This is a genomic window from Pseudomonas sp. SJZ080, from assembly GCF_007828295.1.
GTDB classification, from domain to species: domain Bacteria; phylum Pseudomonadota; class Gammaproteobacteria; order Pseudomonadales; family Pseudomonadaceae; genus Aquipseudomonas; species Aquipseudomonas migulae_A.
Window position 1 is genome coordinate 1 of the sequence record NZ_VIUK01000015.1, and the last position, 115,343, is coordinate 115,343.

Sequence of the window (115,343 nt, forward strand, 5' to 3'; positions counted from 1 at the left end):
GCTCTTCGGGCGCGAGGCAAGAGCGCGAAGGTCGCGCTCATCGCCTGCATGCGAATATTACTGATCAGACTGAATGCCATGCTGAGAGACGGCACGGAGTGGCGGTGACGAATGGCAGGGTGAAGACAGTTGCTCCCACATTTGACCGTGTTTACAACCAGTAACTCACCGCATACCACCCAAGAACACCCATCACCACGGTGTAAGGCAACGCCATCCACACCATCCGCCCATACGACAGGCGAATCAGCGGTGCAATCGCCGACGTCAGCAGAAACAGAAACGCTGCCTGGCCATTGGGCGTCGCCACGCTCGGCAGGTTGGTGCCGGTGTTGATCGCAATCGCCAGGGTCTCGAAATGTTCACGGTTCATGTGACCGGAGATGAACGCCTGTTTCACTTCGGTGATGTAGATGGTCGCGACAAATACGTTGTCGCTGATCGCCGACAGCAGTCCGTTGGCAATAAACAGCATGCCCGGTTGCTGATCCGCCGGCAGCGCCAGCACCCACTGGATCAGCGGCGTGAACAGCTGCTGATCGTGAATCACCGCCACCACCGCAAAAAACACCACCAACAACGCCGTGAACGGCATGGCGTCCTTGAACGCAGTGCCGAGCCGATGCTCGTCAGTAATGCCGGTGAACGCGGTAATCAGCACAATCACCATCAACCCGATCAGGCCCACTTCAGCCACGTGGAAGGCCAGGCAGCCAATCAGGATCAGTGCCGCCAGCCCTTGAACTATCAGCGCAGCGCGTTCGCGCGAGGTGCGATCGGCGTTGTCTTCGGCGGCATAGTTGGCCAGCACGGCGCGCACGTTGTCCGGCAGGAGCGTGCCGTAACCGAACCAGCGCAACTTCTCCAGCAGCACGCAAGTCACCAGGCCCGCCAACAGCACCGGCAGCGGAACCGGGGCGACTTTCAGGAAGAACTCAGAAAAGTGCCAACCCATTTCGTGGCCGATCAGCAGGTTCTGTGGCTCGCCGACCAGGGTAGAAACGCCGCCCAATGCGGTGCCCACGGCGCCGTGCATCAGCAGGCTGCGCAGAAAAGCGCGGAACTGTTCGAGGTCGGCGTGATGGAGTGTTGGCAGGTGCTGGTCGTCGCCATATTCACTGTCCTGGCGCGGATCGTTGCCCGAGGCGACCCGGTGATATACCGAGTAAAACCCTACCGCCGCGCTGATGATCACCGCGGTCACGGTCAAGGCATCGAGAAAAGCCGAGAGAAACGCTGACAGAAAGCAGAACATCAATGCCAGCAACGCCTTGGAGCGAACCCCGAGCAGCAGGCGCGAGAACATAAACAGCAGCAGTTCTTTCATGAAGTAGATACCCGCCACCATGAACATCAGCAGCAGGATCACCGGGAAGTTGTGCACCAGTTCGTCATACAGCGCCTGGGGCGTGGTCATCTTCAACAGCAGCGCTTCGATCAGCAACAGGCCGCCGGGCATCAACGGATAACACTTGAGCGCCATGGCCAAGGTAAAGATGAATTCCAGCACCAGCAGCCAACCGGCCGCTACGGGACCTACGGTCCACAGCACCAGGGCGTTGAGGATCAGGAAGCCGAGAATGCTGGCCTTGTACCAGCGAGGTGAGTGCCCGAGAAAATTATGCGCGAACGCCTGGGCCATTGAGCCGGACATCGGCTGCTCCTTATATTAAGAAGCGCGCAAGTTGCCGTAAGCTGAGAGGAAGATCAAGCGTAGGAAATGTCAGAGTAGCTATCCCAGATACCGTGCGACGATTGCCCGGTAGTTGCCATCCAGTGAATAGCCGCCTACGACAATGTTGCCATCGGACTGCACGGCCAGGGAGGTCGCGGTATCCGGACCGCGGCTGAGGCGTGTGCGGATCCAACCGACACCATTGCCAAAGCTGCAATCCAGCAGTCCGCCGGGCAGATGCCGGGCCAGAATGAAATCGGCTTCAATGCCCCCGCCCGTGGCTCCAACGGTTAGCACGCTGTCGTCCGCAAGGACCTGGGCGGCGGTCCACTGGCAACCGCTGTGGCCAATCTCCAGTAATTGCGGTTGGCCGCCGTTGCAGTGAATGTCTGGGCGGCCATTGCTGTGAATCTTCAGGGCCATGCAATGCATAGGGTCGCGGGTGCTGCCAAAACACAGCAAATCGCCGTTTTGCTGTTGGACGATCTGGCTGACCTGAGCGTGATGCTCCTGTGCCATGAAACTCATGAAACCGTCCACGGCGAAACGGTCGTCGAGGCTGCCGTCGCTGTGATAACGCGCAAGCAGGCCTTCTTCAGGAAAATTGATCGAGCCACCCACCAGAATCCGACCGTCAGGTTGCACCAGCAGGCTGCTCAGCCAGGTGTTCATCAGCAGGTGGCGGACCAGCACGAAGCCACGACCGTTGAAGGTGTCGTCCAGTGAGTCGTCAGGGTGAAGCCGTACCAGTACGCCGACATGATCGGCCAGCTCGAAATGATGATTGGCCAGCAAAAGGATTCGTCCGTTGTCCTGTACATAGACATCACACGCTTCGGCGCCCGGCACACCAGGTGGCAACCAGGCATCGCGCACGCCTTGGGAAAGATTGCCCGGCAGGCGCACGACACAGCGTCCGTTGTTGCCAAATGACTGGACCGGTTTGCCCTGCTGATTGAAAAGCGCGAAGGCGGGCAGTGTCCGATGCGCATTTTCATAGTGCAGGCCGGCCACCAGAATGCGCCCATCGGCCAGTAGCAAGACTTTGCCGGCCATGGCCTCGAAACCGGGTTCGAACTGACTGATGACACTGCCTTGCTGGCCGAAGGCCAGATCCGCCGAGCCGTCCTCAAGCAGGCGCGCCAGGCCAAAGCGGCTGCCGCCCGGGGTGCCGACTTTGGCGGCTATCAGTAACCGGCCCGCGGAATCAATTGCGACGCCATTGGCCATGCTGGAGGTGCTGCCGGCGAAATACACTTGGGTTTTGCCGGAACCGGCAAAGGACTCGTCGAGTTTCCCGGCATCGTTCTGCTTAAGGGGTAAGGCCAAAGAGGTCTGGACTGACATGCACGCATCTCCCTGCGAGTCGTCTTGATCCAGGAGTGGGGGAGGGGCGACTGGGGAAATATTCAACGCCTGAATGAGCAACTGCACAACTGACAAAACTAACAGGCGGAGCGTCGCTTTGTGCCAGAACAGTGTCTTTTCGAACCACTGAAAAGCCAACCAATCAATTGGCCTTCGAAAGTTCGAATAAACGGACGTCGCCAGTGTATCTGGCGCAGAAGGCCAGCAAACTAACGATCGAGGGGAGGGTGCGGATTACCGGAAGTAATCCGCAAAACGCTTTAGTGCGGCATCGACCACGATTGCAGCGTGTAACCTTCCTGGCTCAGCTCTTTACGGGCTTCTTCCAGAACATGTTCAAGTTGCGCGGGATCGGTATAAGCGCTGCTTGGGATCTGCGTGCGGCCAATGCGGGTATTGGTCCGGTCGATGACGGTCAGGCTGAGTTCGCCGTTGCCGTCTTGTGGGGCCCAGGCCACGCATTGAAATGGCTTGAACGCGCGGTCGGCAATCAAAAGAGCTTCGTTGATACGGAGCGGGGCTGTCATGGGATTTTCTCTCTGTATGCCCAATCAAGTGATGTGCCGTCGGTTGGGCTTACCGTTCGGCTGGTTACTTGTACTGATGCCCGCAACCCATGGGTGGGTCACATACAATTAACAGAAATTCCAACTTTCTTTCTTCGACCCAGCGTTTCGACAGGCTTTGAAAGCTGAATGAAAGGTTCGGCTCGTTAGGTAACTAACAAAGTTACTTCTTATAACTGCTTAAGCGGCCTTCCTATAGTCAATCGATACAAGACAATGTCAAATTATTGCTAATGTTACAGTCAGGTCTGCCAAATGACTGTTTTTAATAATATTTCCTAAAATTTGGCGCCAAGGAACAGTCATGATCGAAGCGCCCGCGTTACGACGTCTGTTAGTGGTGGACCCGTGCGACGACTGCCATCGTCTGTTGCCGGGGTTGCGCGCGGTAGGTTGGGACGTTGATAGCTGCACCCTGGAACATGCCGTCGACCGAACCTGCGACGTTGGCCTGTTGCGTTTGCAGCCGTTTCATCTGGAACGCCCCGAGGCCGTCAAGGAGCTGATCAGCCGCAGCGGCACCGAGTGGATTGCCGTGCTCAACCAGGAAGTCCTGCGGCTGCAAAATGTCGGGGACTTTGTCTGCGAATGGTTTTTCGATTTCCACACCTTGCCGTTCGATGTGTCGCGGGTTCAGGTGACGCTCGGACGGGCATTTGGCATGGCGCGCTTGCGTGGCCAGGGCACGGTTCACATCAATCAGCCCGAACATGAGCTGCTCGGCGACAGCAAACCGATTCGCGAGCTGCGCAAACTGCTGAGTAAATTGGCGCCCACCGAGTCTCCGGTGTTGATTCGCGGTGAAAGCGGGACTGGCAAAGAGCTGGTCGCCCGCACCCTCCATCGGCAATCCCAGCGGCACAGCAAACCCTTTGTCGCGATCAATTGCGGCGCGATTCCTGAACACTTGATCCAGTCCGAACTGTTTGGTCACGAGAAGGGCGCCTTTACCGGCGCCCATCAGCGCAAGGTCGGTCGGATCGAGGCCGCCAACGGCGGAACCCTGTTTCTCGACGAGATCGGTGACCTGCCGCTGGAGCTGCAAGCCAATCTGTTGCGCTTCCTGCAGGAAAAACACATCGAGCGTGTGGGCGGCAGTCAGCCGATTCCGGTGGATGTGCGGGTATTGGCGGCGACGCACGTTGACCTGGAAGCCGCCATCGAGAAAAAACGCTTCCGCGAAGATTTGTACTACCGCCTCAACGTGCTGCAAGTGGTCACTGCGCCGCTGCGTGAGCGCCATGGCGATCTGTCGATGCTGGCCAACCACTTCTCCCATTTCTACAGCCATGAAACCGGCCGTCGTCCGCGCAGCTTCAGCGAAGACGCGCTGATTGCCATGGGCAAGCATGACTGGCCTGGCAACGTACGTGAACTGGCCAACCGGGTACGCCGCGGGCTGGTCCTGGCCGAGGGACGGCAGATCGAGGCGCGTGACCTGGGGCTGATCAGCCAGCAGACGATTGCTGCGCCGATGGGCACCCTCGAAGACTACAAGACACGCGCCGAACGCCAGGCGCTGTGCGACGTTTTGAACCGCCACAGCGACAACCTGAGTGTCGCCGCCCGGGTGCTTGGCGTGTCGCGGCCCACCTTTTACAGACTGCTGCACAAGCACCAGATACGCTGAACGCAAGATCAGACAATAAAAAATCCCGCTACGATCGAAATCGCAGCGGGATTCGGTTTTGGATCAGAAGTAGTACGGGAATTTCAGGCTGAAGGAAAAGTCTGGCGCGTCGTCGGTCAGGCCGATGGCCAGGTTGGGAACGATCGTCAGGTTGTCGGTGGCTGCCAGAGTCATGCCGATGTTGAAGTTGGCCGCGTTGTAATCGCTGTTGGAAATCGATTGCCAATCGCCGCCGTCTGGCTTGATCTTGCTTTTGCGGGCGAACTGATCGGTGAACGAGAACGACATACTCATCTTCTCGTTCAAGGCGAATGCAATGCCGGCGCCGACCTGCCAGGAATCGCCCAGTTTCACGTCCCCTTTAACCTTGGCGCCGACCTGAGGGCTGATGTCGCTGAAAGAGTCCTCCATGTTGTAGGTATAGGCCAAAGAGCCGAACAGCACAGCCGGGTCGAAGGTCTTGACCAGTGAGATACCCGGGGTGATCGACCAGACGCCATTACCGGTAGGCAAGTCCTCGGGGACCGCGAGGTTATCGTTGTTCGGATCCTCGATCAGCTTGATGCCGTAAGGATCCTTGCCGGTGGGTGCCTTGATGCGCAGTGTAGCGACCGCGTCGGGCAGGCTGGCCGACTCATCCAGAAACTTGTAGGCAACGCCCACGTTCACATCGCCGATGGTCGGGTCGCGAGTAACGGTTGCGTCCGACGTCACAGGGCCTGCACCACCAGCGCCACCCGAGGAATACGTTGATTCGCGATAAACCACGGGGACGTTAATGTCGAACTGCCAGCGTTGCGCCACGTTGTAGCGGGCAGTCAGGTCCAGCGTCCAGTTGTCGGCCTTGATGCGGTCGAGGTTGATGTTGCCGAGGAAAATCGAGTCCAGCGCCAGAAAGCCATTGAGCGTCAGCGCACGTGTATCGAAGTGCGTGTACGTCAGGCCGGTTTCCACACTGAACTTGCCGCCACCGAAAAAGCCACTGGCTTCGTCATACAGGTTGGAAACGCTTTGCGCAGGCTCGGAATCATCTCTGAGCGATTGGCCGTATGAACTGCCGGTGGTTCCCGGCGCACCAGCCGCCACCGTCTGGCCACCCCTGCTCGGTTCGGCAGGGGATTTGGTCAAACGTTTGGGAGGCGGTGTCACCGGTGTTTCTTCAACCTGGCGAACGCGCTGTTCGAGGACCATCAGCGCGTTCTGTTGTGCTTCGTAACGCTGTTTCAACTCCATGAGTTCTTGTTTTAATGCTTCAACCTGGGGATCCGATGCTGCGTAAAGCATTGTGCCCGGTGCCAGGCTACTCAAACAAACGATAGCTCTGAGCGTTAACGATCGGTGCATGGTTAGGCGTCCCTTCTGAGTACATCTGATGAGACTGAGCGTAGATCAGAATCCGAGAGCGCGAAGACCTTTGAGCTGATCCAGGTTGCCATTCAGCGAACTGGTTGATGGCAGGTTATCGCGCAGCACAACGTTGATCGACATCAGGTTGTTTACCTGGTTGCCACCGCCAAGCAAGGTCGCGTTTTGCATGAGCCCGCCCTGGGCGAGACGCTGCGCGATGCTCCCCTGGTTGTTATTGGCCACGATATTGAGCTGCACGCCCGCGCCGGTAGAGGAAATGCTCAGCGCCCCGGCACCATTGGCGTGGGTCAAGGTTGAGCCCGCGGCCAGTACTTGCCCTTGGTTGTTCATCTGCGGAGCCTGGCCACCTTTCTGGACGTTGAGATTAACGTTGTTGTAAGCGCTGTTGTTGTCGCCGGCAGCGCGAACAACTTGAGTGACGCCCTGGGTCGTGTTCAAACCGTTTCCGCCGCTGACGGTACCGGTGCCCTGAGTAACCGTCGAGCCATTACCTGTTTCGTCAATCATCGACACATAGAACTGTGGCTGGATGGTCGTTTGCTGAATTTGCATCGAGGACGTTGCCCCGATCACTTGACCGTTGGCATTTTGCCAGGTGCTGGTCATGACAATCCCGAAACTGACGATCCGTCCCGGCATGACATAGCGACCTCGCAGGCTTGCCAGTTCCTGATCGCTCAGCTCGATGGGTTTGAATATCTGTGCCTGGGTTGGCAGGCTGGCGGCCAGGCAAACTACAGCCAGCCAGATTGGAGTCTTCATTAGATGCTCCCGGAGCGTCGTGCTCCCTTGTTATTAGAAGAAGTCGCTTCGGATAAATCCGAAGTCCAACAACTCTGCGTCTTGCACCGGGCTGAAGGTGTCAATACGGTTCTTGGCAGTCAGTGGCAGGGGAGGGTCGAGCAGCGCATTGGTTTTGTCATAGCCCTGGCCAATGACGGCAAAGATGATGCCGTTCCAGCCTTTGACAAAGTCGTCGACAGTGAAACGTTTATGACCCAATACCGGATCTCCGATATAGACCCAGCCGTTGTGGACTTTTTGCAGAACTACAAAATGTTTGTAGCCACGGATATCCATGAGGACCACGACGGGAATTCTGATATCGCTCAACGTTTCCGCCGCTACCCGATAGCCACGGGCCCGCATGCCGATGCTTTCTACGTAACGCTTCATGTCGAGCATGGAGAAGCCCTGTACGCGGACAAGGTCTTGATCGGCGTGTGCCAGCATGCCTTCGATGATCTGTTCTTCATTCACGTCCAGCCAGTAGGCCTGGCGCAAGATGGTTGCCAGCGCAGCTGCACCGCAACTGAAGTCGGTTTTTTGTTGCACCAGGTCGGCAAATTTACGCTCGCGTACGCTCTGGATCGGCTTGTACACCACCGCGCCGCCCGGCAGGACGGAAAGCGGCAGTTGTGCAGCCTCTATCACGCTGGCCACGCAAAGCAAAACTACCAAGGCGATAATGCGCATGGTGGGACGCCCTCTGGTTGTGTTGAAAAAGGCCCCCGTGAGGGGGCCTCCAGAGTCAGCCATCAGAACGATTGGTTGGAAATGGCCAGCGAGTTGCTTTGTTGGTTACCTACACCGGCAGCCACGTTGACGCCGAGGTTGCCACTGCCGCCATTAACCGAACCACTCAGGGTTGCGGTGTTGGTCACAGGGTTTGCCCAGCCATTTGGGGTCAGGATTTGATAGGACACTGTGTTGCTCAAATCCCATGAATTGCTTTCGGTGTAGCCCTTCACTTCGTGTTTGGTAGAAGCGGACGATTTCTCGCCTGATTTCTCGAACGAAGAGTCAAACGATTTTGCAAACGAGGAATCGAACTCTTTTGCGAACGAAGAGTCGGTGGACTTCGAGTGCTCTGTATCGACAGATGCATTAAGCGACGCGTTAAGCGATGCATCGAACGACGAACTGCGGGTGCGATCGCCATGGCCATAATTAACGGTAACGGATTTGGAACCATCCGCCGCTGCTTCCAGGGAAGCGACTATAGAAGCATGGCCGGTAGCGCTCTTATCGGTGCTTTTTGAACCGCTTGCATCAAAGTGCTTGGTGCCGCTGACGTCAAAACTGCTAGCACCGCTCTTGGCCCAATTGCTGGAAGCGCTCTTATCAACGTTCAACTCGGAGTTATGGCTGAAAGAGGCACTGCCGCTTTTGGTTGTGGTTAATGTCACTGTAGTCAGGGCGACGTTCTGATCCGCCTTGTTGTTCACTACCAGACCAGGGCCGTTTTGATCAGCAGAGGCGGTAGCTGTAGCGTTGCCGAGCGGAGCATTGGAGTTGGCAATTGCCATGGTGTTTTTCTGTTGGTTCAGGTCGCCGCCAGCAATGTTGATCCCCATATTGCCGTTGCCGCCATTACCCGACTGGCTCATCACCGCAGAGGCCGTGGTGTTGTAGTTGTCGACCTTGTTATGGTTGCTGTACTGCTTGACGCTGGCAGTGGCAGTGGCAACGCCGAACACGAAGGAGTTATCGAGTGCGGAGGTGGCGCCAGCGTTCGCGATGGCTGCAGCGTTGTCTTGTTGGTTGCCGTCGCCTGCCGCCACGTTGATGCCCACGTTGCCGTCGGCGCCGGTTGCGGAGCCACTCATTTCGGCGTTGTTGATAGTCCCTTGGTTAAGGATGCGATTGTTGGTACTGCTCTGTTTGTCGTAGGCATTGGCAGTCGCATAGACAGGGATCTTTGTAGGAGGCGGCGTGTGGTGACCGTTGTTGTTATGACCATTGTGGTGGTCATCGTGACGACGATCGTTTCCAGCTTGCACAGCAACAGCCATGAGCGCAGCAATTGCGAAAACCAGAGGCTTGAGTGCCATCGAAGGTTTCATGGTGATTCTCCGTACTTATTTTAGGTTAAGTGTTGTTTCCTACCTTTTTTGGGTCAGTCCGCGACCCGTACGCTCAGGGAATTAGCCATTCGGTTTCCTACCCCGGCGCTCTGATTCAACTGAATCACCCCACGGCTACCGGTGAAAGCCTGATCACTGGTAGTGACCTGGCGATAGCCTGGTGCAGAGTCGGTTGGATCGGAGTTTTTGAGCAGCGCCACGTTCTGTTGCATGAGGACGCTGTCGTCGATACTTTGCGGCTGCTTACTGATGCTTATCCGCAGCGCATTGGCTTGCTGGTTGCTGGCGCCCGCGCTCTGGTTGACGCCGAGTACGCCGTTACCGTGGCTGAAGGAGTCGCCCTGAATGCTGGCTCGAGCATCCATCCTGGGGTCGACCTGTGTGTTCAGCCGTTGGCGAATCTGAGTGGTCGCGCTGGCTGCATCGCCTATGGCGATGGCCCGGGCGTTAGCCTGTTGCTGCTGATCTCCCGCAGCCTGGTTGACCGCGAAGTTGCCTTGGTACTGCATGCCTGAACCGCTGATGTCGGCGTTATTGACGACGGGGGGTTGAGCAAAGCTCGATGCGCTGCAAAACATGGCGATAATCAGCAGCTTGTGGTTCATCTCAACGGCCTCCCGTAATGACGTTCAGGCCGCTCAGGCCTCGCTGGACGCTTGAATTGACCAGGTTGGAAATACCGTTGCCCCCTCCCGAACGGCCGGCGGGGAGATTGGAAATCTGGTTTTGAGTGGTGATATTGCCGCCCAGATTGGTGTTGTTTAAATTGACCAGGCGTGTAATGCCTGCACCACTGGCGACGTTGGCAAAATCGCCGTCGTTCAGCTCGTTCGTCTGACTGAGGATCAGCTTGGAGGGGTTGGCATTGACGGTCGTGGGGTTAGGGTCGGGAACCACTGGGGCTTGTACTGCGTTTCGCGTCTGGACATCACGTTTGATAATGATGATGCCGTCGTCTGCCAGGCTGACGCTTGAGCCCAGTGCGCATCCGATCAGGAGGAGGCAGGTGCAGCCTTTATTGAAAGTCCCCACAGCGGCAATTCCTTCTTTTTGTGGGCTGGCCCTAGTCAGCGATGTGGGAGGAGAGAGCGAATGCTGTGCCGTTTTTTGAATTTTGTTTTAATTCAATGGGTTAAAAGTTTTGTCCGGGAAGGTGCTGTCGGGGCTGTTTCACGTCTGAGACACGCACATGCGCTTTTGACCAGCAAAAGCGGTTGCAATGCTCTGGAACAAGGGTTTGCGTCGAGGTGTATTACGTGATTAACAGGTGCGGGCGAAGAGGGGGCAGGCCGTTGAAACGGCCTGTTTGGGGCGGGCAGGGTGTAACAGGTATGGACACTTTCCCCCCCGAAACAGGGGATTTTCTGGGTGAGAAACCCAAAAACCGGGTCAGGGCTCCAGCAGTAACGTGACGGCTCGAAGCGCCTGCAGACGACGCTCGGCCCAGTCTCCCTGCAACACTTGAAACGGCTGTCGATGGGTTTCCAGCCATGTCAGGGTTGCGTCGAAAAATGCCCGGCGTTCACTCAAATCGGGTTGGCAGCGTTGGCCATCGTCCATCCAGTCGACCTGTTCGGGAGACAGCAGCAGGTGCAAGTCGTACTGGCGAGCCAGCAGCGCCTGCTCGATCCACGCGGGGCAATCGCCAAACAGGGTCTGGCTCCACAGGATGTTGCTCAGCAAGTGAGTATCGAGAATCAGCAGCGATGGCTGCCGGGCGCGGGCCTCATCCTCCCACTGCAGTTGCCCGCGAGCGATGTCCGGGATGTCGGCCAGGCAGGTGTCCCGCGGATTTTGCTCGATGAACCAGCGCACATATTCGTCGACCAGCACCCCACCGAAACGCGCTTGCAACTCGGCTGCGAGCCAGCTCTTGCCGCTGGATTCGGGACCTGTCAGTACCAGGACTTTCATGTGCGCAACGCCGGGTCGGCGCGCCATTCCCGCCAGCCTTCTACGGCAATCACGGTGAACAACCCATAGAGCCCGGCGGTCAGGTACATGCCCTTATAGATGAAGAGCCCGACGAAAATCACATCCAGGGTGATCCATAGCGGCCAGCATTGAACGCGCTTTTGTGCCATCCAGACCTGCGCCACCAGACTGAAACCGGTCAACGCCGCATCGAGCCAGGGTTGGGCGGCATCGGTCCAGTGTGCCATGGCCGCGCCGAGCAACAGGCTGCCGACGGCACCGATGGCCAGGCCTGACACGATCGATTCCCCCTTCAGTTGGCTAACCTGCCGGCCCTGCCGCGCGGCCCCCGCGCGCGTCCACTGCCACCAGCCATAGAGTTGCAGCGCGGCGTAGATCACCTGCAACAGCATGTCCGAATACAGCTTCACTTCAAAAAAGACCCAGCTGTAAAGCGACACCATGACCAGGCCGATCGGCCAGCACCAGGGGTTCTGTTTGACCGTCAACCAGACGGCAATGACACCGAGGGTGGCGGCAAACAGTTCAAGCCCGGACATGGAGGTTCCTTGGGAAAATCGTAGAGGGAGCGGATTGTACCGGGATTGTATTGATGAGGCTTCTGTGGCGAGAGTGCTTTTGTTACGAGAGGATTTTTGTGGCGAGGGGACTTGTCCCCGTTGGACCGCGAAGCGGTCCCAAAAAATCTACGACTGCTTCGCAGCCGAACGGGGACAAGTCCCCTCGCCACAGGGTCAGTGTTTGGTTTTAGACGCGGAACTGTTTGAGCAGCCCGTTCAATTGTTCGCTCAGATCCTTCAGCCGCACGCTCGCCACACTCGACTGTTCCGCCGCCAGCGCAGTGCTGTGGGACAAACCGGCGGCCTGGGTGACGTTCTGGTTGATGTCCTCGACCACGTGGGACTGTTGCAAGGTGGCGCTGGCGATGGAGGCGTTCAGGCCATTGAGATTGCGCAGTGCCTGGCCAATGGCGTTCAGGCTCGCACCGGCGAGGCCGGCCTGTTCGATGGTCAGCTGGGACGCGCGACTGCTGTCGCCAATGACCTTGACCGCCGCTTCGGAGTGGCCTTGCAAGCGTTCGATCATCGACTGGATCTCGGCGGTGGACTTCTGGGTGCGCTGGGCCAGCAGGCGCACCTCATCCGCGACGACGGCAAACCCGCGACCTTGCTCGCCGGCCCGGGCGGCCTCGATGGCGGCGTTGAGGGCGAGCAGGTTGGTTTGCTCGGCGATGGAGCGGATCACTTCAAGCACGCTGCCGATCTGGGTGCTTTCGGTGGCCAGTGTGCGGATGACTTCCACGGCCTGATCAATGGTGCCCGACAACCTGTCGATTTGTTGCAGGCTGCTGTCGATGTTGACCTGGCCCTGTTGCGCCTGGGATTCAGCATCGCGCATTTCGCTGGCCGCCTGTTCGGCGTTCTTGGCCACATCCTGCACGCCGTACGTCACTTCATTGATGGCCGTGGCCACCAGTTCCATCTGCTGGGATTGCTGCTGACTGCGCTGCTGGGCCTGTGCGGCGTCGTTGCCCAGCTCGCTGGACGACTGGCCCAGCGCGCTGGCGGACGCCTGCAATTGACTGATCACCAACCGCAGTTTGGCGGTAAAGGCATTGAAGTGGCGGGCCAGTTGCGTCACTTCATCCTGGCCATGGGTATCGAGGGTGCGTGTCAGATCGCTTTCGCCGCTGGCAATGTTGGCCATGGCGTTCACGGTGTCCTGGAGCGGGCGCACGATGCTGCGGGCAATCAGGATCACCAGCAACGCCATGATGGCGGCAATCACCAGCCCGACGACGGTCGCTTTCCAGACCTGAGCCGTGAATTCTGCTTGCATGTCATCGATGTATACGCCCGAGCCGATCACCCAGCCCCAGGGTTCGAACAGTTTGACGTAGGACGTTTTTGCTACCGGCTCGCTGGCGCCCGGTTTCGGCCAGCGATAGTCGATCGCGCCGGCGCCCTTGGCTTTGGCGAGGGCGACCATTTCATTGAACAGCGCAAACCCGTCCGGGTCGCGGATCGCCGAGAGGTTCTGCCCATCGAGTTTCGGGTTGGCCGGGTGCATGATCATCACCGGCGTCAGGTCGTTGATCCAGAAGTAGTCGTTCTGGTCATAGCGCAGGCCGCGAACGGCGGTCAGCGCCTGTTTCTGCGCGGCCTCGCGTGTGAGCGTGCCGGCCGTTTCGAGGCCGTGGTAATAGGTCAGAATGCCGCTGGCGGTCTGCACCACATGCTGGGTTTTCTGGGCCTTGGCGTGATAAAGGTCTTCGTGGATCTGCTTGAGCATCAACACGCCCAACGTCAAAAGCATCATGACGGCCACGATCAAAATGAGCCACAAACGGCGGCTGATCGACATATTTCGCAAGCTGCTCATAACGCTGTCACTCCAGTTTCTTTTTCTTGTAATAAATGATCGCCAGCATCCAACCACACTTTGTCGATCGGCCATATCAGACCCAAGTCCTATAACGTGGCAGCGTTAATCAGGCTTGTCTGATAGGATTTCGGCCCCGCGCGGAAAAACCTGAGTCCAAGTCGATGTTTCACGGAATTTTTGCGGTTCCGTCCGGATTCTGCGCGCGGGCCTTTTAGCTACGCTGACTGTTTCTGAAAAAATATTAACGGGGCATGCCGTCGCGCATCGCTTCTTGGGGGATTGATGGACCTTTGGACTGCCTTTTCGGCATTGATACTTGGCGTTGTAGAAGGGCTGACGGAGTTTTTGCCCATTTCCAGTACCGGACACCAGATCATCGTGGCCGACTTGCTCAATTTCGGTGGTGAGCGGGCCATGGCGTTCAACATCATTATCCAGCTCGGCGCGATCCTCGCCGTGGTATGGGAATTCCGGCGCAAGATTTTCGATGTGGTGGTTGGCTTGCCGACGCAGCCCAGCGCCAGGCGCTTTACCGCCAACCTGCTGATTGCCTTCTTGCCGGCCGTGGTATTGGGGGTGATCTTTGCTGACCTGATCCACCAATACCTGTTCAATCCGATTACCGTGGCCACGGCATTGGTCGTGGGCGGCATCGTGATGTTGTGGGCGGAACAGCGTCAACATGAGGTGCATGCATCAACCGTTGACGAGATGACCTGGAAAGACGCCTTGAAAGTCGGCTTCGCCCAGTGCCTGGCGATGATTCCCGGCACATCGCGTTCCGGCTCGACGATCATTGGTGGTTTGCTGTTCGGGCTGTCGCGCAAGACCGCCACCGAGTTTTCGTTTTTCCTGGCGATGCCGACCATGGTCGGAGCGGCGGTGTACTCGGGCTACAAGTATCGCGACTTGTTTGTGCCGGCTGATTTTCCGGTGTTCGCCATCGGTTTTGTCACCGCGTTCATCTTCGCGATGATCGCCGTCAGAGGCTTGCTCATATTCATCGCCAGCCACAGCTATGCGGCGTTTGCCTGGTATCGCATTGCGTTCGGTCTGGTGATTCTTGCCACCTGGCAGTTCGGCTGGGTCGACTGGACTGCGGTCAAGCCATGAATGATGCCGGCGGGCGCAACAGTCCCGGACGCCGGTCCGGGGGCGAGATTCACAACCTGCGACTGAAGCTGCTGGTGTTCGCGGTCGTGTGCGCACTGCCGTTGACAGGCTCGTTGTCGTTTTGGCTGCGAGGGATTTCACTGATTCCCCTGGCGGCCTACGGCATCGTCAGCGTGTTGGCGTTCTTCCTTTATTGGCGCGACAAGCGCAAGGCCCGCACCGATAGCTGGCGTACGCCGGAAAATGTCTTGCATGCGGTGGAGCTCGCCGGCGGCTGGCCGGGCGCTTTGCTGGCCCAGCAAGTATTCCGGCACAAGACGCGCAAAGTGTCATTTCAGCTGTTGTTCTGGATGATCGTATTGCTGCATCAAGTGTTCTGGATTGATCAGCTGTTTCTGGAGGCAAACCTGTTGGCGCTGTTCTAAAGCAGCAGCCCGACCTGCGTGCGCTTGGGCAGCTTGCTCACCACCAGTTGATGGGAACGTTGCAACAGGCTTTGCAGTTCCTCGGTGCCCAGCGGGTAGGGCGTTTGCATGATGATCCACTGGGCCCGCGCCAGATACGGCGCCGGATGAACACCGGGGCGATCGCAATGCCCCAGAAACAGGTCCTTGTCGACCTTGAAGGCGAGGGATTCGCCCCGCAGGTTCTGCAGGGCGAACATCTTGTTCCCGGCAATCGAAAACACCCGCACGCCACCCCACTTGTAGTCTTCCCGCGCACCCGGCAGCGCGAGACAGAAGTGTGCGACATCCTCTTCGCTCATGCGTCCAGCTTTCATATCAGTCGGTCTCCACAGCTATTGAATGATTCGATCAAATGGTCGAGCCAGGCGCGGACTGCCGGCATGACCCCGCGCCGGTGAGGGTAGACCGCTTGCAGCCAGCCACCAGGCAAAGACCAGTCGGGCAGTAACTGCACCAGCGCGCCGCTTTCCAGTTCCTGTTCGCAATACATCATCGGCAGCATGGTAAAGCCCTGGCCCGCGAGGGTGCAGGCCCTGCGCACGATGAAGTCGTCGATGCCCAGTCGGGCTTCGAGCGCGAGTTCATGACTTTTACCTTGTTGATCGAGCATGCGGATATGCACCATGCGGTCGGCTTCAAGGGCGCCAAGCACCGGCAGACTCTTGAGGTCCTCGGGATGATTGATCGCTCGCCCATGGAGAAAGTCCGGACTGGCCACCAACAGCATCTGCGCCTGACGCAGGCGTCGGGTGACCAGCAACGGGTCTTCATCACCCAATTCCCGCACACGTAGGGCGACGTCCACGCCCTCGGTCACCAGATCGACCCGGCGGTTCAGCAGCAGCACTTCGAGTTGAACCTGCGGGTATTTTTCGAGAAAGCGGCTGATTATTGTCGGCAGCATTTCGTGCGCCAGCCCGACCGGGCAGGACACCCGCAAGCGGCCGCGAGGCTCGCTGGACATGCTGGCCACGGCTTCATCGGCCATCTCGGCTTCCAGCAGCATGGCCTGGCAGTGCCGCAAGTAACGTTCACCCACGGCAGTCAACTTCAGCTGTCGCGTGGTGCGTTGCAGCAGGCGCGCGCCAAGGCGTTCTTCCAGTTCGGCGATTCGCCGCGACAACCTCGACTTGGGAATGCCCAGCAAACGCCCGGCTGCGGCGAAACCGCCGGCTTCGACCACCTTGGCGAAGTAGTAGAGGTCATTGAGGTCTTGCATGGTTTTAACTCGATTGTTCTATCAGTGAGACGAACTATCGCATTGTTGCAGTCTAATCAGCCATTGGTTTCGTCTGTAGGATTGTTCCCATCAGATCGCCCCGTGGCGATCCTCACCTGGAGATCCCACATGAAATTGCTGCATATCGATTCGAGCATTCTTGGTGACAACTCGGCTTCCCGTCAGCTGAGCAGTGAAGTCGTTAAAGCCTGGCAAGCCGCCGAGCCAAGCGCCGTGGTGACTTACCGCGACCTGGCCAGCGATGCCATCAGCCATTTCTCCGCGACCACCCTGGTCGCCGCCGGCACCGCCAGCGAACTGCGTAACGCCGCCCAACAGCACGAAGCCGAACTGAGCGCCTCGACGCTGGCCGAATTCCTCGCCGCCGATGCCGTGGTCATTGCCGCGCCGATGTACAACTTCACCATCCCGACCCAACTCAAGGCATGGATCGACCGCATCGCCGTTGCCGGTCAAACTTTCCGTTACACCGAAGCCGGCCCTGAAGGCCTGTGCGGTGGCAAGAAAGTCGTGATCGTGTCGACTTCCGGCGGCTTGCATGTCGGTCAGGCCACTGGTGTCGCTCACGAAGATTACTTGAAAGTGCTGTTCGGGTTCATTGGCATCACCGACATCGAATTCGTCCGTGCTCACGGCCTGGCTTACGGTGACGAAGTGCGTACCAAAGCCATGGGCGATGCCCAGACGCAGATCAGCGAGCAACTGTTCGCTGCCGCGTAAGGCTTGCGTAAAGATGTAAATCAGCTCGGGCAACACCCCAAAAAACTCTGTATTCTGATCACGCAAGTGTCAGATGCGGAGTTTTTTGTTTCTGACTATTTCTAGCAGTTTCTTAATTCGTTCATGTTGTGGCCCAGGTTATGCAGTCGAGGGTTTACGTCCCTGTTCTGTAACGACCTTGTTGGCCGCCATGCTGGTACAAGGCCGCTTCCTCGGTAGTCGATGGAGAACAGGCTTTCCGGTCATGTAACAAAGGTGGGGCATCCCATGGTGCGTCTTTGTGCAACGTTACTGATTTGCCTGCTCAGCAGCCTGAATTCAGTGCACGCCGCGCCTGCGCCACATCCTCACTGGAGCGTCGGCTTCCATGAGATGAGCTTTCTCGATCCGCTGGACCTGCAACCGATGCGCGCCATCGCGTTCTACCCCTCCAGCGACCGGGAGCACACCAGCAAACTCGAGGGCTACACGGTCGAAGCGGGCGAAGACACCCGCGTCGCCATCGGCCGTTTTCCAATGTTGATGTTGTCCCACGGCAACACCGGAACACCGCTGGCCCTGCACGACCTCGCCACGTCGCTGGCGCGCAAGGGTTTTGTGGTGGTGGCGGTGATTCATCCCGGCGACAACTCCAAAGACCACAGCCGCCTCGGCACCTTGAGCAACCTGTACGGCCGGCCGATCCAGATTTCCGAAGCCATTACCGCCACCTTGGGCGACCGCATGCTCGCGCCGTTCGTCAATGCCGATCAGGTCGGCGTGATCGGGTACTCGGCGGGTGGGGAGACGGCGCTGATTCTGTCCGGCGCGACGCCCGATCTGGACCGGTTGCGTCGCTACTGCCAGGAACGTCCGGACGATCGCGATGCCTGCAACACCCAGGGCGAGTTGATCGTCGACCGTGATGACCTGCAACCGGTCGCGGATCCAAGGGTTCACGCGCTGTTGCTGATGGCGCCGCTGAGCCTGAAGTTCGGCCGTCACACCCTGGCCGACGTGCATGTGCCGGTGCTGCTTTACAGCGGCGACGGCGACAAACTGGTGGCATTCGACAAAAACGCCGCGGCGCTGGCGCGCAAACTGCCGATCGCGCCGGACTTCAAGTTATTGGCCGGGGCAGGACACTTCGTGTTCCTGGCGCCGTGCAACGAAGAACAAATCGCCGCCATGCCGGCGCTGTGCACCGATGCCGACGGTGTCGACCGCGAAGACATTCACCGCAACATGATTTCCGAAGCCGGGCGGTTCTTTTCCCATGCGCTGGGCGTGCCGACCCGTGCGGGGATGCAAACGGCTGATCAATAACCTGCGCATACCCGGTGGGAACGAACCCCTGTGGCGAGGGGGCAAGCCCCCTCGCCACAGAAGCTGTCTAGCACAACGGATTACGGGTCTCAGGCCATTGCGCGGCGTTTGAGTAGCAGGGTCAAACCCAGGCCAGTGATCGACAACAACGCCGCGCTGAAGAATATCCACGAATACCCCAGATTCAACGCCACCGCGCCCATCACCGGCCCGGCAATCGCCAGTGCCAAATCGAAAAACACCGCATAGGCACTCAACCCCGCACCGCGACTGGAATTGGGCACCTGTTTGATCGCCTCTACCCCCAGCGCCGGATACACCAGCGACAAACCGAACCCGGCCAGGCCAGCACCGACCAGGGCAAAACCGGTCGAAGGCGCAAGCCACAGCAGCACCAGGCCCACCGTTTCAATGCTCATGCAGGCAATCGCGGAGGTGAAACCGCCGAAACGGCTGATGGCCGAAATAAACAGCAAGCGCGCCAGGATGAAGCAGACCCCGAACACCGTCAGGCAATACGCGGCGCCGGTCCAGCCACGGCTGAGGTAATACAGAGTAATAAAGGTGGTCAACGTGCCGTAGCCGATAGAGGCCAGGCTCAGGCTTGCGCCAAACGGTGCAATGCGCCCGAACACTGCCCAGAACGGCATGCGTTCACCGCGAACCACCGGCACCGAGGGTTTGTTGCGGATCAGCACCAGCGCCAACGCCGACAGAAATGACAGCGCGATCCCTAGGCTGGCAAAACCATATTCCGCCACCATCACCACACCCAGCGGCGCACCAATGGCGATGGCGCCGTAGGACGCGATACCGTTCCAGGAGATCGAGCGTGCGGTGTGTTCAGCGCCCACCTGACCCATGCACCAACTGATGGTGCCGACGCCGATCAGGCCCTGGGCGATCCCCAGCAACAAGCGGCCGGCGATCAGGATCAACAGGCTCGTCAGCGGAAAGCTTTGCAACAGCGTCGACACCAACGTCAGCACGCCACTCAACACAATCCCTGACAACCCGTAAACAATCGCTCGCTTGGTGCCGACGCTGTCCGACATGCGCCCGGCCATCGGGCGGCTGAGCAGGGTGGCGAGGTATTGAGAGCCGATGGTCAGCCCGGCCACGACCGCACTGAAACCGAGCTGCTCGTGGACATAACCCGGCAATACCGCAATCGGCAGACCGATGCAGAGGAAGGCAATAAAGGTATAGAAAACGATGGAGACGATCTGCAGGGTGATCGCCATAGAGCTTTGCGGTGGCAGTTGCTGCGCAGACATGAGGGCTCGTTCGCGGGCGGCGGTGGGAGAACTGCATCATGGCGCGGGTGTGAAATAAAAGAAAGCAGGCTAACGATCAAAGCAAACAGGTTTAGCCTTGAACATCCCTCTTTGTAGGAGCCGGCTTGCTGGCGATGGCGTCCTCGAGATCGCCATCGCCGGAACGCCGCCCGCAGCAAGCCGGCTCTTACAGAATTGTGGTACGCAGGCTCAAGTTTTTTGTTGTTGAAATGCAAAAAGCCCCGTCACAGGGACGAGGCTTTCGGTTGCCGCAAGGTGTGCTTAGAACACAACACCCTGACTACGCAGGTAATCATCATAAGTGCCGCTGAAGTCGATCACGCCACTAGGGCTCAACTCGATGATGCGGGTCGCCAGCGACGAGACGAACTCACGGTCGTGGCTGACGAAGATCAGCGTGCCCGGATAGTTCTCCAGCGCCAGGTTCAGCGCTTCGATGGATTCCATGTCCAAGTGGTTGGTCGGTTCGTCCATGATCAGCACGTTCGGCTTTTGCAGGATCAGCTTGCCGAACAGCATGCGACCTTGCTCACCACCGGAGATGACCTTGACCGACTTCAGAATCTCGTCGTTGGAGAACAGCATCCGGCCGAGGGTGCCGCGAACCAGCTGCTCGCCGCCCTGGGTCCACTGGCCCATCCAGTCGAACAGGTTGCAGTCGTCTTCGAAGTCGTGCGCGTGGTCCTGGGCGTAGTAGCCCAGTTCCGCGGCGTCGGTCCACTTCACGGTGCCGGCATCCGGGGTCAGTTCGTTGACCAGGGTGCGCAGCAGGGTGGTTTTACCGATACCGTTCGGGCCGATGATCGCAACACGCTCGCCCGCTTCAACCTGGAAGCTGAAGTCCTTGAACAGTGTCTTGCCGTCGAAGCCTTTGGCCATGCGCTCGACGATGACCGCTTGACGGTGTAGCTTCTTGGTTTGTTCGAAACGGATGAACGGGCTCACGCGACTCGAAGGCTTGACCTCGGCCAGCTGGATCTTGTCGATCGCCTTGGCGCGGGAAGTGGCCTGCTTGGCTTTCGAGGCGTTGGCCGAGAAGCGGCTGACGAACGATTGCAGTTCCGAAATCTGTGCCTTCTTCTTGGCGTTGTCCGACAGCAACTGCTCGCGGGACTGGGTCGCCACGGTCATGTACTCATCGTAGTTGCCCGGGAACAGACGCAGCTCGCCGTAATCCAGGTCAGCCATGTGGGTGCACACGCTGTTCAGGAAGTGACGGTCGTGAGAGATGATGATCATCAGGCTGGAGCGCTGGGTCAGCACGTTTTCCAGCCAGCGGATGGTGTTGATGTCCAGGTGGTTGGTCGGTTCGTCGAGCAACAGCACTTCAGGATCGGAGAACAGCGCCTGAGCCAGCAAAACGCGCAGTTTCCAGCCAGGGGAAACCTCGCTCATCGGGCCGAAGTGTTGCTCGATGCCGATACCCAGGCCCAGCAACAGCTCGCCGGCGCGGGATTCGGCGGTGTAGCCGTCCATTTCGGCGAACTCGGTTTCCAGTTCGGCCACGGCCATGCCGTCTTCTTCAGTCATTTCCGGCAGCGAGTAGATACGGTCGCGCTCGGCCTTGACCTTCCACAGCTCTTCGTGACCCATGATCACGGTGTCGATCACGGTGAATTCTTCGTAGGCGAACTGGTCCTGGCGCAATTTACCCAGGCGCACGTTCGGCTCGAGCATGACCTGGCCGCCGGACGGCTCGAGGTCGCCACCGAGGATTTTCATGAAGGTCGATTTGCCGCAGCCGTTGGCGCCGATCAGGCCATAGCGGTTGCCCGCGCCGAATTTGACCGAAACGTTTTCGAATAGCGGCTTGGCGCCGAACTGCATCGTGATGTTAGCTGTAGAGATCAAAGGTTTTTCCTGCGAAGCATTCAGAGTAGCTAGGGGTGCGGCAGTACCGATTCAGTACCCGTTTCCGGTTTTCGAACCACGGGAAATACATCCCGGTCAGAAGCGGAAGGTCCATCTGGCAATAAGTGGACAGCAGCATGTGGAGCGCTTGGCCCGAGTCGAAGTGCGCTGAGACGGGGTTCATTCCCGTCATCAACCAAGGGGGGCGCGTAATGTTTGGCGGCGATTGTACTGGTCTGGCTCTTTAAACGATAGGGCATTGAGGCCGTACGGTTGCTTTGGCAGCATCGACGGACAGATTTTCACACTTGAACGCTAACTATTTGTTACAAACAGTGGCTAAAATGCCATCTTTGAACCTGCCGCCGGTCACCGCAATGCTCAAGGACGCGGCTCAGGGACAATATTTCGTATTCAGACGCTGCACAAAGATCCCAGGGCCACAGGGCTGGCAAGGACGCAGTTTGTTCACTTCTGACGTGTGACGATTCCCGTGAAACTCATCATTGCTGCTGTTTATGTTGTATCGATTGCGTACGTTCACCTGCGCGGTCGCGTGCGCCATAAGCTGGGCCGACAACTCAGCGATCATTCGACGTTTCTCGCGCCGATCAATTGCTTCTTGTACCTGTTCTCGAAAATCCCCAACAAGCCCTACCTCGATCCGGCCGAATTCCCGGACCTGAGCCCGTTGCAGACCCATTGGGAAGAAATCCGCGCCGAAGGTCAGAACTTGCTGAAGGCTGGTGAGATCAAGCGTTCCAACCAATACGACGACGTCGGCTTCAACTCGTTCTTCAAGACCGGCTGGAAGCGCTTCTACCTCAAGTGGTATGGCGACAGTCATCCCTCGGCGATGAAGCTCTGCCCGCGCACCACCGAGCTGGTGCAGAGCATCGGTTCGATCAAGGCCGCGATGTTCGCCGAACTGCCACCCGGTTCGAAACTGGTGCGCCACCGCGATCCGTATGCCGGTTCTTACCGTTATCACCTGGGCCTGGAAACGCCGAACGACGCTGGCTGCTACATCAACGTCGATGGCGAGAATTATCACTGGCGCGACGGTGAAGCGGTGATGTTCGATGAAACCTTCATTCATTACGCTGAAAACACCACGCAGCAGAACCGCATCATTCTGTTCTGCGACGTCGAGCGGCCGATGAAGTACCGCTGGGCGGCGGCGTTCAACGGCTGGTTCAGCCGTAACGTGATGTCGGCGGCGGGCGCGCCGAACGATGCCGGCGACAAGACGGGCGGTATCAATCGTCTGTTCGCCAAAATCTACAAAATTCGCCTGCGCGGCAAAGCGCTGAAGAAGCGCAACCGCAAGCTGTATTACCTGGAGAAGTGGGCGATTTTTGCCGGGTTGCTGGCGTTTTTTGTCTGGGTCTGATTTCTGCGTCGCCGCGTATTGCGCCATCGCGAGCAAGCCCGCTCCCACATTTGATCTGTGTCGTTCGCAGGACCAATGTGGGGGCGGGCTTGCTCGCGATGGGGCCGGCACAATCACCGCACAACAGATGAATGCATCACTATCCGTCAACCACTGGAGCGCTTGGTGGCTTTTTTCGCCGCCGCCGGTTTCTCCGCTGCCTTCGGTTTCGCAGCCGTCTTCCCGCCAGCCTTGCCCCCCAAACTGCGTTTAAGCAACTCGGTCAAATCAATAACATCTGCCGTCTTGCGCTCTTCCTCGCCCGTCGCCGTCTCGACATCCTCAATCTTCCCTTCATTCGCTTTCTTCTCGACCAGCGCCATGATCTTGTCTTCGAAACTGTCGCGATAATCGTCCGGGCTCCAGTCGCCGCTCATGTCCTCCACCAGACGCTTGGCCATGTCCAGTTCACCCTTGGCCAACTCCGGTTTGGTCACCTCGCTGCCCAGTTCCAGCGTGTCGAGGCTGCGGACTTCCGCTGGCCAGCGCAGCATCACCAGCACCATCGCCGAGTCCAGTGGCATCAGCGCGGCCAAATACTGGCGGGTGTGCAAAACGACATGGGCGAGGGCGACCTTGTTGGTTTTGCTCAGGGTTTCGCGCAGCAACGCATAGACTTTGCCACCGCGTTTGTCCGGCGCGAGGTAGTAGGGCGTGTCGATGTTTTGCAGAGGAATCTGTTCGGCGTCGACAAAGGAAAAGATATCAATGGTTTGCGTGGATAACGGGTGCGCCGACTTGATCTCTTCCTCACTGAGCACCACGTAGCGACCCTTTTCATACTGCACACCCTTGACGATGTTCTCCTTGGTCACTTCCTTGCCGGTGACCTTGTTTACGCGCTTGTAGCCCACCGGCTCCATGCTGCGGCTGTCGAGCCAGTCGAAATCCACCCCTTGCGAAGACGTCGCCGAGACCAGCGCCACAGGGATATGCACCAGCCCAAAACTGATTGCGCCTTTCCAGATTGCCCGTGCCATGGTCGTCTACTCGCGAGTGATGATCAGGTGACCCGTGGCCCGGCGCAAAAGTTTCAGCCGCGTGTGGCCCTGGCCCGCCGGGGGATCAACTTCGTGTTACATCTTGCCGGGGAGGTTTTGGTTAACAAATCCGAACCCTGGGCGTAGCGTGCTATCGAAGGTTGTAATCACGTAGAGAGGTCGCCCATGAACCGATTAGCGCTTGGCATCATCGCGATGGCATTGAGTGGCGTGCTGAGCAATTCGGCCCTGGCTGACGTCCCGTCGTCTCTGCTGTTGGCCCAAAGTCCGACGGGCGCCGCCAGCAATCCCTACAACAGCCCGATTCGCAAGGCCAACCCCAACAGCATGCAAGGCACGCAGCCCAGCGCTCCGGTCATTCGCGGGCCCAACACTGTGCCGGTTCCGCGGCCGCCAACGCTGGACAACGGCGGCATCGGCAACCGCTATCCCCAGGATCGGTCGGTGCCCGCCAGCCCGCCGAAATTCATCCCCAATCCGCCCCACCAAGACGCAGACACCAGCAACCGTTGAGTGGCAGGACGTCAATCCTGCCAGCCATTCTGACGACAAAAGGAATCGTGAATGTTGCGAACATCCCTCCTGGCCACAGTCTGTGCCAGCGCATTGATCACCGTCGCGGCGCCTGTTCTTGCCGCGTCCGTACAAGAACTGAAAAGCGAGCAGGGCACCCTTGAGGTGACGACGATCGTCAAGGGGCTGGACCATCCGTGGGCCTTGGCTTTTCTGCCTGACAGACAAGGGATGCTGGTGACCGAACGGCCCGGCAACCTGCGGGTGATCAGCGCCGATGGCAAACGCTCTGCACCACTCAGTGGCGTACCGCAAGTCTGGGCCAAGGGTCAGGGCGGTCTGCTGGATGTGGTGCTGTCGCCCGACTTCCAGCAGGACCGCACCGTTTATCTGTCCTATGCCGAAGGTGGGGGTGAGGGCGGCAAGGCCGGTACGGCGGTCGGTCGCGGGCAGTTGTCCGAAGACCTGACCACCCTCAGGAATTTCAAAGTGATCTTCCGTCAGGAACCGAAGCTTTCGGTCGGCAATCACTTCGGATCGCGCCTGGTGTTCGACCGCGATGGCTATCTGTTCATCACCCTTGGCGAGAACAACGACCGGCCTACGGCCCAGGATCTGGACAAGCTGCAGGGCAAGGTTGTACGCATCTACCCGGACGGCAAGGTGCCCGACGACAACCCCTTTGTCGGTCAGTCCGGCGTACGCCCGGAAATCTGGTCCTACGGCCAGCGTAACCCGCAAGGTGCGGCGCTCAATCCCTGGACCGGCGTGCTGTGGGAAAACGAGCATGGCCCACTAGGGGGGGACGAGGTCAACATCATCGAGCGCGGCAAGAATTACGGTTGGCCGCTGGCAACCCATGGCATCAACTACTCCGGCCAGCCGATTCCGGAAGCCAGGGGCAAGACCGCCGAAGGCGCCGTCCCGCCGCGACACGTCTGGGAAAAATCCCCTGGCCTGAGCGGCATGGCGTTCTACGATGCGGACCGCTTCAAGCCTTGGCAGCACAACGTGTTTATCGGTGCACTGGTCACTCAGGAGCTGATTCGCCTGCAGTTCGACGGCGACAGAGTGGTTCACGAAGAGCGCTTGATGGGCGAACTCAACAAACGCATTCGCGACGTGCGGCAGGGGCCGGACGGGTATTTGTATGTGCTCACCGATGAGGACGATGGGGCTCTGTACAAGATTGGCCTGAAGTAAAAAATCATATACCGCTTTCGCGAGCAATCCCGCTCCCACATTGGCTCTGTGAACGACACAAATCAAATGTGGGAGCGGGCTTGCTCGCGAAAGCATAGGTAGATTCACCACAAAATTCAGTGATTAACCCGGGCATACAGAATCACCGCCGCCCGCAACTTGCCCCGCCCGAAACTGCACATCTTCTCGAATTCCCCGTGGCTCACCGGCAAATGCTGGCAGTCCATGGGCTGACGATGCTGGCTATGGTCGACATCCGGATCGTGCAGGTAGACAAACTCTTCATCGCAATCGGTGACGACCACCCAGTGTGGCGATTTGGAACGGGTCAGCCGATAACTGCTGATCAGCACCAGCGGCTGCCCGCCATCGGCCAATAATCGCGGCAAGTCCAATGGCCCGCCGAGCACCTGTTCGACGTCAGTGGCGTTCAACTGGGCCGCGAATTCATCGTGCACCAGGCGCATGACGTCTTTTTTATGCTCATCACGCACGCCATCGAGAAACAACGGCCCCGCCATGCTCACTTGCAAGCGCACGCGGAACCCACGCCGCGCTGCCGCCAATGCGAGGCCTTGAGGGCTGCAGCCGCCGTGGCCCGAGGTCATGAACACGGTGGTCGCCTCGCGCCAGATCTGCAGTTCTTCGCGGCGCTCCAGCACGCGGTCGGCGTGCAAGGCGCCCATGGCCATCAACAGGCACGCCGGGCCGCAGGTGAAATCGGTGGTCTGCGCATACCACGGCACCTTGATGCTGCGCGCATCGCGATGCTGAAGGATGCGTTTCTCCAGGCGCAGCGCATCGGCATGGTCCTGGTAATAATCGTGAATCAGTGCGAAACGCCGATAACCGTTGCGCTCATACAGGGCAATTGCCGTGGGGTTGTCGATGCGCACTTCCAGCCGCAAGTAAGCGCAGTCATGCTCAAGGGCACATGCCTCGATGTGTTCGAGCAATTGTTTGCCGAGCCCGTTACCGCGCGCCTGTTCAGCGATGGCAATCGAGTAGAGCCGCGCCAGCGACGTGCCTCGGTGAAACAGCACCACCGCGTAACCCAGCAATTGCCCGTCGCGTTCAGCCACCAGCAGCTGTCCGTGCGCCCGGGTGATCATCCATTGAAAACTGCGGCTGGTGAGCCGGTCCGTGGTGAAGCATTGCTGTTCGAGTGCAAGCAACGCGGGTAAGTCTTCAACTACCGCCAAGCGAAAGACAGGATTCATATGACCGCCGTAAAAGTTGCGTAACGAAACGGGACTTTCGAAAAAGTTCGTGCTTAATAGGAAAGGTCTTGTTCTCCAACGGATCAATCACTATGTCAGCGGTACAGGGTCATTGGCGCGAAGTATCCGAGCAAACTTTGCCGGCGGCAACTTTTTTAAATGAAACGGTTAGAACTTCCAGCCAGTTGATTATCATCGTCGAACGCAAGGAAGACTGGGCTTCCTACTTCCCCAGTGAAGACATTGTCACGGCTCAGGAATACCTCGAGCAGACCCGCGACAGCGAGCAGGGCAAACGGGTCCAGGTGATCAACCTGTGCCGCAGCTACAAGTACCTGGGGCACGGTTATTACTGCTCGTTGTTGGCCGAGGCGCGGGGGCACAAGGTCATTCCGTCGGTGCGGACCATCAGTGAACTGACCAAGAAATCCCTGTACGGCCTGGCCCTCGATGACTTGGACAAACCGCTGGAAAAAGCCCTGAGCAATCATCTTTACAGCGATACCGAAGGCTTCACGCTGACACTTTACTTTGGCAGGACCAATATCGAACCGTTGCAGGATCTGGCGCGTCAGTTATTTGAAGTCTTTCCGTGTCCGATATTATTGGTTGAATTCCGTCGAACTAACGGCTGGCACATTGAAGGTGTCAAATCGGGTGCGCTGCACAAGTTGCGCGAAGATCAGGAAGATCATTTTGCAAACTCGCTGGACAGTTTCAGTCGCAAGATCTGGCGCATGCCACGTTCGCGACGATTGGCCCGCTATGACCTGGCAATCCTGCACGATCCGCAGGAAGTGCTGCCGCCGCCCAACCCCAAGGCCCTGGACAATTTCGTCCGCGTCGGCAAGACATTGGGCATCGACGTGGAGCTGATCGAGCGCAAGGACTACGCGCGCATCGCCGAATACGACGGCCTGCTGATCCGCGAAACCACCAGTGTCGACAACCATACCTACCGTTTCGCCAAGAAAGCCGAGAGCGAAGGGCTGGTGGTGATGGACGATCCGGCGTCGATCCTGCGCTGCACCAACAAGGTCTACCTGACCGACCTGCTCAAAAGCCATCAGCTGGGCATGCCCGCCACCGAAATCCTCTACAAGGAGCGACCGGAAGACTTCGAGCGGGTCGGTGAACGTCTGGGCTTTCCGCTGGTATTGAAGATCCCCGACGGTTGTTTCTCTCGCGGTGTGATCAAGGTCGAAAGCCAGCAAGCCTTGCTCGAGGCGACGGCCGAACTGTTCGAACATTCGGTGTTGCTGTTGGCTCAGGAGTTTTTCTACACCGAGTACGACTGGCGCATTGGCGTGCTTAACCGCAAACCGATCTTTGCCTGCCAATACTTCATGTCCAAGGGCCACTGGCAGATCTACAACCACAAGGCCAAGGGTCAGGACATCAACGGCGAATGCCGCACGCTGGCGGTCCATGAAGCGCCCCGCGCAGTCGTGGAACTGGCGGTGAAAACCGCCAACCTCATTGGCGACGGCCTCTACGGCGTCGACCTCAAACAGTCCGGCGACAAGGTGGTGGTGATCGAGGTCAACGACAACCCGAACATGGACGCTGGCATCGAAGACGCCTACTTGCAGGACGATTTGTACTCGCTGGTACTGGAAGAGTTTGTCCGGCGCCTGGAACTGAAACGTCGCGGCCAGGCCTGGTGACCGGCCGATGATCAAGAGCTTTCAACTGACCCACGGCGTGCTGCATGCGGTCGAACGGCTGGACGCCGAGGTGATGCTGTTCAGCAACCCCGATGCCGCCGAGCGCGACTTGCTGCACAGCCATTTCAAGCTCGATGAACACGCGCTGGCCTCGGCGCTGGACCCGGACGAGGTGTCGCGTATCGAGTTTCACCCCGATAATTTGTTCCTGATCTGGAAGCGTCCGGAAAACTATTCCGGCGCCGACAGCCTGGCGTTCGAAGTGTCGTCTTGCGGTTTGCTCTTTTGTGCGCAGCGTTTGCTGGTGATCGCCACCGACGATTCGCCGTTGCATGGGCTCGGCACCCGTCAGAAGTTGAACACGCCACTGGATGTATTGCTCGACCTGCTGTTCAACAACATCCATCACTACCTCGGCCATCTGAAGGTGATCAAGCTGGCCGCGCGGGAGTTGCAGCAGAAATTCAACGCTTCGATGCAGAACCAGCATCTGATCCAGATGTTCAACCTCAGCGAAAGCCTGATCTATTACATCAACGCGATTCACAGCAACGGCGCGGTCCTGACCCGGCTGCGCAACCACGCGGAAAAACAGCGCTTCAGCGCCGAGGCCATCGGCCTGATCGACGACCTGATCATCGAAAACAACCAGTGCTACAAACAGGCGGAAATCTACTCCACGGTGTTCTCCGGGCTGATCGATGCCCGGGGCAACCTGATGAACAACAGCATGAACAACCTGCTGCGCAAACTGACACTGATCAACGTGGTGTTCCTGCCGTTGAACCTCATTGCGAGCATTGGTGGTATGTCCGAGTTCAGCATGATGACGGCGGGTACGCCGTGGTGGGTTTCGTATCCGTTGTTTCTGACGGCGATGATGCTGGGGGCGGGGGTGATGGTGCTGGGGCTCAGGCGGTTGGCGAAATAGATGCATTGGCTGACAGGCCGCCTTCGCCAGCAAGCCGGCTCCTACAAATCGTCCATCACGATCAATGAACAGGCACACGCAACCTTGTAGGAGCCGGCTTGCTGGCGATGGCGATCTCAACAGCATCACATATCTTTGATCAGACCTCTTGCGAGACGCTGACGGTTTTTTTCCGATCCTGCCACCCACGAACCACGAGATACAACAACGGCCCAACCGACACAAAAACCGCAGTAAGCAAAAGATAGGGAATGACGGACAATGCCGACCGCCCACGCTTGCGCGCATCGCTGTACATCCACACCCCGGCCAGCGTCGCCAACAGATAAAGATCTATCACCACCTGCGCCGTATCAGGCCGCGACATCAGGCTGATGCCAAATTCAATCAACGACTGTTCGGCCTGGAGCATCACCGAAACGGTGTAGCCAGCAAAGGCGAGCAGGGCAATCAGGGGCAGGGCGACAGACTTCATGGTTTCCTTCCTTGGACAATCAGCAGAATCCCGAGCCTACAGAAGCCGCCGGAAATTGACCATTGACTTGCCCTCCATGCCCGGCTAATTTCCAGCCATGACTTCCACCGTATTGCGCTGCCAGCCAAGCATTATTACCGCCATTCCTCATTTGGCGGGCTAGCTCACGACTGCAGCACCCAACCCGCCCTAGAGGCGGGTTTTTACTTTCTGTCTCCAGGGTTTTAAACCAACACACACGGCGTAGGAGCTGCCGAAGGCTGCGATCTTTTGATCTTTAAAAGCAAAGATCGCAGCCTTCGGCAGCTCCTACGTCGACCGTGTACAACAGGAGACGACCATGGATAGCACACCCGCCCAGCAAACCCTGCTGGAGCAATACGTCAAAAAGATCCTTGCTGCGCCCGTGTACGAACTGGCGGTGCGCACGCCGTTGCAAGCAGCGCCGGCGCTGTCCGAAGCTCTGGGCAACCAGATCCTGTTGAAGCGCGAGGATTTGCAGCCGACCTTTTCCTTCAAGATCCGCGGCGCCTACAACAAACTGGTGCAACTGAGCGATGAGCAAAAGGCCCGCGGCGTGATCACAGCCTCCGCCGGCAATCATGCTCAAGGCGTGGCGCTGGCAGCACGTGAGTTGGGGATTGCCGCGACCATCGTCATGCCCGCCACAACGCCGGAATTGAAGGTGCTCGGGGTCCGCAGCCGGGGCGCCGATGCCGTGCTGCACGGGGAGAGTTTTCCGTTTGCCCTGGCGTACGCCTTGAAACTGGCCGAACAAAGCGGTCGCACCTTCGTCTCGCCGTTCGACGACCCGGACGTGATCGCGGGGCAGGGCACCGTCGCCATGGAAATCCTTCGTCAGCACCAAGGCACGCTCGACGCGATCTTCGTGCCGGTGGGCGGTGGCGGCCTGATCGCGGGCATCGCCGCGTACGTCAAATACCTGCGGCCTGAAATCCGTATCATCGGCGTCGAGTCGGAACATTCCGCGTGTCTGTTGGCCGCCCTACAGGCCGACGAGCGTATCGTCCTGCCGAACGTAGGCACATTCGCCGATGGCGTCGCCGTGGCGCAGATCGGCGCTCATGGTTTCGAAGTCTGCCGGTTTTGCGTCGACGAGGTGCTGACTGTCAGCAATGACGAACTCTGCGCCGCGATCAAGAACATCTACGACGATACCCGCTCGATCACCGAACCTTCCGGCGCGTTGGCCGTGGCGGGCATCAAAAAGTACGTGGCGCAGACGGGCGTGCGTGGTCAAACGTTGGTGGCCATCGATTCCGGCGCCAACATCAACTTCGACAGCTTGCGCCATGTCGCCGAACGCGCCGCATTGAGCGGCGCCCCGGCGTGAGCGGACGCAGGAGGCCAAGCAATCACCCAATCCCCTGTGTGGGAGCGGGCTTGCTCGCGAAGGCGGTGTATCAGTCAACAGAAATGCAGGCTGACACACCGCCTTCGCGAGCCAGCCTGCTCCCACAGGTTTTGCATTTGATGGTTATTCCTGAACAGCCTTTTCGACCTTGCTGGACGCCGACCAGACCCGATAACGGACCTCAACATCCTTGGGCACATAAAGCACGATCGGCAGCTTGCTGTTGTAGCGCAGCCTGAAACCATCACCGACCACCGGGACGAATGCCTGACTGCTTTTGCCATCGGGGCAGGCCATCAGCGTGCTCATCGGGCCGATCACTTTTTCCAGACGGTAAAACGGGTAACCCCAGCCCTCGAGATTCTTCTCCTCGAGCATGCCGCTCAGGCGCTGTCGATTGCAGTCCACGTCCAGGGTTTTGCCGGCGAGAATCTCGACCTGGTAGCTGTCTTCCTGCTTCTGTGGCGCCAGGTGAATGACCTGGCGGGTGATCCCGCTTTCGGCTTTGGGGAAGGGCGCGACGTCTTCGAGTTTCGCGGCTTGAACGGCGGTCGAAAGCCCGGCAACTATCAGCCCGACGGTAGTGATGCAGGTCAATGAACCCATGATGCCTCCTTGCGTGTGAGTAGCGTCAGCAGATACTGAGTGAGCGGGGCGCAATTTTTACTGCCAATGATGGCCAATGCAAACCCGGACTCATCAGGTTGCAATTTGCAGGAACGAGAAGCGGGTTTCTTGCAGATTGCATGGGCCTGTTTACTTGAAGACACATTAAACCCTTGATTTGCCGATGAGCTGCACGGCGAAATTCAAGGCATGTTTTATGCTGTAGCTGGTCCTGAAGCTGACCGCGAATTTATTGAGTCGGCATTGATCGCTGATTGGCAATCTCACAATAAGGAGAGGGTCGCCATGTTTCTTTCTGCCTTGGAACTCCGCAACATCGTAGAAAGCAGTTTTCTGCCGAAACGTTGTCAATGCACGCTGTCGCCGGACCTGAAAATGACCGTCAAGGTGTATTCGGACGGTGAAACCGATCAAGTAGAACTATTGAAAACAGGCATTGATGCCAATTCGCTCAATGGATGTCGGGAAATACAAGACCTGATCAGTGTTTTGCGCTCCGACATGGAGCATCAGGCCAACACCCAGCCGCTGCACCCTGACCGGCAAACGCATTAACACGCCGTCGTCAGATCCGGGTCTGGCCAGGAAGCCAGACCCGCGGTCGTCGTTTTCGATCAACTCTGATAACTGCACGCATCGGACAGTTTGCGATACGTGATCTCTGCAGGTTTGCCTGACTCATCGATGTACTTCATCTCCGCCGTGATGACTTTGCATTCCAGGGTCGAGGGTTCGGTCAGCGAAATCACCTTGGCTACGTGAAGCGGCATCCCGTATTTATAAGGTACGGCTTGCGAGGAAGGGGTGTCGTTGGCTTGGGCCAGCCCGGTAAACCCGGTGCAGGCGAGGGCGGCGGTAACCAGCAAAGTGCGCATGTTCATGAGCGTTCTCCAGTGCAGACGGAAGTCAGCTCGACATAACGGGCGTCGAGCCTGCCGCACTGGGCGTCAGAAAGAACCTGAGGGCGTGCGGTCCAGTAAAGTCTTGGACCGCAGCGTTAAGCGATGGTTAACCGGGCTGAATGCCGTCTGTCGTGAGGGGTGATTCTGTCAGGCGTTTCGTTGGGGTAAGAATCTTCGGTAGGTTCGGCTTCGTCCTACAAGAGAAAGGGCTTGGTCTTCTTTCGTCGTTTGGATCGAAGCACTTACTCTTCGGCATCGCTGCAAAATCAGCGAACAGGTTTGGTCACCTGATAACACTTGTACATAGATGTGCGATCATTCGCGCCACGGACTTCTACGTCTAGTAGTGCGTTGCAATGGTGGCTGTGTGCAGGACGCCTTTTTGGGCGAGCCGTTTGTGTGTTGCCGGTTGACCAAGCCTGTACATAGCCGCCTCCATCGTTTGGTCACGGTGCTGGCGATTACTAGTTAACACTCGAGTAATAACTATGCATACGTTAAATCCGTTCCCCGATCGCTACCGTTCAATCAAAAGCAGCATCACCGCCTCATCCCCCTTGGTCATCGACACCGAAGCCAACCCCCAAGACATCCTCGAAGCCGCCCTCCAGCGCATCCGCGCCTCCAGTGATTTACTGGAAACGCTCCATATTCAATGTTTCAAAGACGGCGACGTGCAAGACATTCCGCACATCACCCACGCGCTTTATCTGCTGACGCAGGACGGTTGCGATTTACTCAAGGTTGCGCAACAACGGATGCTGAGCTGGAAGGCGTTTACCTGACCCCGCACAAACGCAGAATCCAGCCCGGTAGGGCTGGATTTCTTAAGGAACGATGATGCCAGATCTCGACCCAAAAGGGTTCGGAAGTACTGCGAGTGGTTGCTTACTTCAGGCGTACGACCTTAAATCCACGCCCGTTTGGTACGACATTACTGCCCGTTGCCTCATTCGGTTGGCCTTTACCCGATAAATAGTCATAAACCAGAAATTTTGTAGAAACCTCATTACCGATATTTGGAATGACTAGCCGCATCTGCTTTTGCCCGAGGTAGAGGTAACGCGGCAAGGCTTTCTCGGCAAAATTTATTCTCTCGACTGTATGACTGATCGGGTTTTTTCGTAAGACGACGCCTTTCAAATAGGGTGAGCCGTAGTTTATCGCAAATACCAAACTGGAAGAGGCGCATTTGGCTAAAGCTATCTCTCCCAAAAAATCAGAATCAAGCATGTCTGTAAATGCGGTTTCTATTTTTTGATCGAGTTCGATGAACAGGCGCTGGCCCTCCGGGGTTGGCTCAGCCAACAAAGATATCCGCGTTCCGTCAGCCAAGGGGCAGCTGAGAATTGATTTGCTCGGTTGCGCATAGGCGGAAGTCCCGAGCAACGCTGCGATCAAACAGAACCATGCCTTCTTCACTTTAATGTATCCCTCAGCACTTGCATTGAATCAGGGTTAGCTGCGAGCTTTGTCGCGCAAGCACTTATTTTTTTGTAATAGACCCCATTAGAAAGACCGCGATACTTTTTGTACGCTTCCTCAATAGAACTGGATATGTCTATCCAGTACTGCATGTATTCGGTGCCGAGCTGGATATTTTTGGCTTCGTTAAAAATTTCGGCGCTGGCGTGGAATGCCTTGCCGTCAGCGAATGCTGCTTTGGTTTGGTCGTCATTTGGCGTACGGCCAAGCTCTTTCTTTTTTCGATATTTGTAGACTTGTTGCACCGCCTGCATCTGCATTTGCATCAGGCCTCGAGCATTGTGGCCCGCACCGGCATTAGCATCGAAACGGGACTCCATATAAATCTGGCAAATAACAGTGTTGGTATCGATCGTGGACTTGTTATTTGCTTCAACAAGCTTTCTGATCTCTTTCAACCGCTGGCTATCATCAACCATCACTGAAGCTGGCTTTTTATCAGCCACCGGAGTCAACGCTTTTTGACTCGTGGCCAAAGGTTTGTGTTTAGGCATGTCAGGCGTCCCAATTCGGATTAATTGGAGGGATATCGTCATAAACCTCAATTACAGCCAGTTCTGCTTCTGTGCTTTTGACTTTGGCTGTCCGCCCTTCATCGTTGGTACGCCCTGCCAGACTTTTCCCTGAGGAGGTTTTGATCACGTATGGAAAATTTTTCAACGGTAAACCTGTGTTTTGATCAGTAATCAGAAAATCCAGATCGTGGTCTGTTTTTTCCGGAACTGTTTTTCGGTCCAGAAGTTGTCCTGCATTTGCGATCGCGGCTGCTAACGGGATTGATGGAATCAATGCTTGTATACCGGACCCAGCCCCCGGCGCACCACCCGAGTTGGCTTTCACCTCCGCACCGCTAATGGTCACTCCACCCGCATCGACCTTGACGAAGCTCCCGCCAGCCTTCGCTGTCAGCTCCATCCCGCCTTCAACCACCACTTTGTTCCCCGCGTGGTAGTGAATCTCTTCACCGGCTTCAACAAACTGCGCCGTTCCCACCTTCACATGCTGGGTGACACCAACAGTCAGGTGATCATCCGCCCGCGCTTCGGTTTTGCGATCCAGGTGCGTGATCCGATGCTCTTCAACCTTGAACTCGCTGAAAACCTTGGCTTCAACCGTGTCATGCCGCTCGTTGCCGATACGGATTTTCTGGTCGTGCTCGATGTTTTCATCCCAGTCGCGCTGGGCGTGCAGGTAGATCTGTTCCGCACCTTTTTTGTCTTCGATGCGAAATTCGTTGTAGCCCTTGCCGCCCGGGGAGCTGAGAGTCTTGAAGGTGCTGCGGGTTTTGTTCGCCGGCAGGTCGTAGGGGACGACGTTTTCCTTGTGATAGAGGCAGCCGGTGATCAGCGGTTGGTCGGGATCGCCTTCGAGGAAGGTAATCAGCACTTCCATGCCGACGCGCGGAATGGCGATGCCACCGTAGGCGCTGCCGGCCCAGCCGGTGGCGACGCGTAGCCAGCAGCTGGTGTTGTCGTTGGCCTGGCCGTCGCGGTCCCAGTGGAATTGCACTTTGACGCGGCCGTATTCGTCGCAGTGGATTTCTTCACCCGGTGGACCGGTGACGATGGCGGTCTGGCTGCCGAGGACTTGCGGTTTCGGGTGTTCGAGGGCAGGGCGGTAGTGCGCGTCCCACGGCGTGGCGAGGAAGCGGTTGCGGTAGCCCTGATGGAAGTCGTCTTTGTTCTGGGTGACGTCGCTGGTGACGTTTTCGCCGAGCACCTGCGGCTGTTTGCCTTCGTGGACCACTTCCAGCAGCAGCCAGAGGTCGTTCCATTCGGCGCGCGGGTGTTCGCTCAGGGCCATGAAGTGGCCGCTGGCCAACGTCGGCTGATCGCCTTTGCCTTCCGCGAGTTTGTAGTCGCTGCGGTGGCGTTCGAGGGCGCGGGTTGCCAGTTGTTTGCCACGGGCGCGGTCGGTGAAACGGCCGGGATAATCGTAGTCTTCCAGATCAGGCGCGAACGCGCTGGAAGCGGTGCCTTCGGGGAGGATGCGGGGTTTTTCGAAATCGTAATCGCGGCGGCTGACGCGGGTGGTGCGGGTTTCCAGGCGCAGGTTGAAGCGCTTGATCACCGGTTTCTCGGCGGCCATGCCCGAGTCTTGCTGATAGGCCACGGGCGCGAGTTTGCGAAATACCGTCTGGTCGTCGCCAAACACCAGTTTGTGGCCGCTGCTGCTGTGCTGGAAATGGAAGTGGATGCCTTCTTCTTCGCACAGGCGCTGGATGAAATGCAGGTCGGATTCGTCGTACTGCACGCAGTAGACGCGTTCCGGGTAGATGGCGCCGAGCTGGAAGCTGTAGGCGTCGGCGAGGATCCCTCGCGCTTCGAGAACCTCGGCGATGATCTTCGGCACCGTCAAGTGCTGGAAGATCTGCTGGTCATGGTTATGTCGCAGGTACGCCAGTTGCGGCACCAGGCTGATGCTGTAGCGGGTCAGGCTTTTGCCGGAGTCGCCTTGCTCGATGCGGTAAACCAGCCCGTGAATGATGCCTTCGCCGGTGGCGCCGAAGGTCAGGCAGCCGCGCTTGTGCAGCAATTCTTCGAGTTTCAGGTCGGGGCGGGTGCTAACCAGTTCGATGTCAAAACAGAAGGGCTGATTGAGGGCTTCGCGACCGACGAAACTGAGTACTTGAAGGTCAACGGAAACGCCTTCCAGCGTGAGGGAAATATGGGTTGCGTTCGCGTCCAGCATGCCTTGAATTCCGTCCTTTGGATAAGCAGATGCGGATGGTGCAGGATTAAACCGCCTCGTTCAAGGCGCAAATGCCGTAGACGGTGAGGCAGGGCAGCATCGGGGAAACCCCTAATGGCACGGTTTCATTGAGGCTGGCGGTGTGAGTCAGACCGCTTTCGCGAGCAAGCCCGCTCCCACAATTAGACGCTGGTGTTCATGCGTTTTGTGCTCGCAGGAGATCTAATGTGGGAGCGGGCTTGCTCGCGAAGGGGCCAGTCGCTTCAGTCAAGATCCAACTGCTGCCGATACGGCAAATCCGGCCCGGTCTTGCTGCACGTCAGCGCCGCCGCCTGTACCGCAAACATCAACATCCCGTCGATCTGCTCGCGCGCAAGCGATTGCACACCCTCCACCGAATCCAGCTGCTGCTCGGTCAGCCAGGTAATCAACGCCGCTTGAAACGTATCGCCAGCCCCCACGGTGTCGGCAATCTTCACCGGACAAGCCGGCACCGACCACGAGCCATGAGCACGGCTGAATACCGTCGCGCCCTCGCCACCACGGGTCAGGAACACCAGCTGACAGCGATGTTGCAACCAGCCTTCGATCACGCGCTGCGGATCCTGCTCGGGATACAACAGGCTCAAATCCTCATCGCTCACTTTGATCAGGTCGGCCAGCTCGACCAACGTGGCCACCCGCGAACGCCACAGGTCGATGTTCGGTTCAGGATTGAGCCGCACGTTCGGATCGAGGCTGATCAGCCGTTTGCCGCTTTCTCGCTGCACCAAGGCCAGCAGCGTATCGGCGATCGGCTGCACCACCAGGGAGAACGAACCGATGTGCAAGCCGCGCACCTGCGGCCCCAACTCCGGCAGATGCTCCGGTTTCAACTGCCGATCCGCGCAGCCTTCACCACGAAAGCTGTAATGCGGCGAACCGTTGGCACCCACGGCGACCATCGCCAGCGTGGTCGGTGCCGCGAAGTCCACCAGGTAATCGGCACGCACGCCTTCATCCTGCAACACTTGCTGCAAACGCCGGCCAAGGTAGTCAGTCGACAACCCGGCAAACAGCGCTGCATCCACGCCGAGCCGGCGCAAACCGACCGCGACGTTGAACGGCGAACCGCCGGCAATCGCCTTGAAATTCACTTTTGAAGCCAGGCCGCTGGCGTCGTCTTCACTGAAGAAATCGAACAGCGCTTCGCCACACACCAGGTACATAGTTGTTCACTCTTTAAAGGGTTGCGACATGCTGTTGGTAGCGTTCATAGGCCTGCTGACAGGCCGCCACGTTTGCTGCAATCGGCAGGGTTTCGCTGGCGAGGTCGAGCTTCACGCAGCGTTCGCACAGGTCCGCCAGGCTGTCTTCGTGGCCGTTTGCCGAGGATTTGCACCACGCGGCCTGAATCGCCGCGCCGAGGGCGGCGGCTTCGCTTTGTTCGGTGCAGATCACCGGGGTGTTCATGATGTCGGCGACGATCTGCCGCCACACCGGACTTTTCGAGCCGCCGCCGATCAGGCAGATGCGCAGGCTTTGTAAGCCATTCTGGCGCAGCAGGTCCAGTCCGTAACGCAAACCGAAGGTCGTGCCTTCGACCACGGCGCGGCACAGGTTAGCTTGTGTCAGGTTCGTCATGGTCAAGCCGAGCAAACTGCCGGTGGCATGGGGCAGGGCGGGGACGCGTTCGCCGTTGAGAAACGGCAGCATGCACACGCCTTCGGCACCGATGGGGGCTTGCGCCACGAGGTGGTTGAATTGCTCGATATCCAGGTCGAACAAATCGCGAACCACCCCGGTGGCGTTGGTCAGGTTCATCGTGCAGATCAGCGGCAGCCAGCCACCGCTGGAGGCACAGAACGTTGCGACCGAGGCGTCCGGGCTGATTTTCGGTTGATCGGCATAGGCGTAAACCGTGCCCGAAGAGCCGAGGCTCATGGTGATCGTGCCAGGCTGGATGTTGCCGGTGCCGATGGCGCCCATCATGTTGTCGCCGCCGCCGCTGGACACCAGCGCGTCGGGGTTGATGCCCAAGTGTTCGGCGATGGCCGGCAGGATCGTGCCGACCGCCTGATGGGCGTCGATCAACTCCGGCAGCGCCGCTTGCAAGCGTCCGCTGGGGTCGATGTCGCGCAACAGCTGCAAGTCCCACTGGCGGGTGCGCACGTTGAAATAACCGGTGCCCGAGGCGTCGCCGTACTCGCTGCAGCTGCGGCCGGTGAGCCAGTGGTTGAGGTAGTCGTGGGGCAGCAGGATACGCGCGATCCGGGAAAAAACTTCCGGGTGCCGTTCTTGGGTCCAGAGCAGTTTTGACACCGTGTAGCCCGGTGCGATGACAACGCCGAGGCGTTCGAGCGAGCCTTTTTCACCGCCGAGATGGGCGAGCAGGCGTTCGTTTTCCGCGGTGGATTCGGTGTCGCACCAGAGCTTGGCGGGGCGCAGCACCTGGCCTTGATCGTCGAGCAGGACCAGGCCGTGTTGTTGGCCGGAGACGCCGATACCGAGGATCTGTTGACCGTCGACGTTTGCCGCGATCAAGGCACGGCGAGTCGCCGACGTGAATGCTTCAAGCCATTGCGAGGTGTCCTGCTCACGACGGCCGTTGGCGCCGCTGATCAACGTGTGCGCGGCGGCGCCCTGGCCGAGGACCTGACCGCTGACCGCATCGAGAACGAGGGCCTTTGTGCCTTGAGTACCGCAGTCGATGCCGAGGAATAATTGTTGGTTTGCCATGGGAAGTCCTTGGTGTGTCAGGTCGATCTGGGTGAAGCAATCGCGAGCGAGCTTGCTCCTACAGGTTTTGTGTCGTTCGTTGGAGTGTGGCTCGCAAGCTTGCTCGCGATGACGGCGGTCATTTCACCGCCGCTCTTACGCCAACACCCGCTCCAACGTCCGCGTCACACCCACCTCGCGCAAACTGTTACAGCACCACTCAAACGCCGCCACAAATTCAGGCGAACGCGCAATCGCGGTCCCAAAAATCTCTTCAACCCCCAGCAACCGCTGGGTAATCAACGCATCATCCGCCACCAGCGCCTGGCAAAACGCGGCGCGTGGATCAGGGATCGAGTAGGTATCGCCGTGCTCATCCACCCCCTTCAAATACAACGCCCACGCCGCCACGACCAACGCCGCACGTTTGGTCTCCCGGCCATCGGCAATCAAACGGTTGATCGTCGGAATGGTGAACTTGGGAAACTTCGATGAGCCGTCCGAACACACGCGCTCCAGCTGATCGGCAATCGCCTGATTGGAGAAACGCTCGACCAGCGTGTTCTTGTACTCGGTCAGGTCGATCCCCGGAACGGGCGACAGCTGCGGTGTCACGTCCAGGTCCATGTAGGCGCGCATGTAGCGCACAAACAGCGGGTCGTTCATGGTCTCGTGAACGAAACGGTAGCCCTTCAGAAACCCGAGATACGTCAGTGCCAGATGACTGCCGTTGAGCAGTTTGATCTTCATCTCTTCATACGGCGTTACGTCGTCGGTGAACTGCACGCCGACCTTTTCCCAGGCCGGACGCCCGTTGACGAATTTGTCTTCCAGCACCCACTGTACAAACGGTTCGCAGACCACCGGCCAGGCATCGTCGACTGCATGTTTGTCGTGCAATTGCAGTTTGTGCTCGGTGCTGGTCATCGGTGTGATGCGGTCAACCATGGCATTCGGAAAGCTCACGTTTGCGGCGATCCAGTCGTGCAGTTCTGCATCGCGTAAAGCAGCGAAGGCCAGCAGCGCCTTGCGGGTCACCGCACCGTTGTGCGGCAGGTTATCGCAGGACATCAGAGTGAACGCCGGCGTACCGACGGCACGACGTTTGGCCAGTGCGGCGCAGAGGAAACCGAACACGGTTTTCGGCGAATCCGGGTGCGCCAGGTCGTGCTGGATCTGCGGCAGATGCGCCATGAATTCGCCGTTGCTGTCGTCGATGCAATAACCGCCCTCGGTGATGGTCAGCGAGACAATGCGGATCTCGGGACTGGCCAGTTTATCGATCAACGCGTGCGCGCCGTCCTCGGCCAGCAGCATGTCGCGGATCGCGCCGATGACCCGGACTTCGGTGTCGTCGGTGTCGCCCAACTCGAACAGGGTGAAGAGGTAATCCTGCTCCTTCAGATCGTCTCGGGCGCGACGATCTTCGGCGCGCAGGCCGACGCCGCAAATCGCCCAGTCCAGCCCTTCGCCGGTGTTCATCAAGGCGTCGGTGTAATACGCCTGATGGGCGCGGTGGAAACCGCCGACGCCGATGTGCGCGATACCTTGGCGGGTATCGCTCAGGGCGTAGGCGGGCAGGACCACTTCGGGTGCGAGGTGGTGCAGGTTCTGTTTATTCAGTTTCATCACAGGCTCTCTGAAATCAGGCCGCAGCGCGCAACGGGCGGGTCAGCGCCACGCCGTCGGCATCGAATAAATGGCAGTGTTCGGCGTCCAGATGCAGGCTCAGGGTTTCGCCATAACGGCTGGCCAGGTCGCCGCGAACGCGCATGGTCAGCGCTTCACCGGACTTGGTCAGCACGTGGCAGAAGGTGTCGCTGCCCAAGCGCTCGCTGACGTCGGCGGTGACTTGCAGCGTGCAGTCGCCGGTTTGCGCCAGTTCCAGATGTTCCGGACGAATGCCCAGGGTCACCGCGCCGCCGACGCTCAGTTTGGCGCCGCTCAATGGCAACGTGATGCGGGTGCCGGCATCGAGCGCCACTTCGCAGCTTTGGCTGTCGACACGGGTGACTTGCCCCTTGAGGAAACCCATTTTCGGTGTGCCGAGAAAGCCGGCGACGAACAGGTTGGCCGGTTGGTGATACAGGTCCAGCGGCGAACCGACCTGCTCGATCCTGCCGCCATTCAACACCACCACTTTGTCGGCCATGGTCATGGCTTCGACCTGATCGTGAGTCACGTAGATCATCGTCGCTTGCAACTCCTTGTGCAGGCGCAACAGTTCAAGGCGCATCTGCACGCGCAGGGCGGCGTCGAGGTTGGACAGCGGTTCGTCGAACAGGAAAATTTTCGGGTTACGCACGATGGCGCGGCCGATGGCCACGCGTTGACGCTGGCCGCCCGACAGCTGTTTCGGTTTGCGCTCCAGCATCGGCCCGAGCTCGAGGATGCGTGCTGCTTCGCCGACCTTTTTCTCGACTTCGGCTTTTGGTACGCCGGCCAGATCGAGGGCAAACGACATGTTTTTACGCACGCTCATGTGCGGGTACAGGGCGTAGGTCTGGAACACCATCGCCAGGTCGCGCTTGGCTGGGCTGACTTCGGTGATGTCGCGGCCATCGAGTTCAATGGTGCCACCGCTGACTTCTTCCAGGCCGGCGATCAGCCGCAGCAGCGTGGATTTGCCGCAGCCCGACGGGCCGACGAAGACCACGAATTCCTTGTCGTTCACTTCCAGGTCGATGCCTTTGATGATGGAAAAGCCTTCGAAGCCTTTTTGCAGATTCTTGATTTTCAGGTTGGCCATGGTGATGGGCCTCCGCTTTTAGTTATTCAGATTGAGCCGCGCACGCTTTGTGCAGGCGCCGGCTTGCTGGCGATGACGGCCTCGAGAGCAATGCAATATCCAAGGGCCTCATCGCCAGCAAGCCGGCTCCTACAAGGGATCGTGGCGTGTCAGTAATCTTCATTTCACCGCGCCGAACGACAGGCCGCGGACCAGTTGTTTCTGGCTGATCCAGCCGAAGATCAGGATCGGCGCGCAAGCCAGCGTGGACACCGCCGACAACTTGGCCCAGAACAGGCCTTCCGGGCTCGAGTACGAAGCGATCAATGCGGTCAGTGGCGCGGCTTTCGAGGAGGTCAGGTTCAACGACCAGAACGCCTCGTTCCAGCACAGGATCAGCGACAGCAGCACCGTGGAAGCCAGGCCACCTTTGGCAATGGGCAGCAGCACCCGGACCATTTCCTGCCACAGCGTGGCGCCATCGAGGCGTGCGGCTTCGAGGATGTCTTTGGGTATGTCCTTGAAGTAGGTGTAAATCATCCAGACCACAATTGGCAGGTTGATCAGCGTGTAGATCACGATCAGCGCGATCCGCGTATCGAGCAGGCCAAAGCTCTTGGCCAGCAGGTAGATCGGCATCAACACGCCCACTGGCGGCAACATCTTGGTCGAGAGCATCCACAGCAGCGTGCCTTTGGTGCGCTGGGTTTCGTAGAACGCCATCGAATAGGCCGCCGGCACCGCGATCAGCAGGCACAGGGCCGTGGCGCTGAACGAAATCACCACCGAGTTCCAGGCGAAACTGAAGTAATCGCTGCGCTCGTTGATGTGCAGGTAGTTCTCCAGCGTCGGGGTGAAGATGAACTGCGGCGGCGTGGCGAACGCGTCGATTTCGGTTTTGAAACTGGTCAGCACCATCCAGAAGATCGGGAAGAAGATCAGGATCGCGATGGCCCAGGCCAGGGTGCCGAGCAGCAGGCTTTGCAGACGGCGGGATTGTTGAAGGGTCATGGCGCAGGCCTCAGGCTTTGTCTGTCAGGTTTTTGCCGATCATCCGCACCAGCACGATCGCCGCGATGTTGGCGATCACCACCGCGATCAAGCCACCGGCGGACGCCATTCCGACGTCGAACTGCACCAGCGCCTGGTTGTAGATCAGGTAGGCGAGGTTGGTCGAGGCGTAGCCGGGGCCGCCGTTGGTGGTGGTGAAGATTTCGGCGAACACCGAGAGCAGAAAGATGGTTTCGATCATCACCACGACGGCAATCGGCCTTGCCAGGTGCGGCAAGGTCAGGTGCCAGAAAATCGCGATCGGCCCGGCACCGTCGAGGCGTGCGGCTTCCTTCTGTTCCTGGTCGAGGGACTGCATGGCGGTCATCAGGATCAGGATCGCGAACGGCAGCCATTGCCAGGACACAATGATGATGATCGACAGCAGCGGGTAGTGCGCCAGCCAGTCTACCGGCTGCGCGCCGAACAGCTTCCAGACGTAGGCGAGAATCCCCGACACCGGGTGGAAAATCAGGTTCTTCCAGATCAGCGCACCGACGGTGGGCATGATGAAGAACGGCGAGATCAGCATCACCCGCACGATGCCGCGACCGAGAAACTCACTGGCCTCCAGCAACGCGCTGATCAACACCCCAAACACCACGCTGATCAGCAATACGCTGCCCACCAGCAACAGGGTGTTGGTGGCGCCGGGCATGAACCCGGAGTCCGTCAGGAAGTAGGTGAAGTTCTCAAGTCCCACGAACTCGTTTTCACCGGGATTGAGCAGGTTGTAGCGGATCATCGAGAAGTACAGCGTCATGCCCAGCGGCACGATCATCCACAGCAGCAACAACGCCACCGAGGGGCTGACCAGAAACCAGCCGGGATTGGCCAACCGGCTTTTACGCAACGGCTGGGGAATGTCCATGTGAGCTTTGGCAGTTGAAATATTCATGGCAAAGAACCGAGTCATACAGACCTGAGAAGATTCCATGTGGGAGCGGGCTTGCTCGCGAAAGCGGTGTGTCAGTCAACGTTGATGTCGAGGCTGTCGTCCCCTTCGCGAGCCAGCCCGCTCCCACATAAGGCGAGAGCGGGGACGCCAGGGTTACTTTGGATAACCCGCGCGCTTCATCTCGCGTTCGGTGGTTTGCTGGGCGGCAGCCAAGGCCTGATCGACCGTGGTCTGACCGATCAGCGCTGCCGAGAACGACTTGCCCACCTGAGTGCCAATCCCCTGGAACTCGGGAATGGTCACCAGTTGAATGCCGATGTAGGGCACTGGTTTGAGTGTCGGTTTGCTCGGGTCCGCCGCTTTCAGCGATTCCAGTGTCACTTTGGCGAACGGCGCGGCGCTCATGTAGGCGTCGCTGTAGGTCGAGGCCCGAGTGCCTGGCGGTACGTTGGCGATGCCGTCCTTTTCGGCGACCAGTGCGCCGTACTCCTTTGAAGTCGCCCAGGCACTGAAGGTTTTTGCCGCGTCCTTGGCTTTGGAACTGGTCGGGATCGCCAGCGCCCAGGAATAGAGCCAGGCTGATCCTTTATCGGTGGTCTGGTGCGGCGCGTAGGTGAAACCGACGTGTTCGCTGACTTTGCTTTGGCTCTTGTCGGTGACGAACGAACCGGCAACGCTGGCGTCGACCCAGATCGCGCACTTGCCGCTGTTGAACAGCGCCAGGTTTTCGTTGAAACCGTTGCTCGACGCGCCCGGCGGGCCGGACTTCTTCATGGTGTCGACGTAGAAGTTCAGCGCGTTTTTCCACTCGGGACCGGTGAATTCGGGCTGCCATTTCTCATCGAACCAGCGTGCGCCATAGGCGTTGGCGACAGTGGTGATCAGCGCCATGTTCTCGCCCCAGCCGGCCTTGCCGCGCAGGCAGATGCCGTACTGTTCTTTGTCTTTGTTGGTGAGTTTGCCGGCGAATTCGCCAATCTGTTCCCAGGTCGGGCGCTCGGGCATGGTCAGCCCGGCCTCCTTGAACAGGTCGGTTCTGTAGTAGGTGATGGAGCTTTCGGCGTAGAACGGCAGGGCGTACAGCGAACCCTTGACCGACAAACCTTCACGCACGGATGGGAAAACGTCGTCGAGGTCGTAAGTGGCGGGCAAATCCTTCATCGGTTCCAGCCAGCCCTTGGCGCCCCAGAGTGCAGCTTCGTACATGCCGATGGTCAACACATCGAACTGTCCGCCCTGGGTGGCGATGTCGGTGGTCAGGCGTTGGCGCAGGACGTTTTCTTCCAGCACCACCCAATTGAGCTTGATGTCCGGGTGCTCGGCTTCGAACGTTTTCGAGAGCTTTTGCATGCGGATCATGTCGCTGTTGTTGACGGTGGCGATGGTCAGGGTTTGCGCGCCGAGGCTGACGCTACTGAGGGTCATGCAGGTGAGGGCCAGCAGAGCTTTTACCGAAGGTTGCATCGTGCACTCCTTTTCTGCGCCCGATGGGGGCAGAAGGACAGTTATTGTTTTTGTGTCTTCCTGGGGGGGAAGAATGTGCACTGATTACAGCCTTCAATTGAGGATGAGACAAATCATCCATCGCACTTGAATCGATACTATTTTGCACTGGTGTTAGAGGGGGGAGATACAAGGAAAGGCGTTGCAGGGGTAAACGGGCATCGGTTTTGTACAGGTTTTAATGGCCTCATCGCCAACAAGCCGGCTCCTACAGGTCTTGCGCAATCCTTGTAGGAGCCGGCTTGCTGGCGATTCGATCTGAAAATTGACGCATTCCCCAGAGCGGTTAACCCAGGTTTTGCTCGGTCAACCGCTGCACCGCCAACCGCCGGTAGTGCGATGGAGTCATGCCTTTCAGTTGTTGAAAACGCCGGTTGAAATTGGAAATATTGTTGAAGCCCGACTCGAAACACACATCGGTCACCGGTTTGTCGCCATCGGCCAGCAGTTCGCAAGACTTGCTGATGCGCAGTCGATTGACGAACTCGATGAAGCAGCGCCCGGTGGCTTGTTTGAACACGCGGCTGAAGTACGTCGGCTTCATGCCCAGGTGCTCGGCGACTTCCTCCAGCGGCAGTTCGCGGGCGTAGTGGGCAAAGATGTAATCCACCGCCCGGTTAGTGCGATCGATGTTGTGTTCGTCCGCCAGTTGTGGGGTTGTCGCACCGGACAGCAGTTGGTAGTCGTCGGAGGCGGCGAGCAGCTCCAGCAAAATGAAAAAGTGCCCGAGGCGGGTCATGCCCTTGGTGTCGGCAATGCGCTGCATCAAGGTCATGGCCTGGCGGATCGTGCGTTTGCAGCGAAACTCGATGCCGTATTGGGCGCGCTCCAGCAAGGGCGCAAGCGTATTGAGTTCGGCAAACACCTGGTGACCGCTCTCGAACAACTCGTCGGTGAAGTTGACCAGCATGTCGCGTTCGGGCACCACTTCGTCCTCGGCAACCTGGCTGATCCAGTTATGGGGCAGGTTGGGGCCGGTAAGGAACAGTGTTTCCGGGTAGAAATTGCCAATGTAGTCGCCAATGAACACTTTCCCGGAACTGGCGACGATCAGGTGCAGTTCGTATTCCTTGTGGAAATGCCACCGCACCAGTGGGCAGGGGAAGCCGTGCTGACGATAAATGATGGACAACCCATTGTGGTCATCCATCAATTCATAGGAAGGGTCGGTCACTCGGGCAGTTCGGGTCATGTCAGGGTGCTTTTCTTGTTATCGCGCCTTGATCATGCCCCTTTCCAGGCTGACAACGCCAGCTTGCGGCACGTCAAAGGGCGTTACGCGTCTTCTGGCCGGTGCAGGGCGCTGCCATAAACGGCCTTCATGCTGGTGGCGATCCAGCAATAACGCACGATGTCCGACTCATCGAAAAAATCCGTATTGATGATGCCGCAGCGCGTCACCCAGTCCCGGGTCGGGTCGAACCAGTCGTTGATCTGGTTCTTGATGTCCTGCGGCCCGCCGAGAAACCCATAACTGGTGGCGGACAACGACCAGAGAAAGGTTGGGTAAGGCGCGTGTTGCAGCGTGCTGGATATGTGCCGTTCCAGTTCCGTTGTGTCAGTGAAGACTTCGCCGCTCCATTTGTGGGTGATGCGTGGCCAGAAGTAATCATCGTCCAGGCCTTGCACAAACGCCGCCGCCAGCACCAACCTGCGGCGTGTACTGACTCTTTTGAGTTCGCCCACCGTTTTCGTGGCATCGGAGGGCGCAATGATCCGATTGCCGAGGCGGCTCACCAGCAGGTCATTCAGCTTTTTTGCGTCGAAAGGCTTCGAGCCATCCCCCAACTGGTGAAAATCGAAAACGATGAACTCATCCGGGTTTTGATCAAGGAAGGTCGACACAGCATCGATCAACTCATCGATGACGCGATGGGACTGATAGCCATTGTGGTGAAAATAAAAAACGGATTGGTCGTGTCCTGCGGTATAGCCGAGACGGATATCGAACGCTCGGGCGCCGTTTGCCAATTGCCAGGCAAATGAATCGTTTTGACACGTGGTCCAGTTGCCGATCACGACGTCATAGTTGGGCGCTTGTTTGTCCATGCCGCTGTTATGCGTGCCGGGCCAGATAACGTCCGTCAGTTTGATTCGGTCGATCTCAAGGACGTTGCTCATCCATTGTTTTTTGTTAAGCGTTCCTTCTGTAGATCGGGTCATTGTCATTCCTTTTAGTGGCTTCATCCCGTCCGTTGGATGAAGTGGGTCGCTGTAAAGAAAGCATAGGAGTCCATTGCGACATCGCCAGTGTCGGAAACATATGCACAAATTAATGATTGTTCGCGTTTGCCTTGATCAGGTTGGCGGTGCGGCAGTGGCGAACCAGCGTCGATGTTTCAAAAAAGTCTGCGTTGATAATGCTGCTGTTCAGAATCCAGTCATCCAGCGCGGGATCGAACCATTGATCGAGGTGCTCCCGAATGTTCACCGGCCCTCCGGTTACGTGGTAACTGGTTGCGGAAAGCGACCACGGTGTGGACCGGCCTGGTGGGTAATTCATAACCCGGGTGATATGAGCGTTCAGTTCGCTGACACTGGTTGTGCCGATGCCGCTCCACAGGTGTTCGATGCACTGACAAAAGAACGTTGCATCGAGCGCAGGGTGATACTGCGCAGCGACCATCACGCGCCGGGCATGACTGGCCTTTTTCAGTTGGCCGAGTGTCAGGGATGTATTGCTCGAAGGAATCATCCGGTCACCCAGATGCGTCAGCAACAGCCTGTTGAACTCCTGATGGTCAAAGCGCTGGTTACCCGCATTCAATTGGTGAAAATCCAGAATGAGGAACTCGTCCGGGTTTTCCTGCAAAAACCGGATGACGCTCATGATCAGATTTTCCAGAGACCTCGAAGAACGGAAATCATTGTGCTGAAACCAGAAAGTCCCCACGCCGTTGTTACCGATTTCATATTCCAGCCTTAAGTCCAGCGCCCGGGCTCCCTGGGTCAATTGAGAATAAAAAGAATGATTTTGACAAGCAGCCCAGTGACTGATCCCCGGCGTCGCATAAGTGGCCTTTTTGTCGACGCCGGCATTATGCGCACCGGGCAATACAAGCTCTGCGAGTGATAGCGCATCCAGGACAGGGAGGTTGCTCATCCAGTTGTGAGAAGTAAAGTTCCTGGTGATGTAAGAGAAGTCAGGTGACTGTATGGCGAGGGCGTTATTCATCGTGCATCCTTGCACCGTTATCGGGTCGAAAGTTGCAGCGAGTTTAACGATCAGGCGTTTTCCTTAAAGCGGTTTTTCGCTTCAATCCATTGCGACATGTATTGAGTGCTCTTGTGCTGGTGATGGCGCAACATGCTGCCGGTAAAGTTGTCTCTTCTGATTTCAGCCAGGTGTTGTTGGCAATATTCGAGTTTTGCAATCAAGGCCGGGCCGTGTGTTTGCAGTTGATAACGATCAGCCAGCAGCGCCAGACCGGTAGCCTGAGCGTGTGTCCATTGTGTCTGGTCTTTATAGAGTTGCACGGCGCAATCGGCGAACTCGCGCGCCGTGCGGGTCACCGCGCCAGGCCAGGGACTCTCGCCGTGCATGGCTTCGGCGCCGACAGGGGTGGTGACGTTCGGCGTGCCACAGAGCATCGCATCGACGATTTTGCCTTTGATGCCCGCACCGAAACGCAAAGGCGCCAGACACACCCGCGCCGCCGACATCACTTGCAACGCATCTTCTGCCCAGTTCATCACATGGAAACCCTGGGCCGTATTGTGCAAGGCCGTCGCTTTGGGCGGCGTATAGGCCCCGTAGATGTGCAATTGCGCAGTGGGCAACTGCTCGCGAATCAGCGGCCAGATCGTGGTTTTCAGCCAGAGCACCGCATCCCAGTTGGGCGCATGGCGAAAGTTGCCGATATGGATAAAGTGCGACCGATCCTCGAACGGTGCGGGCGGGCTGTCGGGCGCATCGACCATCAACGGGCACCAGTGCAACAGGTTGCGCGGTACGTTGAACTGCTCGGCCAACAGCTCGATTTCGAATTCGGAAATCATCAGGTTGAGGTCGCAACGGTACAGCGCCGCGATCTCCCGCTTGGCCATGTCGGTGTCGGTCATCAGTTCGAATTCTTCACGCAAGGCCGGGGCGAACAGGTCGCTGAAGTCGTTAGTATCGTCACTGGCTTTCAGGCAATTCTTGAGGCGCTGCTGGCGGGCATGCCGCAGGCTTTGCAAATCTTGGGTGCCCAACACGCGCAAGGCCTCGGGGCAGTGCTGTTCGACACGCCAGCCGAATTGTTCTTCCATCATGAATTGTTCGAACAGCACGATATCCGGTGCCAGCTCGCTGACGAACGTATCGAAACTGCTGTTGTTCAGCTCGATCGGCACTTCACGGATACCCAGCACCGTCAGGTCTTCCTGGTGTTCGCCAGCCCCGGCCGGGCTGCTGAAGGTCACGTCCCAGCCCTGTTGCAGGAAGGTCCCGAGCAGTTGCATCACGTAGCCGCCGGCCGCTGAAGACCGAGGCTCGGGCCAGACATAACCGATGACCAGGACTTTGGTTGCGTTGCGCTGAGTCATGAGGGTATTCCATGGGCGGTAGGGATATAGAGTTTGCGAGAGGGCGTAATTAAACCACAGGGCATGTGGGTTTCGACGGAGGATGGGTTTAAGCAGTGCAACACTATGGCGGACGCTCCCAAGGGGAGCGTCGCGTTTGAGCATAGAAGCAGAAGGCTGATTAATAGTTTTCTATGGTTACGCGGTTTTCGGACCGTCGATGGCGGCAGACCATTGTGGCCCCGTTGGATCTGCCCATCCAGTTTGGGCAGGCGTCACACTATAGTCGGTTGTAATGATCATCTTACTCTCGGACTTCCAGGTGGCCATTTTGGCGGAGAGTTCAGTTGTGTAATCGCGTGCTCGACAACTAATTCCTGCCCATGGATCGACGATCCATGCGCTGTCGAACGCAGGTTCGGTAAAATGGCGTGTTGAAGGAACTGATCCCGTCGGTCCCCCTGCCATTGTGAAAGCATGGCCTTTCATGTGCCAGACTCTGGCGGAACCGCCATTCTTAACGATGATGTCCTTAGCAACCTTGGCCATATGGTCACAGTTTCCGGCGCCCGTTTTAAGTAATACCTCAACAGTATCGGGTTTGCCCCACCTGGAGTACTCCCACAAAACCACCGGCTCGGTGAGCGACACCCGCTGTACGTCATTGGGATCGCCGGGGATGTACCGATTAAACGGTCCAAGTCCGGTAGCCTCAACTTGACTGAGTACCTGCATGTTTGCATTTTCCGCGTATAAACGGTTCTTGTTGGATGCCGCTAATCTATCAAAGCCAAGAGGCTTGGGAATGGTATCGATTTTTATGGCGGGAATCACAACTTCGACATTGAAATTTACTCCTTTCATATTCAAGGCTGTTACCACGAGATCACGTTGTTGTTCGTTTGTGAGCCGTAATCCTCTATTTTTGAAGAGGGCCAGCTCTTCATCACTAAGAACTTTTTCGCCTTCTAGTTTTACATATAAAGAATCTATAGTTGGCAATACGATGAAATCGTTATTAGGCAGATTTCCTGCCGCGATAATGTAAGGGTCCTTGAGGCTGTGATAGTCCTTTATAAGGGTCGCGCCGAGGCCCGTGTCGGTTGGTCTGATATGAATAAATTCAATATCGCGGGTTGTCCTCCCGTCATATTTGCAGTAGTAGAAAAGTCCGGTGTCTACCTCTGCGACCAAATAGGCTTGCTCACCATAAGCTCGGCCAGATACCAAAAATGCTCTTACTTCACGCGAATCGGCAAGCCCTTGCATAATATCGTTAACTCTAACGACACGGGTTGCAGCGTTAAGGTTGTTGTCGACAAGCCTGCCCGAAAATCCAAAGTGTTCGTTTGGAATAATACTGCCCTTAGTGGTGGCTTTGAATTGCAGAGGTACTGTAAGTTCTTCGGGCCTACAGTTTGTGTAATCGTAATTGCACCTGTATATACGTCGCTCATGAACCACCCGAGGATCGACACCTTGCTCAGCCGACCGCGGATATAGGCGCTTGTGTTCAATCGATTGCGCCCTTCTTTCTTGGATGGTTTTCTCGCTAGAGTCAATAATTTTTGAAAAACAGTTACTTGCATCTCGTTTGGATCTGCCAAGGTTGCAAATTGATTCGAATCCTTCAAGGTCCTTGAAGTAAACCGGTGATGCTATGTCCTCCAGCGCTTCCGGATGTTTAGGGTCAAACCGATAAACCTTGTCGCCAACCACCACGTCGACGCCTGTCGAGCGTTGAATGGTGTGCGGTTCAGTGTCGAAAAGCCGAGAGGGCGTGAGTGGGCTTGACCCGTCACTGAATGTCGTACGCTCCAGCGGGATGGAACTGCTGGGTTTGAAGTTTTCAAGGGGGGTACCGACTCCGCGGTTGCGAGCGACGTCGAAGGCGTACCATTTGCCGCCATTCAATACCGCAGAGGTTTTGCTGGTTTTGCCTGCAACAATGAAACTGCCTTCGGCGACATCCGCGCGCTTTAGAGACTGGGCGGCGTCAACGGTGCCTGTGCCGACGTAAAGTTTTTTGAGCTGACTGATTCCCTCTCTCGTTGCGCTGTAAGCCGTTGTAGTCAGTGTGCATATTGCGTTTGTTCCGGTTCTCAGCAGATCAACAGTACCACCGAGCGGGTTGGCGGAAGTGAGAAGCGAGCGGCTGCTTATCCAGGTTACTTTCAAGATTTTTATGGCAGACGTCGCACCGGATTTTGCAACCTTGCCAATTTTCGCAACAAGACCCACACCCGGAATAAAGCCGGCTGCATCTAACAAAAAATCAGTAACGGCGTCTCCGGATTTACCAGCGGAAATGTTGTCGATACCGGATTTGAACGGGACCAGGTTAAGGAAAAAATCTCGGATACCGCACTTTAATTGCGCCTCGTCCTCAGAAGAGGTCACCCCTTTTGCCAACGCCTTTAGTTTTTCTCGATCAACAATGAAATGGTCGCGAACGGCAACTGAAGCAATATGGTTAACATTTGAGTTGGCAGAAAACACATTGGGCACAGTATCGAAGTTGTAGCCGGAAGGGTAACGCTCTACTCGTTCTGTCTTAGGTGTAATTTCCTCGATGATGACATTGGATGTGACTCCGCTGCGCGGTGACGTGCCTTGGCTGTAGGCGTCCCAATCAAAAGGTTGTGGAGTTGCAAACTGATATGTCGCGGTGGGTGCAGAGTATTTCAGTTCGCCTCCAAGTTTCAGGTCCATTGGGAGATCGGTTCTGATTCGAATTTCCAGTGTGTCCGGGAATACTTCGACGTCGGTTTTATTGCCCTGGAACGTCGAACGTATCAGAATTCCGTGACGACCCATATGGTCATCTATCATCTGCTGATTCTGGCGCGCATGTGGTTCGTCGATTTGGGATCGCAACGAATAGTATTTCTGCTCACCATATTCCAGACTTTTTTGAGCATCCAACGGTAGTTGTGTGATCAAGTGCTTAAAAATGGACACTGATCCGGTAACCAGATTATCGAAATATTTATTAAATACTGGCAGAAAAATATCATTGGGGTTTTTCAATAGCGCCAGTTTTCTCTCGATCTGCCTGATATCAACCTTTGGGTTGTTTGATTTCCATGCGCCAGATGTTAACTGGCCAGTGAGGTAGAGATCCTGTATCGAATACGCCATTGTCGCTACTCCTTGCGGAGTATGTTTGCTGATCAGCGTTAATTCTTCAAACGGCACGTCCTTACCGAAAACACGCGTCAATTCTGCCAGTGCGAGGTCGCTTCTTGTGGGCGTCGGCGTGGTTAAATACCCTTGAGCCTTGGCGAGTTCCGATCGGACGGCGTTAAATCTTTCGGTCGCAATTTTCAATTGATCCAATGAATAAGTGTCATCGGCTTTCTGCTGAAGCACGCCGTTGGCAATCGCCCAATCAATCAAGGGTTCCCCCGATAGCATTTCTACCGCTACTTCTTCGCCAATCGAAATGGGAGATGTCTCGCCATAATTCATTAACTGCTCGAAGAACATATTCTTTACAGCCCCAGGGGAAATCTGCTCAATTCGGGCTACTGCGATCCTCAGCATCGTCCAGGTATGACTCCCGCAGACCAGGTTGTCAGGCATACCCCGGACAAGAAACTCAGGTGCATTGCTTGCCAACAGATGCCGAGCTACGGCGGGTGCCCCCTTAACGGAGGCTTTACCGCTGGTCACAAGGTGACTTTGTAGGCTGGCGATCACGGCCGAGGGTTTTTCGCCCCAGTTTGCATCCTGAGTCAGGTTGTAACCGCCAACATGGTTACGCGGCAGGCCCGGCGTGGCATCAATGTCGAGCAACAGCGCTGCCATGACCCATTCTGCCGTACTGGTTGGAGTTGAAATGGCGTCGAGTTTTTCCTCGAGTGTCAGGCCTAATGCTTTTGCTCTCCCGCTGCTCAGCGCTTCATCCAAGGACCCTGCCTGGTCCTGCAGAAGGTAATCGAGCAAGCTGCCATAACCTTTTTTCAGCTGGTTGACCGTGTCGCGGATAGTCTGCTGTTGGGCAGCAGTCGGGGGGGGGGGGGGGGAGTCGAGCGCGCCTCGGTAGTTACCACGCTCGGGGCCTTCGGGTATGACTATGGTCAATACTTCTGCAAGGTTGCGTACTTCTCCCGCGTTTTTCGGTACGTTCCAGTTATTAGCGCTGATGTACCGTTGTGCACTGACCATTCTTCGGGCTTCTGTCGGATGTTTGATGGCAAACGACGAATCTCGATGGGCAGACAGCAGGCAATCACCAAGGTTGACGGCTGCGTCATCGGGTTTGTCTTTGACGAGATTCATCAGATTCGCCACCAGATCATGGTGGGTGTACAGATTGCCCAGGCGTAGTTTCTGGTTTTCTATGGCCGTTTCGGACCTTTGCTCCAGGGGTCTCAAGGGGTCGTCAGCTTTGATTGCCGCAAATGCCTGTTGCGCATTCAGGTCATTGGCGCGCTGCTGAATCCTGGAGCTATCCAGGCTTTCACCATGAAATGCACTGACCAGTACAAGCGGAACACCCGGGGTAGAAGGGTAGGCCACCCCGTTAAAGGCCGGGTCGATGACTTTGACTGCTCTGAGTATTGGTCCGGCGACGTTGTCCCAGCCTGAATTGTCTCCTCGCGTGAACGTGGTTTGAATGCCTTTTACCTTGCCGGACAGGCTGTCGTTGTGGCTATTGACTGTCACCGTCGAAACATCAAGGTCTACCTCTCGAGCCCAATCAGAGAAGAATGGGTTTTTGATGGCAGTGATGTAGTTAAGCCAGCACTGACCGAAGGTGGAATGTGACGGGACGTTGATTGTCTCTGCTTTGGGGGCGGTCGGAGAGTATTTCAGCAACGCCTCGGTGTAGCGGGGCAGCAGTTCACGATCACCAGCGGACCGCGAGCTATCCGTCCAATTTCTTCTTTTACGCAGAAGTATGCGGATGACTTGTGTTTCCACATTGGCTGACGAGCCCTTGAGGTCGTCATCGCTGGCATCGGTTTCACTACCTTTCAATTCACCCGTCGATTTAAGGTATTCGTTCAGGCGCGCGACTTTATCCGTTTCGCTTTCAACTGTTTCTGCAGACGGCTGAGTGTTGGCATGCGGCAAATCGAATTCAGCGAAATCCGGGTTGACGGGGCTCTCGCGTTTTACTCTGCGGGGGTCTTCTTTTGAGTTGTTCTCCGGTGGCTGCACCGAAGTTTCGTGATCATGCGTTTTCCCCAGCGCCTCTTCAACTAACTCAAGACAGGTTTTTACGGGGTTCAGTGAGCAGGGTTGTTGCAACATCTGCTTAACGTCATGGAGGAGCAGCTTGTCATTGAGCAGGTCGCGCATTGGGGATTCGTACATCCGCTCAAGGATGACGTCAGACAGGGACGGCTGCCCTTTGGCGACGGGGGCGTCCAAAATGTTCTCTACTTCATGGTCTATCCGCTCCTGATGCAGAGCAGGGCTTTCGACCTCGGGCGAGGGGAAATCGTCCGCCTCTGTTTTCGTGGCTGGTAATTGGCTGATGCCGTAAATAAGTGCTGTGAGTGCGGTTACCGCAGTGGCAACGCTTGTCGCTACAGGATGTTCCTTCGCCAATTGAAGTGCTGCCGGGCCGGCCGCGACAGCGGACTGGCCATAGTTGGCCAATTGCGCAGTAAGCTGGGCGACGACTCTATTCAAGCTCGGGACTAGAGACTCCCACCATGTCGAACTGGCGTCATCGTTATTTCCCGCGACCAGTTTCTCGTACACTTCATTCAGTGGACCCATTTCCAACGCATCCGGATCGCCAATAAGCACTGATGTTTCGCCGGATGCCGCCATAGCCGATGGAAATGTCAGAACGTTGTCGATGGCTGCCAAAACATCAAGAACCGATTGCGACGCTTGCTCCAGAAGGCTTGTTTCTGTCGCCGACGATGTTGGCTCGGATGGTGCTGCAGGTTGCGGATCAACGCCGATGTCACTGCCCGCCGCTGCCTCTGGTGTCGGGAGCAAAGACGCAATGTAATCGTTGACCTCGGTTTCAAGTTGATCCACCCGAGTTTTCATTGAAGCAACGGAGGGGGCGGGTTCGGGGGGGAGGGGCTGCTTTGTAGCGTTCTCGGGGGGTTGAATTGGAACGGCAGGCAGATAAGGTTTAACTTTTTCCGCGACTGACATCACCCCCAGAGTGTCCAGGACATTGAGGGCGTACAGAAATTTCGCAAAGAGGCCATTGGGAACGCGCGAGCCTGTCGTGACGACTTCATTGTAAAAGCTCGACTTGTTTTCTATCTCTTTCCATGAGGAAAGCAGCGCTGATTCGGCAGGGGGAGGGGCCGCTCCTCGCGCGACAGGGTGCACATTTTCAGGAGGAAAGACGAAGAGATCGGCTTTCGAGGCCACGCTGTCGATTGTGTTCTGCAGTCCGTCCCCGACCTGCTTGAAGGGCACTGAACCCAACATATCGAGCGCGCCATTCACCGGTACGGCTAGCGCGTTCAGAGCCACAGGAGCAACAGCCATTTCCAGGTTGCTTCGTTGTGGGTGGTTTTTGCCAATGGCGTTGAACCGATGGCCGAGTTCCCGGACTACGCCTGAAAAACTTCTTGGCCAGCGCTGCCGCACGTTCGACGAGGAGGGGGTTTCTATTTCTTTGACAAATTCGGCTACAAACTCGGCTACCAGAGCTTTGGCTTCTTTCGAAGAAGGCCGCTTGTGCTTGAAGTCTTCAAGCGTGCGCAAGATTACATCCAGGGTTCCCTCGCGGATGTATGAGCGCGCTTTCTGTGTGAAATCACGCAAGGTTTGCCATGTGTCATTGTCGAGCAACTCGCCGGCTGCGATATTCTTGTCTCGACACGCGCGCGACAGCTCAAGTTGTGTCTGGATAAAGCCATGAACCCCATCTCCATTGCGGCCACGGGGGAAATTGGAGTTCTCGCCGAAGGTATCCGCCCATTGCTCTGGTGGCAGATGACAGATGGCCTCCACCATCTCACGCAATCGCCCAGGTTTGAGCCCGTCGAGTGGTTTGATCGAACGCATCATTGCCTCGACAAACAACGGGGCGAGTACTTTACCTGTGTCAGTTTGCAGCAGGCGGGACTTGAGGACTTGTAAAACCTCCTCCTCTGATACTGATCGGGTTCTCAGTTGACTCTCGATTGATGACCACTTTTTTTCAAGAGAGGCTTGGTCAAATATTGCGCCTTCTTTCAAGCATGCCGGGAGATCCTTGGCTATCAATACGCCTGTATACACCGGAGTCGGAATTTGAAGTTTCGAATCACGAGGAGCAGACGCTCTTCCGAATAGAGGGGGGGCAGGCATTACAAACTGAGAGGTCGAACTGCCGCATGTCTGCGCTCTGGAGAGCCTGTTGCGCGGCACTGGTGTTGCTGTTTCGGATGGGGTCGTAGAAGTGGAGCGAGCTGTTGCAGTAGCGTTGGCAGATTGCATGAAGACTCTTATCGATACGCGAACTGAGAAAACCCTGGACTGCCGTTGGTAACAGGCAGTCAAGGCATCGGGGCGCGAAAGATAGGCGATCTTTCAATTTGAAAAATGATGAAACTATAGGCAGATCATCGGGTTTATCCATACGTGTTACTCGGAATGAACACCGCAACGCATGGCTCAGCCCATCAGATGTCGAGAATGCCTTTGACCTTGTCCCGCAACTGATCAATGGAAAAAGGCTTTCCGATCACATACATCCCTTCAGGCACTTCAATGCTTTCGGCATAACCACTGGCGAACAGGATCGGCAATTCGGGGCGAACCATGCGCGCCTGTTTGGCCAGCTCACGACCATCCATCACCGGCAACCCGACGTCGGTCATCATCAGATCGATGTGTTGATCTTCATCGTTGAGAAACTCCAGCGCCTGTTCGCACCCGTCAGCCTCCAGCACCTTGAATTCCAGTTCATCGAGGACATCGACGATCAGCATGCGCACGATGTCGTCGTCTTCGACGACCAGGATGATGGATTTTTCGGCGGACATAATGGGGCTCTCAACAGTTGAATTCGCGGTGGCCGGTCGATCAAAAACGCCGGGCTCTAGCATGAGTAAGTGACGGAGCCCGACAAGTTCCCAATCACACTCTAAAAAAGAATAGCCACATCAGGGTCGGCAAGGATAACCGCTCCCATGAGCTGGAGCAGCTGAATGTAGGATTTTGCGCGAAAACGCGTCAGAAAAATGGATCAAACCGGCCGAATTGGGGCAAACTCCTTGGTTTTCAACAGTTCGACAAGGCCTCCCCATGACCACCGCGTCTTCGGTTGATGAGCAACGATTTCGTAAACTCCTGAGCCGCAACGTCAGCCTGCCGTTGGGTGTCGGCGTGCTCAGTGCGGTGTTCTTTGTCTCGCTGATCACTTATCTGCTGTCGGTGATCCAGTGGGTCGAGCACACCGACCGGGTGATCAATAACGCCAATGAAGCGGTAAAGCTGACCGTTGATCTGGAAACGGGCATGCGCGGCTTCCTGCTCAGTGGCGACGATAAATTCCTCGAACCCTATGAAACCGCCAAGCCGAGAATCGCGGTAGCGGTCAACACCTTGCTCGAACTGACTTCGGACAACCCGGTGCAAACGGATCGGTTGCAACGCCTCAAGGCCTTGCAGGATGAGTGGGCCACGTATGCGCAGACGATGATCGACCTGCAGCGTGCGAGCGGCGATTACCGCAGCGCGGTCAAGGCCGGGCGCGGCAAACGCCTGACCGATGAGATCCGCAAGCAGTTTGAAGACGTGATCGACATGGAGCAGCAGTTGCGCACCGCGCGCAACGAAGAAGTGCGCCGTACCACGATCTGGAGCATCAGCCTTTACCTGTTGTTTATCCTCGGTATCAGCGCATTGCTGGCGTATATCGGCCGACGGGATTTGCTCAACCTGTCGCAAAGCTACAGCGCCACGCTGGCCGCGCAACAGGCCAGTGCCGAGCGACTGGAACAGCAAGCCTGGCTGCGTAATGGTCAGACCGAGCTGGCCGAGCAGGTGCTGGGGCAATTGTCTCTGAATATGCTGGGTCGCAATATTCTGCAGTTCTGCGCGCAATACCTGGGCACGGCCGTCGCGGCTATTTATGTGCGTGAAGAGCACGGCAGCCTGACGCGGGTGGCGTCCTACGGTTTTTCCCGCGAGCAGGAAGAGCGCAATCAGCAGATTTACAGCGATGAAGGAATTGTTGGCCAGGTGGCGCAACAGGCGCGTTTGATCCGGCTCGATCACGTGCCGAACGATTACTTCAAAGTCACCTCCGGTCTTGGTGAAGGCCTGCCGCACAGCGTGCTGGTGGTGCCGACCAGCGATGACGATCGGGTCAACGGTGTCATCGAACTGGGTTTTCTGCGTCCGTTGAGCGACCGCGACATCGAACTCCTCGAGCTGATCGCCGGCAACATCGGCACCTCCATCGAGGCGGCGCGCTATCGCCAGCGTTTGCAGGAAGTGCTGGCCGAAACCCAACAGCTCAATGAAGAACTGCAAGTCCAGCAGGAAGAACTCAAGACCGCCAACGAAGAGCTGGAAGAGCAGTCGCGGATTCTCAAGGAATCCCAGGCGCATCTGGAAACCCAGCAGGTCGAGCTGGAACAGACCAACGAACAGCTCGCCGAACAGGCGCAGACCCTCGCCGAGCAACGCGACGCGATGGACCTGAAGAACACCGAACTCAATCAGGCCCAGACGCAGCTCGAAGAGCGCGCCGAAGAGTTGCAACGCTCCAGCAAGTACAAATCCGAGTTCCTGGCCAACATGTCCCACGAACTGCGCACGCCGCTGAACAGTTCGTTGATCCTGGCCAAGCTGCTGGCGGAAAACCCGCAGGAAAACCTCAGCGCCGAGCAGGTCAAGTTCGCCGAGTCGATCTATTCGGCGGGTAACGATCTGCTGAACCTGATCAACGACATTCTCGACATTTCCAAGGTCGAGGCCGGCAAGCTTGAAGTGCACCCGGAGAACACCAGCGTCGCGCGCCTGGTGGACGGTTTGCACGGAATGTTCCAGCCAATGGCCACGGACAAGAAGCTGGATTTTCGGGTCGATCTGCAGCCCGATGCGCCGATGATGATCTTTACCGACCGTCAACGTCTGGAGCAGGTGATCAAAAACCTGCTGTCCAACGCGGTGAAGTTCACCGAGCAAGGTTCGGTCAGCCTGACGGTGGCCAGTCAGCCAAACGCAGGCATCGCATTCATCGTCCGCGATTCCGGGATCGGCATCGCAGCGGATCAGCAGGAAAGTATTTTCGAAGCGTTCCGTCAGGCCGACGGCACCACCAATCGTCGTTACGGCGGCACGGGCCTGGGCCTGTCGATTTCCCGTGATCTGGCGGCCTTGCTTGGCGGTTCGATCAGCGTCACCAGCGAGCCGGGGCAGGGCAGCGTGTTTACCCTGGTCTTGCCGCAACAGTACGTTGAACCGGGCGACACGCCGATCGAACCGATGAAAGCTTCACCGGTGGCCATGATGCCGAAGATGGCGCCCGCTGCGCCTGTGCCGCTGATTGCCGACGTCGATATCCCGCGCTTCAACGATGACCGCACCAATGCGCCATTCACGACCCGTTGCATTCTGGTCGTCGAGGACGAGCCGAACTTCGCGCGCATTCTCTACGACCTGGCGCACGAACTGGGTTATCACTGCCTGGTGGCCCATGGCGCCGATGAAGGTTATGACCTGGCCAGGGAATACATTCCCGACGCGATCCTGCTGGACATGCGCCTGCCGGATCACTCAGGCCTGACCGTACTGCAACGCCTCAAGGAACACGCGGAAACCCGGCACATCCCGGTCCACGTCATCTCGGTCGAAGACCGCGTCGAAGCCGCCATGCACATGGGCGCCATCGGTTACGCGGTCAAGCCGACCACCCGCGAAGAGCTCAAGGACGTGTTCGCCCGCCTTGAAGCCAAGCTGACCCAGAAGGTCAAGCGCGTGCTGTTGGTCGAAGACGACGATCTGCAGCGCGACAGCATTGCCCGGTTGATCGGCGACGAGGACATTGAAATCACCGCCGTCGGCCTGGCACAGGATGCGCTCGACCTGCTGCGTACGACGATTTTCGACTGCATGATCATCGACCTGAAACTGCCGGACATGCTCGGCAACGACCTGCTCAAGCGCATGTCCACCGAGGATATCCGCTCGTTCCCGCCGGTGATCGTCTACACCGGGCGCAATCTGACCCGCGACGAAGAGGCCGAACTGCGCAAGTATTCGCGCTCGATCATCATCAAAGGCGCGCGCTCGCCGGAGCGTTTGCTGGATGAGGTCACACTCTTTCTGCACAAAGTCGAATCCCGGTTGTCCCATGAACGGCAAACGATGCTCAAGACCGCGCGCAGTCGCGACAAGGTCTTCGAGGGTCGCAAAGTGCTGCTGGTGGACGACGACGTACGCAATATCTTCGCCCTCACCAGCGCGCTGGAGCACAAGGGTGCAATCGTGGTCATCGGCCGGAACGGGCGTGAAGCGATTGAAAAACTGAATGAAGTGGAGGACATCGATCTGGTGTTGATGGACGTGATGATGCCGGAGATGGACGGTTTCGAAGCGACGAAGCTGATTCGTCAGGACCCGCGCTGGCGCAAGCTGCCAATCATCGCGGTGACGGCCAAGGCGATGAAGGACGATCAGGAGCGCTGCCTGCAGGCCGGTTCCAACGATTACCTGGCCAAGCCCATCGACCTGGATCGATTGTTCTCGCTGATTCGCGTGTGGTTACCGAAGATGGAACGCATTTAGTGGAACGCATTGGTTCAGTCGAGCGAAACAGCGAAATTGAATTGCGGTTGTTGATCGAGGCGATCTACCTCAAATACAGCTATGACTTTCGCGATTATTCCGGCGCGTCGATCAAACGTCGCGTCCACCATGCGTTGAGTCAGTTCGAGTGCGCCACCATTTCGGCGCTGCAAGAAAAGGTGCTGCACGATCCAATGGCGTTCATGCAACTGCTGCAATTGCTGACGATCCCGGTCAGCGAGATGTTCCGCGATCCTTCGCACTTCCTCGCCATTCGCCAGGAAGTGGTGCCACTGCTCAAGACTTATCCCTCGATCAAGATCTGGATCGCCGGTTGCAGCACCGGTGAAGAGGTCTATTCGATGGCGATCCTGCTGCGCGAAGAGGGCTTGCTCGATCGCACCATCATCTACGCCACCGACATCAACCCGCGTTCCCTGGACAAGGCCAAACAGGGGATTTTCTCCATGGAAAATGTCCGCGCCTACACTCATAACTACCAGCAGGCAGGTGGCCAGCGTTCGTTTGCCGACTACTATACGGCGGCATACGGCTACGCGATTTTCGATAAGAGTCTGTGTGAAAACGTGACCTTCGCCGACCACAGCCTGGCAACCGACAGTGTCTTTTCAGAAACCCAGTTGATTTCGTGCCGTAATGTTTTGATTTATTTCAATAAGAAACTGCAGGACAGGGCGTTCGGGTTATTCCACGAATCCCTTTGTCATCGCGGTTTTCTGGTGTTGGGCAGCAAGGAAACCCCGGAATTTTCGGCCTTCGGCAACCAGTTCGAGCCGTTGGTCAAACAAGAACGGATTTACCGCAAATCATGAACAATGCAGGGGAGTTGCCTTCTGTGGAGGCTATCGTGATCGGTGCTTCAGCCGGTGGCGTGGAGGCATTGCTGAGTATCCTCAGCCCTTTGCGTGAAGGCTTCGTGCTGCCGATCATTGTGGTGCTGCACCTGCCGGACCAGCGTCGCAGCCACCTCGCCGACGTATTTGATCGACGCGTTGCCATGCGTGTTCAGGAAGCCCATGACAAAACGCCGATCGAAGCCGGGACGTTGTATTTCGCCATGCCCGGTTATCACTTGTCGGTGGAGCAGGACCGTACCTTTTCCCTGAGCCTGGAAGAGCGCGTGCACTACTCGCGGCCGGCCATCGATTTTCTGTTCGAGTCGGCTGCCGATGCTTACGGCCCGAACCTGGCCGCCGTCCTGTTGACTGGCGCCAACCGCGACGGCGCGAGCGGCATGGCCAAAGTCCAGCATCTTGGCGGCCTGACCATCGTGCAGGACCCGGACGAAGCCCAGGTTGCGACCATGCCCCTGGCGGCGCTGGGTACCCACCAGCCTGACCACATTCTCCCTATACGCGGCATCGGCCGTCTGCTTGTCGAGCTGGAACGAATAGCATGCTAAGTAACATCCAAGCCAAACTGCTGATCGTCGACGATCTGCCGGAGAACCTGTTGGCGCTTGAAGCGCTGATCAAGCGTGAAGACCGCATTGTCTACAAAGCCTTGTCTGCCGACGAAGCCTTGTCGCTGCTGCTGCAACATGAATTCGCCATGGCGATTCTCGACGTGCAGATGCCCGGCATGAATGGCTTCGAGCTGGCCGAGTTGATGCGTGGCACGGAAAAAACCAAGAACATCCCGATTGTGTTCGTCAGTGCCGCCGGCCGTGAACTGAACTATGCGTTCAAAGGCTATGAAAGCGGCGCCGTGGATTTCCTGCACAAGCCGCTGGATATCCATGCGGTCAAGAGCAAGGTCAACGTGTTCGTCGACCTGTACCGCCAGAGCAAGGCCATGAAACAGCAGGTCGATGCACTGGAACAGAGCCGCCGGGAACAGGAAGCGCTGCTTCAACAGTTGCAGAGCACGCAGCTGGAACTGGAGCAGGCAGTACGCATGCGCGATGACTTCATGTCCATCGTCGCCCACGAAGTGCGCACGCCGCTCAACGGCCTGATCCTCGAAACTCAGCTGCGCAAAATGCACCTGGCCCGGGGCAATGCTGCGGCGTTCACCCTGGACAAGATGCACGCGATGGTCGACCGCGACGAACGGCAGATCAAAAGTCTGATCCGCCTGATCGAGGACATGCTGGATGTGTCGCGTATACGCACCGGCAAGTTGTCGATCCGCCCGACACGCTTCGATCTGTCGGCGCTGGTGCGCAATTTGCTGCAGAATTTCGCCCCGCAGATCGATGCTGCCGAATCCTCAGTCACGCTGGACGCCGAGCATCCGGTGTATGGCAACTGGGATGAATTCCGCATTGAGCAGGTGATTTCCAACCTGCTGACCAATGCACTGAGATACGGCGCCAAGAGCCCGATCAGTGTGAAGGTGTACAGTGAGCACGATCAGGCACTGGTGGAAGTGCGCGATCAGGGGATCGGCATCGATCAGGAAAACCAGAAGCGTATCTTCCAGCAGTTCGAGCGCGTTACGGCCAGGCACGCCGTTGCCGGGCTGGGCCTGGGGTTGTTTATTTCAGAGCAGATTGTGACCGCCCATGGCGGTTCCGTAACCGTCGAGAGCCGGATTGGCGAAGGCGCCTTGTTTCGCGTTTGTCTGCCGCTGTAGGAAAACAGCCGGATAAACGCAACCTCTGATCGACCTCGGGGTCGTATCAGCAGCTATTGACCGAACAAAGGCTTCCCATGAGTGAAGATGCACAAGACGTCGTATTGATCGTCGAAGATGACCCCTCGATTCTGATGGTGCTGTCGGCCTATCTGTCGGGTGAGGGCTACCGGGTGTTACAGGCCGAAAATGGCGAGCAGGCTTTCGAGATCCTGGCGAGCAAGCCGCACCTGGACATGATGATCACCGACTTTCGCCTGCCGGGCGGAATCTCCGGCGTGCAGATCGCCGAACCCGCCGTGAAGCTGCGACCGGAACTCAAGGTGATTTTCATCAGCGGTTACCCGCAGGAAATCCGCGAGACCGACAGTCCGATCACGCGCAAGGCGCCGATTCTGGGCAAGCCGTTTGATCTGGACGTGTTGCAGGAGTTGATGCAGGAAATGCTTTCCTGAATCGCATCGGGTCGACGTAGGAGCTGCCGGAGGCTGCGATCTTTTGATGTTGTTTTAAAATCAAAAGATCGCAGCCTTCGGCAGCTCCTGCATGGGGATGTTTCAGATTCGGATCATCTCCCTGACCTTCGCCGTCAAAAGGTCGAAGGTAAACGGCTTGGTAATCATCTGCATGCCAGGATCGAGGAACCCGCCGCGCACCGCTGCGTGTTCCGCATAGCCGGTGATGAACAGCACCTTGAGGTCGGGCCGGTACTGCCGGCCGATTTCCGCCAGTTGCCGACCGTTCATGCCGGGTAGCCCGACGTCGCTGATCATCAGGTCGATGCGTTGCCCGGAATCGAGAATCGGCATCGCGCTGTCGGCATCGCCGGCCTCGACGAAGGCATAACCCAGGTCACTCAGCACTGTGCTGACCAGCACCCGAACCGCCGGATCATCCTCGACGATCAGCACCGTTTCGCCATTCTGCGCGAATAGGGCGTGCTGCACGTCCGACGGACATTCCTCAGGCGGGTCACCCCTGAAACGCGGCAAAAACAGACTCACCGTCGTGCCTACGCCCACTTCACTGTCAATGGCGACGTGCCCGCGTGATTGTTTACTGAAGCCGTAGATCATCGACAAGCCAAGGCCGGTGCCCTGGCCAATCGGCTTGGTGGTGAAAAACGGATCGAAAGCGCGGTTGATCGTGCTTTGCGGCATCCCGCAACCGGTGTCTGTCACGCTGAGTACCACGTAGTCGCCGGGTTCGAGGTTGCTGTGGGCTTCGGTGAAATCGCTGTCCAGAGACTGATTGCCGGTCCTGACCACCAGATTTCCACCATCGGGCATGGCATCCCGCGCATTGATCACCAGGTTGAGCAGGGCGCTTTCCAGTTGATTGGGATCGGCCTCGGCCACCCACAGTTGCTCGTTGAGCTGCATGTCCAGGCGAATGTTTTCATTGATGCTGCGTTGCAGCAGTTCACCCATGGACACCACCAGGGCATTCATTTCAACGGGTTTGGAGTCCAGCGACTGACGACGGGAGAACGCCAGCAAGCGGTGAGTCAGGCCCGCCGCGCGGTTGGCCGAGGTCACGCCCAGGTCGATCAGGCTGTCCAGATCCTCGGTGCGTCCGCGTGCCAGGCGTCGGCGCAGCAGTTCAAGACTGCCGATGATCCCGGTGAGCATGTTGTTGAAGTCGTGGGCGATGCCGCCGGTGAGTTGTCCGACCGCTTCCATTTTCTGTGATTGGCGCAGGGCTTCTTCGTTGTGGCGTAACTGAGCGGTACGTTCCTCAACCTGTTGTTCCAGGGTTTCGAGGGTGGTTTGCAAACGCAGTTCGCTTTGACTCAGATCGATCAACCGATCCCTGGCTTCATACTGTCGTCGTCGGCCGCGTAAGGCGGTGGTCACCAGACTGATCAGCGTCACGGGATGGAAAGGGCGCTCGAGGAAGGTGACGTTGCCAAGTTGCGGGCCGAAGCGTGAGGCAGGGTTCTGTTCCGGGCCGCCATGGTAGGTCATCAGCACGATGGGCAGATCCGACCACGCCGGCTGTTGTTCTATCAGTCCGAACAACGGTTCGACATCACTGCCCAACAAAGCCTCGGAAGAGATCAGCAGCAACCCGGCGCCATGCTCCAGTTCGGCGCAAAGGCTGATCAGATCGCGGGTGATGACGCCGTCGTAACCTGCTTCATTGAGCATCTTCAGGGCAATCTGGCTGTCACGTCCCAGCGGCGCGAGGATGATCGCGCGCTCGGACGTTGCTTCCTGGACCCTCACGGGATTTCGTCCCCGAGCAATGGATTGCTCGCACCCAGATAAGTCGGCACGCCGCGCAATACACCCTGAAACGCATCCAGTGGTTCGCCGATGGTCATGCCCTGCGAACTGATGCGGTATTCGCGAATGGTCGATTCATGACTGCCGGTGCGTTTCTTGATGATCGAGATCGCCCGGCGAACCTTGCCCAGCGCTTCGAAGTAGCGCAACAAAATGACCGTGTCGGCGAGGTAGGTAATGTCCACCGGCGCTCGCATGTCACCGACCAGTCCATGTTGGGCCACGGTCATGAAGGTCGCGGCGCCCCGGCGATTGAGGTACAGCAACAACTCGTGCATGTGCAGCACCAGGGCGTTTTCCTCAGGCATTGCGGCTTGATAGCCGTTGATGCTGTCGATCACCACGGTTTTGATGTCACGTTCATCGACACAGCGACGAACCCGGTAGGAAAACTCGCCAGGGGACAACTCGGCGGCATCCACTTGTTCAATCAGCAAGTTGCCAGTGTCTTGCATGGCCTTGAGGTCGATCCCCATGTTTTTCATGCGCTCGAACAGCAGGCCCAACTCTTCATCGAAAATGAACAGCGCGGCTTTCTCACCCCGGGCCACGGCTGCGGCGGCGAAGATCATCGAGATCAGCGATTTGCCGGTGCCGGCCGGACCGAGGATCAGGGTGCTGGACCCGGTCTCGATGCCTCCGCCGAGCAGGGCGTCCATTTCCTTGATGCCGCTGGTCAATTGCTGGCGAACATACCCACCACGATGTTCGGCGGCCACCAGCCGCGGGAACACATGCACGCCGTCGCTCATGATGGTGAAGTCATGGAAGCCGCCACGGTATTTCTGGCCGCGATACTTCACTACGCGGATGCGCCGGCGCTCGGCGCCATAGTTGGGGGTCAATTCTTCAAGGCGAATCACACCGTGCGCCACGCTGTGCACGGTCTTGTCGAGGGACTCGGTGGTCAGGTCGTCCAGCAACACTACCGTGGCGTCATAGCGCACGAAGTAGTGTTTGATCGCGAGGATCTGGCGCCGGTAACGCAGGGAGCTTTGCGCCAGCAGCCGGATCTCGGAAAGACTGTCGAGCACGACGCGAGTCGGCTTGACCCGTTCGACCACTTCGAAAATCTGCTTGGTGGCTTCACCCAGCTCAAGGTCCGAGGAGTACAAAAGGCTCTGCTGATGCTGGGCATTGAGCAGGCTTTCCGGTGGTGTCAGCTCGAAGATGTGGATGTTTTCATCCAGCTCCCAGCCATGGGACAACGCCCCTTGGCGCAGTTCGCGTTCGGTTTCGGACAGGGTGATGTACAACGAGCGCTCGCCGGCTCTGGCGCCGGCCAACAGAAAATGCAAAGCGACGGTGGTTTTGCCGGTTCCGGGTTCACCTTCCAGCAAAAACACATGACCGCGGGACAATCCACCAGCCAAGATGTCATCCAGACCTTCGATGCCGGTGGCGGCTTTTGCACTGAACAACTCGTTAGATGTAGACAAAAAATGCCCTCTCAAGACCAGGGGAAGTGAGGCAGCAGGCCTGAAGTGCCTGAATGGACTGCCTGATCACTTGACCATTTGCCGAGAAGAGCGTTCAACACTTTTTGGGGTGGGGATAATGCAACAGCAAAAGATCGCAGCCTGCGGCAGCTCCTACGGATGAACGCATCTGGCGTAGGAGCTGCCGCAGGCTGCGATCTTTTAAAGACCTTGCTGCAGCGCCGGGTCGTCGGGGTTGAGCTGTTCAAGCTGCGCCAACAGGATCTGCACGTTTTGCAGCTGCCCGCTTTCTTTCCAGTAGTTGATCAACAGGACCCGGGCCTTGCGGTCGGCAGGGTGACGCTGGACGATTTCCTGCAATTGTTTCTGCGCCGCTTCAAGCTCTTGCTCGTCATGCAGCGTCGTCGCCAGGTCGTAGCGATAATCCTTGTTGTCCGGTTCGAGCTCCACGGCCTTGGACAAGCCGAGCAGGGCGAACTCACTCTGACCGTGGTGCAGCAACCACATCCCCAGGGCATGTTGCAGGTAGGCGGAATCGGGCTGGGTCTTCAGTTGTTTGGCCAACAACAGCCGGGCTGCTTCGCTTTGTCCTTGCCGGTCCAGCACTTCGATCTGCATCACCAGTGCGGGCAGATTGTCGGGGGCCAGGCGCAAGGTATTTTCAAGCGCCTGTTGCGCCGCTTTGAATTCACCGTTGTGCAGGTGCAACCGGGCTAACTGATACTGGTTGTCGGCGCTTTCAGGCGCTTGGGTCAGCACCTGTTCCCACGCATCGATGGCCTGTTGCAGCGGTCCGAAATACAAACCCAGGTCGTCCGGCGACAACCCCAGCAACGCGTTCACCGCGGCAAAACGGACACGTTGGTCGCTGTCATCGAGCAATGGGCCCAACAGCAGGCTGCGCTGACCGCTGGGGACCAGCCCGCTGATGCTTCTGATGGCGGCGATGCGCACATCGGCCGAGGGGTGTTGAAGGTCAGCGTCCGCCAGTTTCAAGGCCTGAGGGCTGGGATAGTTGGGCAGCTCGGCATGCAGCCAGACGCGGCGTTTGGGGGAAATGTCGGGGCGCCCCAGTTGCTGGTAAAGCACCCGCGCCGCACCCGGTTGACCGGCCCGCGCCTGCGTCAGTGCTTCGCTGTAACCGCGCTTGATCGCTTCCGGCACCACAGGGGTCGTACTGCGCAGGAAAAGCCAGGCAAGGCCAATGGCAAACAGGACGCAGAGGCTGATGATCAGGTAGCGGCGAGACTTGGGCATGCAGGAATCCGGGAGCTGGCAGGCTTTTGCAAGGTTGCCAGCTTCTGTCAGGCCGGGCTGCGAGTCAAATCCGCAGGCCATTGCGCAGCGGATCGTCAGTATTTTTCCTACAAGTCCTGTCGACACTGAAACCCCGTCGAGCCACCGAAGCAGTGACTACGCTTGCAGGAGATGACTCGATGAGCACTCCCATGCAACCGCTGCTTCAATACTTCAAGGCCATACTCAACCCCGGGCCGGGGGTGGTGTTGTTCGCCTTGAGAACTATCGCGGCCGGGCTTTTGACGCTGTACCTGGCGTTTCTGTTCGACCTCGATCAGCCCAAGTGGTCGATCATGGCGGTGGTCATCGTCAGCCAGCCATTGGGCGGGATGGCGCTGGCCCGCAGTTTCGGCCAGGTCATCGGCACTACCCTGGGCGCGGTGGTGGCCGTGGTGATCATGGCGATCTTCCCTCAGGCGCCGCTGCCTTTCCTCATCACATTGTCCCTGTGGCTGGCATTGTGTACCGCCGGTGGCACCTTGTTGCGCTACACCAGTTCCCAGGCATTCGTGCTCAGCGGTTATACCGCGGTGGTGGTGGGACTGCTGGCGGTCCCTGATCAGGAGGGCACCTTCCTGCTGGCCGTGACCCGGGTGACCGAAACGTTGCTGGCGGTGGCCTGCGTGTGTGTCGTCAGCCTTTTGACCGCGCGCCCGGAGGCCGTGGCCAAGGATTACTTCGCCAGGATCGATCAGGTGATCAAGCTGCTGGCGACCCATGCCAGCGCCGCGATTCGTACCGAGGAAAGCGAGGCCGATTTCCACCTTCGGCAAATGCAGCTGCTCGGCCAGATCAGCGCACTGGAAGGGGTACGCCGGCATCTGTATTACGATGCGCCACGCTTGCGCAGCGCCGATGACCTGGTGCAATTGCTCGGCAATCAACTGGTGCTGCTGACTGCGCGGCTGACTGCGTTGCGCCATCAGAGGGAGTTATTGCTTGAGCGCCTGGAAGGTGAGATTCCCCTGGAGATCCAGCGTTTGCTCGCCGAAGAAGTCTTGTTTCTCGATCAACTTGCGCAGTTGGGGCGTGCGATGCCCAATGAGCAACGGCGCCAATTCGCAACGTTGCAGAAGCGTTTCGATGATCTGGCCTACCGTTCCGAGCAACTCATCGAGCCCTATCCGGCGACCTTGCGCTCGCTGTCATGGTCGTTGCGCTGGGAACAGGCGCGTCTGTTGCAGCAGTTTGAAACGATTCTTGAGTTAAGCGATGCGATCCAGAGTGGGCGCAAAGCCAGCAGCCTCCATCGCGGGCAGAAGAACCCGCTGCACATGGACTACACGCTGGCAGCGATGAACGCGATCCGCGCCTTTTGCGCATTGATGGTGGCCGGACTGATCTGGATCGAAACCGGTTGGGACGGCGCACGGGGCGGAATGATCGTCGCCGGGATTCTCTGTTCGCTGATGGCGACGTTTCCGCGGCCACTGCTGGCCGCCCAGAGCTTTGCCCGGGGCCTGGGACTGGCGCTGGTGGTGTCGGCGGTTCTGCAATTCGCGCTGGTGCCGATGATCAGCAGTTTCGAGTTGTTGGCGCTGTTGCTGGCGCCCTTGCTGTATGCCGTCGCGGTGGGGTTGTCCAGCCCGCCCACCACTGGCACGGGAATTGGGCTCGGGTTGTCGACCTTTCTGTTACTGGGCCCGCAAAACACCGGGCTGGGGCAGAACAGCGCAATCCAGTGGTTCGAGTTTGGCGGCTCGTATGTCTGCGCCACCGCGCTGGCGTTGAGTGTATATGCCTTGATCTTTCCCTTCAGGCCAGTACTGCGCATTCGTCGGCTGCACCAGGAGAATTGCGAGCAGGTCTACGCCTTGCTGAAAATCCCGGCCACGGATGAAAACCAGTTTGCCTTCGAGAGCCGCATGGTCGATCGACTGACCATGATGCTGGGCCTGTTGCCGTCCATCGAGGACAAGCCCTCGCGTGAATTGTTCGACGTCAGCCTCGGTTGCATGGCGCTCGGCATTGCATTGAACCAGCTCAGGCAACAGGGGCAGAACAACGCGTTATTGAGCCCGGAAGTGCAAAGCCGGCTGTTCGCTACGGTTCGGGAAACCGGGCGACTGGTCGCCGGCCGGGCTGACGCTGAAGTGGATCGCGTGCTCGACAGCCTGCATGCCCTGGGCGATGAACTGGATGCGCTGCATTCCGGCGTCCATGAGCATCTGTGGTCGGTGTTTCGCATGCGCGTTGCGCTCTTGATCGTGGTGTCGTTCCTGGAACGTCACCGGGGCCACTTTGAACCTGAAGCGCCAAAAGTAGGAGTGCCTGCGATTGCCCATTGATCTGGAAATAGGCGGCGTCTACCTGCCGCCGATTGCTCAGGCGCTACTGCTGGGCTTGCCGATTTATCTGCTGCTGGACTGGATTTTGCGGCGCCTCGGCGTGTTGCGGTTCGTGTGGCATGAAGCCTTGTTCGAGGGCGCGCTGTACGCCTGCGTGTGTGCCGCGTTGATTCTGCTGATGGGAGCCTGATGCATTGAAGACGATTCTCGCCCGACTCACGACAGTGGCCGTGGTAGTGCTGGCCTTTGTGCTCGGCTGGTTCGCCTGGGAACACTACACCCGTGCCCCCTGGACCCGGGATGCCCGGGTGCGTGCCGATGTGGTGACCTTGTCCGCCGATGTCGCGGGACGCATCGTCAACCTCGGCGTGCAGGACAACCAGCATGTGGAGAAGGGCCAGTTGCTGCTGGAAATCGATCCCTCGCGCTACGTCCTGGCAGTGGAACACGCCAAGCGTTCGGTGGAAGTGGCGAACGCCTCACTGGGGCAATCCGAAGCGACCATCGTGGCCAGCCAGGCGCTGCTCAAACAGCGTCAGAGCGAGGAGCGCCGCCGCCGTACACTCAAGGAACGCGCAGCGATTTCCGGTGAAGAGTGGGAAAAATCCAGCACCGATGTCTCGGTGGCCCAGGCCGACTTGCTGCGCAACCAGGCCAACCTGGGGTTTGCCCAGGCCAACGTGCATCTGGCCATCGCCGCATTGGCCGAGGCTGAACACGACCTGGAGCGTACCCGGGTCGAATCGCCCGTCAGTGGCTACGTCACCAATCTGCTGACCCGACAGGGCGACTATGCGACTGCGGGTGGTCCCTTGGTGGCGCTGGTGGACAGTGAATCCTTTTACATCAGCGGCTATTTTGAAGAAACCAAACTGCCGCGAATCGGGGAGGGTGACCGGGTTGATATCGAGTTGATGAGTGGTGAACGTTTTGGCGGCACCGTGCAAAGCATCGCTTTCGCGATTGCCGACCGGGAAAACCTGCCCGGCGGCCGTTTGCTGGCCAACATCAACCCCAGTTACACCTGGGTCAAACTGGCGCAACGGGTGCCGGTGCGGATCAGGATCGACGCGGACTATGCCGGTAAAGACAAACTGCGGGCGGGGACGACGGCGACAGTGACCGTCCAGGAAACCCAAAAATCCCAGGATCACCAGTAGCCAATATAGGAGCAAAGCTTGCTCGCAAAGACGTCAGCACATTCAACATCGATGGCGATTGTCCCACCGCTTTCGCGAGCAAGCTTTGCTCCTACAGGAGGCGTGGTGGATTCCCCATTACTATCAGGCAAAAAAAAGCCCCGCGACCGAATGAGGCGCGGGGCAAAAAAAACCTGGTTGGTTGCGGCCAACCAAAGGAGTTATTTACAGCGTTACTTGCTGGCGACCGTCTCTGGTTGCCAACCTCCGCCAAGGGCCTTGTAGATTGCGACAATGCCGCGATACAGATCGACTTCGGCCTGGGCCTGGGAGTCTTCCGCCGCCAGACGCTCACGCTGGGCATCGAGCAGGACGAGGAAGTCCGACGACCCTTCGCGGTAGCGAATTTCAGCCAGGTCGGCTGCCGCGCGGCTTGATTCACTCTGACGAATCAGCGAAATCAGGCGTTGCTGGCGTTTGCCGTAATCGCTGAAGGCGTTTTCCGATTCTTCCAGGGCCAGCAGCACTTGTTGCTCGTAGGTCGCCAGTGCGCCCTCGGCATCCGCGTCGGCACCGCGCAAGCGAGCTCGAACGCTGCCCAGGTCAAACGCTGCCCAGGTGATGCTTGGGCCCAGTGCCCAGGCGTTGGCCGCTGAAGAACCGATCTGCGAACCACGCCCGGCGGTCCAGCCAAGGAAGCCGCTGAGACTGACCCGTGGGAACAGGTCCGCCTTGGCCACACCGATACGTGCCGTGGCCGAAGCCAGTTTGCGTTCGGCGCTGAGGACGTCTGGACGACGCTGCAGCAGATCACCCGGATCACCGATCGGCAGCGCCTTGGCAATCGCAGGCAATTCTTTCGGGCTCAAATCGATGGTCAGTTTGTCCGGACGCTCACCCAGCAAGGTGGCGATACGGTTCTTCTGCCGAACCTGTTCCGCCTGCAACTGCGGCACGCTGGCTTCGACGGCCGCCAGGCGTGCATCGGCGCGAACCACATCGAGCTGATCGCCGACGCCGGCATCACGCAGGCTTTCGGTGATCTTGCGCGATTCCTGCTGGTTGTTCAGGTTGGCCAGGGCAATCTTTTCCCGCAGTTGTGCACCGCGCAGTTGACCGTAGGCGTCCACCAGTTCGGCAATCATGGTGACTTGCAGCTGGTACAGATCGGCTTCGGCCGCTTGCTGTTCGGCATCGCTGGATTCCAGGTTGCGCTGGATGCGACCAAACAGGTCCAGTTCCCAGGCCATGTCCAGACCCAGGTCATAGCGTTCGCTATTGACCCGTTTGGTGGTCTGGCCCGGAATCTGACCTTTGCCCAGATCACTGCTTGCACGGCTGGTGATGGTCGGCATGGCGTCATTGCTGACGTCATCACGAATCGCCCGGGCCGCTTTCCAACGGGCGAAGGCGACACGCAAATCGCGGTTGCCTTGCAGGGATTGCGTCACCAACTGGTTGAGGGTCGGGTCTTCAAACTGTTGCCACCAGACGCCTTCGAAACGCGAGCGGTCGAAGTTTTTCTGGCCGGCAGCGCCATCGGTGGCTGCAGTGATGTTGGCCGGTTCGGTGGCCGGGGTCTTGTAGTCCGGGCCCACGGCGCAGGCACTCAGGGCCAATACCAGCAGGCTCGGCAGGAAGGCTTTCAGGCTCATTGTTGCGCCTCCAGTTTCAGGGCCTTGGCCGCTTTGCGTTTCTCACCGCGCTCCACAAAGTTACGAATCAATACGTAGAACACCGGCGTCAGCAACAGACCGAAGAAAGTCACCCCGAGCATCCCGGAGAACACCGCCACACCCATGGCATGACGCATTTCGGCACCGGCACCGCTGGAGAACACCAGTGGCACCACACCCATGATGAACGCGAAGGAGGTCATCAGGATCGGCCGCAGACGCAGGCGGCACGCTTCGAGCACCGCAGCCAGCGGGTTCATGCCTTCTTCCTGTTTGTCCTTGGCAAACTCGACGATCAGAATCGCGTTCTTACACGCAAGTCCCACCAGTACGATCAAGCCGATTTGGGTGAAGATGTTGTTGTCGCCTCCCGAAGCAATCACACCGGTGATGGCCGACAGCAGCGTCATCGGTACGATCAGGATCACCGCCAGTGGCAGGCTCCAGCTCTCGTATTGAGCCGCGAGTACCAGGAACGCCAGCAATACGCAGAGCGGGAACACGAACAGCGCGGTGTTGCCGGACAGAATCTGCTGGTAGGTCAGGTCGGTCCACTCGTAGGTCATGCCGTTCGGAAGTTCTTCCTTGAGCAGTTTCTCGATGGCCGCTTGAGCCTGGCCGGAGCTGTAGCCTGGGGCTGCCGCACCGTTGATTTCAGCCGTGATGAAGCCGTTGTAGTGCATCACGCGGTCCGGACCCGAGGTGTCGCTGACCTTGATAAAGGTCGCCAGCGGGATCATCTCGCCTTTGTTGTTCCGCACTTTCAGCTGACCGATCTGGTCCGGCTCAAGGCGGAACTGCTGTTCAGCCTGAACGTTGACCTGATAGGTACGGCCGAAGCGGTTGAAGTCGTTGGCATACAGCGAACCCAGGTAGATCTGCAGGGTGTCGAAGATGTCGCTGACGGCGACGCCATGGGTCTTGGCTTTTTCCCGGTCGATGGCGGCATCGACCTGCGGCACGTTCACGGTGTAGCTGGTGAACAGGGCGGCCAGTTCCGGCACGTTGTGGCTCTTGGTAATGATGTTCATGGTTTCTTTGTACAGCTCGTCGTAGCCCAGGTTGCCCCGGTCTTCGATCTGCAGGCGGAAACCACCGATGGTGCCCAGGCCTTGTACCGGCGGCGGCGGGAAGATCGCCATGTAGGCTTCCTGAATCCCGGCGAACTGGCCGTTCAAGGCACCGGCAATCGCACCGGCGGACATGCTCGGGTCTTTACGCTCGTCGAACGGTTTCAGGGTCACGAACACAATGCCGGCGTTCGGGCTGTTGGTGAAACCGTTGATCGATAGGCCAGGGAAGGCCACCGCACTTTCAACGCCAGGCTGTTTCAGGGCCAGGTCGGACATGCGCTTGATCACGTCTTCGGTGCGGTCCAGGCTCGAGGCGTCCGGCAATTGCGCGAAAGCCACCAGGTATTGCTTGTCCTGGCCGGGCACGAAACCGGTCGGGGTGTGGGCGAAACCGAAGAAGGTCAGCACCATCAGGCCTGCGTACAACAGCAGGGCAATACCGCTGCTGCGGATAACCCGAGCGACGGTGCCGACATAACCATGGCTGGCGCGTTCGAAGAACCGGTTGAACGGACGGAACAGCCAGCCGCCCAATAGTTTATCAAGCACTTTGGTAAAGCGATCTTTCGGCGCACTGTGGCTCTTGAGCAACACGGCGGCCAGGGCAGGGGACAGTGTCAGCGAGTTGAACGCCGAGATCACGGTCGAGATGGCAATGGTCAGGGCAAACTGTTTGTAGAACTGGCCGGTGAGTCCGGAAATGAACGCCGCCGGGATAAATACCGCACACAGCACCAGCGCCGTCGCGATGATCGGCCCGGTCACCTCTCGCATGGCTTTCTTGGTGGCTTCTACGGGCGTTTCTCCCAGCTCGATGTGCCTTTCCACGTTCTCCACCACCACGATGGCGTCGTCCACCACGATACCGATGGCCAATACCAGGCCGAACAGTGACAAGGCGTTCAGCGAGAAGCCGAACAAGTGCATCACTGCAAACGTACCGATCAACGACACCGGCACCGCTACCAGCGGAATGATCGAGGCACGCCAGGTTTGCAGGAACAGGATCACCACCAGAACCACGAGGATCAGTGCTTCGAAGAGGGTGTGAACCACCGCTTCGATGGAGCCGCGCACGAAGATTGTCGGGTCGTAGACGATGCTGAAGTCCATGCCTTCCGGGAAGCCCTTCTTCAGCTCCGCCATCTTGTCGCGCACTTCGTTGGAGATTTCGATCGCGTTGGAACCCGGACGCTGGAAGATCGGAATCGCCACCGCCGGTTGATTGTTCAGCAAGGAGCGCAGGGCGTACTGGCTGGAACCCAGCTCAACGCGCGCGATGTCTTTCAGACGTGTGATTTCACCGTTGTCGCCGGAGCGAATGATGATGTTCTCGAACTCTTCTTCGGAAACCAGGCGACCTTGGGTGTTGACCGACAACTGGAACGCCGTGGCATTCGGTGCAGGCGGAGCGCCCAAGGCACCGGCAGCCACTTGACGGTTCTGCTCACGAATCGCAGTCACCACATCGGTGGCAGTCAGATTGCGCGAAGCGGTCTTGTTCGGGTCGAGCCACACTCGCAGAGAGTAATCGCCCATACCGAACAACTGCACATCACCGACACCGCCCAGACGCGCCAGCTCATCCTTGATGTTGAGCAAGGCGTAGTTGGAGAGGTACAGCATGTCGTAGCGTTTGTCCGGCGAGGTCAAGTGCACAACCATGGTCAGGTCGGGCGACGCCTTGTCGACGGTGATACCGATGCGCGTCACTTCTTCTGGAAGCTTCGGTTCGGTCCGGGTCACGCGGTTCTGCACCTGCACCTGTGCGTTGTCCAGGTCAGTGCCCAGTGCAAAGGTGATGGTCAGGGTGATCTTGCCGTCAGCGGTGGACTGCGAGGACATGTACAGCATGTTCTCGACGCCGGTGATGGCTTGCTCCAGTGGAGCGGCCACAGTTTCACCGATGACTTTTGGGTTGGCGCCCGGGAAGTTGGCACGAACCACAACGGTCGGTGGCACGACTTCCGGGTATTCGCTGATCGGCAACTGGAACAGCGAGATGGCGCCGGCGATCAGGATCAGCAGCGACAGCACCGCTGCGAAGATCGGCCGTGAAATGAAGAATTGGGAAAAATTCATCGGAGTCGTTATCCCTTAACCGCGTGGGGTTGCAGCAGCCAGTTTCACAACCGAACCCGGCGCGACCTTGGCAGGTGCGACTTGAGGCAGGTTGCTGGCTTCCAGCGCTTGTCGTTGTTGTGCGAGTGCCGCGAGGGTTTGTTCGCTGGCCATCGGGATCACTTCAGGGGTGACTGGCGAACCGGGACGTACCCGTTGCAGGCCCTTGACGATGATCGTGTCGTCCTTGTTCAGACCGTTGCGCACGATGCGCAGACCTTCGATTTTCGGACCCAGCTCGACGGCGCGGTATGCAGTCTTGTTGTCCGCATCCATCACCAGCACAAACTTTTTACCCAGGTCGGTGCCGACGGCTTCGTCGTTGATCAGCACGGCGGAGTAGGTGCCGCTGCCAACCAGTTTCAGGCGGGCATACAGGCCTGGGGTGTAGGTGCCGTCGGTGTTGTCGAACACGGCGCGACCACGGATGGTGCCGGTTTTCGGGTTGACCTGGTTGTCGACGAAGTTCATCACGCCCTGGTGCGGGTTGCCGTCTTCGTTGGACAGACCGAGGTACACCGGGGTGGTGGCGCCGCGTTTGCCCTGGCGAGCGAGCTGGGTGTATTTGAGGAACACACGCTCGTCGGCGTCGAAGTAGGCGTAGACCTTGTCGGTGGACACAACGCTGGTCAGCGGTGTGGTGTCGGCGGTCACCAGGTTGCCCGCGGTGATTTCCGCACGGCTGACGCGGCCGCTGATGGGTGCGGTGACGCGGGTGAAGCTCAGGTTGAGTTTGGCCAGATCCAGTTGTGCTTGAAGGGCACCCACCGCGGCGCGGGCTTCCTGCGCAGCGCTGGTGCGCGAATCAGCCAATTCGGCGGAAATCGCGTTGCTGATGCGCAGACGCTCACCGCGCTGGGCTTCATTTTCACTGCGGGTGGCATTGGCGCGGGATTGGGCAACCAGTGCTTCGAGGCGGCGGACCTCAGCCTGGAACGGACGTGGGTCGATCTGGAACAGCAGGTCACCTTTCTTGACCAGCGCGCCTTCAGTGAAGGCCACGTCATCGATCTGTCCGGAGACCCGTGGACGAATCTCTACCGTTTCCGGCGCTTCAAGGCGCCCGGTGAATTCGTCCCACTCGTTGACCGGTTGTTCCAGCACCTTGGCGACGCTGACTTTCGCCGCAGGCATGGTCGCGGCAGACTCCGGAGCCTTGCCGCAAGCGCTCATCACCAGCACGGCCAACATGGCCAAGGGGAAGCGCAAATGTTTGAGTGACTGTTCCATGGATGCATCCGCCAATGTATTGAGATGGGCGGATGATGCTCGGCGAGGTGGTATCGCACGAATCGAATGAAGCGAAGGTAACTATCATTCGGAATGATATAAGGTCGAAGCGAGCCCTCTAGCATGCACCTCGGGTTCGAAGGCGATCAATGTGCTTGATGGCAATTCTGTGTTGCGGGGAATGCAGCAATCGGCGCGAGACCGAGTCGCGCCCTTCGCGAGCAAGCTCGGCCCCTGCAGGGGATTTATGTCGAGCCCACATCCCCTGCAGGAGCCGAGCTTGCTCGCGAAGGGGCCAGAAGCCCTCATACACAATCAGGATCAGGCCAGGCTATCCGGATCCCCAAAGAACATCTGAATCCGCGACCGCAACCAGCGCTCACCCGGATCATTATCCTGCGACCCGCGCCACGCCATGTGCAACTCAAAGCTGCGCACCGGCAACGGCGGATCTTCAGCTCGCACGCCACCGGCTGCCGTCAACGCTTCCGCCGTGTAATCCGGCACGGTGGCGACAATATCAGTGCCGCTGATCAGCGTACTCAGCCCGTTGAACTGGGGCACAGCGAGCACGACATGCCGCTTGCGCCCGAGTTTTTCCAGTTCTTCATCTATAAAGCCGCTCAGGTCACCGGCGAATGACACCAGCGCATGGGGGCGTTCGCAGAAGTCGTCCAGGCTCAATGGGCCCGGCACGCTGTCGGCGCGCAGCAGTTTAGGCATGCTGCGGCGTAGCACTTTGCGCTTGGCGTTGGCCGGCAGGTCGGCGGTGTAGCTCACGCCGATGGAAATCTCGCCCGAGGCCAGCAGGCTCGGCATCAGGATGTAGTTGGCCCGACGTACCACCAGCACAATCCCCGGTGATTCGGCGCGCAGGCGTTTGAGCAGCATCGGCAGCAATGCGAACTCGACATCGTCCGACAGGCCGATGCGGAACACCGCAGTGCTGGTTGCCGGGTCGAATTCCGCCGCACGGCTGACGGCGGTGGAGATCGAGTCCAGGGCCGGCGAGAGCAGGGCGAAGATCTCCACCGCCCGGGCGGACGGTTCCATGCTGCGCCCGGTTCGCACGAACAACGGATCATCGAACAGCCCGCGCAGGCGCGAGAGCGCCGCACTGATGGCGGGTTGGCCGAGGAACAATTTCTCCGCAGCGCGTGTCACACTGCGTTCGTGCATCAATGTTTCGAAAACGATCAACAGGTTCAGGTCGACACGACGCAGGTCATTACGATTCATCTGGAGTCCTGGCAGAGTCATCAAGCTTGACGAGAGCGGCCATATGAGAACAATGGCCGGCATGAATATTACGGGGAAAGGCTGCTACTCTGCACCGAGTAATTCAGTTTTCCTACAAAGGCTGCTTCGGTTTCTTACGACATTTGAAGATGTCACCGGCGCTGCGGAATCAATGACAGGCATGTCGACTATTAATAGCCACTGATAGTCTTGGGTAGAAAGCCCAGATAGAGTTCAGGGCATTAGAGGTTTCTTTGACGAGGTTTGCGATGTCCCGCACGATCCGTTTTCACAAGTTTGGTCCAGCCGAGGTGCTCAAATGCGAAGAGCATGCGGCCGCTCTCCCTGCACCGGGCGAAGTGCAGGTGCGCGTCGAGGCGATTGGCATCAGCTGGTACGACATTCTCTGGCGCCAGAACCTGGCCTCGTCCCACGCTCGTCTGCCTTCAGGCCTCGGCCATGAAATGTCCGGCGTCGTGACGGCGCTCGGCGAGGGCGTCGATGACCTGGCTGTCGGTGACAAGGTCGCCAGCTTCCCGGCTGAAAGCCCGAACGACTATCCGGTCTATGGCGAACAGATCGTTTTGCCTCGCTCAGCGTTGACCCGCTATCCGGACGTGCTCAGCCCGATCGAAGCGGCGGTGCACTACACGCCACTGTTGATCGCGTATTTTGCCTATGCCGATCTGGCACGGGTCAAGCCTGGGCAGTTTGCCTTGGTCACCGACGCCAGCCACTGTGCCGGTCCGTCCTTTGTACAGTTGGGCAAGGCCTTGGGTGTGCGGGTGATTGCCGCCACGAAGACGGCCGAAGAGCGTGAATACCTGTTGTCGCTGGGTGCCGAGAAGGTCATCGTCACCGAGGAAGAAGATCTGCTGATGCGGATCAACAAGATTACCGATAACCGCGGTGTCGATGTGGTGTTCGATGGCTTGGGTGGCCCGCAGATGTCTCTGCTCGGCGATGTGCTCGCGCCTCGTGGCAGTCTGGTGCTGTATGGCCTGCAAGGTGGCAACCAGACGCCGTTCCCGGCCTGTGCAGCGTTCCAGAAGAACATTCAGTTCTTTGTGCATTGCATCGGCAATTTCACCGGCAAACCAGAACTGGGCATCATTCAGGACCAGGTCGCACTGCAACGTGCCTTGCGCGACATCAACCAGATGACCGCCGATCGCGTTCTGCTGCCGCTCAAGACTCGGGTCTTCCCGTTTTCCGAGTTTGTCGAAGCACACCGCTACATGGACGAATGCCCATGCCGCGAACGAGTCGCCCTGCAGGTCGAACCTGCGTAACACCCTCTGAAAAAGTCCGTGCCTGCACGGACTTTTTTTTGCCTGCCATTGTAGGCGCGAGCGGTGTCGCGATCCTTCAGGTCTGAAAATATGAGACGCCCCTGCCGATGAGGCCCGTTCAGCAACTGAACTGGTTTTTGCTCTTGATCTGTATCTTCTAATCGCCATTTAAGCCCTGATAATTGAATGATTACTTTCATCTCAAGGAAAGAGTCATGTCTGGGTATCGGTTTGATACTTTTCAATGCGCATCGTTAATATATTTCCGACAAGCTGTTGGTCGTTGCTCAATTGCCAAACAATCATGTGCGACTTCTTTCTTTATTTCTTGTGCTACATGTCTGTGGGGCACTGTCGGACATTTCCTAGGACGTCTCTCGTAGTCCGCAGACGCAGGTATTACGGGGCTTTGCGATGGGCTGTCTGTCGCCAGGGCAATCGCGCTGTTCAGATTCATCAAATATCTTCTGAAAGTTTAAGTGTTAGCATTCGGGCATAGCATTCAGCACTTCAATCGTGGCGGGCAATCGGTTTGCACATTGCATTTCGTTGTTTGCGCACTATTGAACTTACGAGTATCAGGTAAATAAAGATGACCCTTATCCATGATCAGGCGATGAATTATGTCTATCAGCAAATGCTGCAACGTTTGCTGAGTTTCTTCTCGCGGGCCGAACGTACGGCATTGCAGCTGATGATTCAGCGGTTGGTGGTCACCGCCGGTGGAATGGAGCGCATTGGCGACTACAAGGTGCTCGCCATTCAGTCCGGGTCCCGGGACAGTTGCTACACCCTGGCGCTACTGCGCGCGGCGCAGCTCAGTATTGCCGGCAGGGCACCTTCCACGTTCCAGCTGCGCGTGGCTTCCTTGCGTATGAGCGGTCTCAGTGCCTCGGCGCAAGACAACATTCATCGCAGCCACAGCGCATTGTTCCTCTACGATGACCCGAGGGTCGAAGTATTGATGGCTGATAACCGGGAGGTCTTGCCATTCAGGCATCCGGCGCCGGTCTCGGAGGCCGGCCGCGAAGCCAGTCGGCTCAATCTGCTGATGGTGGGGCATCGTCGGACCCTCGACGGGCCGCTCGATCTGTGGGACGACGGCTATCTGGCCACTGGCGAATTCGTTGGGCAAATTGCCCGGTGGAGCAGCGGCGTGGATGCATTGATCTGCAGCGATACGCCACGTCAGCAGAAACTGTTTATCGAGGGTTTGAAGCGGGCGGCCGCGAAGGCCGGGCTCACGACGTCCGATCATCCCGGAACCGGCTTTGACGAGCTGTTTGCAGTGCTCGACGAACTCGGCAGCGATTGTTACCGCACGTTTTATGACGGGCGTGGCCCGGCGCAATGGCGTCCGGCCGAACAATTCGAAGCCTGCCGTCGCGCCACGTTCATCGACATTCACGACCTCCTGGTCAGCAACCGGGAAGAGCGATGGCCGCTGCTCACTGAGTTTCTGGGGTTTCAGCCTGACGAACTCACGGCCCAGCTCAGTGAGAACGAATACGTCAGCCCTTCGATCTCTGCCCATGTCCGTGGGTTGCAAGCGTGCTTCGTGCATGGTCACAGCTATGAGACGGGCGTCGCCGAATACTTGCAGCGAGCCTTGGTGATGATGCGTCGCAAGCAACTGTCGGAGCGTCTGTGCGAACAAGCCGTGGAGACCTTTGGCAGCCCGGCGAAGTTGTCCGATCAGCGTGCACTGGCAGCGGCCGAAGCGCACAAAAGCCTTGGGTTGAACGAGGCGCAGCTGGTGTGCCTGCTCTTCGCGCCTTTTGTCGAAAACGGCGCCGGGCTTGAGCGTTTCCTGCGTCAATGCCACCCGGGCATGCTGGTGGCGATGCCTGACTTGCACCGTGCGATGCAGGGCCACCCGGTGCCTGAACAGATTGTGCACTGGATGGTCGACGTCAGCGGGTTGCCCGTCAGCCTGATCGGCAAGCTGTACCGCATGGGGCCGGTGCCTGGCGTCGAGGGCAGGGTGAATGACGGGGAGCCCGACGACGCGGACGGGCAATCCGAAGCCGTCGATCCTGGTCATGATGCAGTGGTGGCAGGTGAATGGTCAGCGGGACATTGAAAGGACCTCGCGAAACCGACTTTGCCTATCAGGCGGTGTACCGATACCTGACCCACCTGATCAACGAGCCGGTCAGCGACACGAGCGTACGCTTGCCATCGTTACGCCAGTTGGCCAATCGTTTGAGCGTGTCGATCTCGACCATTCAGTACGTTTATTCGCTGCTGGAGAAAGAAGGGCGTGTCTATTCGGTGGCCAAGTCCGGCTATTACGCATTGCCGGTGTCCTCGATCAACATGCCCGGCAATGGCAACGACCTGCTCGAAACGGTTTATGTCAGCGCCAGGCGCCCGGGCATGCTGGTCTTCAGTGCCGATGAGCCGGCGCTGCTACAGCCCCTCGACAGTCCATTGTTGCTGCTGGAGCGCGAACTGCTGCGCCAATACCCGCGCCTGCCACAACCGCCTTCACAACCTTGCGGCGAGCTCGAACTGCGCGCCGCACTTGCGGCGCGTTACACCACGTCGCCGGTGCGTTGCTGGCATGCCGATCACGTCTATGTCGGCGCAGACTTGCGCGGAGTCCTGGAAATATTGATCGCTGTACTGGGGCTCAAGGACGCCGTGGTGGTGATCGAGTCGCCGTGTGACTGGTCGATTCTGCGTCTGCTTCAGGCGGCGGACGTTCAAGTCATCGAATGGCCGGTGCAAGCCAATGGCAGCCTGGACGTCGAGCGACTCAAGTCACTGCTGGAAACCCGACCGGTGCGGCTGGTGATGCTGTCGTCGGGGTTGAGCGCACCACGGGGCAGCCTGCCGCCCGACGACAATCGACTCGCCATTGCGCAGTTGCTGGAGCAGCATGGCAGTTGGGTGCTGGAAAACGACTGTTACGGCGACCTCGAATTCGAGCCGGGCGGTTTGCGATTCCGCGACCTGCTCGACCCGGAGCGGCTGATCGTGTTCTCCACGTTCGAGAAAATCATCGGTCCGGAAGCGCCTTACGGCTATCTGCTTTCGCGCCATTTCAGCGAGCAAATGCAGCGGCACTTTCTGCTACGCTCATTTCGCCTGTCGCCGATTCGCCAGAAAGCCATTGCCCGTTTGTACGCCAATGGCCGGATCGATCAGCACCTTCAGGTGCTGCGCAGATTGCTCAAGGACCGCAAGGTACACATGACGCAGCTATTGCAGGAGCGTCTGGGTGACGCCCTGCATGTCGTCGATCCTCAGGGCGGGGCGACGATCTGGGCACGCTCACTGCGCGAGGTCGATATGCGTCGAGTGTTCCAGCGCTTGCTCAAGCATCATGTGGTGATTGCGCCGGGGGAACTCTTCAGTCTGCAGGGCCTGCACACGCAGCACTTGCGCTTGAGTCATGCGTTCGGCGGAGATCATGACATCGGTGCTGCATTGAGCCTGCTGGGGGATGCCTTGCGGTTGGAATCGGTGGACTGAACACGGCCGTAAACCTCCTTTCAGGCCCGTGGATCGATCCCATCGCGTTGCGGTCAAACTGCCAGTAAACTGCGGTCCTATTCCTGAACCACTCTATTTCAGAGGTTTTGCATGACACTCAGTCCTTTTGCGGGCAAACCGGCACCGGCAGAATCGTTGGTCGACATCCCGCGACTGGTAACGGCCTATTACACCGGCCAGCCCGACGCCGCCATCTCCACCCAGCGCGTTGCCTTCGGCACGTCCGGGCACCGGGGCAGCTCGTTCGACCTGAGTTTCAACGAATGGCACGTCCTGGCCATCAGCCAGGCGATCTGCCTTTACCGCGAAGCCCAGGGCATCGACGGGCCGCTGTTCGTCGGCATCGATACCCATGCGCTGTCCACCCCGGCCGGCGCCAGTGCCCTCGAAGTACTGGCGGCCAATGGCGTGACGGTGATGATTGCCGAGGGTGACGAATACACCCCCACACCAGCTATTTCCCACGCCATTCTCTGCTACAACCGCGGCCGCACTTCCGGGCTGGCGGACGGTATCGTCATCACGCCGTCCCACAACCCTCCGCAAAGCGGTGGCTACAAATACAACCCTACCAACGGTGGTCCGGCCGATACCCACATCACCAAGTGGATCGAAGCCAAGGCCAACGAACTGCTGGGCAACAAGCTTGCCGGCGTCAAACGCATCAGCTACGAACAGGCGCTGAAGGCCAGCACCACCCATCGTCATGATTACCTCAACACCTATGTTGCCGACCTGATCAACGTGATCGACTTCGATGCCATTCGCGATGCCAAGCTGCGTCTGGGCGTAGATCCGCTGGGCGGAGCAGGGGTGCGCTACTGGTCGGCAATTGCCGAACACTACAAGCTGGACCTGGACGTGGTGAACAAGCAGGTCGATCCGACATTCCGTTTCATGACGGTCGACTGGGACGGCCAGATCCGCATGGACCCGTCATCCACCCACGCGATGCAAGGCCTGATCGGCTTGAAAGAGCGCTTCGACGTGGCGTTCGCCTGCGATCCGGACCACGACCGCCACGGCATCGTGACCCCGTCGGGTGGGTTGCTGGCGCCGAACAGTTACCTGGCGGTATCGATCGACTACCTGTTCCAGAACCGCCCACTATGGCGCGCCGATGCCGCGGTAGGTAAAACCGTGGTCAGCAGCGGCTTGATCGATCGCGTGGCCAAGCGTTTGGGCCGCCGCCTGTACGAAGTGCCGGTCGGTTTCAAATGGTTTGCGGACGGTCTGTTCGACGGCTCGCTGGGTTTTGGTGGCGAAGAAAGCGCCGGTGCGTCGTTCCTGCGCAAGGACGGCGGTGTCTGGAGTACCGACAAGGACGGTTTGATCCCGGCGCTGCTGGCGGCAGAAATGACCGCTCGTACCGGTCGTGATCCAAGCCAGGCTTACCGCGCGTTGACTGACGAACTGGGCGAGCCGTTCTCGGTGCGCGTCGATGCCAAGGCCAATCCGGAACAGAAAGCGCTGCTGAGCAAGTTGTCGCCGGATCAGGTCACTTCCACCCAACTGGCAGGCGAAGCGATCCAGAGCATCCTCAGTCATGCGCCGGGCAACGACCAGGCTATCGGCGGGCTGAAAGTCATGACAGAGAATGGCTGGTTTGCGGCGCGTCCGTCGGGTACGGAGGACATTTACAAGATCTACGCCGAGAGTTTCGTCAGTGACGAGCACCTGAAGCAGTTGGTGGCCGAAGCCCAAACCCTCGTGGATGGCGCAATTTCAGCGAAGTGATCGAGGGCTCTGTGGCGAGGGGACAAGTCCCCTCGTCACAATTCCGCTGTCCAGTCCTGAAACAGGTGCAAACCTTATTCAGGACGGGACAAGCATGTAAAAAAGGGGCGACCATTTCCGGTCGCCCCTTTTTTTGCGTTTCATTTACCCAATCAAGCCAGGTCCACCAAAACGATTTCACTGTCCTCAATGGCCGTCACCCGCAACACCTGCTCATCGACCACAGCAACACCGTCTCGAGCTTGTGCGCGCAACCCATTGACTTCAATGACACCCGTGGCCGGCACCAGGTATGCACGACGGCTGCTGTCCAGCCGATACTCGGCAGACTCGCCGGCCTTCAGGTTCGCTGCCACCAGCCGTGCATCCGCACGAATCCGCAGGCTTTGGTCGTCGCCGCTCTTGCCACTGGCCAGGGTCACGAAACCTTCGCGCTGGCCTTTAGGGAACGGCTTGGCGCCCCATGACGGTGCCAGACCGGTTTCGTTCGGGATGATCCAGATCTGGAAGATTCTGGTTTCGGTGGCTTCCAGGTTGTACTCGCTGTGTGCGATCCCGGTGCCGGCACTCATGACCTGAACGTCACCCGCTTCGGTGCGGCCCTTGTTACCGAGGTTATCTTCGTGAGTAATCGCGCCTTCACGAACGTAAGTGATGATCTCCATGTCCCGGTGAGGGTGTTTCGGGAAGCCGGTGCCGGAGGCGATCACGTCATCGTTCCACACCCGCAGGTTGCCCCAGTTCATGCGTTTTGGGTCGTGGTACTCGGCGAACGAAAAGTGGTGATGAGCATCCAACCAGCCATGGTGGGCGCCGCCCAGGGAGTTGAAAGGTCTGAGTTCGAGCATGATCGTCTCCTGAAATGGGTTTTGATGGCGAGCATCATCCATCAGGCATCGATCGATAAAAAGCGTAAAAAGTGCCTCAATACCATCGAATAAGTTGATATCAAATAACCTCGAAACATTCTCACCCAGCCTTCACTTCATCGCATAAGCCAATGACCTGTAAGCATTTCACTAGAACTGAACGGCAAATGCAGACACCATAGCCTTCAACAGCCTCACACCCTGGAGTCAGCCCGCGTGCCGCAACACACCCCCGATCTTCCTCCTGAACTTCGTCCCCTGGCCGAGATGCCGCTGCTCAAGCGTCTTGCGGCCCGGTTCTTCGGCCATGGCCTGACCCGGCTGCGCGCGCAGCACCGCGCCTCATGGCTGCATGGCCAGGCTGATGGCTTTCGCAGCGGTCACATCGCGGGTGTGGATTATGGCTATAAGGAAGGCAAGCTCGAAGGGTTGGAGGAAGGTCGGCAGGTGTTGCTGATCCGTGACTCGCGCTCGACCGAACACCGCGCGCCCAACGTCGACGACAACTTGTTCGATGATTGGCGCCTGCCCTTGAGTGCGGACTTGAAAAAACGCATGAAGGCCGACGTTGCCCGTTTCCTGCCAGCCCATTCCCAACCCAGTGCCGCGCAGTGGAAGATGATCTTCAGTGACACGCCATCGACGTCGGTGATCGCCGGAGCGGGTGCGGGCAAGTCCACCACACTGGTGTTGCGTATCTTGCTGCTGACTCACTATTTGGGTTTCGAGCTCGATTCGATGACCGTGGTGACGTTTACGCGGGAGTCGCGCAAGGACTTCATCAATAAGCTGATCGAGTTGTTTGCGCTCTGGGGCCGGTCACTCAGCTTCAAAGAGGCGCGGGATCTGGTGCGCACCTTCCATTCGCGAATCCTGCCGATGGTGCGCAGTCTGCCGGGCTTCGAACGGCTACAAGCCTTCGAAAACCTCAGTCATCGCCCACAAAATGGCGATGAGGAAGCCGACAGCAATCCGTTCGACCTGCGTATCAATGACGCTCAGCGTCAGCAGCTCAACGCCTGTTACCACAGCCTGCACACCCGCGATGAGCGTTTCCGCGAGCTGATCAAACCGTTATCCCGCCATGCCTTGCAGCTCAAGGAATTGGAGCGCGATCACCCGGATGTGCAAAAGCGCATGGCCGTGACCGAACTGGCGGCCAAGCGTGATGAAGAACTGTGCGATTTCATCGAGGACTTGTGGTTCCGCGCCGGTGCCTGGCCGATCAAGGGCATCGAGCCCAATCGTCAGTCGTTCGATATCAATGGCTCGACGTTTCACTGCCATGGCTATATTCCAAGCCTGGACGCCTGGGTGGTACTGGGGTTCGATCCACGGGAAAATCCGCAGGTCAGCCGTCCGAATGCCAAGCTCAGCGTTCGCGCCGAGTGGGCTGTGAAACGAACACTGTTTCAAGCTTTCTGTCGTAAGCCATTGATATGGTTGGATAGTTACGAATCATCAAAGCGTGTTTTGGCCTCGCTGGCAGGGGATGCCAGCGCCGGGCCGGGGTTCGATTACAAGGTCAAGGGTGAACTCGGTTCCGCGCCGTTGCTCGACTGTTTCGTTGCAGCGGCCGGGTTTATCGAGAACCTGGGGCTGGATGTTCCGGGCGCCGTTGGCCAGATGAGTTTCGCGAAGGACGACCCGGACCGTTTTTTCTTCGAAGCCCTGAGCCTTTACTGGCGCGCACTGGAAGATCATCTGCTGGATCAGAAACCGCCGGTGATGACCTACAACCGCATGTTTGCCTTGTTCAGCGAGCACTCCCCGGAAAATCAGAAGCTGCTGAGCGATGAACTGCTGCGGCCCCTGTCGCACCTGATGATCGACGAATTTCAGGATGTCTCGCCGCAGATCGTCTCCTGGATTCGTGCCAGCCTGGCGGAAATTCGCAGTCGTGGCCCGGCCATGCACGTTGGTCGCGGCGCCCAGCGTTCGTCGCTGCTCTGCGTGGGCGATGACTGGCAGTCCATTTATGGATGGCGCGGCAGTTCGCCCACGTACTTCATGGAATTCAACAAGGAATTCCCGTCGCCGAGCACCACCAGGGTCATGCTCAGTGACAACTACCGCAGCCATCAGCACATCATCGATGCCGCCGAACATATCGTCCGCGCCGCACCGGCGATCGCCGGAAAAAAGGCCAAGGCCAGCGGCGAGCCGAGGTCGCTGCTTCCGGTCAATGTGCTGGATCGCGACGATCAGGGCATGGCCAAGCGCCTGATGGATCACTACAGAAAGGGTGATTCAATCTTGATGCTTTATCGAAAAAGTAGCGATAAGTCATTGATAGAAGAGCATATTCAGTCTGTAGTTAATGTTGATTCTAGCTTGCCGTACGAATCGCGACGGCTGAAGCAACTGACCTACCATAGCGCCAAAGGCCTTCAGGCCGATGCCGTGTTCTTGCTCGGGGATTGTCAGCACCTGACCAGTTCGCCTTACAAGAATCAGGTCTACCGCATGGCGGGTCTCGGCAAACCGGGCGACAACGAGGCGTATGACAACGCCCAGAAAGACGAGATCCTGCGACTGGCTTATGTCGGCATCACCCGGGCGGTGAGCCATTGCTACTGGTATGTCGACGGCCAGGACACTCAGGCGGCGAACCTGCCCAAGGCTTCCGACCGGATTGGCAAGGGCAAAGCGTTTTTTGCCGATCATCGCGCAGGCAAGACATCGGCGTAAGCCTTGAAAGATCGCAGCCTCGTTTCACTCGACAGCTCCTACCAAGGGAATGCGTAACCCTGTAGGAACTGTCGAGTGAAACGAGGCTGCGATCATTTTTAAAAAAAAAGCGGTTCAACCTTCAGGCATAACTCCTGAGGGCTACCGGTGGAATGAAAGACTCCAGCTCATCCTCCACCGCTTCGATGATGCGTTCCACATCCGCGGCATTCATGACCGTTGCGCATGGAATACCGGCGATGGCGATCATGGTCTCGCCACTGGCGCGGTCAAACAGACGGGCGATCATGCTGCCCGGTGCGTCCATGGTCGCCTCAAAACCCATGGGATGAAAATGCCAGCGCATCAGCTGGCAGGCGTTTGGAAAGGTGACCTTACTGAACCCTTTATTCATATGTTGCCCGCCTTCTTCATCGAGCGCTTCCGTTAGCTCATGTTAGGAGGGAAGAGCCTTCATTGGCTCAACCGGTGACTGCATTTAAAAGTAGCATCCGTATGTGAAAGGAATGTGGATTTTTCAGGCCGTTTAGCGATTGGTTCAGTTTTTTTGATTCAGGTCACAGCGCTGCGTTTGTTAGGCGAAAGGCCAGTATCGAATCGACGTTGAAGCCGGGGCTGAATTTCGGCAAGCTCGCTTTTTTCTCATCGAGACCTTTATGCCCGCCGATGACGATGGTCCGTTGCAAACCCAGGCCACGAGCGAGACGGTCATGCGCTATCACCTGCGCTGGAAACACCGGGACCTGGACGGGGTCATGGCGCTGTATCACCCGAATGTTCAGTACAACGACTTTTTCCAGAACCGAGTGATGGGGCTGGACGAGTTGCGCGAGTACGTGCGCAGCAGCATGCCGCGCGATCCCGATGAAGCGCTGGAGCACTCGGACCGCATTCGACTGGACGGCAACACGGCATTCATTCAATACCGCATTACGCTGCGCGGCGGTGAAGGGCTGGTGTCCTTTCGAGCCAGTGAAGCGATTACCGTGCGCGACGGGCTGATCTGGCGGGTCAATGAATACGCCTCGCTGGTGCATGAGCGGCCCGTCAGCAAAACCGCCAACAATCAGCGTCCAGCCGCCAGCCGGCTCGGGTTGTCGCCACGTCAGCTGAGTTTCATGGCGCAAGACCTGCAACAGTATTTCCAGCGTCAGCAGCCTTATCTGGATCCCGAGCTCGACCTGCAACGGGTGGCGAAGGAGTGCGGTTACAGTCGCAACCAGATTTCCTATCTGCTGAATCAGGTGCTGGGCCAGAGTTTCTATCGCTACGTTAACCAGGCGCGGTTGCAGCATCTGCTTGCCGCGCTGGACACCGCCACGCCGCCGCTACGGATCGATGAGCTGGCGTTTGCAGCCGGCTTCAATTCGCTGTCGGCGTTTTACAGCTGCTTCCGCCAGCACACCGGCCTGTCGCCGAAGGCCTACGCCAAACAAATTTCTTTGCGTGCACGCGCGCAAGACAGCCTCTGAGCCCACGCACTAGGATCGACGCCATCGAAACTTGAGTGGCGGAGTCCTGCATGCCGGCGTGGCGCAAAATCAGTTTGTGGATGGACCAGCTCGACGAGCCCTTGTTGGCGCGTCCGGCGCTGGAGCAGGATCTGGACGTCGATGTCGCCATCATTGGCGCGGGATACACCGGCCTCTGGACCGCGTACTACCTCAAGCGCCTGGCGCCGGGCCTGGACATCGCCATCATTGAAGCGCAGACCGCCGGTTTCGGTGCCTCGGGCCGCAACGGCGGCTGGCTGATGGGCAACATCCTCGGCGAAGACCGGCTGCTGGCGGATCTGCCCGCTGAACAGCGCCGCGCCTCTTATGATCTTCTGCACAGCATTCCGGATGAAGTCGAGATTGTCATCGAACGTGAAGGCATCGACTGCGATTTCAGAAAAGGTGGTGCGCTGTATTGCGCCGCGCGCTATCCGGAACAGGAAGCCAGCCTGCGGCACTATCTGGACAAGCTCTACCGACAAGGCCTGACCGAAAGCGATTACCGCTGGCTCAGCCCGGAGCAGTTGGCGCAACAAATCAGAATTGCCAAGCCTTATGGCGGTATCTATGCACCGCACGTCGCGACCCTTCATCCAGCAAAACTGGTGCGAGGACTGGCTCGGACGGTGGAACGCATGGGCGTCAGGATTTACGAAAACAGCCCGGTCACCCATTGGCAGTCGGGCAGCCTGCGCACGGCGAAAACCGCGGTACGCGCTCGCTGGATCGTTCCGGCGGTAGAAGGTTACGCAGCCACCTTGCCACCGTTGGGCCGTTACCAGTTGCCGGTGCAAAGCCTGATTGTGGCGACTGAGCCGCTGTCCGCTGCCACTTGGGACGAAATCGGCCTGAGTCGCGGTCAGGCGTTTGGCGAAAGCAGCCGCCAGGTCACTTACGGTCAGCGTACGGCGGATAACCGTCTGGTGTTCGGCGCGAGGGGCGGCTATCAGTTCGCCGGCAAGCTGCGCCATGACTTCGACCTGACCACCAGCGAAGTAGAGCTGCGCCGTTACCTGTTCGGCGAACTGTTCCCGCAACTCAAGAACGTACGGATCACTCACGGCTGGGGTGGCAACCTGGGCATGTCCCGGCGGTTCAAGCCGCACATGCTGTGTGATCAAGCGAGCGGCATAGCGATTTCTGGCGGCTATGGCGGGGAGGGTGTCGGCGCCAGCAACCTGGGCGGGCGAACCCTGGCCGATCTGATTCTGCAGCGCGATACCGGGCTGGTTCACCAGCCGTGGGTCATCCCTCAAGGCGGTCTCGACGCGCTCAAAGCCTGGGAGCCGGAACCCTGCCGCTGGCTCGGCTACAACGCGATCATCCGCAGCTTCGTCCATGAAGACCAGACCCTGGCAAACCCGGCGACTGCACCCTGGCGGCGCAAACTGGCCAGCGGCGTAGCAGGGTTCATGGAAGGTTTCATGCAGTAAACGGCGGCTCTCTACATCCAAAGGTATTCCCATGAGCATCACGCAATTCAAGAACACCGCAACGCTGAAGCTGGACGAATCAAACCCGGTCGCCATGCCACTGGGAACGCCCGTGGCGGTGGCGTCCACCACCAGTGTCGAACGCGACGATGGCGTCGAAACCGGCATCTGGGAATGCACCCCCGGTCGCTGGCGCCGGCAGATCGTGGCCCAGGAATTCTGTCATTTCATCCAGGGACGCTGCACCTTCACTCCGGACGATGGTGAAACCCTCTACATAGAAGCCGGCGATGCACTGATGTTGCCAGCCAACAGCCTCGGGATCTGGGACATCCAGGAAACCGTGCGTAAGACCTACGTTCTGATTTTTTGATCCTCTGATTGCCTGCCAACAACAATAACCCCCACAGGAATCCACTCATGATCCGAAAGACTCTGGCATTGGCCCCATTGGCGCTCGTCGCCTCCTTCAGTCACGCGGCCGACACCGTCAAGATCTACAACTGGTCGGACTACATCGCCCCGGACACCACCAAAAACTTCCAGACAGCGACCGGCATTGGCTTTAGCTACGACGTCTACGACAGCAACGAAACCCTCGACGGCAAGTTGATGACCGGTAAATCCGGCTACGACGTGGTGTTCCCGTCCAATCACTTCATGGCCCGGCAGATTCAGGGCGGGGCGCTGAAAAAACTCGATAAAAGTCAGTTGCCGAACTGGAAAAATCTGAATCCGGTCTTGCTCACGGCTTTGCAGACCAACGATCCGGGCAACGAGCACGGCTTCCCGTATCTATGGGGCAGCACCGGCATCGGCTACAACATCGCCAAGGTCAAAGCGGTGTTGGGCGATAACGCCCCCGTGGATTCCTGGGACCTGATCTTCAAGCCCGAGAACATGGCGAAGCTGCAGAAGTGCGGCGTGGCGATCCTCGACAATGGCCCGGAATTGCTCCCGGCGGCGCTGAACTACCTGGGCCTGCCGCATCACAGCAAGAACCCGGAAGACTACAAGAAGGCTGAAGCGCTGCTAATGAGAGTCCGGCCTTACGTCAGCTATTTCCACTCGTCCAAGTACACCAGCGACCTCGCGAACGGTGATATCTGTGTGGCCGTCGGTTTCTCCGGGGACATCCTGCAAGCCGAAAATCGCGCGAAGGAAGCCAACAACGGCGTCGACATTGGCTATGCGATTCCCAAGGAAGGCGCTGCGATCTGGTTCGACATGGTCGCCATGCCCGCCGACGCCCCGGACGAAAAAGCCGGTTATGCCTTCATGAACTACCTGCTGCGCCCGGACGTCATGGCCAGCATCAGCAACTACGTGCATTACGCCAATGGCAACGAACAGGCTGACAGTCTGATCGACCCGGCCATCAAGAACGACACCAAGGTCTACCCGAGCCCGGAAATGATGGGCAAGTTGTTTGCACTGGAAGCGATGCCGCTGAATGTAGACCGGATCCGGACACGGGTTTGGAACAAGATTCGCACTGGCAGTTGAGGTAACGGGAGTTGTCGTCCCGGCGCTGGTACTCCCGGCGCCGGACCTTTGGTAAAAGGCATTTGATATGCCGAACAAGTCTTGAGGCCTGTCATTTTTATCAGGTTTATCTGCGTCATTTTTGATTTGTAATGATCAGGTGAGCAGTAGCTCGCTACCGCAAAAGCGGTTACCCAATCAAAGGGAAATGACATGACAAATGATCTGAACAAAAAATTTCAAGCGCCTGTGCAAACACCACTCGCCGGTACGATGAAAGGGACCATCACGCCGACGGATGCTCCTGACAAAAAATTCGACTACACGAGTACTGTGGTAATACGTAGATCACAGAATGGCATCATGCGTGTAGAGAGTAAGATGACAGTGCAGGACGCCGATACCCCGGTTCATGTGGAATTTCAGCTCGTCGGCGAAAATGCACCCTCGAAGACATACAGACTTGAGGATAAAGAGGTTGAAGCTCTTTTCATTTATTACCCTTATGATCCCTTCTATACATTCAATGCCATAAGCGGCTATATCACCCTTGAAAACCATACCCCGGAGTCAAGAATCACTGGTGTCTTGGACTTCACAGCGGAAGCGGTTGTGGGGTGGCACCAATATCATGTAGAGATGGTATTTGAGGTGACAGGAGTTACAACTGTGACCCGCCCCGGCAAAAATTGACAGGTTGTCTGTTGCGCGATCAGCCCGTCTGCTCGACGGTACAACTCATTAGCGCAGAACCCGGCATCTGGAAAAAGGCCTCGTTGCCGTCTTGCCAGAAGCTGTAGTTGCCCCGGTTATCCCTGGCGCTGTATCGGGTCTCGGAATCATTCGGCACCTGGGTGAGGGTGACAGAGGTATTCGCCCATTTCAGGTATACGACACCCGGCTCGACGTTGAAGAACGTGGCGGCAATCAACGCGTTTAACCCTGTGCAATGCAAGGCGACGGGACCATCGGTGAGCCTGTACGGATCCTTGGTTCGCGCAATCGCCGAACCCTGACGGAGCTGATGCGCACGCTCGGCATAACTTCGAATCGTGCATGCCTTGGGCTCTTTGTCGGCTGCACACTGATTGCGGGCGTCGACCCAGAATCGCTGGTCGATCTCGACTTTGTCAGGACGCGGCACTGAATGATCGTCCGTGAGTGCCAGGCGATAAAGGCGCGTCAGTTCGATCTCCATCTGCTTCAGTTGGGGGTCGCGACAGATCAGTTTCTCGACGGCTGCGCTGGCCCTGGCACAATCGAAGCTGGTCGCCAGGACCGTAGAAGTCCCGGCCTTTGCACAAAGGCTGGTCGTCGCGCACGCGCTGGCGGCGATGAGAGCGGCCAAAAAGGGCGTGACCATTTTCATGTCGGCTTCCACCCGGATCGTCTATGAGCTTCGCGAAGAACGATAACTCGGTATTTCAGTGTGGTCACATTCCTCGAAAAGTCTAATTTTCACTGATCGAACTGTACGAAGCAGAACTTGAATAGTCGGACGATTCTCATTCGGGCAACTTACCTTTATTTAATATTTAAATTGTCGATTGTCAGACAATGCGCTGAATCGTTATTTTTATATTCCATGCTTTTTCGATGCGCCTATTGTTTTCGGGCACTTTCCCAAACACACAAACTTAACGTCAAAAAAGTAGTGGACGTTTGATTTCAAATTGTGTCAGTTTTCTTTCGCCTTCATTGGGCGAGTGATAGGACGATCTCGCCAGAGATTATCGCTATCTGACTAAAACTGTTCCATAGCAATACAAGGAAGTGTGTTTATGTCGAAAGTAAAAGGTAACGCTATTGAGAGTGCCGAACTGGCCTTTCAGCCCTTGCAAGCGTTGGCTGCCCCGAGTTCCGCGTTCAATCAGATCAATAGTTTCAGCCATCAATACGACCGTGGCGGCAACCTCACGGTCAATGGCAAACCGTCGTTCTCCGTCGATCAGGCAGCCACCCAATTGCTGCGCGACGGTGCTGCCTACCAGGACAAGGATGGCAGCGGCAAAATCGAATTGACCTACACGTTCCTGACCTCGGCCTCGTCGAGCACCATGAACAAGCACGGGATCACCGGGTTCAGCCAATTCAGTGCGCAGCAAAAAGGCCAGGCCGTGCTCGCCATGCAATCCTGGGCCGACGTGGCCAACGTCACCTTCACAGAAAAGGCCACCGGCGGCGACGGTCACATGACCTTCGGCAACTACAGCGGTGGTCAGGACGGCGCAGCGGCATTCGCTTATTTGCCCGGCACGGGCGCAGGTTACGACGGGACTTCCTGGTACCTGACCAACAGCAGCTACACGCCTAACAAGACCCCGGACCTGAACAACTACGGCCGGCAAACCCTGACCCACGAAATCGGTCACACCCTGGGCCTGGCCCATCCCGGCGACTACAACGCCGGTGAAGGCGCACCGACCTACAACGACGCGTCCTACGGGCAAGACACCCGCGGCTACAGCGTCATGAGTTACTGGAGTGAAAGCAACACCAGCCAGAACTTCAGCAAGGGCGGTGTCGAAGCCTATTCATCGGGCCCGCTGATGGACGATATCGCAGCCATCCAGAAACTCTACGGCGCCAACACCACCACCCGGACCGGCGACACCACCTACGGTTTCAACTCCAACGCCGGTCGCGACTTCCTCAGCGCGTCCTCGTCGTCGGACAAGGTCGTGTTTTCGGTGTGGGATGCGGGCGGCAAGGACACCCTGGATTTCTCCGGGTTTACTCAAAACCAGAAGATCAATCTCAATGAAGCCTCGTTCTCCGACGTTGGCGGCCTGGTGGGCAACGTGTCCATTGCCAAAGGCGTTACTGTGGAGAACGCTATCGGCGGTTCGGGCAATGATTTGCTGATCGGTAACGGTGTCGCCAACGAGCTGAAGGGCGGTGCCGGAAACGACATCCTTTTTGGTGCGGGCGGTGCAGACAAGTTGTGGGGCGGCGCCGGTTCGGACACTTTTGTGTTCGCGGCCAGCAGCGACTCCAAGCCGGGTTCGGTCGACCAGATCCTCGACTTTGTCAGCGGTCTGGACAAGATCGACCTGACCGGTATCACCAACGGCGCAGGCCTGCATTTCGTGAGCGCATTCACGGGTGCGGCGGGCGATGCAGTGCTGACCACCTCTGGTGGCAACAGCCTGTTGTCGGTGGACTTCTCCGGGCATGGCGTGGCTGACTTCCTCGTCAGCACCGTGGGCCAGGCGGCGTTCTCGGACATCGTGGCCTGATTCAAGGCAAAAGGAGGGCGGTGCCGAAAGCGCCGCTCTTTGCCCCTTGAGCCACAACCCTGAGTAAAACGCCTTATGATCCCTGACGCTTTTACCTACAAAGCAACCGCGTGGCTGTTCGCGACGCTCATGATTTTTTTTGGAGATGTAGCCATGGCAAGCAGCCTGAAGTTGGCAGACCCGTCGGAGTTGGCGGGGAAATGGCGGGTGACGCAGCAGGACGCCCCGTCGAACGTCTGCCCCCTGGAATTCAAAGCTAACCAGACCCTGGGCGACGGCACCGAATGCCTCGCTGGATGGCTGGGAGAGCAGCCGATCGGTTGGTTTCCTGAGCCCGACGGCATCGCGCTCACCGGTAAGGAAGGGTCGAAGATTGTGTTTTTCAGTCGTCAGCGTGACGGACTGTATCGAGGCACTTCGAAGACCGGGCTGGTCATTACACTTGAGCACCCGCTGCATTAATCGAAACCCTACAAGTTGTTATTAAAGTGTAAGTAACGACCTCGCCAGGCAGGCGAGGGATAACACCTCAGGAAGAGCGCATGAAGATGGCTAAGAACCCGGTCACCGCGCCGTTAATTATGGCGCTGGGTGATTACAAGAGCATTCTGATCAGCGTCGGCTGTTTTACGGCGCTGATCAACATTCTGATGTTAGTGCCCTCTATTTACATGCTTCAGGTTTATGACCGGGTATTGTCCTCACAAAATGAAACCACGCTGGCCATGTTTTCGCTCATGGTCGTCGGGTTCTTTGCGTTTATCGGTTTGCTGGAGATTGTTCGCAGTTTCATCGTCATTCGTATCGGCAGCCAACTGGAGCGCCGCTTCAACCTGCGGGTGTATCAGGCGGCTTTCGAACGCAACCTGTTCAGAGGCGAGGGCAACGCCGGGCAGTCGCTGGGGGATCTGACTCACATACGCCAATTCGTCACCGGCCCGGCGTTGTTTGCTTTCTTCGATGCGCCTTGGTTTCCGGTGTACCTGTTCGTGATTTATCTGTTCAACGTCTGGCTCGGCGTGTTTGCCACGGCGGGCGCCGTATTGCTGATCGGGCTGGCGTGTCTCAACGAGGCGATGACCAAAAAGCCGCTGGGTGAAGCGGCAGTTTTTTCCCAGAAGTCCAGCCAGATGGCCACCAGTCACCTGCATAACGCGGAAACCATTCAAGCCATGGGCATGCTCGGTGCCTTGCGCCATCGCTGGTTCCAGGTGCATTCGCGCTTCCTCGGCCTGCAGAACCAGGCCAGTGATACCGGCGCAGTCATCAGTTCCCTGAGCAAAACCCTGCGCCTTTGCCTGCAATCACTCGTGCTGGGACTGGGTGCATTGCTGGTGATCAAGGGCGACATGACGGCCGGGATGATGATCGCCGGCTCGATCCTGATGGGGCGTGTGCTGAGCCCCATCGACCAGTTGATCGCCGTGTGGAAACAGTGGAGTGGCGCGAAACTCGCCTACCGACGTCTCGACGCGCTGCTACAAGCCTTTCCACCGAGCGACGACGCCATGGCGTTGCCGGCGCCGAAAGGGCAGATCACCTTCGAACAGGTCAGTGCCGGTCCTCCCGGCCAACGGGGCGCGACCTTGCACCTGGTCAGTTTCCAGCTCGGTGCCGGCGAAGTGCTGGGCGTGCTGGGTGCCTCCGGTTCCGGCAAGTCGACGTTGGCTCGAGTATTGGTCGGCGTGTGGCCGACCCTCGGCGGCACCGTGCGGCTGGACGGTGCCGACATCCATCGCTGGAATCGCGACGAACTCGGTCCCTTCATCGGTTACTTGCCGCAGGACATCGAACTGTTCAGCGGCAGCATCGCGCAAAACATCGCCCGATTCCGTGACGCCGACCCGCAAAAAGTTGTGGAAGCGGCGCATCAGGCGGGCGTCCATGACTTGATCCTGCGCCTGCCTCGGGGCTACGACACGGTGCTTGGCGAGGATGGCAGCGGTTTGTCCGGTGGTCAGAAACAGCGTGTGGCACTCGCGCGAGCCCTGTATGGCAAACCGAGCCTGGTGGTGCTGGATGAACCGAATTCCAACCTCGACACCGTCGGCGAAGCCGCATTGGCCGGCGCGATTGCGCAAATGAAAGCCCAGGGCACCAGCGTGATTCTGGTGACTCACCGTTCTTCGGCGCTGGCCCAGGCCGACAAATTGCTGGTGCTCAACGATGGACGTTTGCAGGCGTTCGGCCCGAGCCAGGATGTGCTCAAGGCGCTCGCCGGCGCTCAGGAACACAAGCCAGCGCAGGCACCGGCCGGGCTGAGCATGAGCCGGCAGTATCAGTCCTCGACAAGGAATTCGGGCGTATGAGCAACACTAGCGAAGCCACCCTGGAACACGATTACATCGCCGAGCGCCCTGAACGCGATGCACGCTATTTCGCCCGCGCGGGCTGGATACTGGCGATTGTCGGCGCCGGCAGTTTCTTTGCCTGGGCCAGCCTCGCGCCGCTCGACCAGGGCATTCCCGTGCAAGGCACGGTCGTGGTCTCCGGTAAACGCAAAGCCGTGCAATCGATGAGCAGCGGCGTGGTCAGCCAGATTCGGGTGCGCGAAGGCGAGGTGGTGAAGCAGGGCCAGCCATTGTTCCAGCTCGACCGCACGCAAGTCGCCGCCGACGTGCAATCCCTGCGGGCCCAATACCGCATGGCCTGGGCCAGCCTGGCACGCTGGCAAAGCGAACGGGACAACCTTGGGCAGGTGAGTTTTCCTGCCGAACTGAGCACCGATCCTGACCCGCGCCTGGCACTGGTGCTGGAAGGTCAGCGGCAGTTGTTCAGCAGTCGCCGCCAAGCGTTTTCCCGCGAACAGGCCGCCTTGCGCGCCAGCATCGAAGGCGCCGGGGCGCAACTGGCCGGCATGCGCCGCGCCCGTTCGGACCTGACGGCTCAAGCCAGTTCGCTGCAACAACAGTTGGGCAATCTCCAGCCGCTGGCAGACAACGGCTACATTCCGCGCAACCGGTTGATGGAGTACCAGCGTCAGCTATCGCAAGTTCAACAACAATTGGCAGAAAACACCGGAGAAAGCGGCCGGGTAGAGCAGGGGATCCTCGAATCGCGCCTGAAGCTGCAACAACACATCGAGGAATACCAGAAAGAAGTCCGCACCCAACTGGCCGATGCGCAGCTCAAAAGCGTGACCCTCGAAGAGCAACTGACCTCTGCCGGATTCGACCTGCAACACAGCGAGATTATCGCCACCGCCGACGGCATTGCGGTCAACCTGGGTGTGCACACCGAAGGCGCCGTGGTGCGTCAGGGCGAAACTCTGCTGGAGATCGTCCCGCAAGGCACACACCTGGAAGTCGAAGGGCACTTGCCGATCAACCTGATCGACAAGGTCGGCACGCACCTGCCGGTGGACATCCTGTTCACCGCGTTCAACCAGAGCCGCACCCCGCGCGTGCCCGGCGAAGTCAGCCTGATTTCCGCCGACCAGATGGTCGATGAGAAAACCGGCGTGCCGTATTACGTGCTGCGCAGCAGCGTCAGCGATCAGGCCATGGAAAAACTCAACGGTCTGGTGATCAAGCCCGGCATGCCTGCGGAAATGTTCGTGCGCACCGGCGAGCGCTCTCTCCTCAACTACCTGTTCAAACCGCTGCTCGACCGCGCAGGTTCCGCGTTGACCGAGGAATAAGGATGTTCCGCTGTATGAATAAGCTTTCCCTTTTTGCAGCGAGTTTCGCGTTGCTGACCTGCAACACTTCAATGGCCATGGGCCCGTTCGACATTTACGAACAAGCGTTGCGCAATGATCCGGTGTTTCTCGGTGCCATCAAGGAACGCGATGCCGGCCTGGAAAATCGCGCCATTGGCCGCGCCGGGCTGCTGCCACACCTGGGTTACACCTACAACAAGGGCCGCAACACCTCCAAGGTCACTTACCTCAATGAGCGCGGGCAAAACCAGCGCGATGATCGCAACTACAGCAGTTACGGCTCGACCCTGACGTTGCAGCAGCCGTTGATCGATTACGAAGCCTATGCGGCGTACCGAAAAGGCGTGGCGCAATCGCTGTTTGCCGACGAAGCCTTCCGTGGCAAGAGCCAGGAGTTGCTGGTACGCGTGCTGGAAAGCTACACCCAGGCGCTGTTCGCCCAGGACCAGATCGACATTGCACTGGCGAAAAAGAAAGCCTTCGAACAACAGTTCCAGCAGAACGAACACATGTTCCGTCAGGGTGAGGGCACGCGCACCGATATTCTCGAGGCGGAATCCCGTTACGAACTGGCGACCGCCGAAGAAATCGAGGCGCGCAATGAGCAGGATGCGTCCTTGCGAGAGCTCGGCGCGCTGATTGGCGTGCCGGCCATCGACATCGCAGACCTGGCGCCGCTGGACCAGAACTTCCAGACCTTCACCCTGCGACCCGCCCGCTACGACACTTGGCACGAGATGGCCGTGGCAAACAACCCGAACCTGGCTTCACAGCGCCAAGCCGTGGAAGTGGCGCGTTACGAAGTCGAACGCAATCGCGCCGGGCACCTGCCGAAAGTCAGTGCCTACGCGTCGGTGCGGCAGAACGAATCGGAAAGTGGCAACACCTACAACCAGCGCTACGACACCAACACCATTGGTATCGAGGTCAATGTGCCGCTGTATGCCGGCGGCGGGGTTTCCGCCTCGACGCGCCAGGCCAGCCGCGCGATGGAGCAGGCTGAATATCAGCTTGACGGTCAGACCCGGGAGACGCTGATCGAGCTGCGTCGGCAGTTCAGCGCGTGCCAGTCCGGGGTGAGCAAATTGCGGGCCTATCAGAAAGCCCTGACGTCCGCCGAAGCCCTGGTGGTCTCGACGAAGCAAAGCATCCTTGGCGGTGAACGGATCAACCTCGATGCGCTCAACGCCGAACAGCAGCTCTACACCACACGCCGCGACCTGGCCCAGACCCGGTACGACTATTTGATGGCCTGGATCAAGTTGCATTACTACGCCGGAACCTTGAGCGAGCAGGAGCTGGCCAAGGTTGACGAGGCGTTTGGGCGAGGCCGCCGCAACGATCTCTGACAATTCCAACAAAAAAAGAGGCTTTACCATGGGTGTTTACGACTACAAAAACTTCGGCCCGGCAGATTCAAAGGCGTTGTTCACGGACGCCATGGCGATCACGCTGTATTCCTATCACAACCTCGATAACGGCTTTGCCACCGGTTATCAGCACAACGGCTTTGGCCTTGGCTTGCCGGCGACGCTGGTGACCGCGCTGATTGGCGGCACCGATTCCCAGGGCGTCATCCCCGGCGTGCCATGGAATCCGGATTCGGAAAAAGCCGCGCGGGAGGCGGTGCAGAAGGCCGGTTGGACGCCCCTTGCTGCGACTCAGCTGGGCTATGACGGCAAGGTCGATGCTCGCGGAACGTTCTTCGGCGAGAAGGCCGGCTACACCAGCGCGCAGGTGGAAATCCTCGGCAAGTACGACGCCCAGGGCCATCTCAGTGAAATCGGCATCGCCTTTCGCGGCACCAGTGGGCCACGGGAAAGCCTGATCAGCGATTCGATCGCGGACGGGATCAACGATCTGCTCGCCGCATTGGGGCCGAAGGATTACGCGAAGAACTACGTGGGCGAAGCGTTTGGCGACTTGCTGAGCGATGTCGCGGCATTTGCCCGGGCCAATGGCTTGTCGGGCAAGGACGTGCTGGTCAGCGGCCACAGCCTCGGCGGCCTGGCGGTCAACAGCCTGGCGGACCTGAGCAACGACAAGTGGGCCGGGTTCTATAAGGACTCCAACTACATTGCCTATGCGTCGCCCACCCAAAGCAGTACCGATAAAGTGCTCAACGTCGGTTATGAGAACGATCCGGTGTTCCGTGCGCTCGATGGCTCATCCTTCAACCTGTCGTCGGTGGGCGTCCACGATGCCCATCAGGACTCGGCGACCAACAACATCGTCAGCTTCAACGACCATTACGCCTCGACGGCGTGGAATGTGCTGCCGTTTTCCATCCTCAATATCCCGACCTGGATTTCCCACCTGCCCACGGGTTATGGCGATGGCATGTCCCGGGTGCTCGAGTCGAAGTTCTATGACCTGACCAGCAAGGACTCAACCGTTATTGTCGCGAACCTGTCCGACCCGGCGCGCAGCAACACCTGGGTCCAGGACCTCAATCGCAACGCCGAGACCCACAAGGGCAGCACCTTCATCATTGGCAGCGACGACAACGACCTGATCCAGGGCGGCAAGAGCAACGACTACCTGGAAGGCCGCGATGGCAATGACACCTTCCGCGACGGCGGTGGCTACAACATCGTGCTGGGCGGCAAGGGGAGCAACGTGCTGGACTTGCAACAGTCAGTGAAAAACTTCGATTTCGCCAATGACGGCGCCGGCAACCTGTACATCCGCGATGCGCAGGGCGGCATCAGCATCACTCGTGACATTGGCAGCATCGTCACCAAGGAACCGGGGTTTCTCTGGGGGCTGTTCAAGGATGACGTGAGCCACAGCGTTACGGCCAACGGTCTGGCGGCAGGAAACAACCTGACTCAATACGCTTCGACGCTGAAGGGCGGGGCGGGCACCGATACGCTGAAAGCTCACGCGAGCGGTGATTGGTTGTTTGGCCTGGAGGGCAACGACCATTTGATCGGCGGTCAAGGCAATGATGTGTTTGTCGGCGGAGCGGGAAATGACCTGATGGAATCGGGCGGCGGGATCGATACGTTCCTGTTCAGTGGTGCGTTCGGTCATGACCGGGTGGTGGGCTATCAGGCGAATGACAAGCTGGTGTTTCTCGGGGTTCAGGGCGTCGCGCCGAACGATGACTTTCGGTCCCATGCCACGGTTGTGGGGCAGGACACGGTGCTGACGTTTGGCAATGATTCGGTGACCTTGGTCGGGGTGGGGCTGGATAGCCTGGGCGGCATTGTTATTGCCTGAAGGTGATGTGGCGCCTGTAAGGGCCTCTTCGCGAGCAAGCCCGCTCCCACACTTGATCTTCAGTGAACACAGATTCTGTGCTCGTCGATGATCCCTGTGGGAGCGGGCTTGCTCCGGGCGGCGTTCCGACGATGAACGATAACGCGGTTTTTCAGTCTTCCTTGCGAACCGTTGCCACCTCATCAACCTTGACCTTCACCTTCGTCCCGGAAATATCTTCAAACTCGTAGAAACCTTCCTTGTTATTGGCTTTCGGCATGTCCTTGGTCAAATACTGGGTGCCGTTCTGCAGTGTCACCACCGTTGGCGTCGAGCAACCGGCGAGGGCCAGCAGGGCCGCCATTGCCAGGGGCAAACCCAGAGTCTTGATTTTCATAACCACCTCTCATCCTCCAAAAAACAGCGCGACTGCTTCGAATCCTTCAATCGTCACTGTACCTCTAACGCGGTTGGTACGATGGATCGCGGGAAAGTTCGACTGGCAGCCGAAATAATCCTGATCACGCCGCCGCTTATCCTTTTCCGTTTGCACCGGACAGGGCGTTGCTGGTATCTGTACGCATAACCAGTACTCGCTCCCGATGGCCCTGTTTTCCTGTGACCCAGAATCCACTCGACGATCCGTTCTATTACTTGAACAACTTCATGCAAGTGCTTGATTGGCTTGAGCATCGCTATGCCGATGTGCTGGCTGTCGAGGAACAAGCCTTCATCCGTGAATTCAACCGGTTGCCCCGCGAGTCCAGGGCGCTGCTGGTGCGGATGGTGATGCGCAAGGGCATTCACTTCCGGGCGAGCAAACTGCACTACCTCGAGATTGGCGACATCGCCAGCGCCGCCAAGCCGTTGCTGGAACTGGGCTGGATCGATGAGCAGGCGCCGCTGCCGCTTGAAACGTTATTCGACGTGTTGCTCAAGGCGGAAATCGTGGAATGCTTCGGCACCGCCATTGATCAGCCCAAAGGCAAGAAGACCGAGTGGCTCCCGATCCTGAGCGAGCAGTTTCCCGAAGCGCTCAGCTTTAGCCAATGGTGCGCGCCACTGGCGGACCGGTTGTTCAGCCTGACCATCATGGGCCTGTGTGATCGTCTGCGCTTGATGTTCTTCGGCAATCTTTATCAGGACTGGTCGGAGTTCGTGCTGGCCGACCTCGGCATCTTTACCTACGAAAAAGTCGAGTTCTGCGCCGAATCCCGAGGCTTGCGCAGTCGTGAGGACGTGGATGCCTGTCTGTTTCTTCACAATTGCCTGCAGCAGCTTGAGGCCGGCGAGGCGGTGGCGCCCATTGTCGAGCAGATCACCGGGCTGACCCTGAGCAATCCCTGGTTGCAGAAACGGCGCGGCAAGCTGTTGTTCCAGATCGGACAGCACTGCGAGCGCATGGCGGATTTCGCCAATGCGCTGAGCATTTATCGCAACTGTGCCTGGCCTGGAGCGAGAGCGCGGTTGATTCGTGTGCTGGAACGCTGCGGCGAGTATCAACTGGCCATGGACCTGGCCACGGTTGCCGGCCAATCGCCGGAAAGCGCTGCCGAACAACAGCACTTGCTGCGTGTATTGCCCAGATTGCGGCGCAAGCTCGGCGGGCCGCCAGCAAAGCGTTCATCCCAAAGGGAAATGCTGCGCCTGGACCTGCAACTGCCCAGAATCGACCCCTCGTTATCGGTGGAGTTCTATGTACAGGCACATCTGGAGGAGGATTCGGCACCGGTGCATTACGTCGAAAACAGCCTGATCAATTCGCTGTTCGGGTTGCTGTGCTGGCCGGCGATCTTCGCGCCCTTGCCGGGGGCTTTTTTCCATCCGTTCCAGCGTGGGCCGGTGGATCTGCTCAACGAAGACTTCCACGCACGGCGGGCCGATCTGTTCCAGGCCTGTCTCGCCGAACTTGATGACGGACGTTACCTGCAGACGATCCGGGAACGGTATGCCGCCAAATGGGGCGTGCAATCGCCGTTCGTGTTCTGGGGCGCGTTAAACGAAGAACTGCTCGATCAGGCGCTCGATTGCCTGCCGGCCGAGCACCTCAAACACTGGTTCAATCGTTTGTTGCTGGACATCAAGGCCAACCGCGCCGGCATGCCGGACCTGATCCAGTTCTGGCCGCAGCACAAAACCTATCGCATGATCGAAGTCAAAGGCCCTGGCGATCGCCTGCAAGACAATCAGCTGCGCTGGCTCGAGTTCTGCCATGAACACCAGATGCCCATTGCCGTCTGCTACGTGCAATGGGCGGAGCAAGGCGCTTGAGCTACAGCATCGCAGTGCGGGCGTTGTGTGAGTTCACCGCCAAGGTCGGCGACCTCGACCTGCGCTTCACGCCATCGCCGACTGCGCTGGAAGGCATCGTCGGCCACCGGACGGTGGCGTCCCGGCGTAGCGACGGATATCAGAATGAAGTCGCGCTTGAAGGCCTGTATCAAACGTTGAAGGTCAAGGGCAGGGCGGACGGCTACGACCCGGTGCAAAACTGCCTGGAAGAAGTCAAAACCTACCGCGGCGACCTGAGCAAGCAACCGGCCAACCATCGTAAACTGCACTGGGCGCAGGCCAAGGTCTACGGTTGGTTGATGTGCCAGAAACTGGGCCTGGCGCAGATCAACCTGGCGCTGGTGTACTTCGACATCGTCAGCGAAAAGGAAACCTGCCTGGTCGAGGCGTTCAGCGCTCAGGAACTGAAGGTGTTCTTCGAGCATCAGTGCCAACTGTTCCTTCGCTGGGCCGAACAGGAAATGGCCCATCGCGAAGCACGCAACGCTGCGGCGCAGCAACTGGCGTTTCCCCATGCCGATTTTCGTCCGGGGCAACGGCACCTGGCCGAGTCCGTGTTCAAGGCCGTGAGCACTGGCCGTTGCCTGATGGCCCAGGCGCCGACCGGCATCGGCAAGACCGTCGGCACGCTGTTTCCGATGCTCAAGGCCTTGGCGCCGCAGCAGTTGGACAAGGTGTTTTTCCTCACGGCGAAAACCCCGGGGCGCAAATTGGCGCTCGATGCCGCGCAGGTCATTCTCGACAGCGCCGCTGCGCTACCGTTGCGGGTCCTGGAAATGATCGCCAGGGACAAGGCCTGCGAGCACCCGGACAAGGCCTGCCATGGCGAATCCTGCCCGTTGGCGCAGGGTTTCTACGATCGGTTGCCGACAGCGCGCCAGGCCGCCAGCGAGCTGACGCTGTTGAACCAGAACGCCTTGCGTGAGGTCGCCCTGAAGCACGATGTCTGTCCTTACTACCTGAGCCAGGAAATGGCCCGTTGGGCCGACGTGGTGGTTGCTGACTACAACTACTATTTCGATTTCAGCGCGCTGCTGTTCGGGCTGGCCCAGGCCAACAACTGGAAAGTCGCAGTACTGGTGGACGAAGCCCACAACCTGGTGGAGCGTGGGCGGCAGATGTACAGCGCAAGCCTTGACCAGTCGACGCTCAACGCTGTGCGTAAAACCGCTCCCGAGCCCTTGAAGAAAGCCCTGCAGCGGGTCAATCGCGAGTGGAACGCCCTGCATAACCTGCAACTCGCGCCTTACCAGGCCTACGACAAGCCTCCGGAGAAACTGCTCCAGGCATTGTCGTCATGCAGTGCGAGCATCGGCGACTACCTCAACGATCATCCCCAGGGCCTGGACAGCGCCTTACAGACTTTCTATTTCGACATGCTGCAATTCTGCCGCGTCGCCGAGCTCTTCGATGAGCAGTTCCTGTTCGACATCAGCAAGCGCGACCTCGACCGTAAGCGCAACCTGTCGCAACTGTGCCTGCGCAACGTGGTGCCTGCCGGTTTCATCCGCCCGCGCCTGACGGCAGCACGCAGTACCGTGCTGTTCTCCGCGACGTTGAGTCCGCGCCATTACTACGCCGATTTACTCGGAACGCCGGCGAACTCAGTCTGGATCGATGTCGAATCGCCGTTTCACGCTGACCAGTTGAAGGTCCATATCGTCAGCCGGATTTCCACGCGGTTTGTCCATCGACAGTCTTCCCTAGCGCCGATCGTCGAACTGATCGCCAGGCAATTCAGCCAACGCCCCGGCAATTACCTGGCTTTTTTCAGCAGCTTCGATTACTTGCAACAAGTCGCACAGTTGCTGGCCGAGACACATCCTCACATCAATCTCTGGTCGCAATCCCGAGGCATGGGGGAAGGGCAGCGTCAGGACTTTCTCGATCAGTTCACTGCACACAGCCAGGGCATCGGCTTCGCGGTGCTGGGCGGGGCGTTTGGCGAGGGCATCGACTTGCCCGGTGCACGGTTGATCGGCGCATTTATCGCCACCCTCGGACTGGCGCAACTCAATCCGGTCAATGAACAGTTGAAACATCGGATGGAAGCGATTTTCGGGGCTGGTTATGACTACACCTATCTGTTTCCGGGGGTGCAGAAAGTGGTGCAGGCGGCTGGGCGCGTGATTCGTACGCAACAGGATCAAGGGGTGGTGATGTTGATCGATGACCGGTTTGGCGACAGCAAGGTCAAGCAACTCCTGCCGCGTTGGTGGTCGGTTGCTCCGTCGAATTCGCTCTCTGTCGAGTAGGAATTTTTACCTTAAAAAACATCGACATATCTTGAAAGCCAAGGCCGTTTGAACAAATGGTGAGTGCGCGCTTTATTGATAGGGCAAGTCATCACTTTCAATCCCGTCTTTGATAAGGAAATCAAGGTATGTCAGAAGCACAGAAGTATGAGTACACCCCCGACCAGGTCACGCAGGCATTCGATGAAATCATAGCGACGATTTTCAGCGGTATTACCGTCGAAGCCGTACCCAAAATGCTGATCGTGGCAGGGGTCGAGGCCTCAGGCAAAACGTACTTGCTGGAAAAAAGCCTGCTGCCTACTGGCCGCTATGAAAACTACGTGCGTCTGTATCTGCCCGAGTACAGAAAAAAACACCCTCAGTACGCGCAGATAATCAAAAAAGGAGTTTTGCATGCTTACGAGCACACGGAGGAATTTGTTCGGGAAGTCTGCGCAAAAATCTTTGCCCAGGCGTTCGACAGCAAATACAACATCATCATGGAAAGCGCCTTCGACAGCCTGGATTTCGCTGCCTTTCCGCCGTCGGCGACCGCTGCCGGGTATCAGTTCGAGACTCACATTGTTGGCTGCACTCAAGAATTCGCTCATGTATCGAGTATTAAACGAGGGCTAAAGAGCCTTGAAGTGCAGGCCTTGGAAAGATTTCTCACAGCAGAGAAGCTGGATATCAGCACAAGCCTTTCGCAAGCGATCATTCTGGCCTTCGAGACGGCTGCAAAGGCGGTCAGCGGCTCGCAAATGTTTGTCTATGAACGTGGATTCGGAGCGTTGAACGAACGAATTCTTCGTGCACATAGCGCCTATACAAAAAATACCGATGGTTCCGTCACCACAACGACAACCGGAATGAATTTCACCTACAGCATCTACTCCAAGATTATTCAGAACCTCGTTTTCGCAAGGAGCGATCGCAACGAAATCGTTAAAGAATGCCACTTGGCATTGCTCAAGGCCTCTACCCATGCCGCGGATGTCCCACAATTTGTCTACAACGACTTGTACGCTTACCTCGTCAGGTACGTGTATCGATAGTTCCCGGGGGCAAGTGTCGTGTTGCCGGCTTCGCAAAATCCCGGTTTGCCGCATACTCCAGCAAAATAATCATGATGTGAGGGCTCAATGAGCGAAGATCGAACCAAAGCCAGCACCATCGAAGACGGGCGCTTTCGCTTGTTGATCGACGCGGTGATTGACTATGCGATCTACATGATTGATCCCGAAGGCATCATCACCAGCTGGAATGCAGGCGCCAAGCGTTTTAAAGGGTATGAGGAAGCCGAGATTCTCGGTCAGCATTTCTCGCGTTTCTACACCGAAGAGGATCGCCTCAAAGGACTGCCCCAGCGGGCGCTGGACACGGCGATCCGCGAGGGGCGTTTCGAGGGCGAAGGCTGGCGGGTTCGCAAGGACGGTACGCATTTCTGGTGCCACGTGGTAATCGACCCCATTTACGATGCGACGGGCACCTTGTTGGGTTTTGCCAAGATCACCCGGGACCTGACCGACCGCAAGATGGCCGAAGAAGTCCTCAAGCAAAGCGAGCAGCAGTTCCGGCTATTGGTGCAAAGCGTCACGGACTACGCCATCTACATGCTCGACGCCGATGGTCGCCTGACCAACTGGAACCCTGGTGCCCAGCGCATCAAGGGGTATCTGCCCGAAGAAGTGATCGGCAAGCATTTTTCGATGTTCTACACCCCGGAAGACCGCGAAGCCGGCGAACCGAAACGCACGCTGGACATTGCGGTTCGTGAAGGGCGATTCGAAAACAAGGGCTGGCGACTGCGCAAGGACGGCACACGCTTCATGGCGCATGTCGTGGTCGACCCGATTTGGGGCGACACCGGCACATTACTCGGTTTCGCCAAGATCACCCGGGACATCACCGAAGCGACCTACACCCAGCAGGCCCTCGAACAAGCCCGCGAGGCGCTCTTTCAAGCGCAAAAGATGCAGGCCATCGGGCAACTCAGCGGAGGCATCGCCCACGACTTCAATAACCTGCTGACAGTGATCCTTGGCAATCTGGAAATCGTCCGCAAGCGGGTGGGCGAGGATCCGAAAATCACCCGGTTGCTGGACAATGCCGCTCAGGGCGCCTTGCGCGGGGTTTCGCTGACCCAACGCATGCTGGCCTTTGCCCGGCGTCAGGAACTGAAGACCGAGCCTGTCGAAATACCGAAGTTGGTAGAGGGCATTACCGGTTTGTTGCGCAGCTCCCTCGGGCCCTCCGTGGTGCTCGAAACCCGTTTCCCGCAAGAAATCGAGCCAGTGGTGGCAGACGTTAACCAGCTCGAACTGGCTGTCCTGAACCTGGTGACCAACGCCCGCGATGCAATGCCCCACGGCGGGAAAATCCTGATCAGTGCCAAGTCTGAAGAAGCCTGGGATCACCCCTCGCTCGCGCCAAGGTCAGGTCGTTTTGTCTGCCTGAGCGTCAGTGATTCGGGAGAGGGCATGGATGACGCCACCCTTGCCTCGGCGATGGACCCGTTCTTCACCACCAAGGGGGTGGGCAAAGGCACGGGGCTGGGATTGTCGATGGTTCATGGTTTCATCGAACAATTGGGCGGTCGATTCATTCTGAAAAGCCAAAAGGACAAGGGAACCACGGCCGAACTGTGGATACCCGTCTCCACTAACGGTCTGGCCACCAAGCCTGCCCGGGAGGAGGCCGCGCCACCGGTGCCGCGCCTGTGCGTGCTGGTGGTGGACGACGACAGCCTGGTGCTGACCAGTACCTGCCTGTTGCTCGAAGATTTGGGTCATCGAGTGATCAGTGCAGTATCCGGCGCTGAAGCGCTGACAGTGTTCGACAGCGAACAGGCCATTGATCTGGTCATCACCGACATGGCCATGCCGCAAATGGACGGCGCGCAACTGGCGCAAGCGATTCGAAACGTCAAGCCAGACCTGCCAATCATCCTCGCCACGGGTTATGCCGAGCGACTGGAAGGTTTTGCGACCAGACTCCCGCGCCTGTCCAAGCCTTTTACTCAACTCAATCTGGTGGAGATCATTGCCTCGACGATGAAATGACTCATGTCCATGGCAGGCCCCTTGCGATGTAAATCCAGCTGAACTTGTCAGTAGGCGTTTCTTCTAAACGTTTTCCATTCTGTGCGTGACTCCCTTGCCAAGAATACTGACTGAAGCCGCTGACGAAGAAGTCCTGACCGAACACAATGCCAAGATGTTCGGCTCGCCCAAGGAGCGTCTGGATTTCTACCGGCGGGAAATCCAGTACGAAACCAGCATTCTGGCCAATCGCACCGACGCCTACCTCGCGGCGCAATCGTTTCTGGTGATTGCCTTCGCATCGTGCATGGCCAACCTCAATCCCGAGTGGGGCAAACTCTTTACCCTGGTGGTGCCGCCATTCCTGGCACTGTTGGGGCTGCTCAGTTCCCTGAACGCCTGGCCGGGCATTCGCGCGGCTTACGACATCATCGATCACTGGCACTTCAAACAGAGTGAGTTACTGCGCAGCGAACCTTTGATGGGGCTCGCCTACGATGAGTCGCCGTTGTTCAGCGAGATGGAGTCGTCCCACAAGGGTTACCGCAAGTCACTGTTGTTCTCAGTGCGCACACCCTGGATTTTTGCCACGTTCTGGGTGTTGCTGGGCAGTTATGCGTTTTATATCCAGGTAACCAATCCCGGCGCGTGAGCCGCAAAAACAAGAAAGCCCGGCGTTTTCCGTAAGGCTGTTCACTCAAGCCGGGCACGTCAATTTGTGGCGAGGGATTTCTTGCCCTATGAAGATTTTCTTAAGTGAATAGCATTACGGAAAACGCCGGGCCTTTTATTGCCTCTCACTTTGATCAGGCCGCCAGATTGGCCGCACTCATTTCTTTCTTGTACTGGGCCTTCAGACTTACCATTTGCGCCCCCAATTCTTCAAGGGTGGCTTTGCCCAGCAGCTTTTTGGCCTGAGGAAACATTTCCTTTTCTTCCTCTTCGATGTGGTGTTCCAGCAGTTCCTTGACCACTTTCACGCGCCCGGCGAATTCCACGGAGGACGGGTCGGTGACTTTCAAGTCAGGCAGCACCAGAGAATCGACGGTGCGGTGTTCTTCCTTGGCTTCGTAATACATGACGTCCTGTTCTTTGCCACCCGCTTTCTTATATGCCGGGTACAGGACTTCCTCTTCGAGTCGGGTATGGAGGGTGATCTCCATTTCAAGCTTGGCCAGCAGCTCGGTGCGTTTTTTAACACCACGCTCGGTGGATTCGCTCAGTTGGGTCAGGATGCCCTTCACACGTTCATGGTCGGCTTGCAACAGGTCAATGGCGTTCATGGTCAAGTCTCTCGAATAGTCACGGGGTTGAGCGCGAACGGTCTCAAGGCCGAAGGTCGCTCATAGTCCAGGAGCATTTGTCGTGCCGGATTGGCTACTGAGGTAACAGCCTTGAAAATCAACAGGTTGAACTTGCTAATGGCGAACTGCGGTCATGCAGCCTGCATGAGTCCGGATTTTGACTCATGCAGTTCGCGGTTTCATTTTCGCAGCGCCAAAATACCAATGCCTGTATTCACCAGCGAGGATTCTGGCGCACTAGACCCGATCCCTTGTGGGAGCGGGCTTGCTCGCGAACGGTGTTCCAGAATCAGAGATGTCGACTGACACGCCACATTCGCCATGCAAGCCCGCTCCCACATTCGTATCGGGTGATGGCTGATTTCAGGTTGATAAATACCGGCGGACATTCCCAGCCATCAAATCAGGGCTTTTGCTTTTTTCGCTGTTCATACCAAGCCAGCATCGGTTGCGTGCTGATGCCATGGACGAGGATGCTCAGCGCAACCACCGACAACGTCAGGTCGGTGCAAAGTGCTGCGATTGAGGGCGCGAGCCCATGGTTAAGGGCATAGAAAAGGTAATACAGGCTGCCGATGCCGCGAATGCCGAACCAGCCGATCAACAGGCGCTGACGACCGTCCAGCAAGCCGCGCCAGGGCAGGGCGACGACGCTCAGCGGTCGAATCAGGCAAAACAACACGCCGCCGATCAACAGCGCTCGCCAATCCCAATGCCCAATCAGCACGACACCGAGCAGCGTCACCAGAAACACTTCCATGGCACGTTCTACCAGGCTGCCGAACGCGAGCATGTCGCCCATCATGATGCCGGCAGCGACTTGCGTGTCTTCAAGACCTTCGGTATCGCCATGGACGGCCTGGTGCGGTTCGACGTTCTGGTGGCCGACCACCGGCTGTACCCGATGCTCGGCCGGCAGTTCGTCATCGCCGGTGGATTTGACCTCTTCATGGCGCAGGCCCAGGCCCGCTGCAAACACGGACAAAAAGCCGTAGCCATGAACCGCTTCGGCGCCGACGTACGCCAGGGCAATCAACGCGAGGGCCAGGTAGTCGTTAGGGGAAAGG

91 protein-coding genes and 2 pseudogenes (1 of these 93 running past the window's edge) are annotated in these 115,343 nt (G+C 58.1%); 43 read left to right on the forward strand and 50 right to left on the reverse strand.

Annotated elements, in window-relative coordinates; genetic code table 11:
* Positions 1–108: pseudogene (locus FBY04_RS32800) on the forward strand (IS110 family transposase); the annotation flags it as partial.
* A 43-nt stretch (positions 109–151) separates the two neighbouring features.
* Here FBY04_RS32800 and nhaB read toward each other — a convergent pair.
* The 3 genes from nhaB to FBY04_RS19360 all read right to left on the reverse strand — a co-directional run bounded on the left by nhaB (position 152) and on the right by FBY04_RS19360 (position 3,570).
* Positions 152–1,654, reverse strand: coding sequence for a sodium/proton antiporter NhaB (nhaB, locus tag FBY04_RS19350; RefSeq protein WP_145316310.1), 1,503 nt, complete (start codon positions 1,652–1,654; stop codon positions 152–154).
* A gap of 78 nt (positions 1,655–1,732) precedes the next feature.
* Positions 1,733–3,022 carry a hypothetical protein gene (locus FBY04_RS19355; protein ID WP_145316312.1) on the reverse strand — a complete coding sequence of 430 codons (1,290 nt, stop codon included), beginning with the start codon at positions 3,020–3,022 and terminating at the stop codon, positions 1,733–1,735.
* A 281-nt stretch (positions 3,023–3,303) separates the two neighbouring features.
* Entirely contained in the window at positions 3,304–3,570 is a 267-nt protein-coding gene (locus tag FBY04_RS19360) for a hypothetical protein (protein WP_084321593.1), read from the reverse strand.
* Between the two features lie 343 nt (positions 3,571–3,913).
* Between FBY04_RS19360 and FBY04_RS19365 the strand changes: the two genes are divergently transcribed.
* A complete protein-coding gene (locus tag FBY04_RS19365) occupies positions 3,914–5,239 on the forward strand; it encodes a sigma-54 dependent transcriptional regulator (RefSeq protein ID WP_084321594.1) in 1,326 nt (441 codons plus the stop codon).
* Between the two features lie 63 nt (positions 5,240–5,302).
* On the opposite strand, the gene FBY04_RS19370 is transcribed toward FBY04_RS19365, so the two are convergent.
* The 9 genes from FBY04_RS19370 to FBY04_RS19410 form a co-directional block, all read right to left on the reverse strand.
* Complete coding sequence (locus FBY04_RS19370) at positions 5,303–6,583, reverse strand: hypothetical protein (RefSeq protein WP_084321595.1); 1,281 nt, start codon at positions 6,581–6,583, stop codon at positions 5,303–5,305.
* Between the two features lie 45 nt (positions 6,584–6,628).
* Positions 6,629–7,369, reverse strand: a complete 741-nt coding sequence (locus FBY04_RS19375) for a hypothetical protein (RefSeq protein ID WP_084321596.1) — start codon at positions 7,367–7,369, stop codon at positions 6,629–6,631.
* A gap of 33 nt (positions 7,370–7,402) precedes the next feature.
* Positions 7,403–8,083 (reverse strand): C39 family peptidase, encoded by a 681-nt coding sequence (locus FBY04_RS19380; protein WP_145316314.1) that lies wholly within the window; start codon positions 8,081–8,083, stop codon positions 7,403–7,405.
* Between the two features lie 62 nt (positions 8,084–8,145).
* Positions 8,146–9,453 carry a heme utilization protein gene (locus FBY04_RS19385; RefSeq protein WP_145316316.1) on the reverse strand — a complete coding sequence of 436 codons (1,308 nt, stop codon included), beginning with the start codon at positions 9,451–9,453 and terminating at the stop codon, positions 8,146–8,148.
* Between the two features lie 53 nt (positions 9,454–9,506).
* Positions 9,507–10,079 carry an adhesin gene (locus FBY04_RS19390; protein ID WP_145316318.1) on the reverse strand — a complete coding sequence of 191 codons (573 nt, stop codon included), beginning with the start codon at positions 10,077–10,079 and terminating at the stop codon, positions 9,507–9,509.
* A gap of 1 nt (position 10,080) precedes the next feature.
* A complete protein-coding gene (locus FBY04_RS19395) occupies positions 10,081–10,506 on the reverse strand; it encodes a hypothetical protein (RefSeq protein ID WP_084321600.1) in 426 nt (141 codons plus the stop codon).
* A gap of 357 nt (positions 10,507–10,863) precedes the next feature.
* The gene (locus FBY04_RS19400) at positions 10,864–11,388 is read right to left on the reverse strand and encodes an AAA family ATPase (protein WP_084321601.1); all 525 of its coding nucleotides are present in this window, start codon (positions 11,386–11,388) and stop codon (positions 10,864–10,866) included.
* Positions 11,385–11,948: a nicotinamide riboside transporter PnuC gene (gene pnuC, locus FBY04_RS19405; protein ID WP_145316320.1), complete on the reverse strand. Its 564-nt coding sequence runs from the start codon at positions 11,946–11,948 to the stop codon at positions 11,385–11,387. Before pnuC ends, FBY04_RS19400 begins: the two co-directional genes overlap by 4 nt.
* 208 nt (positions 11,949–12,156) lie before the next feature.
* A complete protein-coding gene (locus FBY04_RS19410) occupies positions 12,157–13,791 on the reverse strand; it encodes a methyl-accepting chemotaxis protein (protein WP_145316322.1) in 1,635 nt (544 codons plus the stop codon).
* A gap of 285 nt (positions 13,792–14,076) precedes the next feature.
* Between FBY04_RS19410 and FBY04_RS19415 the strand changes: the two genes are divergently transcribed.
* Both FBY04_RS19415 and FBY04_RS19420 read left to right on the forward strand, forming a co-directional pair.
* Positions 14,077–14,907 (forward strand): undecaprenyl-diphosphate phosphatase, encoded by an 831-nt coding sequence (locus FBY04_RS19415; protein ID WP_084321604.1) that lies wholly within the window; start codon positions 14,077–14,079, stop codon positions 14,905–14,907.
* The gene (locus FBY04_RS19420; protein ID WP_084321605.1) at positions 14,904–15,332 is read left to right on the forward strand and encodes a DUF1294 domain-containing protein; all 429 of its coding nucleotides are present in this window, start codon (positions 14,904–14,906) and stop codon (positions 15,330–15,332) included. The genes FBY04_RS19415 and FBY04_RS19420 overlap by 4 nt, the downstream gene beginning before the upstream one ends.
* Here the strand turns inward: FBY04_RS19420 and FBY04_RS19425 are convergent.
* The gene (locus FBY04_RS19425; protein WP_145316325.1) at positions 15,329–15,688 is read right to left on the reverse strand and encodes an MmcQ/YjbR family DNA-binding protein; all 360 of its coding nucleotides are present in this window, start codon (positions 15,686–15,688) and stop codon (positions 15,329–15,331) included. The genes FBY04_RS19420 and FBY04_RS19425 overlap by 4 nt on opposite strands.
* The gene (locus FBY04_RS19430) at positions 15,685–16,593 is read right to left on the reverse strand and encodes a LysR substrate-binding domain-containing protein (protein ID WP_084321607.1); all 909 of its coding nucleotides are present in this window, start codon (positions 16,591–16,593) and stop codon (positions 15,685–15,687) included. The genes FBY04_RS19425 and FBY04_RS19430 overlap by 4 nt, the downstream gene beginning before the upstream one ends.
* 129 nt (positions 16,594–16,722) lie before the next feature.
* On the opposite strand from FBY04_RS19430, the gene FBY04_RS19435 reads away from it, so the two are divergent.
* Entirely contained in the window at positions 16,723–17,334 is a 612-nt protein-coding gene (locus tag FBY04_RS19435) for an FMN-dependent NADH-azoreductase (protein ID WP_084321608.1), read from the forward strand.
* Between the two features lie 267 nt (positions 17,335–17,601).
* A complete protein-coding gene (locus tag FBY04_RS19440; RefSeq protein ID WP_084321609.1) occupies positions 17,602–18,639 on the forward strand; it encodes a dienelactone hydrolase in 1,038 nt (345 codons plus the stop codon).
* 89 nt (positions 18,640–18,728) lie between these two features.
* On the opposite strand, the gene FBY04_RS19445 is transcribed toward FBY04_RS19440, so the two are convergent.
* Together FBY04_RS19445 and FBY04_RS19450 are read right to left on the reverse strand one after the other, a co-directional pair.
* Positions 18,729–19,916: an MFS transporter gene (locus FBY04_RS19445; protein ID WP_084321610.1), complete on the reverse strand. Its 1,188-nt coding sequence runs from the start codon at positions 19,914–19,916 to the stop codon at positions 18,729–18,731.
* A 282-nt stretch (positions 19,917–20,198) separates the two neighbouring features.
* Positions 20,199–21,788, reverse strand: coding sequence for an ABC-F family ATPase (locus FBY04_RS19450; RefSeq protein ID WP_084321611.1), 1,590 nt, complete (start codon positions 21,786–21,788; stop codon positions 20,199–20,201).
* A 493-nt stretch (positions 21,789–22,281) separates the two neighbouring features.
* Between FBY04_RS19450 and lpxO the strand changes: the two genes are divergently transcribed.
* Complete coding sequence (gene lpxO, locus FBY04_RS19455) at positions 22,282–23,181, forward strand: lipid A hydroxylase LpxO (protein ID WP_084321612.1); 900 nt, start codon at positions 22,282–22,284, stop codon at positions 23,179–23,181.
* A 146-nt stretch (positions 23,182–23,327) separates the two neighbouring features.
* Here lpxO and FBY04_RS19460 read toward each other — a convergent pair whose 3' ends face one another.
* Positions 23,328–24,200 carry a Ku protein gene (locus FBY04_RS19460; RefSeq protein ID WP_145316327.1) on the reverse strand — a complete coding sequence of 291 codons (873 nt, stop codon included), beginning with the start codon at positions 24,198–24,200 and terminating at the stop codon, positions 23,328–23,330.
* Positions 24,201–24,386: 186 nt separating this feature from the next.
* Here FBY04_RS19460 and FBY04_RS19465 point away from each other — a divergent pair, with 186 nt between their 5' ends.
* Complete coding sequence (locus FBY04_RS19465) at positions 24,387–24,734, forward strand: hypothetical protein (RefSeq protein ID WP_145316329.1); 348 nt, start codon at positions 24,387–24,389, stop codon at positions 24,732–24,734.
* A gap of 51 nt (positions 24,735–24,785) precedes the next feature.
* Entirely contained in the window at positions 24,786–25,937 is a 1,152-nt protein-coding gene (locus FBY04_RS19470; protein ID WP_145316331.1) for a PQQ-dependent sugar dehydrogenase, read from the forward strand.
* Between the two features lie 116 nt (positions 25,938–26,053).
* On the opposite strand, the gene rimI is transcribed toward FBY04_RS19470, so the two are convergent.
* Positions 26,054–27,157, reverse strand: coding sequence for a ribosomal protein S18-alanine N-acetyltransferase (gene rimI / locus FBY04_RS19475; RefSeq protein ID WP_145316333.1), 1,104 nt, complete (start codon positions 27,155–27,157; stop codon positions 26,054–26,056).
* Positions 27,158–27,249: 92 nt separating this feature from the next.
* Here rimI and FBY04_RS19480 point away from each other — a divergent pair, with 92 nt between their 5' ends.
* Complete coding sequence (locus tag FBY04_RS19480; RefSeq protein WP_145316335.1) at positions 27,250–28,824, forward strand: RimK family protein; 1,575 nt, start codon at positions 27,250–27,252, stop codon at positions 28,822–28,824.
* A gap of 7 nt (positions 28,825–28,831) precedes the next feature.
* On the forward strand, positions 28,832–29,755 hold the full coding sequence (locus FBY04_RS19485; protein WP_145316337.1) for a magnesium transporter CorA family protein: 924 nt from the start codon (positions 28,832–28,834) through the stop codon (positions 29,753–29,755).
* Between the two features lie 139 nt (positions 29,756–29,894).
* On the opposite strand, the gene FBY04_RS19490 is transcribed toward FBY04_RS19485, so the two are convergent.
* Entirely contained in the window at positions 29,895–30,230 is a 336-nt protein-coding gene (locus FBY04_RS19490; RefSeq protein ID WP_145316339.1) for a DUF2834 domain-containing protein, read from the reverse strand.
* A 340-nt stretch (positions 30,231–30,570) separates the two neighbouring features.
* Between FBY04_RS19490 and ilvA the strand changes: the two are divergent.
* Positions 30,571–31,566 (forward strand): annotated as a pseudogene (ilvA, locus tag FBY04_RS19495) (threonine ammonia-lyase, biosynthetic); the annotation flags it as partial.
* Positions 31,567–31,728: 162 nt separating this feature from the next.
* Here ilvA and eco read toward each other — a convergent pair.
* Entirely contained in the window at positions 31,729–32,211 is a 483-nt protein-coding gene (gene eco / locus FBY04_RS19500; RefSeq protein ID WP_145316343.1) for a serine protease inhibitor ecotin, read from the reverse strand.
* 306 nt (positions 32,212–32,517) lie between these two features.
* On the opposite strand from eco, the gene FBY04_RS19505 reads away from it, so the two are divergent.
* On the forward strand, positions 32,518–32,787 hold the full coding sequence (locus tag FBY04_RS19505; protein WP_084321622.1) for a DUF1652 domain-containing protein: 270 nt from the start codon (positions 32,518–32,520) through the stop codon (positions 32,785–32,787).
* A 59-nt stretch (positions 32,788–32,846) separates the two neighbouring features.
* On the opposite strand, the gene FBY04_RS19510 is transcribed toward FBY04_RS19505, so the two are convergent.
* A complete protein-coding gene (locus tag FBY04_RS19510) occupies positions 32,847–33,113 on the reverse strand; it encodes a DUF2790 domain-containing protein (RefSeq protein WP_084321623.1) in 267 nt (88 codons plus the stop codon).
* 509 nt (positions 33,114–33,622) lie between these two features.
* On the opposite strand from FBY04_RS19510, the gene FBY04_RS19515 reads away from it, so the two are divergent.
* Entirely contained in the window at positions 33,623–33,919 is a 297-nt protein-coding gene (locus FBY04_RS19515) for a hypothetical protein (RefSeq protein ID WP_145316345.1), read from the forward strand.
* 103 nt (positions 33,920–34,022) lie between these two features.
* Here the strand turns inward: FBY04_RS19515 and FBY04_RS19520 are convergent, their stop codons facing one another.
* The 16 genes from FBY04_RS19520 to FBY04_RS19595 all read right to left on the reverse strand — a co-directional run bounded on the left by FBY04_RS19520 (position 34,023) and on the right by FBY04_RS19595 (position 58,650).
* Positions 34,023–34,556, reverse strand: a complete 534-nt coding sequence (locus FBY04_RS19520) for a hypothetical protein (protein ID WP_145316347.1) — start codon at positions 34,554–34,556, stop codon at positions 34,023–34,025.
* The gene (locus FBY04_RS19525; RefSeq protein ID WP_145316349.1) at positions 34,553–35,113 is read right to left on the reverse strand and encodes a transglycosylase SLT domain-containing protein; all 561 of its coding nucleotides are present in this window, start codon (positions 35,111–35,113) and stop codon (positions 34,553–34,555) included. The genes FBY04_RS19520 and FBY04_RS19525 overlap by 4 nt, the downstream gene beginning before the upstream one ends.
* A 1-nt stretch (position 35,114) precedes the next feature.
* Positions 35,115–37,310, reverse strand: coding sequence for a type VI secretion system tip protein VgrG (gene tssI / locus FBY04_RS19530; RefSeq protein ID WP_145316351.1), 2,196 nt, complete (start codon positions 37,308–37,310; stop codon positions 35,115–35,117).
* A 263-nt stretch (positions 37,311–37,573) separates the two neighbouring features.
* Positions 37,574–38,518 (reverse strand): carbohydrate kinase, encoded by a 945-nt coding sequence (locus FBY04_RS19535; protein ID WP_145316353.1) that lies wholly within the window; start codon positions 38,516–38,518, stop codon positions 37,574–37,576.
* Between the two features lie 13 nt (positions 38,519–38,531).
* Positions 38,532–40,028 carry a xylulokinase gene (gene xylB / locus FBY04_RS19540; RefSeq protein ID WP_145316355.1) on the reverse strand — a complete coding sequence of 499 codons (1,497 nt, stop codon included), beginning with the start codon at positions 40,026–40,028 and terminating at the stop codon, positions 38,532–38,534.
* A 135-nt stretch (positions 40,029–40,163) separates the two neighbouring features.
* Entirely contained in the window at positions 40,164–41,636 is a 1,473-nt protein-coding gene (locus FBY04_RS19545) for a mannitol dehydrogenase family protein (RefSeq protein WP_145316357.1), read from the reverse strand.
* Positions 41,637–41,652: 16 nt separating this feature from the next.
* Complete coding sequence (locus tag FBY04_RS19550) at positions 41,653–42,756, reverse strand: ABC transporter ATP-binding protein (protein WP_145316359.1); 1,104 nt, start codon at positions 42,754–42,756, stop codon at positions 41,653–41,655.
* Positions 42,757–42,915: 159 nt separating this feature from the next.
* On the reverse strand, positions 42,916–43,746 hold the full coding sequence (locus FBY04_RS19555; RefSeq protein ID WP_007936731.1) for a carbohydrate ABC transporter permease: 831 nt from the start codon (positions 43,744–43,746) through the stop codon (positions 42,916–42,918).
* A 10-nt stretch (positions 43,747–43,756) separates the two neighbouring features.
* On the reverse strand, positions 43,757–44,656 hold the full coding sequence (locus FBY04_RS19560) for a carbohydrate ABC transporter permease (protein ID WP_256667091.1): 900 nt from the start codon (positions 44,654–44,656) through the stop codon (positions 43,757–43,759).
* Between the two features lie 180 nt (positions 44,657–44,836).
* Entirely contained in the window at positions 44,837–46,147 is a 1,311-nt protein-coding gene (locus FBY04_RS19565) for a sugar ABC transporter substrate-binding protein (protein WP_084321635.1), read from the reverse strand.
* Between the two features lie 325 nt (positions 46,148–46,472).
* The gene (locus FBY04_RS19570; protein ID WP_145316363.1) at positions 46,473–47,378 is read right to left on the reverse strand and encodes an AraC family transcriptional regulator; all 906 of its coding nucleotides are present in this window, start codon (positions 47,376–47,378) and stop codon (positions 46,473–46,475) included.
* Between the two features lie 83 nt (positions 47,379–47,461).
* Entirely contained in the window at positions 47,462–48,349 is an 888-nt protein-coding gene (locus FBY04_RS19575; RefSeq protein ID WP_084322937.1) for a phospholipase, read from the reverse strand.
* A 109-nt stretch (positions 48,350–48,458) separates the two neighbouring features.
* Positions 48,459–49,361 (reverse strand): phospholipase, encoded by a 903-nt coding sequence (locus tag FBY04_RS19580; RefSeq protein WP_145316365.1) that lies wholly within the window; start codon positions 49,359–49,361, stop codon positions 48,459–48,461.
* A gap of 50 nt (positions 49,362–49,411) precedes the next feature.
* The gene (locus FBY04_RS19585) at positions 49,412–50,713 is read right to left on the reverse strand and encodes a glycosyltransferase (RefSeq protein ID WP_145316367.1); all 1,302 of its coding nucleotides are present in this window, start codon (positions 50,711–50,713) and stop codon (positions 49,412–49,414) included.
* A gap of 177 nt (positions 50,714–50,890) precedes the next feature.
* The gene (locus FBY04_RS19590; RefSeq protein WP_145316369.1) at positions 50,891–57,862 is read right to left on the reverse strand and encodes a hypothetical protein; all 6,972 of its coding nucleotides are present in this window, start codon (positions 57,860–57,862) and stop codon (positions 50,891–50,893) included.
* Positions 57,863–58,287: 425 nt separating this feature from the next.
* Positions 58,288–58,650 (reverse strand): response regulator, encoded by a 363-nt coding sequence (locus tag FBY04_RS19595; protein WP_145316371.1) that lies wholly within the window; start codon positions 58,648–58,650, stop codon positions 58,288–58,290.
* A 262-nt stretch (positions 58,651–58,912) separates the two neighbouring features.
* On the opposite strand from FBY04_RS19595, the gene FBY04_RS19600 reads away from it, so the two are divergent.
* From FBY04_RS19600 to FBY04_RS19620, 5 genes are all read left to right on the forward strand, one after another.
* Positions 58,913–62,404 carry a response regulator gene (locus tag FBY04_RS19600; protein ID WP_145316373.1) on the forward strand — a complete coding sequence of 1,164 codons (3,492 nt, stop codon included), beginning with the start codon at positions 58,913–58,915 and terminating at the stop codon, positions 62,402–62,404.
* The gene (locus FBY04_RS19605) at positions 62,404–63,237 is read left to right on the forward strand and encodes a protein-glutamate O-methyltransferase CheR (RefSeq protein WP_084322943.1); all 834 of its coding nucleotides are present in this window, start codon (positions 62,404–62,406) and stop codon (positions 63,235–63,237) included. The genes FBY04_RS19600 and FBY04_RS19605 overlap by 1 nt, the downstream gene beginning before the upstream one ends.
* A complete protein-coding gene (locus FBY04_RS19610; RefSeq protein ID WP_084322944.1) occupies positions 63,234–63,827 on the forward strand; it encodes a chemotaxis protein CheB in 594 nt (197 codons plus the stop codon). The genes FBY04_RS19605 and FBY04_RS19610 overlap by 4 nt, the downstream gene beginning before the upstream one ends.
* Positions 63,821–65,002, forward strand: coding sequence for a hybrid sensor histidine kinase/response regulator (locus tag FBY04_RS19615; protein WP_145316375.1), 1,182 nt, complete (start codon positions 63,821–63,823; stop codon positions 65,000–65,002). The genes FBY04_RS19610 and FBY04_RS19615 overlap by 7 nt, the downstream gene beginning before the upstream one ends.
* A gap of 77 nt (positions 65,003–65,079) precedes the next feature.
* Positions 65,080–65,457 carry a response regulator gene (locus tag FBY04_RS19620; protein WP_059405185.1) on the forward strand — a complete coding sequence of 126 codons (378 nt, stop codon included), beginning with the start codon at positions 65,080–65,082 and terminating at the stop codon, positions 65,455–65,457.
* Positions 65,458–65,559: 102 nt separating this feature from the next.
* Here FBY04_RS19620 and FBY04_RS19625 read toward each other — a convergent pair whose 3' ends face one another.
* From FBY04_RS19625 to FBY04_RS19635, 3 genes are all read right to left on the reverse strand, one after another.
* The gene (locus FBY04_RS19625; RefSeq protein WP_145316377.1) at positions 65,560–67,230 is read right to left on the reverse strand and encodes a response regulator; all 1,671 of its coding nucleotides are present in this window, start codon (positions 67,228–67,230) and stop codon (positions 65,560–65,562) included.
* Positions 67,227–68,729, reverse strand: coding sequence for an ATPase domain-containing protein (locus tag FBY04_RS19630; protein WP_145316379.1), 1,503 nt, complete (start codon positions 68,727–68,729; stop codon positions 67,227–67,229). Before FBY04_RS19630 ends, FBY04_RS19625 begins: the two co-directional genes overlap by 4 nt.
* A 201-nt stretch (positions 68,730–68,930) precedes the next feature.
* Positions 68,931–69,986, reverse strand: coding sequence for a HEAT repeat domain-containing protein (locus FBY04_RS19635; protein ID WP_084322971.1), 1,056 nt, complete (start codon positions 69,984–69,986; stop codon positions 68,931–68,933).
* A gap of 179 nt (positions 69,987–70,165) precedes the next feature.
* On the opposite strand from FBY04_RS19635, the gene FBY04_RS19640 reads away from it, so the two are divergent.
* Genes FBY04_RS19640 through FBY04_RS19650 form a run of 3 tightly spaced genes read left to right on the forward strand, consistent with a single transcriptional unit; the run spans position 70,166 to position 73,476 of the window.
* Positions 70,166–72,316, forward strand: coding sequence for an FUSC family protein (locus FBY04_RS19640; protein WP_145316382.1), 2,151 nt, complete (start codon positions 70,166–70,168; stop codon positions 72,314–72,316).
* A complete protein-coding gene (locus FBY04_RS19645) occupies positions 72,306–72,506 on the forward strand; it encodes a DUF1656 domain-containing protein (RefSeq protein ID WP_145316384.1) in 201 nt (66 codons plus the stop codon). The genes FBY04_RS19640 and FBY04_RS19645 overlap by 11 nt, the downstream gene beginning before the upstream one ends.
* Before the next feature lie 4 nt (positions 72,507–72,510).
* Positions 72,511–73,476, forward strand: a complete 966-nt coding sequence (locus FBY04_RS19650; RefSeq protein WP_145316385.1) for an HlyD family secretion protein — start codon at positions 72,511–72,513, stop codon at positions 73,474–73,476.
* A gap of 212 nt (positions 73,477–73,688) precedes the next feature.
* Here the strand turns inward: FBY04_RS19650 and FBY04_RS19655 are convergent, their stop codons facing one another.
* The 4 genes from FBY04_RS19655 to FBY04_RS19670 all read right to left on the reverse strand — a co-directional run bounded on the left by FBY04_RS19655 (position 73,689) and on the right by FBY04_RS19670 (position 80,794).
* A complete protein-coding gene (locus FBY04_RS19655; RefSeq protein ID WP_145316387.1) occupies positions 73,689–75,110 on the reverse strand; it encodes an efflux transporter outer membrane subunit in 1,422 nt (473 codons plus the stop codon).
* Positions 75,107–78,286, reverse strand: a complete 3,180-nt coding sequence (locus FBY04_RS19660) for an efflux RND transporter permease subunit (protein ID WP_084322952.1) — start codon at positions 78,284–78,286, stop codon at positions 75,107–75,109. The genes FBY04_RS19655 and FBY04_RS19660 overlap by 4 nt, the downstream gene beginning before the upstream one ends.
* A 15-nt stretch (positions 78,287–78,301) precedes the next feature.
* A complete protein-coding gene (gene mexE, locus FBY04_RS19665) occupies positions 78,302–79,555 on the reverse strand; it encodes a multidrug efflux RND transporter periplasmic adaptor subunit MexE (protein WP_084322953.1) in 1,254 nt (417 codons plus the stop codon).
* A gap of 321 nt (positions 79,556–79,876) precedes the next feature.
* Positions 79,877–80,794 carry a LysR family transcriptional regulator gene (locus tag FBY04_RS19670; RefSeq protein ID WP_084322954.1) on the reverse strand — a complete coding sequence of 306 codons (918 nt, stop codon included), beginning with the start codon at positions 80,792–80,794 and terminating at the stop codon, positions 79,877–79,879.
* Positions 80,795–81,063: 269 nt separating this feature from the next.
* Between FBY04_RS19670 and FBY04_RS19675 the strand changes: the two genes are divergently transcribed.
* The 4 genes from FBY04_RS19675 (at position 81,064) to pgm (ending at position 87,324) form a co-directional block, all read left to right on the forward strand.
* Positions 81,064–82,086, forward strand: coding sequence for a zinc-dependent alcohol dehydrogenase family protein (locus FBY04_RS19675; RefSeq protein ID WP_084322955.1), 1,023 nt, complete (start codon positions 81,064–81,066; stop codon positions 82,084–82,086).
* Positions 82,087–82,678: 592 nt separating this feature from the next.
* Positions 82,679–84,169 (forward strand): hypothetical protein, encoded by a 1,491-nt coding sequence (locus tag FBY04_RS19680; RefSeq protein ID WP_145316389.1) that lies wholly within the window; start codon positions 82,679–82,681, stop codon positions 84,167–84,169.
* Entirely contained in the window at positions 84,166–85,566 is a 1,401-nt protein-coding gene (locus FBY04_RS19685; RefSeq protein WP_145316477.1) for a PLP-dependent aminotransferase family protein, read from the forward strand. Before FBY04_RS19680 ends, FBY04_RS19685 begins: the two co-directional genes overlap by 4 nt.
* 111 nt (positions 85,567–85,677) lie before the next feature.
* A complete protein-coding gene (pgm, locus tag FBY04_RS19690; RefSeq protein WP_084322957.1) occupies positions 85,678–87,324 on the forward strand; it encodes a phosphoglucomutase (alpha-D-glucose-1,6-bisphosphate-dependent) in 1,647 nt (548 codons plus the stop codon).
* Positions 87,325–87,476: 152 nt separating this feature from the next.
* Here the strand turns inward: pgm and FBY04_RS19695 are convergent, their stop codons facing one another.
* Positions 87,477–88,172, reverse strand: coding sequence for a pirin family protein (locus FBY04_RS19695; protein WP_145316391.1), 696 nt, complete (start codon positions 88,170–88,172; stop codon positions 87,477–87,479).
* Between the two features lie 237 nt (positions 88,173–88,409).
* Here FBY04_RS19695 and FBY04_RS19700 point away from each other — a divergent pair, with 237 nt between their 5' ends.
* Positions 88,410–90,884 (forward strand): UvrD-helicase domain-containing protein, encoded by a 2,475-nt coding sequence (locus tag FBY04_RS19700; RefSeq protein ID WP_145316393.1) that lies wholly within the window; start codon positions 88,410–88,412, stop codon positions 90,882–90,884.
* Positions 90,885–91,005: 121 nt separating this feature from the next.
* Here FBY04_RS19700 and FBY04_RS19705 read toward each other — a convergent pair whose 3' ends face one another.
* A complete protein-coding gene (locus tag FBY04_RS19705; protein WP_145316395.1) occupies positions 91,006–91,278 on the reverse strand; it encodes a DUF1652 domain-containing protein in 273 nt (90 codons plus the stop codon).
* A 262-nt stretch (positions 91,279–91,540) separates the two neighbouring features.
* On the opposite strand from FBY04_RS19705, the gene FBY04_RS19710 reads away from it, so the two are divergent.
* From FBY04_RS19710 to FBY04_RS19730, 5 genes are all read left to right on the forward strand, one after another.
* Entirely contained in the window at positions 91,541–92,356 is an 816-nt protein-coding gene (locus FBY04_RS19710) for a nuclear transport factor 2 family protein (RefSeq protein ID WP_145316397.1), read from the forward strand.
* A gap of 50 nt (positions 92,357–92,406) precedes the next feature.
* A complete protein-coding gene (locus FBY04_RS19715; protein WP_145316399.1) occupies positions 92,407–93,813 on the forward strand; it encodes an FAD-binding oxidoreductase in 1,407 nt (468 codons plus the stop codon).
* A 31-nt stretch (positions 93,814–93,844) separates the two neighbouring features.
* Entirely contained in the window at positions 93,845–94,186 is a 342-nt protein-coding gene (locus FBY04_RS19720) for a cupin domain-containing protein (RefSeq protein WP_084322962.1), read from the forward strand.
* Positions 94,187–94,233: 47 nt separating this feature from the next.
* Positions 94,234–95,319, forward strand: a complete 1,086-nt coding sequence (locus FBY04_RS19725) for a polyamine ABC transporter substrate-binding protein (protein WP_145316401.1) — start codon at positions 94,234–94,236, stop codon at positions 95,317–95,319.
* A 192-nt stretch (positions 95,320–95,511) separates the two neighbouring features.
* Positions 95,512–95,991: a hypothetical protein gene (locus tag FBY04_RS19730; protein ID WP_145316403.1), complete on the forward strand. Its 480-nt coding sequence runs from the start codon at positions 95,512–95,514 to the stop codon at positions 95,989–95,991.
* Between the two features lie 19 nt (positions 95,992–96,010).
* On the opposite strand, the gene FBY04_RS19735 is transcribed toward FBY04_RS19730, so the two are convergent.
* Positions 96,011–96,667 (reverse strand): MliC family protein, encoded by a 657-nt coding sequence (locus tag FBY04_RS19735; protein ID WP_084322965.1) that lies wholly within the window; start codon positions 96,665–96,667, stop codon positions 96,011–96,013.
* A 412-nt stretch (positions 96,668–97,079) separates the two neighbouring features.
* Here FBY04_RS19735 and FBY04_RS19740 point away from each other — a divergent pair, with 412 nt between their 5' ends.
* The 6 genes from FBY04_RS19740 to FBY04_RS19765 all read left to right on the forward strand — a co-directional run bounded on the left by FBY04_RS19740 (position 97,080) and on the right by FBY04_RS19765 (position 105,423).
* On the forward strand, positions 97,080–98,537 hold the full coding sequence (locus FBY04_RS19740; protein ID WP_084322966.1) for a serralysin family metalloprotease: 1,458 nt from the start codon (positions 97,080–97,082) through the stop codon (positions 98,535–98,537).
* A 75-nt stretch (positions 98,538–98,612) separates the two neighbouring features.
* Positions 98,613–98,999, forward strand: coding sequence for an AprI/Inh family metalloprotease inhibitor (locus FBY04_RS19745; protein ID WP_178118296.1), 387 nt, complete (start codon positions 98,613–98,615; stop codon positions 98,997–98,999).
* An 80-nt stretch (positions 99,000–99,079) separates the two neighbouring features.
* The gene (locus tag FBY04_RS19750) at positions 99,080–100,846 is read left to right on the forward strand and encodes a type I secretion system permease/ATPase (RefSeq protein ID WP_145316407.1); all 1,767 of its coding nucleotides are present in this window, start codon (positions 99,080–99,082) and stop codon (positions 100,844–100,846) included.
* On the forward strand, positions 100,843–102,177 hold the full coding sequence (locus tag FBY04_RS19755; RefSeq protein WP_145316409.1) for an HlyD family type I secretion periplasmic adaptor subunit: 1,335 nt from the start codon (positions 100,843–100,845) through the stop codon (positions 102,175–102,177). Before FBY04_RS19750 ends, FBY04_RS19755 begins: the two co-directional genes overlap by 4 nt.
* A gap of 2 nt (positions 102,178–102,179) precedes the next feature.
* The gene (locus FBY04_RS19760; protein WP_145316411.1) at positions 102,180–103,547 is read left to right on the forward strand and encodes a TolC family outer membrane protein; all 1,368 of its coding nucleotides are present in this window, start codon (positions 102,180–102,182) and stop codon (positions 103,545–103,547) included.
* A gap of 28 nt (positions 103,548–103,575) precedes the next feature.
* Positions 103,576–105,423 carry a polyurethanase gene (locus FBY04_RS19765; RefSeq protein WP_145316413.1) on the forward strand — a complete coding sequence of 616 codons (1,848 nt, stop codon included), beginning with the start codon at positions 103,576–103,578 and terminating at the stop codon, positions 105,421–105,423.
* Positions 105,424–105,574: 151 nt separating this feature from the next.
* Here the strand turns inward: FBY04_RS19765 and FBY04_RS19770 are convergent, their stop codons facing one another.
* Positions 105,575–105,799, reverse strand: coding sequence for a YgdI/YgdR family lipoprotein (locus FBY04_RS19770; protein WP_084323807.1), 225 nt, complete (start codon positions 105,797–105,799; stop codon positions 105,575–105,577).
* Positions 105,800–106,020: 221 nt separating this feature from the next.
* On the opposite strand from FBY04_RS19770, the gene FBY04_RS19775 reads away from it, so the two are divergent.
* From FBY04_RS19775 to FBY04_RS19795, 5 genes are all read left to right on the forward strand, one after another.
* A complete protein-coding gene (locus tag FBY04_RS19775) occupies positions 106,021–107,673 on the forward strand; it encodes a VRR-NUC domain-containing protein (RefSeq protein WP_145316415.1) in 1,653 nt (550 codons plus the stop codon).
* Positions 107,670–109,949, forward strand: a complete 2,280-nt coding sequence (locus tag FBY04_RS19780) for an ATP-dependent DNA helicase (protein WP_145316418.1) — start codon at positions 107,670–107,672, stop codon at positions 109,947–109,949. The genes FBY04_RS19775 and FBY04_RS19780 overlap by 4 nt, the downstream gene beginning before the upstream one ends.
* A gap of 128 nt (positions 109,950–110,077) precedes the next feature.
* On the forward strand, positions 110,078–110,986 hold the full coding sequence (locus FBY04_RS19785) for a zeta toxin family protein (protein ID WP_084323804.1): 909 nt from the start codon (positions 110,078–110,080) through the stop codon (positions 110,984–110,986).
* A gap of 87 nt (positions 110,987–111,073) precedes the next feature.
* Positions 111,074–112,993: a PAS domain-containing sensor histidine kinase gene (locus tag FBY04_RS19790; protein ID WP_145316420.1), complete on the forward strand. Its 1,920-nt coding sequence runs from the start codon at positions 111,074–111,076 to the stop codon at positions 112,991–112,993.
* Between the two features lie 94 nt (positions 112,994–113,087).
* A complete protein-coding gene (locus tag FBY04_RS19795) occupies positions 113,088–113,624 on the forward strand; it encodes a hypothetical protein (RefSeq protein ID WP_084323802.1) in 537 nt (178 codons plus the stop codon).
* A 154-nt stretch (positions 113,625–113,778) separates the two neighbouring features.
* Here FBY04_RS19795 and FBY04_RS19800 read toward each other — a convergent pair whose 3' ends face one another.
* Both FBY04_RS19800 and FBY04_RS19805 read right to left on the reverse strand, forming a co-directional pair.
* The gene (locus tag FBY04_RS19800; RefSeq protein WP_145316423.1) at positions 113,779–114,255 is read right to left on the reverse strand and encodes a hemerythrin domain-containing protein; all 477 of its coding nucleotides are present in this window, start codon (positions 114,253–114,255) and stop codon (positions 113,779–113,781) included.
* A gap of 424 nt (positions 114,256–114,679) precedes the next feature.
* Positions 114,680–115,343, reverse strand: the 3' portion of a protein-coding gene (locus FBY04_RS19805; protein WP_145316425.1) for a sodium:proton antiporter. Its footprint extends 680 nt past the window's final position; the window shows 664 of its 1,344 coding nt (coding positions 681–1,344); its start codon lies off the right edge, out of view; the stop codon is at positions 114,680–114,682.

What these genes read in the sequence shown, in the direction of transcription:
- nhaB (WP_145316310.1), bottom strand. Translation starts at nt 1,654, where the DNA reads ATGTCCGGCTCAATGGCCCAGGCGTTCGCGCATAATTTTCTCGGGCAC.
- FBY04_RS19355 (WP_145316312.1), bottom strand. Translation starts at nt 3,022, where the DNA reads ATGTCAGTCCAGACCTCTTTGGCCTTACCCCTTAAGCAGAACGATGCC.
- FBY04_RS19360 (WP_084321593.1), bottom strand. Translation starts at nt 3,570, where the DNA reads ATGACAGCCCCGCTCCGTATCAACGAAGCTCTTTTGATTGCCGACCGC.
- FBY04_RS19365 (WP_084321594.1), top strand. Translation starts at nt 3,914, where the DNA reads ATGATCGAAGCGCCCGCGTTACGACGTCTGTTAGTGGTGGACCCGTGC.
- FBY04_RS19370 (WP_084321595.1), bottom strand. Translation starts at nt 6,583, where the DNA reads ATGCACCGATCGTTAACGCTCAGAGCTATCGTTTGTTTGAGTAGCCTG.
- FBY04_RS19375 (WP_084321596.1), bottom strand. Translation starts at nt 7,369, where the DNA reads ATGAAGACTCCAATCTGGCTGGCTGTAGTTTGCCTGGCCGCCAGCCTG.
- FBY04_RS19380 (WP_145316314.1), bottom strand. Translation starts at nt 8,083, where the DNA reads ATGCGCATTATCGCCTTGGTAGTTTTGCTTTGCGTGGCCAGCGTGATA.
- FBY04_RS19385 (WP_145316316.1), bottom strand. Translation starts at nt 9,453, where the DNA reads ATGAAACCTTCGATGGCACTCAAGCCTCTGGTTTTCGCAATTGCTGCG.
- FBY04_RS19390 (WP_145316318.1), bottom strand. Translation starts at nt 10,079, where the DNA reads ATGAACCACAAGCTGCTGATTATCGCCATGTTTTGCAGCGCATCGAGC.
- FBY04_RS19400 (WP_084321601.1), bottom strand. Translation starts at nt 11,388, where the DNA reads ATGAAAGTCCTGGTACTGACAGGTCCCGAATCCAGCGGCAAGAGCTGG.
- pnuC (WP_145316320.1), bottom strand. Translation starts at nt 11,948, where the DNA reads ATGTCCGGGCTTGAACTGTTTGCCGCCACCCTCGGTGTCATTGCCGTC.
- FBY04_RS19410 (WP_145316322.1), bottom strand. Translation starts at nt 13,791, where the DNA reads ATGAGCAGCTTGCGAAATATGTCGATCAGCCGCCGTTTGTGGCTCATT.
- FBY04_RS19415 (WP_084321604.1), top strand. Translation starts at nt 14,077, where the DNA reads ATGGACCTTTGGACTGCCTTTTCGGCATTGATACTTGGCGTTGTAGAA.
- FBY04_RS19420 (WP_084321605.1), top strand. Translation starts at nt 14,904, where the DNA reads ATGAATGATGCCGGCGGGCGCAACAGTCCCGGACGCCGGTCCGGGGGC.
- FBY04_RS19425 (WP_145316325.1), bottom strand. Translation starts at nt 15,688, where the DNA reads ATGAAAGCTGGACGCATGAGCGAAGAGGATGTCGCACACTTCTGTCTC.
- FBY04_RS19430 (WP_084321607.1), bottom strand. Translation starts at nt 16,593, where the DNA reads ATGCAAGACCTCAATGACCTCTACTACTTCGCCAAGGTGGTCGAAGCC.
- FBY04_RS19435 (WP_084321608.1), top strand. Translation starts at nt 16,723, where the DNA reads ATGAAATTGCTGCATATCGATTCGAGCATTCTTGGTGACAACTCGGCT.
- FBY04_RS19440 (WP_084321609.1), top strand. Translation starts at nt 17,602, where the DNA reads ATGGTGCGTCTTTGTGCAACGTTACTGATTTGCCTGCTCAGCAGCCTG.
- FBY04_RS19445 (WP_084321610.1), bottom strand. Translation starts at nt 19,916, where the DNA reads ATGTCTGCGCAGCAACTGCCACCGCAAAGCTCTATGGCGATCACCCTG.
- FBY04_RS19460 (WP_145316327.1), bottom strand. Translation starts at nt 24,200, where the DNA reads ATGGCACGGGCAATCTGGAAAGGCGCAATCAGTTTTGGGCTGGTGCAT.
- FBY04_RS19465 (WP_145316329.1), top strand. Translation starts at nt 24,387, where the DNA reads ATGAACCGATTAGCGCTTGGCATCATCGCGATGGCATTGAGTGGCGTG.
- FBY04_RS19470 (WP_145316331.1), top strand. Translation starts at nt 24,786, where the DNA reads ATGTTGCGAACATCCCTCCTGGCCACAGTCTGTGCCAGCGCATTGATC.
- rimI (WP_145316333.1), bottom strand. Translation starts at nt 27,157, where the DNA reads ATGAATCCTGTCTTTCGCTTGGCGGTAGTTGAAGACTTACCCGCGTTG.
- FBY04_RS19480 (WP_145316335.1), top strand. Translation starts at nt 27,250, where the DNA reads ATGTCAGCGGTACAGGGTCATTGGCGCGAAGTATCCGAGCAAACTTTG.
- FBY04_RS19485 (WP_145316337.1), top strand. Translation starts at nt 28,832, where the DNA reads ATGATCAAGAGCTTTCAACTGACCCACGGCGTGCTGCATGCGGTCGAA.
- FBY04_RS19490 (WP_145316339.1), bottom strand. Translation starts at nt 30,230, where the DNA reads ATGAAGTCTGTCGCCCTGCCCCTGATTGCCCTGCTCGCCTTTGCTGGC.
- eco (WP_145316343.1), bottom strand. Translation starts at nt 32,211, where the DNA reads ATGGGTTCATTGACCTGCATCACTACCGTCGGGCTGATAGTTGCCGGG.
- FBY04_RS19505 (WP_084321622.1), top strand. Translation starts at nt 32,518, where the DNA reads ATGTTTCTTTCTGCCTTGGAACTCCGCAACATCGTAGAAAGCAGTTTT.
- FBY04_RS19510 (WP_084321623.1), bottom strand. Translation starts at nt 33,113, where the DNA reads ATGAACATGCGCACTTTGCTGGTTACCGCCGCCCTCGCCTGCACCGGG.
- FBY04_RS19515 (WP_145316345.1), top strand. Translation starts at nt 33,623, where the DNA reads ATGCATACGTTAAATCCGTTCCCCGATCGCTACCGTTCAATCAAAAGC.
- FBY04_RS19525 (WP_145316349.1), bottom strand. Translation starts at nt 35,113, where the DNA reads ATGCCTAAACACAAACCTTTGGCCACGAGTCAAAAAGCGTTGACTCCG.
- tssI (WP_145316351.1), bottom strand. Translation starts at nt 37,310, where the DNA reads ATGCTGGACGCGAACGCAACCCATATTTCCCTCACGCTGGAAGGCGTT.
- FBY04_RS19535 (WP_145316353.1), bottom strand. Translation starts at nt 38,518, where the DNA reads ATGTACCTGGTGTGTGGCGAAGCGCTGTTCGATTTCTTCAGTGAAGAC.
- xylB (WP_145316355.1), bottom strand. Translation starts at nt 40,028, where the DNA reads ATGGCAAACCAACAATTATTCCTCGGCATCGACTGCGGTACTCAAGGC.
- FBY04_RS19545 (WP_145316357.1), bottom strand. Translation starts at nt 41,636, where the DNA reads ATGAAACTGAATAAACAGAACCTGCACCACCTCGCACCCGAAGTGGTC.
- FBY04_RS19550 (WP_145316359.1), bottom strand. Translation starts at nt 42,756, where the DNA reads ATGGCCAACCTGAAAATCAAGAATCTGCAAAAAGGCTTCGAAGGCTTT.
- FBY04_RS19555 (WP_007936731.1), bottom strand. Translation starts at nt 43,746, where the DNA reads ATGACCCTTCAACAATCCCGCCGTCTGCAAAGCCTGCTGCTCGGCACC.
- FBY04_RS19560 (WP_256667091.1), bottom strand. Translation starts at nt 44,656, where the DNA reads ATGGACATTCCCCAGCCGTTGCGTAAAAGCCGGTTGGCCAATCCCGGC.
- FBY04_RS19565 (WP_084321635.1), bottom strand. Translation starts at nt 46,147, where the DNA reads ATGCAACCTTCGGTAAAAGCTCTGCTGGCCCTCACCTGCATGACCCTC.
- FBY04_RS19570 (WP_145316363.1), bottom strand. Translation starts at nt 47,378, where the DNA reads ATGACCCGAACTGCCCGAGTGACCGACCCTTCCTATGAATTGATGGAT.
- FBY04_RS19575 (WP_084322937.1), bottom strand. Translation starts at nt 48,349, where the DNA reads ATGACCCGATCTACAGAAGGAACGCTTAACAAAAAACAATGGATGAGC.
- FBY04_RS19580 (WP_145316365.1), bottom strand. Translation starts at nt 49,361, where the DNA reads ATGAATAACGCCCTCGCCATACAGTCACCTGACTTCTCTTACATCACC.
- FBY04_RS19585 (WP_145316367.1), bottom strand. Translation starts at nt 50,713, where the DNA reads ATGACTCAGCGCAACGCAACCAAAGTCCTGGTCATCGGTTATGTCTGG.
- FBY04_RS19595 (WP_145316371.1), bottom strand. Translation starts at nt 58,650, where the DNA reads ATGTCCGCCGAAAAATCCATCATCCTGGTCGTCGAAGACGACGACATC.
- FBY04_RS19600 (WP_145316373.1), top strand. Translation starts at nt 58,913, where the DNA reads ATGACCACCGCGTCTTCGGTTGATGAGCAACGATTTCGTAAACTCCTG.
- FBY04_RS19610 (WP_084322944.1), top strand. Translation starts at nt 63,234, where the DNA reads ATGAACAATGCAGGGGAGTTGCCTTCTGTGGAGGCTATCGTGATCGGT.
- FBY04_RS19615 (WP_145316375.1), top strand. Translation starts at nt 63,821, where the DNA reads ATGCTAAGTAACATCCAAGCCAAACTGCTGATCGTCGACGATCTGCCG.
- FBY04_RS19620 (WP_059405185.1), top strand. Translation starts at nt 65,080, where the DNA reads ATGAGTGAAGATGCACAAGACGTCGTATTGATCGTCGAAGATGACCCC.
- FBY04_RS19635 (WP_084322971.1), bottom strand. Translation starts at nt 69,986, where the DNA reads ATGCCCAAGTCTCGCCGCTACCTGATCATCAGCCTCTGCGTCCTGTTT.
- FBY04_RS19640 (WP_145316382.1), top strand. Translation starts at nt 70,166, where the DNA reads ATGAGCACTCCCATGCAACCGCTGCTTCAATACTTCAAGGCCATACTC.
- FBY04_RS19655 (WP_145316387.1), bottom strand. Translation starts at nt 75,110, where the DNA reads ATGAGCCTGAAAGCCTTCCTGCCGAGCCTGCTGGTATTGGCCCTGAGT.
- FBY04_RS19660 (WP_084322952.1), bottom strand. Translation starts at nt 78,286, where the DNA reads ATGAATTTTTCCCAATTCTTCATTTCACGGCCGATCTTCGCAGCGGTG.
- mexE (WP_084322953.1), bottom strand. Translation starts at nt 79,555, where the DNA reads ATGGAACAGTCACTCAAACATTTGCGCTTCCCCTTGGCCATGTTGGCC.
- FBY04_RS19670 (WP_084322954.1), bottom strand. Translation starts at nt 80,794, where the DNA reads ATGAATCGTAATGACCTGCGTCGTGTCGACCTGAACCTGTTGATCGTT.
- FBY04_RS19675 (WP_084322955.1), top strand. Translation starts at nt 81,064, where the DNA reads ATGTCCCGCACGATCCGTTTTCACAAGTTTGGTCCAGCCGAGGTGCTC.
- FBY04_RS19680 (WP_145316389.1), top strand. Translation starts at nt 82,679, where the DNA reads ATGACCCTTATCCATGATCAGGCGATGAATTATGTCTATCAGCAAATG.
- pgm (WP_084322957.1), top strand. Translation starts at nt 85,678, where the DNA reads ATGACACTCAGTCCTTTTGCGGGCAAACCGGCACCGGCAGAATCGTTG.
- FBY04_RS19695 (WP_145316391.1), bottom strand. Translation starts at nt 88,172, where the DNA reads ATGCTCGAACTCAGACCTTTCAACTCCCTGGGCGGCGCCCACCATGGC.
- FBY04_RS19705 (WP_145316395.1), bottom strand. Translation starts at nt 91,278, where the DNA reads ATGAATAAAGGGTTCAGTAAGGTCACCTTTCCAAACGCCTGCCAGCTG.
- FBY04_RS19710 (WP_145316397.1), top strand. Translation starts at nt 91,541, where the DNA reads ATGCCCGCCGATGACGATGGTCCGTTGCAAACCCAGGCCACGAGCGAG.
- FBY04_RS19715 (WP_145316399.1), top strand. Translation starts at nt 92,407, where the DNA reads ATGCCGGCGTGGCGCAAAATCAGTTTGTGGATGGACCAGCTCGACGAG.
- FBY04_RS19720 (WP_084322962.1), top strand. Translation starts at nt 93,845, where the DNA reads ATGAGCATCACGCAATTCAAGAACACCGCAACGCTGAAGCTGGACGAA.
- FBY04_RS19725 (WP_145316401.1), top strand. Translation starts at nt 94,234, where the DNA reads ATGATCCGAAAGACTCTGGCATTGGCCCCATTGGCGCTCGTCGCCTCC.
- FBY04_RS19730 (WP_145316403.1), top strand. Translation starts at nt 95,512, where the DNA reads ATGACAAATGATCTGAACAAAAAATTTCAAGCGCCTGTGCAAACACCA.
- FBY04_RS19735 (WP_084322965.1), bottom strand. Translation starts at nt 96,667, where the DNA reads ATGAAAATGGTCACGCCCTTTTTGGCCGCTCTCATCGCCGCCAGCGCG.
- FBY04_RS19740 (WP_084322966.1), top strand. Translation starts at nt 97,080, where the DNA reads ATGTCGAAAGTAAAAGGTAACGCTATTGAGAGTGCCGAACTGGCCTTT.
- FBY04_RS19745 (WP_178118296.1), top strand. Translation starts at nt 98,613, where the DNA reads ATGATCCCTGACGCTTTTACCTACAAAGCAACCGCGTGGCTGTTCGCG.
- FBY04_RS19750 (WP_145316407.1), top strand. Translation starts at nt 99,080, where the DNA reads ATGAAGATGGCTAAGAACCCGGTCACCGCGCCGTTAATTATGGCGCTG.
- FBY04_RS19755 (WP_145316409.1), top strand. Translation starts at nt 100,843, where the DNA reads ATGAGCAACACTAGCGAAGCCACCCTGGAACACGATTACATCGCCGAG.
- FBY04_RS19760 (WP_145316411.1), top strand. Translation starts at nt 102,180, where the DNA reads ATGTTCCGCTGTATGAATAAGCTTTCCCTTTTTGCAGCGAGTTTCGCG.
- FBY04_RS19765 (WP_145316413.1), top strand. Translation starts at nt 103,576, where the DNA reads ATGGGTGTTTACGACTACAAAAACTTCGGCCCGGCAGATTCAAAGGCG.
- FBY04_RS19770 (WP_084323807.1), bottom strand. Translation starts at nt 105,799, where the DNA reads ATGAAAATCAAGACTCTGGGTTTGCCCCTGGCAATGGCGGCCCTGCTG.
- FBY04_RS19785 (WP_084323804.1), top strand. Translation starts at nt 110,078, where the DNA reads ATGTCAGAAGCACAGAAGTATGAGTACACCCCCGACCAGGTCACGCAG.
- FBY04_RS19790 (WP_145316420.1), top strand. Translation starts at nt 111,074, where the DNA reads ATGAGCGAAGATCGAACCAAAGCCAGCACCATCGAAGACGGGCGCTTT.
- FBY04_RS19800 (WP_145316423.1), bottom strand. Translation starts at nt 114,255, where the DNA reads ATGAACGCCATTGACCTGTTGCAAGCCGACCATGAACGTGTGAAGGGC.